Below are 115,343 nucleotides of genomic sequence, written 5' to 3' on the forward strand. Positions count from 1 at the left end.
CGGTATTGCCATATAGCAGTGCTGAAAATACCTCGATGTTGCCCACGATACTATGGTGCAATCCCAAGAACCCAATACTACCAGTGATGAGGGTGACCAAGACGATACGGCTCAGAGTGTCACGGGCAGAAGTCACTAGCCATGCGGCGACGCCCATCATCCAGCCTGCCAGCACTGCACTGCCAAAGATAACCCACCACTCAAACCCCAAAATATGCTCGGCATAGGCGTCAATAGCATGATCTGTAAACAAGTGCATGTGTAGCCCCAGACCGATCATAAGGGCTGCAAATATACAACCGCCCACGATATTACCAGCGATAACGATGCCCCACAGCCTGAGCAATTTATGCAGTGGTTCGATTTTATTGAGCACAGGCAGACTGAGTAGAGATGTCTGCTCAGTAAATAATAACGACTGACCGATCACTACGATAATAAAGCCAATCGGATAGAGCAGGGACGACAGTACCATCGCATAGCGACTTGGCAATACGTCATTCATTAGTGCAAACGCGGATAAAATCACAAAAAAACTGATACCAATCTCTAGCCCAGCGGTAAAGGCACTGGTAAATAACGAACCAAGTGAGCGCTGAAAGGTTTCTTTGGCATGGATGACTTGCTCTACCAAAATACTGGCGTAGCTTTTTGCTTGGCTCAGATTGTCATCACTGGCGACTTTCTTGATGGTCTCTTTGTCTTCGTCGCTGATTTCTTCTGGCAAATCATCATTGTCCAGTTCTTCGGTGGCTTTTATGTGGTCATCTGAGTGATGACTGTCCACATCAGAGCTGTCTTCTACGGTGTGGCTATCTTCTACAGCGTGGCTGTGCTGTAGGGTATGACTGTGCTCCATACTGTTATTTTCGTGATTGCCATTCAGCGCATCGTCATCTGAATTTACGTGACTTGTGGTACTCGTGCGCAGAGGCTCATTGTTTGGCAAGTTGCTCTGAGTGTTAGGGGGTTGCTCGGTATCTTGGGACACGGTCAGCTCACTGTTGGTTATATAGTGTTTTAGTACGTTTCAGGCTTGGTACTTTTAATTTTTAGTATGCTCAAATACAGCTATCATCCATATTTTATCGTATGAGGATAAGATATTCTGTTGCGCATTTGGCTGACTGGGGTTGTTAATTGAGGAATAAATGCGGTTCACGTCCTATAAATTGCCTTACCATCTAACAAAATATGCCTATCTGCGTTAAAATCACACTATTGATAATTTTCTCTGTTTTTATAGCATTCTGTGCTATCTCAGTTTGACCACATTCATTACCAACAATAAGATCACCCTATTATGAGTAACCAGACCCTCACGCAATCTATCCAAGCGGCGCTAAGCCAACTAGAAAACGCCTATAATCCTGCACAAGTTGAAGCAGGTATGTATCAAGGCTGGGAAGAAAGTGGCTATTTTCAGCCGACGTTTGACAAAGCCGAGTCGTTTTCTATCGCGCTGCCACCGCCGAATGTCACAGGCTCGCTGCATATGGGACATGGTTTTAACAACGCCATCATGGATGCGCTCACCCGCTATCACCGCATGGACGGTGACAATACGCTGTGGCAACCAGGTACGGATCATGCGGGTATCGCCACCCAGATGGTTGTTGAGCGTCGTCTGGAGGCGCAAGGTATCAAGCGCCGTGATATGACTCGTGCAGATTTCATCGATAAAGTATGGGAATGGAAAGAAGAGTCGGGCGGAAATATCACCAGCCAAATTCGTCGTCTAGGTAGCTCGGTTGATTGGTCGCGTGAGCGCTTTACCATGGATGATGGTCTGTCTAACGCGGTAAAAGAAGTGTTCGTTCGTCTGTTTGACGATGGCTTGATCTACCGTGGTAAGCGTTTGGTCAACTGGGATCCAAAGTTCCAAACCGCGCTGTCTGATCTGGAAGTAGAAAACCACGACGAAAAAGGTAGCCTGTGGCATTTCCGCTATCATTTCACGGATGCAGACCTAACCACGCAAGATGGTAAAAACTATCTGGTCGTCGCCACCACCCGTCCTGAGACACTCCTTGGTGATACCGCTGTCGCAGTCAATCCTAGCGATGAGCGTTATGCGCATTTAGTCGGCAAAACCATTACCTTGCCAATCACTGGTCGTGTTGTGCCTATCGTCGCTGATGATTATGTCGAGAGTGACTTTGGGACAGGCTGTGTCAAAATCACCCCAGCGCATGACTTTAACGATTATGAATTGGGTCGTCGTCATAGCTTGCCATTGATTAATATCTTAGATGAGCGCGCTAATATCTTGCCAGCGATGGAAGTTTATCCTGATCTGCAGACACGTGAGCCAGAGCTAGAGACCACGCCAAGCGAGTATGCAGGACTTGAGCGTTTTGCCGCGCGTAAATTCCTTGTAGCGCAAGCAGGCGAGCAGGGCTGGCTAGAAGATATCGAGGACTACGCACTCAAAGCCCCACGTGCTGAGCGTGGCGGTACGATTGTTGAGCCATGGTTGACCGATCAGTGGTATGTCGCTGTGAAAGAACTTGCCAAGCCTGCGATTGACGCGGTAGAAGACGGCAGCATTGAGTTCGTCCCTGCGCAGTACAAAAACATGTATATGGCGTGGATGACCGATCTACAAGACTGGTGCATCAGTCGTCAGCTGTGGTGGGGACATCGTATCCCTGCATGGTATGACGATGCGACAGGTGAGATCTATGTCGCTCGTGACGAAGCCGAAGTGCGTACTAAATACAACCTAAGCGATGATGTAAAACTGCGCCAAGACGATGACGTACTCGATACATGGTTCAGCTCGGGTCTATGGACGTTTAGTACGCTTGACTGGGCAGACGTCAACGCTGACCCGCGCGTGATGGACACCTTTCACCCAACCAGCGTATTGGTGACCGGTTTTGACATTATTTTCTTTTGGGTGGCGCGCATGATCATGATGACCATGCACTTCGTGAAAAATGAAGATGGCACGCCGCAAGTACCGTTTAAGACCGTCTATGTGCATGGTCTGGTACGTGATGGCAATGGTCAAAAAATGTCAAAATCAAAGGGTAATGTCTTAGATCCGATTGATCTCATTGACGGTATTGAGCTAGAAGCGCTGGTAGAAAAACGCACCAGCAATATGATGAACCCAAAAGACGCGGCCAAGATTGAGAAGCAAACGCGTAAAGAGTTCCCAGAAGGCATCCCAGCGTATGGCACCGATGCGCTGCGCTTTACCTTTACATCCCTTGCCAGTACGGGTCGCGATATCAACTTTGATCTAAAGCGTGTCGAGGGCTATCGTAACTTCTGTAATAAAATCTGGAACGCCAGTCGTTTTGTACTCATGAACTGTGTCGATGGTGACAGCAATGCCAAGCCTATCGACCAAGTGGCAAACCCTGACGTTTGGGAATTACCAGAAAAATGGATCGTGAGTCGTCTGAACTCTACTGTTGCCGATATCCATCAGCATTTTGCCCAGTATCGTCTCGATATGGTCAGCCAAGATATCTATGAGTTTATCTGGAATGAGTACTGTGATTGGTACGTTGAGCTTGCCAAAGCCAGCCTAAATGATGACTCGGTGTCAGACGAGCGTAAAGCGCAAATCCGCTATGTACTACTGCACGTGCTAGAGACGGCACTACGCTTCACGCATCCAATCATGCCGTATCTGACTGAGCAAATCTGGCAGACCATCGCGCCGCTACTGGGTCGCAAAAACACCGACAGCATCGTGGTCGCTGACTATCCACAAACCGATGCCAGCCAAATCAGCGAGCAGACTGAAGCGGATATGGCGTGGCTACAGGAGCTAATCGCGAGCGTCCGTAACATCCGTGGTGAGATGAAACTGGGCAATGCGGTACGTCTGCCCGTGCTCCTACAAAATGTCTCTCATGATGAAGAAGCGCGTCTATCACGTATCAAAAACCAGTTCAAAGCGCTTGCCAAAGTCGAGAGCCTAGAGATCGTAAAAGAAGGCGATGATGTGCCACTGTCATCATCAAGTATGGTCGGTCAGCTACGGGTACTCGTACCGATGAAAGGGCTAATTGATCCTACGGCTGAGCTAGCACGTCTGGGCAAAGCGCATGAAAAGCTACAAAAGCAAGCCGATGGTATCGCCCGTAAGCTCGGTAATGAAGGCTTTGTCAGTAAAGCACCTGCGGAAGTGGTCGATGCTGAGAAGGCGAAACTGGCTGAGTTAGAAGGGCAGTTGACGGCGATGACGGCGCAGATGGAAGAGTTAAAGAACCTGTAATTGCTATAACAATAGCTGTATGAATAAAAAACGCCGTCACAATTGTGATGGCGTTTTTTATTGTCTACTGGTTAGTTCTTTTTCTTACGTTTAAAGTATAACTGAATATTTGTGTGCTATTATTATAGTGTTTCAGAGTGTGCTTTTTGATCAAATATAATGCAACAGTAAGATATTCTCGACGGAATATAGAAGGTGATAGAGTATGTTTATTAAAAGTATCAGCATTAAAAAACTGTTTGGATTATTTGACTATAATCTTGATTTTAAAGATGAAATTAATATTATTACTGCACCAAATGGATATGGTAAAACTATATGTCTTAAAATAATACATTCGCTATTTACTTATGACTACCTATACTATTTTAGTCTAGATTTTTCTGAAATTATATTTGAGACAGAGTCTGGCACTCTTAAAATATCTAAAGATATTTTTAAAGAAGAAGTCAATAAAAAAAAGAGATTTACCTAAAAAAATTCATTAGACGAAGAATTTTTCTATTTTGAAGATCACATAATTATTGAAAATAATGAAAATAATGAAAATAATGAAAATAATGAAAATAATGAAGCTGATGAGAATTACAGGCCGTTTAATTTAAGATTTAATTTTGAAGGGTATGAACATATCTTGAGTGAGAGTAAGTTTAAGAGACAACTCATAAGCATTTTGTCCGAAATATCTAATTTACGTAAAGCAGGACGCAATGAGTGGATAAATATTAAAACTAGAGAAATATCAGGGTTTGAACAGTTAATTAAGGAACTCGATTTAACAAAACCAATTAGAAACTTCTTACCTGAATGGCTAGGTAACTTCTCTACAGGTCACACGAGCTATTTTATTCAAGACCAAAGGCTATTAAAACGTATAAATAAGTCACCTCATAAAAATCTCAACTCTTATGTACAAGCAATTGATACCTATGCAAAAGAGTTAAAGAATCATTTGCTCCAATCTAGTCTGGACTTCTCAGTAATTTCTCAGGATTTAGATTCAACTTTTCCACAAAGGCTACTATCTAAGGATAATAGCAATAAAAATGTTAGCAAGGAAAAAATTGTTGAAGAGCTAAATAAAGTCCAAGGAAATCGTGAAAAATTAAAGAAATTTGATATTCTTCCAAAAAATACTAGTGTTGATAGCTTAATTACAGCGAAAAATATTGATGATATATACGTATCTGTTCTAAATTTATATTTAAATGATACGAAATTAAAGTTACAGAAATTTGATGATATATATAAAAAAATAAATTTATTTTCTAATATTTTGAATACTAAATTATATTTCAAGAAGATTAAAATTGATTCAGAAAAAGGTTTTTATTTTATTCGACAGATTGAAAGCAATATTGATTATGAAGAAGAGCATATATTAAATTTATCTCAGCTATCCTCAGGAGAACAGCATCAAGTTGTACTTATTTACGAACTTATTTTCAATACGAAAGAAGATAGTATAGTTTTAATAGATGAACCTGAGATTTCTTTACATGTTGTATGGCAAGAGCAATTTCTTGATGACTTAAAAATGATTACTGAAATGAATAAGGCTAAAGCAATAATTGCCACACATTCGCCGCAAATTATTGGCGACTACTGGGATCTAGTTATAGATTTAGAAGAAATTAGAAAATTTGGCTTGTAGGACATAAAAATGAGTTCAATCAAAGAAGCATCGAATAAGCCTAGAAATATTATAAATTCTATTCTAATGAGTTTCAATCACCCAGATGGAAAAAGAAAAAATTTAATTATCGAAGGCAAAACAGATATTAAATTACTTAAAAATTTTATCAATGAAGAACAAGTTAAGGTTAGGTCTGTCACAGGTAAAGATAATGTATTAAAGGTAATGAACGGATTTCAAGTGAGTAACAAGCATTTTATGCATGCTGTAGCAGATGCTGATTTTGATCATATTCTTGATAAAAAAGATGAAAGAGAAAGAAATAATATCTATATTACAGACTTTCACGATATGGAAATTATGATGATACTATCAAAATCTTTCGATAGACTGTTTAATGAATACAGAGATCATTCAATTGAAAATGACTCGATGAATATTAATAAACTGAAGTCAGTAATTTTTGAGGTCTGTAAAGAATTAGGTAAAATTAGATATCTGAACTACGTAAATAGTTATGATCTCAAATTTAAAAACATAAGCTATGATGATTGTATTACATTTAAAAATGAAAGTCTGGTTCTAGATTTAGATATCTTATTACATAAGCTAATACAGCGATCAGAAAATGGTAAAGTGAGTATAGAAGTATTCAGAACAGAAATATTAGAGATGGAAGATGAAAAATTCCAGTTAGAGCAAGTATGTTGTGGGCACGACTTTACAAAATTATTAGCTATTTTTCTAAAAGAATCAAAATGTTTTGAAGGAAAAAATCATAATTCTGATAAGTTGGAGAGTAGTTTAAGGATTTCTTTTTCTATTAATAATTTTGAATATTTTGAGTTATACAAAAAATTGCATTCTTTAGGGATGATGAAAAATCTGAGTGTTAGTAGTTAAGATTTATACTAAAGGTGTGAACGCAATTCATCATTACCTATAATTTAGTTTATATAGAGAAACCGCTAATAATCTAGTTTTTAGCGGTTTCTTTATATAAAAAAACACGTTATATTTTTTCTAAAGAATTCTATTCTAACGTAAGGAACACCATGAATCATCTCACCATCGGAAAACGCGCGCCTCTAAGCAACCTTGCTATTGACGACAGCGCGCCAATCACGCTCAAATTCACATGTCAGAGCCCAATAGAGATAAACATCAGCTGCTTTGCGTTAGATGCAGCGGGCAAATTGATCAATGATGATTACATGGTGTTTTATAATCAGCCGACCTTACAATATAATTAGTTGACGAAAAATGAATGAGCGTTAATATTAACTAGGTAGCTGTGTAAGCAGTAGAGCTAATTATGAAAACTGATGACATTATACAATCCATAAAAAATAAAACATTTGATGATAAATTACTTATTCCTAGTGAGATAAATGCTTATGAGATAATAAATATCTCAGATATGAGTGTTCTAAAAGAGATAGCAAAACATATTAATAAATTTGAGATTCTTCAAAAGACTGAAACGTGGCCAAAAGATAGTTCAAGGCAATACGTCTTAGGTTCAATGGATAAGCTTAATACTTTTCTAAATGATATTGCTGAAGGTGCTTGTCGATGTTCAAAATATGGATATGTTAAACCTACACCAGAAGGGCAAGAAAGTCTGGGGCTGATAGAAATATTACAGAAAGTCCAGCATGTTTCTTATCCTGAAACTAACTATGAATGTCGATGTACGCTATGCCAGACTGTTTATATTTGTCATGCTCATGAAGTTAGGTTTGGAATAGGTTATTATTGGATGAAAAAGAAACATTCTGGCTAATTAGTTATCTAATATGGAAATAAAGTATTGTGCAAATTCGCATAATATCTCTAAAGTATTTTTGATTAGATGGTTATTCATTCTTAGTAAATAGCATTAAGTTGCCTGCTTAGCTAAAGTAAAAAACCGCTTCCGCACAGGCTTTAGCGGTTTTTTAATGTCAGTAATTAGTCTATTATCTTTAAAGGAATAATACGCTAACGTAAGGAGCACCATGAACCATCTCACCGTCGGACAACGCGCGCCTTTAAGCAACCTTGCTATTGACGACACCGCACCCATCACGCTCAAGTTCACTCGCCAAAGTAAGATAGAGATGGATATCAGCTTCTTATATTAGTTTAACGTTGCTCTTATTTAAAACCTAAAAAACCACCACAGCAAAACCATGGCGGTTTTTTATTCATCAAAATCGTTTAACCTCTACAGCGCCCACAGCGATTGATACTGCTCATCAGTCAAGGTTACGATATCGATCTCTGCCAGCATCTCGCGTAGCTCTTCCCACTTACTCGTACTTGGTTTGATTGGCGTGATCAATCTGCCCAGCGTATTATCAATGATCGCATCCATCAACGTATCGGCCTCGGTTTTACTATAGTCGTAATACATACGGTGGGCTGTGGCTGGCTCGTTTTTGCACAGTTCCGTCATCTGATTAGTCACTTGGATAAAGGTATTTATCGCGTCCTTTTTCGCGCTATAGATCTCATCCGTCGTGAGGATTTCTAACGCCGAAAAGTTCGGATAAGGTGACAGATGCTGATCGATAAACGTAAAGTCCAACCCTTCATGAGTCGCCTCAACGCCTTCAAAGTTATAAAAGCATAGCCATGCACCATCTAGGCTTGGGTCTTCTTGCAGGTTTTTTATATGATAAAAGTCTTTTTGCACAAAGCTCACATTATCACGGCTGATGTTAAAGCCGTTTTTCTTGGCATAGCGCGCTAATATCTCAAAGCCAATAAGATTGGTTTTTTCCTCAGCCGCAGGGGTACAGATGCGAATAGGCTGATTGTTTTTTAGCTTATCCATGCTTGACTGTTGCATCAATATGCCACCATCGGTCTCAAAAAAGCAGCCTAGTGCTCGCAGATTAGGTGCGTAATGTTCAAACAGATGGATAGGCTCGTTCACATGCAGATCGATACTTTGGTTCTGCAATTCAGCGAAGCCATCATAATGGTCATCAGGCTCGATAATAGTGATATCTAGCCCTGCCTGCTCGTATGCGCCCGTGGTCACACCAGCGATAAAGGGCAGGTGATCAGGGTTTAAGAACCATTCGAGAGTGAGGGTCAGTTTGGTGGTCGATTGCATGGTTGTTTCCTTTTTAATGATAGAAAACAATCAGACTGATGCTGTTCAAATACAACATGAAAGGCGAAACAAGAAAAGCAAAATCTACATATGATAGGCGTATGGGTATTGATTGGTACCTCATTTATCCATATCGCTTATCTGCGTTCCTTATTTACGTTCCTTATCCATAGACGATAAGGTATGTCATGCTTGTTTCCTACGTCAGTGCTAACTGCTTCAGGTTCACGGGTGTCTCTCAGCGATGGTTTTGACGGCATTAAAACGTCAAAATCAAAGCACCCCGACAAGATTGAGTGGTATTACAGTATTCTTAAGTAGTGGCGCTACTGAATCAGTACCGCTAATGGCTACTGTAGATAGCTTTTACCAAATAGCTACTACTGATGGTTATTACCATATAGCTATTGCCTCATCATAGACGACCTATGAGCGGTAATGCAAGGTGTTGGATTGAGTCATGAGTTGGTATGTTTTGTGCAGTTGTTATATGTTATGCCTTTGATAAGCGATCGAAAATATTGGCAAAAAAAGGTATGATTAGTAAACTGAAGTCGAATATAACGACAAGGTTTGTCTGTATTTATTATTACAGCTAGAAATGCTCTGTCATCTATACGTGAGACCTAATGAGTTAAGTTATGAGTAAAGTCTATCACTATACGAGTACCGCTGGATTTTTGGGTATAGTCAATGACTCAAGCATATGGGCGACCAATATCTTTTTTTTGAATGATTATCAAGAAATGAAAAAAGGTATTGATTACGTCAGAAAGAATCTAAAAGACGAAAAGTTATTTGAGTCCATGTCGCAGGACTATCAAAAAATTATCGAAAGATTGCAGGAGATATCTACCGACCACTACAGTCTGGATGAGGATGTAGAGATGTCGCTCACCAACTATCTGCTAGAGATGCTGGTGGGGCTCAGTCAGCAGTTTTATATCACCTCTTTTACACATAACAAAGACTATCTGAGACAGTGGACTTCTTATTGTGAACACAATGACGGTATCTGTATAGAGTTCGATGAGCACGTACTGTCAGATGGTTTTAAATACAATAAATTCAATCGGCATTCTCAAGCGCATCACAGGTTCGATAGTATTATCTATAGTTACTCCAATAGTATAAAAAGGTATTTTGATAAGCATAAAATAAGAGAGGTGTTCTTAAATAGAAAACAAGCACTGGTCAATAACGTGCGCAGTATTAGGGAGCATAGTGCGGTCAGAAAGACAGGCACGGAGTATAGATATAATGCGACCGCTGACTTACTGTTCTCTTCTATACTTGAGGCGCTAACAGAGTTTGCGCTGATAAGGAACCCACAATTCTCTGATGAGAAAGAAAAAAGACTGATACTGACGGTAATTAATCAGCATGACAAATCGATTAAGTTTCGCTCAAAATCAGGCGTGATTGTTCCGTATATTCCTGTCCATATCGATCTAAAGAGCATTACCAAAGTGATCATATCGCCGACAGACGATGCGACCCTCAGACGAAAGGGGATCGAGCTGTTAAGAGGGCGGTATAATTTGGATTTTGAGATATGTGAATCAGAGTGTCAATTAAGGAAAATATAAAGGATCGGCCCGTACGAGGGCAGATAATACAATCTTACAGATATTCGAGCATTGAGACGCATTCGATCTTATAAAAGTAATCGCCCTTTAGACATAAAAAACCGCTCATCATTCAATGGTGAGCGGTTTTTACGGTTAATGAGCTCATTAACGGTTTTTTCTGAAAACGACTCGGTATATGAAACAAAAGACAAACTAAAGACGCAAAAGTAATCTTGTGTGCCTATAGTGTCTAAGGCATGATGAATGCTCATCTAGATTGATATCGATAGCGCTGATAGATGATCGCGTTGATTGATGTCGTTCTTTGTATTTCACCTGCTAACCATACGATACGGCTGTCATGAGCAATAATAAAAAAGCGTTTTATCATAGGCCAAAGACCAATCAATCCAAAAGCCCAATGATGCGTTGGACGTTTGTGACGCTCGGCTGGATATTTTTTGTTTTAGGCATTATCGGTATCTTATTGCCGGTTATGCCGACAGCACCATTCATACTACTAGCAGCAGGCTGTTGGGCGCGTAGTTCTAAGCGCTTTCATTTTTGGCTGATCAATCACAAGTATTTTGGTAAGTTTGTACGCGATTGGGAGGAGAGCCATGCCGTTCCTCTATATGCCAAGTGTCTGGCAACGGTCATGATGGCAGCATCAACCGCTATGTTATTTTATCGCTTGCCTACGGATATGATGTGGATAGCATGGCTGGTAGCCGCTGTCTGTAGCGGGGTCGCGATATATTTATTCCGTCTGCCAAACGCCTAAAATTGTTGCAATTTGTACCAAATATGGCGCTAGTTACACGAAAGATGAGATAAGGCTTGCGATACTAGGATGTACCCCTTATAATACGCCCAAGCTTAAGAGCAGTTCTGCACCAAATCATTACCTCGTAGTATTAGTTATAATCCTTCGTTTTAATATTTATCGTTCAGTAGCTATTTGCAAGCGTTACCGGTCACTAGACCATTAATAAATTTAAAAGTAGGATTATACTATGTCAGACGTTCAAAAAGGTACAGTTAAGTGGTTCAACGAAGCTAAAGGTTTCGGTTTTATCGCTCCAGAAACTGGCGCAGACGTTTTTGCTCATTACAGCGAAATCACTGGTTCAGGTTTCAAAACTTTGGCTGAAGGCCAAGAAGTTGAGTTCACTGTAACTCAAGGCCAAAAAGGCCCACAAGCACATAACATCGTTGCTATCTAATTTGTCTTTATAGACAGATAGATGAATAGATGTAGAAAAGCGGACCTTCGGGTTCGTTTTTTTTCGTCTGCTGTTTGATATCAAATGACAGATATAACAACACCGCCAACTGTGTGAATAGTTGGCGGTGTTGTTTTTGGGCTGTGATATAGAAAGTAATATCAGCCGCTAAAATATAAAATCGACTTCTTATATTAAGCTGATACCGATATTGATCAGACCGCCGCCCAGCAACAACCAACCAAACATCACTGCGCCTAAGACTAGAGGTTTGACACCAGCTTGCTTAATCGCGCTTAGATGTGTGGTCAGACCTAACGCAAACATCGCCATCGTCAGTAATACATCATCTAGCATCACCATACTGCGCACGATACTCTCAGGCATCGGTACCCACGTATGTATCAATACAATACCAATGAATATAAACGCAAACCATGGCACTTTGACTTGTTTGACGCGGGTTATAAATGATGCTGTCTCGTTCTTATTGCTCTTATCTTCTGTAGTGGCATTATCTACGGTGCGATCTTTGGTTAGCGCAAAAGACAACACGAGTAAGAAAGGCGCGAGCATCATGACGCGTATCATCTTGGTCACAACAGCAGTGTCACCAATCTCGGTGTTGATGGCATTGCCAGCGACCACGACCTGTGCCACCTCGTGTACAGTAGAGCCAGTGTACATCCCGTACTGCTGGGCACTCAGCCAAGGTTGTAACCAGCCAAGATGATAGAGAAAAGGGTAGAGTAGCATCGCGATAGTACCAAAAACCACTACCGTTGCCACGGCGATAGTGACTTTGTGTGCTTGGGCATTGACGACTGGCTCTGCTGCAATGACGGCAGCGGCGCCGCAAATACTTGCCCCTGAGCCAATCAGAATTACGGTTTCTTTATCGACTTTTAGCCATCTAGTACCTAGCCAGTAGGTTAATAAAAACGTAGACGTCAGTACCAGCGCATCGGTCGCAATCGCTGGCATACCAACGCTTGCTACTTGTGTCATGGTCAGCTTAAACCCATAAAACATGATGGCCAGTCGCAATATCTGACCTTTTGCAAAGCATACGCCGCCGTTTAAACGTTCAGTGAATTTGGGGTAGATAGTATTGCCTAATACCATACCAAGCAATATCGCAAGCATTAAGGATGACAAGCCAATAATGCGCCCGTTCGACCACACATCTAAACTGCTATCCAACCATAAGCAGAACAAACTACCGATCAATACCACAGCCAAACCTGCCAAGTGACGTTGGCTCGGGACGTAGTTATGAGCTGAGCTGCTGATGAATTGGAGCAGTGTATGCATGATGCTGCACCCTATTACTGATAGTAAGACAAGCATGAGCTTATGAGTAGACAGTATATGCCCACTACATTTATAATAAAAACAGATTAATAAGATATAAACTATCGATTTTTTAGGTTACAGTATTTTTAGTATTGAATGTTGAGAGTGTTGAATTTCAAAAGTATTGATAAAAGGCTGCTGCTACACACTAAATATACTTAGCCTATAAGAGCATTCAAAAACTGACGCAAGGCCATCGATGTTATGAAAAAATCTGTGCAAACATTACCAAAGATTACGCTCAAGCAGCTCGCGGTTTTTGTCAGTATTTATCAGACAGGGAGTACCAGCCGCGCCAGTGAAGCATTACATCTATCACAGTCAGCGGTCAGTAGTGCGCTGACAGAGCTTGAGTCTAGACTACAGATGCCATTGTTTGAGCGGGTTGGTCGCAGACTCAATCAACACCCCAATGCGCATCCTATTTATGTACAGGCGCAAGCCATCCTAGGGCAGTCACTCACGCTTGAGCATTATCATCAGTACCAAGCAGGACAGATTCATATTGGGGCGAGTACCACAATCGGTAACTATGTACTGCCGTCATTGCTTGGTAAGCTCTATGAGGCGCTGCCAGATGCCAATGTCGATATGTATATTGCCAATACACAAGAGGTCGTGGGTGAGGTTGAGCAGTTAAATATTGACATTGCGCTAGTAGAAGGGATGCCGCGACCGATAGATATGAAAGCCATTGAGCTGCGCGAATGGCGAACAGATACGCTGATGATATTTGCCAAACGTGATAGCAAGTGGCTAAAGGATATCGCCATATATCACCAAGATGAGGATTGCTATAATCTGACTATTGAGCAGCTCGAGCAGTTGCCGTTATTGGTACGTGAGGCAGGATCGGGCACACGGCAGATTATCGATGAGCAGCTGCTAAAATATCTGCCCAATGCCGAAGTGGTTAAGGCCATACATCAGTCAGAGGCCATCAAACATATGGTGAGTGCAGATATTGGACTTGGCTGTCTATCGCAGCATGTGATTGAGACAGAACTTGTGACAGGGGCGCTCGTAAGAGTCGATGTTACAGGGATCGATTTGTCACGGACGTGGTGGCTGGTCTGGCACAAGGCAAGACATCAAAGTCCCATTTGGCAAACCTTTATAGATATTATTCAGCAGAGGTGAATAAGAGAAAGTAAACCATAAAAAAGCGCAGCGTCTATCTCAACGCTGCGCTTTTAATTATAGATGCCCCTCATATCAGAGTATTGTGGCTCAACGCTATGCCGAGACAGGCTTGTCTAGTCTCACCACAAAACTATCGCAAGGCACATTGGGCAAGATATTATCTGCTGTCGCGCCACTGATCCATGCCGCGATACCAGTGCGCTTATGACGACCGATGACCAATAGGTCTACATCGTGTTTGTGGCAGTAACTGACGATACCTTCACTACTAGAGATCGCCGTAGTAACTTCTGACGTTGCCGCGTTCAGCTGATTGCGTTCTAAAAATTGTGCTAGCTTAGCGCGTGCTTCTTGGCAACGCTCATCGTCAATCTCATCATATAGGCTGGAGGCGGGTACCAGCTCGTAACCAAAACCAACCATCGTATCTTTTACGATGTGTAGCACCGATAGCTTAGATCCTGGGCGGTTTTCAACGATACGCTTGGCTTTTTGCGCGACGATATCCGCATCAGAGAGTAAGTCAGTGACCAGTAGTATATGTTCGTAACTCATAGCGTCTTCCTCATGTCAGATAGTATTTACTATAGCACTACTATAGAGCGCTGTTAAGTGGTGCTTGTCTATCTTTGAGGCTCTCCGTAATATGAGTTCAGGTGTATTAATATTTATCAAACCAAAGGCTCAATACACTGCTTATTCCGATACGGGTTCGCTCAGTTTGACAACCAAACTGTCGCAAGAGATGTTTGGCAATATACTATCGGCGGTCGCGCGCACCAACCAAGCGGCGATACCTTGACGGTCATGCCGCCCGATAATGAGTAAGTCGACCTCTTTTTTATTGCAGTAGTTAACGATACCTTTACTGTTAGAGATAGCAGCGGTCACTTCAGAGTTGGCGGCTTCTAACTCATTGTACTCAAGGAAGCGTGCCAGTTTAGCGCGTGCTTCTTGCCATTTTTCGCCATCGAAATCGCCCGAAAGACTAGATGAAGGTACAAGCTCGTAACCGAAGCGCACCATATCATCTTCAACAATATGCAGAACAGATAACCTAGCCTCAGGCGAGCCTGCAAGGATACGTTTGGTTTTTAGAGCGACCTTGTCGGCATCAGATAATAAGTCAGTCACCAGTAAAATGTGTTGATAGCTCATAAGTGGCTCCTTTTGGTGTTTACTTTCTAATAGTCACTTTCTAATAGCCACTTTTATAGTAGCAGTACAGGCTATTTTTGTTAAGCGACTCAACCATTGTTTATCTATAGTTATTGTTGCCTTTGTGTTTTGCTAGGGCTGTTTTAATATGTAGAGGATTGCTGAGTTCGATCTCATAGATTATTGCGTGATAGTCGACTTGACTTATCGATGCCGCAGCCCCACTAATAGCGCTAAGCCAATACTTTTTTAGCCACTTTTTATAACTGATATATCGATAATTATTACCATTTTATTTACCCTGATAGTCAGGGCACTATACGCATTGTAAGCGATAAGGATAACTATGACTGATACCCCATTTACTGCGGATTTAACGCTGCATCCAGCATTTGAGCTGCTCGAGCATCGCCACATTGAGGCGCTATCGATGGATGTGCTGATCAGTCAGCATGTAAAAACAGGCGCGATGCATTATCATCTCGCGCATCCAAGTGACGAAAATGCGTTTTTAGTCGGCTTTCGTACTCAGCCAATGGATTCAAAAGGCGAGGCGCATATTTTAGAGCACGTCGCATTATGTGGTTCTAAGAAATTCCCAGTACGTGATCCGTTCTTTTCAATGATAAAACGTTCATTGAACACGTTTATGAATGCGATGACCGCGGCAGATTGGACAGCCTATCCCTATGCCACGCAAAATAAAAACGACTACTTTAATTTGCTGTCTGTATACCTTGATGCGTCCTTTTTTCCTAACATTCATCCGCTCGACTTTGCCCAAGAAGGCATCCGTGTAGAGCTGGACGAAGACGATAAACCGCAGTTCAAAGGCATTGTCTTTAATGAGATGAAAGGTGCTATGAGTGGCGAGATTGATCAGCTCTATCATACGGTGGCGCATCATGTATTCCCAACGACGACGTACCACTATAATTCAGGTGGTGATCCTGCCCAGATTCCTGACTTGACGCACACTGAGCTGACCGAGTTCCATCAGAGTCACTATCATCCGTCAAATAGTGTCATCATGAGCTTTGGTAATATCCCTGTCGCCGAGACACAAGCAAAAATACATGACGACGCATTGACTCAGTTCGAAGCAGGCAAAAAGCACGTATCACGCCCAGAGCAGCGTTTGTCTGCGCCAATCAGTGCGGTCGATACTTATACTGCTGACGAAGCCGGTCCAGATCAGACCCATCACGTGGTCGCTTGGTTATTACCATCGATTACCGATCCAAAGCAGCGCTTGGCATTACGTCTGCTGGAAGGCGTGTTGATTGAGCATTCAGGCTCACCACTACGTGCTTATCTTGACAGTCACCCACTGGGTAAAGCCCCAAGTCCGTTGTTGGGACTTGATGACAGCCATTACGAAATGGTCTTTTATACCGGTCTGCGTGGTTCTAACCCTGAGCATGCCGAAGCGGTAGAGCAAGGTATCATCGATCTACTGACCGAAGTGGCAAGCACGCCAGTCGATGATGAGACCATCGAAACCATCCTCCATCAGATTGAGATTGATCAGCGCCATATTGGTGGTGATAGCGTGCCTTATGGTCTAAACCTTATGCTAGAAGGCTTTAGCACCGCTATCCACGATGGCAATCCTATCGATGTATGGGAAGTAGACGAGCATCTACAGTGGCTACGCGCGCAAGTCGTCGATCCGCAGTGGCTACCGAATTTGATCAAAACGCATCTACTAGACAATCAGCATCGAGTCCGTGTGACGATGACCCCTGACAGCGAAAAAACCGCCCGTCTAGCAGCAGCTGAACAGACTCGCCTTGATACCATAGCGATGGATTTGACTGCTGATGACAAGGCTATCTTGAAGCAACAAGCCTTGGATTTGGCTGCGCGTCAAGCCGCGCCCGATGATTTGAGCCTGTTACCAAAGGTAGGTCTAGAAGACGTACCAGCGGATATTAGCTTTAAAGAAGGCAAACAAAAACAAGTGCGCCTGAGTGGGCAAGACAGTACTTTATTTGAGTACGAAGCAGGCACCAATGGTCTGTATTATTACCAAGTGATCGTACCGTTGACTGAGGCGATTGGTAACGCGAGCGCCGATGAGCTACCAGTGAATGATGTCATCAATCATCCATTGCTGCCGATCTATCTAAGTTTGCTGTCTGAGCTAGGGACTGACTCGCTCAGTGCCCATGAAATGCAAGCCAAGCAAGCTGCGCACTCATCAGGTGTGACAGCACGTATCAGTCAACGAACCCATGTTGATGACAGTCAGTCCATCGGTAGCTACTTTGTGGTCGCAACACGTGCGCTCAATCGCAAACCTGAAGCGATTGATTTGCTCAAAGAAGTCATGGAGCACAGTATCTTTACTGAGCATGACCGCATCAAAGAGATTCTACAGCAGCGTCAAGCCAGCTGGCAGTCAAACCTAGCAGGCTCTGGTCACTCGTATGCGATGCAAATTGCCAGTCGCGGTATGAGTCGTCAAGCGCAGCTAGAGTATGTGCGTAGTGGTCTACCAGCACTAAATGCGCTCAAAGATTTCTTGACGCACGCGAGTACGGATGATGCGCAGTGGGATCAGTTGGCAACCAGCTTGATGGACTTACATCAACGCTTAATCAGCTTGCCTAAGCATGCCGTTATTATCTGTGAAGCCGAGCAAACAGAACGTTTGAGCAGCTTGATCATCGATAGCTGGACAGATAGCCAAGCAGCAATGTCTGCTGCAAAAGTAACTGATACTGAAGCAAATATTCCTAGTGAGTTTGCAAATCTGCAGTTAGCTACCGCTTTAAATGGTGAGACTGACGCAGTCAAGGCATTAGAGAGTGGCGATGATGTTAAAAACGATGTGCTCGATGTTGCAGATCTAGCGTGGCTGGTGCCAACCAACGTCTATCATAATGCTAGCGCCTATACGGTACCAGCGGCTGATCATCCTGATACTGCGGCTCTGATGGTATTAGCACCTTATCTACGTAACGGCTACTTGCACAGTGCGATTCGTGAGCGTGGCGGTGCGTATGGCGGCGGTGCAGGCTATGACGCCAATGCATGTGCGTTCAAGTTCTTTAGTTACCGCGATCCGCAGTGTGCAGAGACTTTTGAGCACTTTGAGGCCAGTATCGAGTGGGTACTAAACGAGCCACAAACTGATGAGCAGTTAGAAGAGGCAATCTTAGGGATTATCTCAGGTATGGATAAGCCAGGCTCTCCTGCAGGGGAAGCAATCAAAGCATGCTTTGCCAACTTACATCATCGCGGTGCTGACTGGCAGCGTAAGATGCGTGCTGCGATTTTAGCCGTGACCATTGATGATTTGCAGCGGGTTGCCAAGCAATATCTGCAGGGTCAAAATCACGTACGTGCAGTGCTAGCCCCTTATGACAAAGAAGAGACGGTAAAAGGTCTAGGCTTTGAGGTTTGCAAAATTAAGAGCTAAATCAGCAATGCTTTAATCAATAACAAAAAAGCCAAGCATCATGCTTGGCTTTTTGTGATTTAGTATATGAATTAATAGCGCTTGATACTCAAATCCTTACCAATTTTTTCTTGGTGAACTGGGAAGTCGGACCATTCGTCGAACTGCTTGCGATCAGCAAAATAGCTCTTTAGGGTGCGGCGGATGGCTTCAAAAGCTAGCTCGTCCCATGGAATCTCTTCTTCACTAAATAGCGCACATTCAAGGCTCTCTGAACCAGTACCATAAGCACCGTCTTTTAGATTTCCCAAATAAATCGAGTAAATCTGTCCAATATCTGGCAGGTCGTAAACACAGTATAGATGCGGATGTATCACGGTGGCATCAGCTTCTTCGTAGCTCTCGCGTGCTGCACCCTCAGCCATGGTTTCGCCATTTTCCATAAAACCTGCAGGTATGGTCCATAAGCCATATTGAGGTTCAATCGCTCGCCTGCATAGCAGTACTTTATCTTCATGTACCACTAGTGAGCCGCAGATAACTTTTGGGTTTTCATAGTGGATATAATGGCAATTAGGGCACACCAAGCGCGGCATATTGTCTGTAGGTGGGATTTTTCGTTCTGCTTTATGACCGCATTGGAGACAATAGCTCATATCGACTACCTTATTAGAAAAGTTATGATGCATAGTGATTTTTGTAGGTTGTAAGGCCTATATTTTGAGATGCTGTAAGATATTATTTTAAGAAACAGCTGTGATCTTAAGATAGCACATATTATTAGCATACAGAATCAAGATAACAGTAACGCATCATTTCACTGATAAGTATGCTGTAGTCTGGTATAAATGTTCTTAGCTGCTATTTTTGGACTGTGAAACAGATGTATCGATAGCCACTAATTATGTTTTTGATTAGTGATAGTCAGCGATAAGCTAGAATTAAACAAGCGAAAACGCTTTTGATAAAGCGAAATTACGATAAAAAACAAGGCAATTATAATGTTACTTTCTCCAGAGACTGTAAACTTCAATAACCTATCAGTCGCTGTACCGAGCTTTATACGACATCCCACACTCAGAAAATTGGCTGAGCGTGTGCAACATGAGACCCTAAACACGCTGACCAGCCCAGCGATGTATGAAGCGCACAACACCTCGCACAGCACGCGCATTTTAGATAGCTTGTACCAGACACCGATTGCTGACGCCTCAATACTGGTCGCGATCACTCATGAGCGTAAACCAAAACTGCTATTAACACGCCGCGCCGCCCATATGAACAGTCATGCGGGTGAGGTGTCTTGCGTGGGTGGTAAACATGATCGAGGCGATGGTAACAATGTCGTCACAGCACTGCGTGAAGCCTGTGAAGAAACAGCACTACCACCCAACAAAGTCCAACTGCTTGGACAGTTGCCTATCCAAACGTCCAAAAGCGGTATGAGTGTACGCCCTATCGTTGCGCTTATTGCGCCAGGCTTGGTACTGGTACCCGAAGTGGGAGAGATATCACGTATTTTTTGGGCGGACTTTGAGTCGTTGGTCACTCAGCCCACAGTAGAGTATGCGGTAGAGTATAAAATGCAAGATCAAATAGCGACTTTATTGACGCCGAGCTGGCAAGTCGATGGTGAGACGGTGTGGGGGCTGACAGGACGTGTCATAGCTAACCTGCTAGAGACAGGGTTCGATCGACAGTTAGAGTGGTATTACCGCGTGGACAACAACCGATAATATAACATTTAGATTTATAGCATCAAAAGCATTCCTTCACGAGTGTTTACTTAAATAGGGCTGCTTATCTAAGTACTACTATCTAAATGCTACTATATAAGTACGGATACTATATAAGTACGGCTGCTATATGTGATAAATCATTTAGAGTTTTATAGACCGCTTTATTTATAGTAATCGTCGTTTTTCTTGAGCCACCAGTTCATATTATCTTGACGTTTGGCACGGAACGCCTCTAACTTATTGGCAATGTTTTTGTTGTGTCCTCGCGCGGTATCTAGAGCAAACAAAATAGGCACTGAAGACAATACGCCAAAACGTATTTTTGATTTTGGTAAATCTAAGCCATCGCCAATATCATCACCGACTAAGGTACGAGTCACACTGGCGTTGACCATCTCCACAAACCGCCCACGACGATTGTCCTCGCCCATGAGCTGACGGGGTAAATCATGCAAGGCTTTTGCGAGTGGCTGCCCCATCTTAAAATCAAGCTGCTGAATGGATAGGTAGGTATAGAGCCATTCCCAGCAGGCTGCTTCATCTTTTGGCAGACGATCTAAATCAACGCCCATCCAATAGCTGGCAAGATTCCATAAATGTAATATACCTTCTGCTTCTTCGGTGCTGATACGGGCACCCAGCAGACGTAGACCGCGCATAATCAATAGAGAAAACTGTAAGTGTGTGGCAATCATATCGGTTTGATTGATGGGCACGCCCCAATAATCGGTGTTCCAGCTGCCATCAGGATTATGATGCTGGTCAGCATTTGGTATCACACCTGTCGCGGCATTGCCCTTACCTTTGAGTAAGTTCTGACGTACCAAAGTATGAATTTGACGTACTTTGATGGACTGTCGCCAGCCCTCAGAGCCGATGGCCAATACTTGATCAATAGCGTTATGATGATTACGCGTACTCACATCTAACTGCGGATGCTCAGACACGGCCAAGATATAGGCATAGGTGCGCATGAGTCGCGGCAGTGCATCGTGCATCAGTGCGCCAGTCTGAATCAGTGGCAATGATAGGGCGGGAATACTATAGCCTGCCATGAGTGCCACATTACGCAGTAGCCAAATGAGCATCAATGGATAGCGTCTGTAAGCAACTGCACCAATCTGAGCAAGTTTGGGGTCGAACCAGTCAGGATGTGTACTGAACTGCTCGGCTAATGTACTAAATGAGGGATGGGCTAAGTGATCACCAGATATATCGTCACCAAGAATAGCCTGCTGCAAAGGCTTTGCAAAACGAATGTTCTCAGCGGCTAGTGCATCTGCAAGCGGGTCACCAATATCGTAGCCGGCAACTATTTCATCAAGTAGGGTAGGCGAGATTTTAAAATCTTTCGGTAATAGATACCGTTTGATCCGCTTTAAAACCTGTAAATCACTATGATCATTGATGGCGGTGGTGCGCCCATGACGCTGATAGGATTCTTTTGATTGATGATGAGGTTGTGTAGAGATACTTGCAGTATTGGTGGTTTTCTTACTCATATGATCAAGTGCCTTTATGATTAAGTTATAGCTTGATTTAGCTATAGATCTAATATCTGCAACATCAAATCCGTCTATAGCGATCCCTCATAAAACCGAATTGATGCATCCAGCTGTCTTTGCGTCTGCTTAATATGGTGTTTGATACGATATTTGGTATAGTGCCTTTCATCCAATAGTGATAGCAGTGTTGCACAAGCGTTTTTTAGCTAGCAAGACCGAAATTCGAGCCATTTTTTAGCTTATCGATTTCTGTATGATAATCCTTAACAAGCCTTTGACCGCTGTTAAATTTATCGTTTAATAGATAGCCATTTAATAGATAGTTACTGAGGTTTTATGAGTCAGCTGGTTGCAGTATATCTATCCACGATAACAAGCGACCTGTACATAATAAAAAACGACTTATAAGCTAAAGGCTCATAAGTCGCTCGTTTTGATATTAATGAGAGCGGGTCAAGTCGACCGACGTGCCGCTGGCATTGTCTTTTAAGCTCACTTTGAGCATGATATAACCTGCGATACCAGAGACGATAGAACCCATGATGATACCCAAGCGCTCATCAAACATCGTTGTATCACCAGCAAACGCCAAGCCGCCAATGAATAAGCTCATGGTAAAGCCAACGCCGCACAATAATGCAGCGCCATATATTTGCTTATAGTCCATCCCTTTTGGCATGGTTGATAGACCAAGCTTGAAGATTAACCAGCACATGACCATAACACCCACTTGTTTGCCGATGAACAGGCCTGCAGCGATACCTAGCGGCACTGAGTGGAATAGCTCAGCAAGACCTGCGCCTTCGAGTGATATCCCCGAGTTGGCAAAAGCAAATATTGGCAAAATACCAAAGGCAACAGAGTTATGGAGATCGTGCTCTAGCTCCTCTAATGGAGAGTGCTCAGGATCAGTACGGTCAAACATAGGGATAAATAAGGCCAAAACCACGCCTGCCAATGTGGCATGGATACCTGATTTGAGTACCGCAATCCACATAACGATACCGATAAGCAGATAAGGCGTAATACTGGTCACATTGCGACGATTGAGCAGATACAAGAATGGCAGACATAGACCGGCTACTGCCAATGACTCCAATGACAGCTCACTAGTATAAAATAGAGCAATGATTAAAATCGCACCAATATCATCAAAAATAGCGATAGAGACCAAGAACACCTTTAGGGAGTTGGGTACACGGCTACCTAATAGACTCAGAATACCCAGGGCAAAGGCAATATCGGTCGCAGCAGGAATTGCCCAGCCCTTCCAGTACTCAGGCTCATTGAGATTAAAAAGTATGTACACCGCCGCCGGCATGATCATGCCACCTAATGCTGCACCAGCTGGCAAGATGATTTGCTTGACGTTAGACAGCTCACCGATGAGTACTTCACGCTTGAGCTCAAGTCCAACTAAGAAAAAGAAAACCGCCATAAGACCGTCATTGATCCAGTGGTGCGCATCTTTGGCAATAGCAAAATCACCAATCTGAATCGCAACGGGCGCGTGAATAAAACTTTCGTACCACACATGAAGAGGGGAGTTGGCAATGATCATTGCAGCAACGGCAGCCAATGCTAAGACGATACCGCCCGCTGCCTCAAATTCAAAAAATGCCTTAATCCTTCGTATTGCCATATCATCCTCATTCGCTAAATACAATTTACTAAATAACCTCAAATATCCATCAATGTCTGCGCTACCAACAATGCGAGGGTAGCAAATAGACAGCAACAGTTTCTCATACTCTTATCGATATAGACAACAAAATACGCCCAAACAAACCTGCTAGCCCACTTTGTTGTACTCATTATAGTGACATTATAAAGGTGATACGCTGAGCAACATAGTTGTAAGTCGTTAAATCTTTTTAACAAAAGGTCTTTTATAAAGGATACCCCAGTCGTTATTAAACAAATTTAGCAGACTTTGGTAGGTTTTTGGCTTTTTTTGCAGTTTTATCTCTATAATGATCGACGCTTTACGAGGTTGTCCCGGCTCCCTTGTCGATTTCAACTATTCAATTGTCTGACTTCTAGTAGCCTCACATCAGTGACATACTAGCCTCATCTTTCAAGCTCACTTTTTTCTTACGATATTTTGCAGGTCAGCGTTATGGATTTAACATTCTCATTAGAGATCATTTTGATGCTCACTGCGGTGGCAGCATTGGCAGGATTTATTGATGCTATTGCTGGGGGCGGTGGACTACTGACCATACCTGCCATGCTACTGGCTAACATCCCGCCGGTACTCACGCTAGGCACAAACAAGCTCCAAGCGGCCTCAGGTGCGCTTGCAGCTTCTATTACCATGATCAAAAAAGGAGTCGTTAAACCACAGCGTATAAAAGTGGCGATTATTGCCGCTTTTATCGGGTCAGTCATAGGTACCATCGCGGTGCAGATGTCGCCACCAGATTTACTCGAAAAACTGATTCCTTTTTTGATTGCGGCTATCGGTATTTATACGTTGTTTGCGCCTAGGCTTGGGGAAGTAGAAGCCGCACCGCGCATCTCAGAGGGTAAATGGCAAAAGATTGTGGCGCCACTCATTGGTTTTTATGATGGCTATATTGGTCCAGGTACAGGGATGTTTTTTGCGCTTGGCAATGTAGCACTGCGTGGGCGACAGATTATCGAGGCGACAGGTACCGCAAAAGTATTGAATTTATCTACCAATATCGGCTCACTCATATTCTTTATTTTGGGCGGTAATGTCCTGTGGAAAGTAGGACTGGCGATGATGGTAGGTCAAACTATTGGTGCGTATTTTGGCTCACATATGGTGGTAAAGGGCGGCAGCAAGCTCATTCGTCCGATGATTGTCGTGGTATGTTTGGCCATGCTGACCAAGTATGTTTTTGGCTAAATAAAAATAATAAATCTATCTATCACAAAAAAACCTCAGTCCATGTGCATGGGTGACTGAGGTTTTTTTATGACATTATTTATCCAATAGGTGTGATTAGCGGCGACGATCTACGTCATCGTACTCACTACCCATGATGCCATCGCTGAATACTTCAGAGAATTCACGCTCGTTGTTTTCGTCGATATGACCATCGAATACGTCTTTTGCACCAGCATTAGGATCATTGTAGATAGCCAAATCCATTTTGCCTTCTGATTTTGCTACGATAGTCGTAACAGCAGCATCGCCGCCGACGTTTACAGCGGTACGTAACATATCAAGGATACGATCCACACCCAAGATCAGACCAATACCTTCGATTGGTAGACCAACCTGAGCAAATACCATAGACAGCATGATGAGACCAACACCAGGCACACCAGCTGTACCAACAGAAGCAAGAACCGACATTAAAATAACGGTTAGATATTCAGTCACGCCCAGATCAATACCATAAATATTGGCAATGAAAATGGTCGCAGTACCTTGCATAATGGCAGTACCATCCATGTTGATGGTGGCACCAAAAGGAACGGTAAACGACGCAACTGAGTTATTAACACCCATACGCTTGGTAACGGTACGCAGCGTAATAGGAATCGTCGCGTTCGAGCTTGACGTACTAAAAGCAAAGATCTGTACTTCACGCATTTTTGCCAAAAAGGTCTTGATAGATAGACCTGATGCGACTTTGAGTACAATCATCATTGTGATGAAAAAGTGGAATGCTAATGAGCCAACCAATACCGCAACATAACCAAGTAGTGACCAGATCAAGTCTAGTCCCAGCTCTGCCATTGCTTTGGTCAATAGTGCAAACACACCATAAGGTGCTAGGTTCATAATGATCGTCACCATCTTCAAGATGACTTCATTAATAAGCTCTAGGCTCTGAACCAAACCTTTGGCAGGCTTGCCAACCATCAAGATGCTCACACCGATCAAAATCGCAAAGAAGATAATCGATAACATGTCACCATTGGCCATCGCACTGATAGGGTTCGATGGGACAATGTTTGAGAATACATCAAGTAAAGGCGGTGCTGACGCGGCTTCAAAAGTCGCATCAGTACCAATGTTCATGCCTTTACCAATACCAAATAGTGAACCCAGTCCAATCGCTGTTGCAATCGCAAGCGCGGTGGTGAACATATAGATCATAAATGTTTTGGTACCGATACGTCCTAATAGACGAATATCACCAATACCGCACACACCGCAGATCAGTGAGATAAGTACCAATGGTACGACCAACATTTTTAGTGAGTTAACAAATAGCTTACCGATAATGGCAAGAAAGCCATTAGTGATATAGGTATTAACAAACCCACCTTCGCCATTCAATCCCGAATAGTTTAAAAATAAACCCAGTGCAATACCAAGCACCATGGCAACAATAATCTTGCCCGTCAGTCCCAAATTCTTCCACATAATTCATATCCTTTGTGTGCACAACAGCGCTATAGTCAGCAATCACTCAGAGCTCATGATCGTGTTTATTTACCTAACTATAATGCGTGTTATGACTATTAAGTTATTATGATTGTCGCTTGATGTCACGTTTTCGGGGACAATATAAAAGAATAGTTAAGGGCACTGCAAGATTTTTTTACCATTTTATTCTGAGACGATGATAATTTTCACAACGATGTGCCCATAAAATAATCATTATTTATTCTAAACCGTTTGTTTCTCATATGAAACAAAATATTTATGAAAGAGTTTTGAGGCTGGCTAAACATCGAGCTTTTATATCGGATATCGGACGAACCTAATACAACAGACTCAATATCAACTTTAAATGCTCCTAAATTTTAGCAATAAAAAAAGCCAAGCGGTCGCATAGGGACAGTCTGGCTCTTTGAGGGTAGATAGCACTATAAGTACTAAGCGTAATAGTGGCGCTATCTACAATAAATGCTTATTTATACTTTATCATCCTCGTGTGGTACATGCACTGGCTGCTCCGAATGCTTGAGGGTATTCGCTTCAGCACTATCATGAGCCTCATCGGGTGGATCAATGTGGCGACTGTGATTGTTACTCATACGCTCACTGAGATGTGACTCAGCATCACGGTAACGATGATCTAATGCTTCTGCTTGCGGTTTTGATTTCTTAAAATCTGTCTGTGAGGTTACTTCTTCGGCAGTATCCTGTTCGCTTACCATCTCTACGTCACCATCACTCTCGTAACCGTGATTGGGGTTTTCGTCACCCGTTTTTGTGTCTGTATTTGAAGTATCATTTAGCTTACCAGTAGCCGGAGCATCGGTAGCTGGAGCATCAGTATCCGCTGCCGTATCAATATCGTCAGACATACCGCGTTTGCTTTGAGCCTGTTGTTTTAACTGAGCGTAGTCCGTCAGTTGATGAACCGCGTTTTCAAGAGCGTGTGGATTGTCACGCTCTAGCGCTTCTGATAGATGCTCGTCAAATGTATCGGTCAATAACGAGTCAAAGCGCATGGCATTATATTGAATCAGTACTTCCGCTTCTTCTTCAGTAATCCCACCGTTTTGGCTGGCATGTACCACATGATCCTCAAACGTCAGTCCTTCAAAGCTGTCTTGATGTTCTGCTTTTTTAAACTTCTGCCACAACGGTTCAATTTCAACTAACGTCTGATAAGCATGTTCCATACGACCAGTCACATCGTCTACATCGGTATTGTAATAGACCATGGTTTTCAGATAATCACGAAATGGGTTTGCCGCAAAATCATCCATGAACGTATCGCCCAATTGACGCTTGAGCTCATCACTCGCTGGCGTAAAAATACGCCCGCTAGGGAAGGTCACAAAGCTAACCACATTGGCTGCCATACGGTTCGGGAAGTTGGCAAAGAAAGAGACAAAGGCTTCTTGAGCCGTATATAAGCTATTTTGTAGCGCAACTTCGGCATGTAAGCGCTCAGACTCTGATTTACTACCATACTCATAAAACTGCAAGATGGCAGTCGCAATGAATAAGTGACTGTGAATGTCTGCTAAGCGACCAGACAGCATCTCTTTGCGTTTTAGATCACCTGCTAGCAAACCTAACGCCATATCCGCAGTTAGTGCAAAGCTCGCGCTTAAACGGTTGATATGCTTGTAATAAGGACGAGTGAAAGCGTCAGCAAAACTTGGTGCATCATTACTACCACCAACGTAACCTGCCACAAACGCTTTTGCACCGCGATTGAATGTATAGCCCAAATGCTTAAAGAAAAGAGTATCGAACTCTTGGGTCGCCGAAGCTTTATCTTCGCTTTGTAGCAGTTGCAGCTCGTCAAATAGATATGGATGACAGCGCATCGCGCCTTGACCAAAAATCATCAATGAGCGCGTCAAGATATTGGCGCCCTCAACGGTGATAGATACAGGGATCGCTTGATAAGGCGTCGCCAAAAAGTTACGTGGACCCATTTGCACAGCACGACCACCGACCACATCCATACCGTCGTTGACCACACTGCGCATGGTTTCAGTCGCGTAGTATTTTGCCATAGCAGTCATGACTGACGGCGTACCACCTTGGTTTAGCCCGCAAGTCACCAAATGACGAAACGCTTCTAACATATAAGTGTTACTTGCCATACGGCTAGTAGCATCTTGCACACCTTCGAACTTACCTACGGATATCTTAAACTGTTCACGAACTTTTGCGAAGGCACCGACAGACAAATACGTCATTTCACTGGCTGATGTCGATAGAGCTGGTAAAGAAATACCACGGCCTACGCCGAGACATTCCATCAGCATACGCCAGCCGCGACCAGCGTTTTCGACACCGCCGATGATGTAATCTAACGGGATAAAGACATCTTTACCATCGACCGTACCATTCATAAATGGCGAGCCTATTGGACTATGACGTGGGCCTGTTACGACGCCTTCGTGGCTAGCAGGAACAAGCGCACAGGTAATACCATAATCAGTTTTTTCAGGATTACCAAGCAGTCCTTCTGGGTCGTGCATTTTGAATGCCAGACCTACTACAGTGGCGATAGGCGCCAAGGTAATCCAGCGCTTAGAAAAGTTCATACGTAGGCCGAGTACTTGCTCGCCTTCATGCATGCCATAGCAGACCACGCCAGTATCAGGAATCGCACCTGCATCAGATCCTGCCTCAGGACCAGTCAGACCAAAGCAAGGCACTTCATCGCCTTTGGCAAGACCTGGTAGCCAGCGCTGTTTTTGCTCATCTGTACCATAGTGCATTAGTAGCTCACCAGGGCCGAGCGAGTTGGGAACCATACAGGTCACAGCAGCAGTCGGTGAGCGCGACGCAATCTTACTCATCACACGGCTTTGTGCATAAGAGCTAAATTCTAGACCACCGAACTCTTTTGGAATAATCAAACCTAAAAAGCCGTTGTCTTTGATAAATTGCCATGCTTCAGGTGACAGCTCTTTGTCTTTGTGCTGAATTTGCCATTCATCGAGCATGGTACACAAGGCCTCTACTTCATTATCAATGAAGCTTTGCTCTTCTTCTGATAGTTTCGGATAAGGGTAGCTGGCAAAAGTATCCCAGTTTGGCGCCCCCATGAACAGCTCTTTTTCCCACCAGCTAGTACCCGCATCAAGCGCTTCACGCTCGGTATCACTCATACTTGGCATGGCACCGCCGAGTGCCTTATAGACAGGCTTTGTAATCAAGGATTGGCGCAGTGGTGCAACGAGTAAGACCAAGCACAGCAGCGCCATTGGTATGCCCAAGATGAGCGACCAAGGACTAATAACTGCCGTAACGATGACCGTTATTAGAGCGACGATACTGCCAGTAACCCGTGATAAGGACAACAAAAAGATGGCCAAGACCACGGCTAATTGAATGATGACTGCCAAAATGAACAAGCCAATTGCCATGACTATCTCCTTTGAAATGCTGGATAAAAAGCGTGAAAAGTATGTGAGTGAAACAGGTAACTGTAATTATTGTTATGTCTTACCACTTACTGTTTTATAAATAAATCGAATGATTTTCTAATTACTAAATGCTCGGTTCTACATTTTTTAAATGCCAGTATTAACGGTCTAGCAAGTGATTGATAAATAAATAACAAGAATGGCCACTAATATGAAACAGTTGTCGATGACTATCAAGACCCAAAATGCTACGCTGTGTCGACAATATGTATCAAGCAGTGTATAGCTATTAGGCTCTGATGGGTAAAGCCTTAAGAGTGACTAAAATATGGCGACTTGCTAAGCAACTAGCGTTATAGACTAGCCAAAAGGCACAAGACAGCTTTCGGCATAGGATAAGGTTTCATTACGACCAACAATAATATGATCGACAAGTGAGATGTCTAATAAGTCACACGCTTTTTTTAGCTCATAAGTCAGTATGTTATCCGCATTTGATGGCTTTGCGTCAGTATGAGGGTGGTTATGAGCAATAATCAACTGACTGGTAGCGTGGCTCAGGGCATGTCGCAATACATGCTTGATACAGACAGAACAAGATGAGATACCGCCAGTAAACAGTATCTCAAAGTTCAAAAGGTTCAATGCATTATCGAGACAAAGTACGGCAAACACTTCACGGTGCTCGCCGCGCAACTGGGTACTGATATAATCTTTGACCACCTGCGAGCGTCCAAGCGCCTGACCTGTTTTGAGCTTGCTATCTAGATAGCGTGTGCCCATCTCAAGCGATGCCAGTATCTGAGCGTATTTCGCAGGCCCAATCCCGTGACAGGCGAGAACGGTCTGTTGCGGCGCAGACAATAGCTCAGCTAAGCTGCCAAATTGATCGATTAATTGACGCGCCAGCTCAATCGCTGATAGAGACTGAGTCCCTGTCCGCAAAAATATAGCCAATATCTCAGCATCGGATAAATGAGCTGCGCCAAATTTCAGTAGTTTTTCGCGTGGTCTGTCGTCTTCATGCCAGTCTTTGATTGCCATTGTCACTCCTTGAAAATGGATTGATACTGCTTGTAGCCTACTTACAATAACACGGTCAATAACTCGGTGGCGGCATCAATATAGCAAGCCAGACTCATGTGCCACTGATACTCAATTTCTTGTATTGTCTTATTGCGTGTGGACTATAACGAGGTAAATACGGAAAATCTTACCCAATTTATCTCATAGTTGTTACTATAAGCGCAATTTTATCTTTTTACTTTTTTGTTGATGCCACGCTTATGTCCAATATTGTGCTTGCTATTACTGGCGGTATCGCCGCTTATAAATCTGCCATATTTGCCCGTTTATTAATCAAATCAGGCTTTGATGTGCGCGTCATTATGACGACAGGCGCACAAGCTTTTATCACGCCGCTAACCCTACAAGCGTTGACAGGTAACGAAGTGCATGTCTCATTGCTTGATGAGCAAGCAGAGGCTGGCATGGGTCACATTGAGCTGGCTAAATGGGCTGATTTGGTTGTCATCGCACCTGCCTCTGCCAATACGCTCGCACGTCTGGCCATGGGTATGGCAGATGATCTATTGACCACAGTGTGCCTTGCCACTACAGCACCTGTCATTGTTGCTCCTGCGATGAATCAGCAGATGTGGGCGCATCCAGCGGTAAACTTAAATGTAGAAACCCTACGGGATATGAATTATCAAATTATCCAACCAGCCAGCGGCGAGCAAGCGTGCGGTGATGTAGGCGCAGGGCGATTGCCTGAGCCTGAGCAGTTATTAGCCGAAGTATTGCTATTTAATGCAATGCAAACGACACCCCAGCTATTAGCAGGTAAAAGGGTCGTTATTACTGCAGGTCCAACGGTAGAGGCAATTGACCCTGTACGCTACTTGTCCAACCACTCTTCAGGAAAAATGGGCTTTGCTTTAGCGCGAGCCTGCGTTGCAGCTGGTGCAGATGTCGTCTTGATTGCAGGCGGCAAAGTCGCTCTGCCAACACCGCTCAATGTCACACGTATCGATGTGCTGTCTGCCGAAGATATGCTGATTGCTGCACAGCAGTGTGTAGAGGGTACGCACAGTGAGCTTCAACTGGTTTTTGAAGAAGAACACGACCATTCTCATGAGCATACGCACGATCATTCTCATACTCACTCCAAAGAACATCATCATAGCGATTGTGGTTGCGGTGAAGATGGCAATCATAATCACGACTATGACGACTCGCTACATTCTCATGATCACAACCCAGTCACAAAAGCAGATGTCTTTATCGCGACTGCAGCAGTTGCCGATTATCGTACTGAAGAAGCCGCACCGCAAAAAATCAAAAAAACGCAAGATGCGATGACACTCAGCCTGGTTAAAAACCCTGATATTTTAGCGACCATTTCTCTTGCGCATCCAGAGCTGTTTGTCGTTGGCTTTGCCGCAGAAACGCAAGATGTTGAGCATTATGCACGTGGTAAATTGGTCGCAAAAGATCTTGATATGATTGCTTGTAATGATGTCTCACGCGCAGATATTGGTTTTGCCAGCGACGATAATGCAATGCAGGTATTCTTCTCAGAGTATTATGCACGTGATGCGATAGCACTAGAAAAGACCAGCAAAGACAAAATCGCTGAGCAGTTGGCTGGCATCATCGGTGAAGTAATCGGTCAACGCAAAAACGGCTAAAGGTACAGGCTTACAACCAGTAGACACGAGCGCAGAGCCTAAAATGGTGTGACCGATATGATAGATATGGCTGGTAACGATAGCACTCAGATGCTAGTGCTAACGATTATTTTTGCGCTGGCATCGCTGTTACATGGTATTAGTGGGCTGGGTGTGACCTTGGTGACGACCACGGCGCTTGCCAGTATTTACCCGTTGCCACACGCCATTGTCTTGGTTATTTTCCCCTCTTTACTACTAAATGCAATGACATGGTTGGCAGGTGGTGAGCGCACTATTTGGCAAAACTTTATCTATTACGGCAGGCGCTATTGGCTGCTTGCGCTCACCAGCTTACTCGGTAGTATTTTGGGCGCTAAGCTGTTGCTATGGATCAATAGCGCTTATATTTTATTGCTATTGGCGGCGGTGATAGCCTTTTATGTGGTGAGTAGTCTACTCGGAAAACAAATCCGTCTACCAGATACCAAGCCGGTACTGATTGCTGTTGGCTTTAGTGCAGGCGTTATCGGCGGTTCGACCAATGCCATGTCCACCATCTTGATGATGTATCTATTGTCTGCAAGTGATGATAAAAACACTATCGCCAAAGTGGGCAACATGTGCTACTTCTTAGGAAAAATCGCCCAAATTATCGTCTTACGCGAGCCTATCATGGCGCTTAGCAGCGGCGAGTGGCAGTTAATTGCTTTTTTGAGTATATTGTCTATAGCCACGCTTTTGATTGGTATTCGTTTACGTCGTTATTTGCCACAAGCACGTTTTCGTCAGCTTATCCTATTGATCTTAATCGTGCTTGGCGTACGCGTTGGCTGGCAGGGGATCACAGCACTATTGTAGTATCGTTGTCTTGATACACTATGTTAAGTCAGAGCCAATATAGGAGGTACGCTCAACATAACAATGGTCAGCTCAAAGGCTAGCTCAAAAGCTCGCTGAAGTTACCAAGGCTACTGAGATTGCAAGAGTTGGTTTAGTCGGCACAATCGAGTCTCTCAATATGGTTTAACGGTTAAACATATTTAAGAGAATAGTCGCGACGACACTAATCACTATCATAGTCACTACTGGGAAATACACTCGCGTATTGCCTGAAGTATGTTTGATATCGCCTGGCATATTACCTATCCAAGAAAAAGCACTTGGAAACAGCAACCAGATAATACCGATAATAATCAACACAATACCTACGCCTATCAATAGTTTCGCCATATAAACTTTGCCTTATGTCTTTGTAAGTTGAACAGTCTTACTAAAATATATCTGCTGTGCCAAACGAAAAGTATTACAGTGCGCTTCGACCACATCTTCGATATCTTCTGAATAGCCACCGCCCATCACGATAGCAACAGGAATGCTGGCAGCTTTTGCTTGTTGCAAGACGTATTCATCACGTGCTTTGCAACCTGCTGGTGTCAAACCAAGTTTGCCAAGCTTATCTGTTGCAAGCACATCAACGGCAGACTGATAAAAAATCATATCTGGCGCAACTTCAGCAATTAAACGAGGTAACGTCTCCTCTAATATCTGCAAATACGCTTCATCACCTGCATCGTTGTCCAGCTCGATATCTAGATCGGACACTTGCTTACGAAATGGATAGTTCTTGGCACCGTGCATACTAAAGACAAAGACGCGTGGCTCATCCGTCATGATACTGGCGTTACCATTGCCTTGATGAACATCCAAATCTACAATCAAAATCTTTTGTGCCTGTCCGCGATTTAATAATAAGTTGCTGGCAATACAGACATCATTAAAGACACAAAACCCTTCTCCATGACCGGCAAAAGAATGATGAGTACCACCTGCGACATTCATGGATACGCCATATTGCTGAGCATAGAGTGCGCACTCATAGGTGGCATGAGCAATATAGCGGCCACGCTCCACCAGCTGCGGCGTCATCTCAAACCCAATAGCTCGCGCAGCCTTTCGTGGTAGGGTTTGCGTTTTGAGCTGATACCAGTATTCTGGAGTATGTGTGGTCAGAATCTCAGCTTCGCTTAAGCGGGCAGGGGCAAAGAAATTGTCTTGGGTGATAGTTCCTTCTGCCAGTAGGCGCTCAGGAATCAAGATGTACTTTTGCATGGGGAAGCGATGTTTTTCGGGCACAGAATAACGAAAGACGTCAGAATAGGCAATTTTTAGCATAAAAATTCTAGCTTCATATTGAGGGTTGTTGTAGATAGGGTGATTATTTTAGATAGATAAGCATAAAGACAGAGGCGAGCTATCGTTAATTATCGCTTGATAAACAACCAGTTTGCTGAAAAAACTGGCTTGTCGAATAAACTGAGCTATTGAACGAACTGGGTCGGCAAGAAGAATGTACGTGCATCTGACTGCTGGCGTAGCTCGATAAGCAGCGTTTGCATATCTTCAGCAGGATCTTGATTGTTGATTAGGTTATCAAACAGCTCATTGGCAACGGTAGTCATCGCGACCACGCTTTGCAGCAAATGCTCAATGATATCATTATCAATACCGACGGCTTCAACGTCGATAGCGTTTTTGTAGCGAATCTCCCCATCATTGATATCCATCTCTAAATTACCGATCAGCATGTCATAATTGATCTGGGTGATGAGTAGTAGTGCCGCGTTTTGATGACTCTCTGGTATCAAAAATGGCAAGATACCATAAACGGCCAGCAGCTTATTTTTTTCTTGCACACGAAACAGATAACCACAATTGACCTGTTTGTGGCGCATTCTCAAGGATAAGTGATGTGATTGCTGGCTATCATTCGTCTTGGGTCGATAATGTGTATAGTGCCATTGCTTATCGCTGAAATATTGTTTTAAGCAGTCGACAATGGGCGTGTCACTGGGGCGCTGTGTTTCTGCTACTGAATGATCAGGCTTTAGACGAGAGGAGTTTATTTGCTCACGGACTTGGCTGGCATCTGGTTCAGAGGTAGCGGCAGAGGAGTTATTATCAGTAGTCTCAGAACTACGGGCAATGACATTAGTGGATATATCAGTTTTATCGTTAGCAGTGTTAGCATGGTGGTCAGCGTTACTATCAGCGAGTGATAAAGCTGCTTGCTCACCTGTACCATCGATGACCGACTGCGGCGCGGATGCAGTCAGTAACCGTTTGATTTTTTGCCACAGGCTGAGTTTGTTGCGTTGACTCATAATAGTATGCTGACAAGTAAGTGAAGTTAAAATAGCAAACAAGCAAAACGACAGCTTAATCTTGGTTCAGCGCGAGTCCTTCTTTAATAGTAGGCTGCGCATAAAATGCTTCTAGCATGTCACGTAGATGAGCGGTAAACCAAGGCGTATCAATAGCATCGTTGACGATAGGCAGTAGCGCAGCACTACATTGACGCATCGCATCGTCATCAATGTGCAGACCCGCAGCGATAGTCGCCATCGTGTCAGACTGATGGTTGGCATACCATGTGTCGATACTTGCTGACACCAAGCTGTGCAAATACGGTGATACTCTGAGACGGTTGTAGCTTTGCTGAATACTGGCTTCGATATGATCAATACTACTATCGCCAGGCTCATCGCTTAGATAGGTTTGCAGCTCGCTGATCGGTTGATCTTTGATACGATCCCAGCCCATGACCATTAGACGCGCCACCTCTTTATTCGATAAGTGTTCTTGTGCATTAACTTCGGCTTTTCGTGTCAAATCTTTAATATTACGATGCAAATACGTCTGCAGCTTTTCATCGAGGTTTCTATTGGTTGCCTTCTCAAAAGAGCTGCGTCCAAGCTTCATTAATTTACCGACGCCGCCTGCTTTATCAAGTGTGGTATCCATAAAGTCATTGATAGCATGATAGAGCGTTTGGGTCAGTAGGTCTGCAAAGGTTTCGTTGCCGACTAGCGTATGAATCAATACGTTACGCTGCTGTTCATGGCTACCGATGTAATTAGCAAGGGTTTCAACTTGTACATCATCGACCAATTCAGACAAAGGCACGTTGTCATTGACTGGGTGATAAATGAGGGTGTGCAAAATATCACGTATATCTTTGCGCATTACCTCAGTCATCGGCTGATTTAATAACCAGTCCTTCATCACATGTTGTAAATGCTCGCGTTTAATATATTTGCTCAAGGGCTGCGCTCCAAACCATTGCCACGCCTCCATCGCTAGAGGTTCAGCCTGCTGATGCAGCCATTGCTGCATAAAATCAATCTGAGCATCAATCAAGCTATCTACTGTTAAATGGCTGGTTGGTGAGGTATTAGTCGTGTCGTTTTGGCTATCTGGTAAAGTCTGCATAGGTTTCAAAGTCATATTTTGAGGTCGTATTTTTTGAGGTTGTACTTTTTAAAGTCAGAGTAATCGACAATTTGTTATACTGTGTGTTTGTGGTGGTCATAGGGTATTATGCCACGAACATTACCTTTATTTGTGAGGAATGTTGACTGCCACTTGATAAATAACCAGAGGTTTGGATGACGGTTTTGGATACGCCTTTACTTACACTTGACGAGCTGACGGTTCAGCGCGGTGAGATACCGCTGTGTGAAGGGGTCTCATTGCATTTATCTGCTGGTAGTATCTGTCATCTTATTGGGGCAAATGGTACGGGAAAAACGACGTTGCTCATGCAGTTAGCAGGATTGTTGCCAGTTCTGGTAGGTGGAGTTGCTTATCAGCATCAATCGAGCTTGCCTATCCAGCCTCTTTATGTCTCGCATCAGTTGGGTATTCATCCTAATCTAACCGTCGCGCAAAATCTGACGTTCTTACTGAACTTGTATGGTATCGGCCCAAGCGCATCCGATATCGATGATGCGCTCACTTGGGTAGGTCTACAAGGGTTTGAGACGATCAGCTCAAGTCATCTGTCTGCGGGACAAACGCGGCGTATCACGCTTGCCCGCTTATATTTATTAACCCCTGATGTGACGCCATTATGGCTGCTTGATGAGCCTTTTACAGCGCTGGATGTGGATATGGTGGCGAGAATGGAGACGCGGCTATGTGACTTTGCACAGGCTGGCGGGTCGATACTCATGACCAGTCATCAGACGGTCGGTGTGGCCAATCAGGTACTCGATTTGTCAGATTATATGGTCTAAATGGGACTGCTAGCAGTACTATCAGTATAAGTAAAAGGACGAATAATGACAGACAGTCCAACGCAAGCAAACTCAGCTGCAGTGGCAAGCAAAAAACCCGTGAGTATCGTCACCACACCGCGTGGGATTGGGTTTGGTCAGCTGTGGCGCCGCGAATGGCAAGTTAAGCAGCAAGGAGCGGTGCAATGGTTGTATCCGCTAGTCTTGTTTTTAGTGATTATTACTTTATTTCCGCTAGCGGTGGGTAGTGAGCCTGCGCTGTTACAGCGCCTTGGTGTATCGGCAGTCTGGATCGCGGCATTATTGTCACTGGTCATGGGTGTTGATGGTTTATTTAAGCCTGCGCTTGATAATGGTACGCTTGCGCAATTGGTCGTCGCCAAAGCGTCACTACCGTTATGGGTGCTGATACGTCTGGTCATTCACTGGATATTTAGTAGTGGTATTGTGGCAATGCTGAGCTTGCTTGCGGTGCCTTTGTTTCAGCTGAGCTGGTTTGAGGCATGGGTGTTGATGGCATCTATCGTGACAGGCAGTCCGATGCTGTTGATGCTATCAGCAGTCGCCAGTAGCCTGACACTATCACTAAAGAATGGTGCAGTGCTGGTGCCTTTGATTGCGTTGCCTATGCAGTTACCCGTATTGATTTTTGCGACAGGCGCGGTCGACTTATTTGCCACGGGACTTAACGGTTTGCCCATATTAGCACTACTATTGGCAGGAAGCATTATCTCAGTATTGGTGATGCCTTGGGTGATTGCAACAACCCTCAAAATGTCATGGCTCAATTAACTAGAATGTCCAAAACCCCGTAGTCCAAATCCAGCGTATTAACATCGTGTTGAAAACGGGCAATTTTGCTATAATAGTCTATTGAATACGTACACAGATCTTTGTAGATTCTATCCAGTGTTTAACGCCAGCAGGTGAGCCAATAGGAGTGCTTTTTTGCACTATATCGGTCAAAACCAGTAAGCTGTGTAATAGGTTTATTCTCATGCCCAACCTGAATAACGTCTCATCTCCTAGCTTGTGGCAGCGCATTTGGCAGGGTTTCTTGACCACTGTAGGCACCAAGCAGTTTTTTCGTATTTTTGGCCCTTGGGTCAAGTGGCTTGCGATATTAGCCAGTATCTGTTTGCTCATTGGTAGTGTATGGGGCCTTGCTTTTGCGCCGCCTGATTATCTTCAGGGTAATAGCTATCGCATTATCTTTATCCATGTGCCAGCGGCCAGTCTTGCTATTTCTATCTATTTTTCTCTTGCGGTTCTGGGAGTGATTTATTTGGTATGGAAGATTAAGACTGCCAGCTTAGTCGCGCAGGCGCTTGCTCCGATGGGGTTTTTGCTATGCGTTATCAGTTTACTCACAGGTTCTATTTGGGCAAAGCCGACATGGGGCACCTATTGGGTATGGGATGCACGCCTTACGTCGATGCTCATATTAGCGTTTTTATACGCGGGCGTCATGGCGCTATTTGCTGCTTTTGAACATACCGCCAATCGTGGTAAAGCAGCCGCAATACTATCCATCGTAGGCGCAGTGAACCTGCCTATTATCAAGTACTCAGTGGAGTGGTGGAACACTTTGCATCAAGGGGCGACCTTTAGTTTGACGGCAGCACCCAAAATGTCGGCAGATATGTGGATGCCGCTACTACTAATGATTATCGGCAGCTATTTACTGGTTGCGACATTAGCGATTTATCGTACCAATACGCTGATTTTAAACCGTGATCAAGGCAAGGCATGGGTCAAAGAATACATTCGTAGTCAACACAAGTAACGGTTAGGAATATACTATGCAGCCCTACTTTTATAGCATATCTGAGTTCATTGCCATGGGTAAGCATGGAGTTTTTGTATGGACATGCTGGGCGATTACCGTCGGTGTAATATTGGCTTTTATCATCTACAGTCGTAGACAACGTCAAGCGCTCATCAAACAGCTCACTATCCAACAAGCGCGCCAGGCACAACGCACTACCAAAACACAAACACCTGCTACCAAAAATTTTGAATAAAAAGAGATCTTAATAAAAAGGGCTCTGAATAAAAAATTATTTTAATATCATGGTTTTACTGTAAGGCACCGTATCCTTAAACTGACAAAAATATGACTTTATAGGCAATGATGAGGCTTATTGATTTGTCTGAAAAATGCTACCATATAGCGATTAGATAAGTACGATTAGAAAGACATTTTCAGAACGTTTTTCTAATGGTAGTTTCTTCAAATTTTTCTGTTTGATAGACGGATTATGGTTTATAAAACAGCGACTCGTTGATGGGGTAGTGGTATGAATGCAGTTCGTAGGAAAAAACTGACGTGGGTTATGTTTACGCTGGCAGGTGCGGCCGTAGCTGTTATGTTGGTTATTTATGCTATCGGGCAGCAAACTGACTACTACTTTGATGCGACTGCCATTGCTCAAGGTGAAGCGCCTCAAGACAAACGTATTCGTGCTGGTGGTATGGTGGTTGCAGGTAGTGTGCAGCGCGCAGCGGATAATCCTCTAAATGTCGAGTTTGCGATCACTGATTTTCAATCGACAGTACCCGTGACTTATCAAGGTATTTTGCCAGATTTGTTTGCTGAAAACTCAGGCGTGGTCGCCACTGGCAAAATGCAAGGCGAAACCTTTGTGGCAGGTGAAGTATTGGCTAAGCATGACGAAAATTACATGCCACCAGAAGTTGCCAAGTCTATGAAAGAAAACAATCGTAGCGGGGCAGTGCCTTCCTCTGAGCAATATAACCCTGCCGTAAAAATTCACGAGACTGACACGCTACAACAGTAGTGGCTGTATGCATTTAAGCTATAGAGTATATAAAATATACAATATGTAAAAAAAAAAGCCACCGATGATCGGTGGCTTTTTTTGTTTTACATTCAACCAATTAACGAAGTACTCGCCATATTAGTCATCCCATACAGGAGTATAATCAGGATGCTCAATCTTACGACCATCAGAGCTTGCAAGCTTACCAATTTTTTCTAGCTCGTCTGCACTCAGCTCTACCTTGGTAGCATCTAAATTGCCTTGCAAGTGATCAGGATTCGAGGTTTTTGGGATAGCAACGCGGTGCTTGTCTGATAGTATCCATGCCAACGATATTTGCGCTGGTGTTACATCGTGGTTGTCAGCAATCTCTTTGATAATATCGTTGTCAAACACATCACCACGCGCTAATGGTGAGTAGGCTTCTAGCAAGATATGGTGATTATTCAAAAAGGTTTGTAGTATGTCTTGCTTAATGAACGGATGAAACTCTACTTGGTTCACTACGATAGGCACATCAGCATGTTTTTTGGCTTCAATAATATTGGCAATATTAAAGTTTGAGACACCGATGTGACGTGTCAAACCCTGCTTTTGTAACTCGCACAACGCAGGAATAGTTTCAGACAATGGTACGCGGTCGTCAGGCCAGTGTAGTAGCAATAGATCGACATAGTCTACGCCCAGATTTTCTAATGATTTTTGCGCAGCAGCCTTTAGCTTCTCTGGCTCAAACTTCATATCGTCAGGAAAAATCTTGGTAGTCAAAAAGAATTTATCGCGAGCCACCCCTGATTGTTTGATACCTTCACCTACTTCTTTTTCATTGTCGTAAGCTTGGGCGGTATCGATATGCTCGTAACCCATCTGTAGGCCTTTTTTGACCACATCGATACAGTCTTGTCCTGTTGACTGCCACGTGCCCAATCCTAGAACGGGAATGTTTGCTTGTCCAGCGGTACGAATATTATAGCTTTTAGCACTCATATTATTATCCTTGTTCTATTTGTAGTTTCTATTGTTATTGATTAATTTCGATGTAATTACTGATAGTAAGGCAATCGGTATTATTTGATAGGCTTAGTTAAAGCGATAAAAAGTTTGTTCGATCATCATTTCTAAAAAGTCGATATTTAATTGTCGATGCTTCACTAATCAGTCTCGTCCACTATAAGAAAAACGAGCACAAAGTGGAAGGTCGAGTGACGCAACCCTACAAAGGGCAAACAGGCTGTAACGTGACTTTTAACAATCAGATGGGTCCATACTAGCTATACAATAATAAAAAAGTTTAATAGTTATTGACATAAAAAAACGTCCATCACTATCAAGTGAGGGACGTTCATAATCATAAATGCACCCAAGCACTTAAAGCCTAAGTACTTACGATTTGGATATGCAGTCTAAGTCTTACTGAGCAGCTGCTTCTGGAGCGTCAGCGCTTTCAGTTTCGGCAGTGCTCATATGTGCGCTGTGATCAGTGCCCCATATTTTTGGGTACTTGTAGCCAGGGAACGTTTCGTGAGCGTACTTTTTAAAAGCTTCTGAGTTATAAGCATTGGTAACATCCTCAACCCATTTCTTACCAGTATCAGCAGATTTGATTGCTGACCAGTTGACATAAGCAAAGCTTGGCTCTTGGAACAATGCTTCAGTCAGCTCGATACCAGAGTCAGTAGCATAGTTGCCGTTGATTACTGCAAAGTCTACTTCGTCACGTGCACGTGGCAGCTGGGCTGCTTCTAGCTCAACGATTTCAATATCGTATTTGCTGTTGTCAGCGATATCTGCTTTTGATGCAGTTAGCGGATCGATATCGTCTTTGAGTGTAATCCAGCCAAGATCATCCATCATGACCAACGCACGGGCAAAGTTGCTTGGATCGTTAGGCGCAGAAACACTCATGCCTTTAAATGCAGCATCAAGGCTGTCTTTTTTACCAGAGTAGATGCCAAGTGGTGCAGTTGGTACTTGGAACACTTCGACGAGATCAAGATTGTTCTCTGTCTTGAAGGTATCGAGGTACGGCTTGTGCTGGAAGATGTTGATATCCAAATCGCCTTCAGCCAATGCAAGGTTAGGACGCACATAGTCAGTAAATGCAATTAGCTCAACTTCATAACCTTGTGCTTCAAGTGTACCTTTCACTTGGTTACGAACCATATCAGCAAAATCGCCTTCAGTGGTACCGATAACGATTTTGGTATGTTCAGGATCGATATCGCTAGCGGCAGTTTCAGCAGTTGATCCTTCGGTGACTGGTTCTTTGGTCGCTTCTGGCGCTGATGAATTGCTGCAACCAACCAAGACCAAACCTGATACACCAAGAGCGGCAAATGCGCTGGCCAACTGACGGCTGATATCTGTTAATTTCATAATATGTCCTTAATAATGAATGGGATTAAATAAAATGTTTATTGTCTAAACATTAAAAAAGCAACATTATAAATAGTAATGCTGCTTTTTATGAGCGCTGAGATGGGATTGAGTGTTGCCAAAAATAAACCTAGTCGCTCGTAATGTCAAGTATTCTCTAAAGCGGTTTAACGTTTGTCCAAACGATTGGCAAGCCAGTTACCAGAGGCTTGAATTGATATGACCATGATCGATAGTACAATCACAATAAAAATCATGACTTCGGTTTGATAGCGATAATAGCCATAACGAATGGCCAAGTCACCCAAACCACCGCCGCCGATCATACCTGCCGCCGCCGAATAAGACAGCAAGCTGATACAAAGAATAGTCACTGACAGTACTAAGCCTGAGCGTGCTTCATTGAGCAATACTTTGATAATAGTAAAAGGCCTGGCGCCCATCGACTCAGTGGCTTCAATGATACCGCGCGGCACTTCACGTAGGTTTTGCTCGACCAAGCGCGCAAAATAAAACGATCCTGCAATTGCCAGTACCAATGATGCCGCAATAGGACCAATACCTGTGCCAACAATAGCCTTGGTAAACGGACTCATCGCAATCATCAAAATTACAAATGGGAAGGCACGCATAAAGTTGGTGATACCACCAAGTACACCGTACAGTGTCTTGTTTTGCAAAAACTGTCGATCACTAGACAAAAACAAGAATACGCCAAACAGTCCACCGATGATGATGGCTACCGTGGTCGAGATACCAAGCATGATAAAGGTATCAACGAACGCGTTCATAATCTCTTTACGTAGAACAAGCAGCTTGTCTATAGAGGCGGATAATTCAGTACCAGTTAACATATCTATTTCTCCTGCCTCATTAGTCCTCAATGACTAAACCTTTGCCAATTGGGGTGGTTGCCTGAATCAGACCATCTTGTACATCGGCTACTTCTAACAACTGACCTTGATGCAATAATGCGGCACGATCGCAAAGCCGGCGTATCACACTCATCTCATGAGTTACGATAACGATAGTCACGCCAAGTTGCTCATTGATATCGCGCAAACAGGTGAGTAGACTGCGAGTCGTTGCAGGATCTAGTGCACTGGTTGGCTCATCGGCCAATAGTACTTTTGGGCTCGGGGCAATTGCACGGGCAATACCGACACGTTGTTTTTGTCCACCTGATAGTTGAGCAGGGTAATGACCTGCTCGATCAGTCAAATCTACGATTTCAAGACAGTCCATGACGCGCTTATGAATATCACGACTAGGATAGCCTGACACTCTCAAATTAAATGCGACATTGTCAAAGACAGTATGATTAGACATCAAATTGAACTGCTGAAAAATCATACCAATATTATGACGGGCAATACGCAGTTCACTAGCAGATAACGTGGTCAAGTCAGTACCATCTATCATGACTTGACCTGAGTCTGGACGTTCAAGCATATTGATGAGACGCAATAAGGTCGATTTGCCTGCACCTGAATAACCCATTAGACCAAAAATTTCGCCTTGCTTGATCTTTAGAGACGTCGGCTCAACAGCAGTAAACCAATGCGGTTTGCCGTCTTTGTCTTTGATTGAGCGGTCGCTTAAAAAACTTTTGGTCACATCGTTTAAGACAATCATGTCGTTCATGGAGGGCTCAAAATTTAATAAATTTTTTGTGATTATTATGCGTCGTTATGGCTCTATCGCTATGCGAGGAGCCTAACTAAAACAACGACGGCCAATAACCGTATAATAAGGGGCGGTAATATAGCATATTATCTGGCACTTTGGATATGCACATCCGTGTCCAGCTTATGATGAATAGCTATTAAGGATAGGGCGTTTGGAAGGTAGAAGGGGCAGTAATACAATGAAAATCGTTATACTCTTAATATAAGTGATCAATCATGCTGATGATAATGAGGATCGTGCTTGACAGGTATAGCAACCAAGAACCGAGTATGACCATTTAGCGTATCGGTAGTGATGCGACCTTGATGTGCGGTGACAATTTGTGAAACCAGCGATAAACCTAAGCCAGAACCTTTGTTCTTCTGCTGTAAGCGTACGAATGGGCTAAACACTTCCTCGCGTTTCTCTTCAGGGATACCTGTCCCTTCATCAATCACTGCCAGTACTGCATATTTAGGTAGCGGGCGTACAGGTTCCGCTTTTGCCTTTTTCATATGCTTGGCAAAAAGTCCTTCTTTGCGCGGCGGCGCTGATATGCCATTGCTGTTTTTAGTATTAGTTTTAGCGCTGTCTTTACTGGCATTTTTAGTGTTAGCTGTTTCATTGAGCATATTTTCAGTGTTCTGCTGACGGTGACTCTCGAGAGAGTCTTTGCTAATGAATGTTTTGTTATCTGTAGGCTGGAGTGTACCATTAGGAATAGGGTGGTCAGTATTTTTAGTAGTTGCTTCGGAGTCAGAGTCAGGAACAGCTTTCCACATTACTTTTTTGACTCTATCAGTCAACTCATTGGTGAAGCTATGGTAGTTCGCAAGTAATGACGAGTCATTAACCGATTTTGGCATACCTAAATGGTTTGCTGAGCCTCTACTAGTATCAGTATTATCTTCTGTCAGAGTAGTATCTGTACTATCGCTAGTCGTTGTATTGGTATCTATATGAGTATCTATGTCTTCACTAACGAGCACGTTTTCACCGTTCATATATATCGGCGGTGCTGGTAACTTATCTATGAGGTCGACTGATTCAGGTTTATCAGTATCGTTTCGCTCATAATTATCATAGCCATCATGTTCACTTGGATTATTTTGATGGTTCGCAGTGACATCAGTCTGATTGTCATAAGAATCAAATTCCAAGCTATTATAATCAGTGAAACTGTTGGCGAGTACCGTTTGCAACAGATAATCAGGGACTACTCCAGCGTCTTCGATAGTTTGAACCCCATAAAGAAGCACAGTGACAGGCGGCTTGCCATGCAGCATAGCATTGGTCAATAGATTACGGATGAGGTGAGTCAACATTGATGATTGACCATCAATCATAATGTGCTCACCAATCAAGGTCGCTTCAGGATAGTGTTGACGCTCTTGATTGATAAGGTCATATAAGTCTAAATCTTCAATCTGTTGCAAGGCATGGCCCGCATCTAGACGACTGACCAATAAGATACTCTCTACCAAGTCATTGAGCCCCGATAAGTCTCGAGTGATGGCATGAGCGCGCTTATCAAATTTGGCTTTGGTATCAGTTGGCAACGCACCAGCTAACATGTCCATCATTTCGATCTGTAAGCGAATACGCGTGATGGGTGTACGTAACTCATGGGAGGCATGTGCCAGTAATAAGTTATTGGCATCGACAAGATGCTCAATTTTTTGCGCTGCTTGGTTGAAGCCTCGTGCGAGTGAAGCGATTTCATCATTACCCCGAGCATTCACGCGAACCGTAAAATCGCCATCACCCAGTTGAGTCATCTGCTGGCTCAACTGATCGATGCGCCAGGTCATGGTACGGGCTATGAGCCAGAGAACACCTGCCATAATGATGAGCAGTAATAGAGTACCAGTAAACAGATTTAGCGCAGCAGACAACACAGGTTTTTTGGGTGGCAAACGTGATTCATACAGTAGCGTATAGCCCGTACTACTATATACTTGCGCCTGTTTGGTAGGCGGAGTATCTGCGAACGAAGGAAAAACACGTGAAAACAAAGAAGGCGTAGGCGGTAATTCTAGTGGTAAGTCACTGTTGTCAGTCTGCATGAGCATCCGACCTTCACTGTCGTACAAGCCCATTTTTGCTTGAAGAGACTCATCAAAAATATCAAAGCTTTTTTTGACAACAGCGAGCATGAACCGCGACTGTAGACGGTTGTCTTTACTAATAGAGATATTTAATTCATGTAAAAATGGATCGATTTGTCCTAAGATCTGCGTCGCTAATATCTCCGACCGTATGCCTGCATCTTTGTCATGGACCAATTGGGTCAACAACACCATCGCTACGGCAAACAAAGTAAGTGCCAGCATGACGCTGGCAAATAACTTGGCAAATACGGAACGAAAACCCAATTGCTGCATTAAACAATCTCTACTATCGGACGCTGATGTGGACTGGTACGTCTGAGCTTAACAAGTTACTGATTGATCCACTGTATTAGATCAAACTTGATCAGTAGCAAATTGATAGCCAACGCCGCGTACCGTGATGATGCGTTTTGGTTGACGCGGATTGTCTTCAATCAGAGCGCGCAGACGCGAGATATGGACGTCAATAGCACGGTCGATATTGTCTGAGCTGTCATCATTTGGCATTGCCTGCCATAGCTGCTCGCGATTTAATACCTTGCCAGAGTGAGTGGCAAAATAATGCAGCAGTTGGAACTGATGCGTTGTCAGACGTACAGGCTCATCATCGATAGTCACTTCATGGCTATCAGGGAACACACTTAAACGACCAAAAGTTAGGCTATCTGACTGGCTGTCTGCCTGATTTGGCTGTTCGTGACGACGAATGACAGCACGAATACGAGCGAGAAGCTCGCGTGGCTCAAAAGGCTTGGCGATATAATCATCAGCACCCATCTCCAGACCTAGTACACGGTCAGTGGTATCACCTTTCGCAGTTAGCATGATGATAGGTACTTTGTTGGTCATATTGTTTTTGTTGCCACGGATTTTTTGGCACACTTGCATACCATCCATATCAGGCAGCATCAAGTCCAGTACGACCAAATCAATATCACGCTCTTTGGTATCTAATAGATCGAGACCTTCTTGACCAAGACCAGCATGATGTACGTCATAGTAGTTCATGGTCAAATAGTCACTAATCAGCTCTGCTAAATCTGGATCGTCTTCAATCAATAAAATCTGCTTGCTCATGGGATATCCTCTAGTTGTTGTTATGATCTGCTAAAACTCTAATATGCGCTAATTGCTTAATTATGATAATTGCTCTAATGACTTTTGTTCTAAAGCAGTTAAATCATCAATACAATTAAACAGACAAAATAATTAAACAGGCGAGCCTCTAAGTTTTCAAATGTCTAAAAGACTAAGCCATCATGTAAAGGCTATCTAAAATACTCGGTTAACGCTATATAAGGTACGTCATAGTGCCTAATTATGCTGTTACAAAACAAGAGAGGCTTTGTTAATGTTTCTACATAATGTAACTGACGCGATAAGCTGCTACGACACGATGACTCTTTTCCCTTCAGAATCAACAGGTAAATCAGCCAAACAAATTAAACTATCGTTACTCACCCCAGCGATCAAATACTGCTGAGTGGTCGGATCGTACTCAACAACTTCGATAGGCTGACGTGTCAAGCGCTGATCTTGCCCAATAACCCAAACATTAGCAGCCAACGGTCTAAGTGGCATATATGGCGGTTTCTGTAACTCTGTTAAGTCAACATCATGCAACGCGCGCTTGGGTACGATTGTACCGACATCTATTTGTCCGTAGTTGACTCGCCCAGTGACTTTCATCTCTGGCAGTAGCTTGTCACGGCTGGCTTCATTGTCAATGACATTGACATAAACCAAGAGTTTTTTTGGTTGGCTGGTTGGAACCAGTTTACTGACTTGTCCTGTAAATTTATCAGTCATACTCTCGACCGTAAAATTAACGGTTTGACCCACTGAAAGCTGTGGCTCTGCTTGTATAGGTAGGGTCGCTACAAAATGCAGTTTGGTTTCATCACTAAGTTGCAATAACGAGGCGCGCGCTATCATTTTTTGACCAGCTTTAGCATTTAGGTTTTCTACGCGACCTGAAAAACTAGCATGTATGGTAATCAGGTTGTATTGTCCACTTGGTGTTGCGGCGCTATCGTCTACGCTGTTGCTATCGGATTCATTGTTGATAGATCCGCTGTTGTTAGCGTTATTGCTGTCAGCGTCATTGCTATTAGCGATATCGTCAGCCTTTACTGTTATTGAGTCTGTCGCTGGTGACTTTACGTTATTGGTGGTTTCTTTTGCGACCGCAATATCTTTGTCTTTAGTTGGCTGTACAGCTTTGGTATTTGAGTTAGTATTTACCTGCTGTTTGTCTGCTAGCGTTGGGTCTTTGATTGCATTGGCTGCCGTATCATTGTCTGTAGATGCTACATCGTTAGCAGTACCTAAACGCCTAAAAACAAGCAGCGGTGCCCCTTTCTCTACCCATTGTCCTTCACTGACCAAGGTTTTTTCGATGGTTATAGGATGTACTGCTACAAACGAGGTCTGTTTAATAGGTTCGATATTGCCTTGCAGACCAAGACTTGGCTGATATCGTGAAGGTTTTACACTGAGTATATGATCTGGTGTCATGGTGACGCTATCACTGGTAATGACAAGCGGCGTATCTATAGCGGCTTCGTTTTCAGCAACGGCTGACTCACTATTGGATGGTGACGGCTGGCAGGCAGCGAGCAATAAAGCACCAAGCAAGTACAGGCTTTTTTTCGAATGTTTATAGGCTGTCATAGCAGTTACCATTATAGTCATTACCTTAATTATATAGTGAATTGTCACGCGGTGGAATGAGTACAACCTACTTGCCAAACTTAAGTAGGTTAGGCCCTGTCGCCAGATTAGCAACAGAAGTCATTGATTTGTCAGATAAGAACAGTCGTTTTTGATACTCAACAGTTTGAATATTAATTCGTGAATAACTGGAAAAGGGTCAATAACTGTGCTAAAACAAACATAATAAAATACACTGATACATTTTTATCACAAATGCAAATTATTCAGCAATGTGGCTATTGATTCTATATAATGCAAAAGTATCGTAAATTTGTTTACTACATTGATTTGATTACTTTGCTTTGGCGATGATTGATTTTAAAATATGCCTAAAAATATGTCCAAGTGTCTTCAGCGCTCACATGAGTTTGATTGATATCCACAAACAAGAGTAGGGTGACAAGCCCAATATACTAAGAATAACGCTCGATTTTGTGAGCTTATTAATTGCAAAGTGCGTATAGTAACCAATGTTGACGCTGTGTTTGATGGGCAGACACTGATAAAAGATAGTCACTGTCAAAATAAGTTTTGATAAATGTTTAATCTTCTATATCGTTTTAATGCTGACTGTCGTTACGGTTTGAGATTAATAGTCAAGACTTTATATAGACAGAAGGGCGTTACGTACAAATAGTCGTTCATAGGATAATGATAATGGAAAATAATTTTGATGGTCTAAAGGTAATGGTAATTGATGACTCAAAAACCATTCGCCGTACCGCAGAAACCTTGCTACAAAAGGCAGGCTGTGAAGTAGTAACCGCTATAGATGGTTTCGATGCTTTAGCAAAAATTGTTGATAACAATCCAGACATTATTTTCGTCGATATTATGATGCCTCGTTTGGATGGTTATCAGACTTGCGCATTGATAAAAAACAACCCAGATTACGCCAATAAGCCTGTAATTATGTTGTCGTCTAAAGATGGTTTGTTTGATAAAGCACGTGGTCGTATTGTCGGGTCTGACGAGTATTTGACCAAACCATTTAGTAAAGATGAGCTTTTTGATGCTATCAATCAGTACCGCTAGTCAGGTATAGCTAGACTTAACCGTAATGATTGTTAAGATTGGAAGTGATTGCTCAATTTTTGAGTAATTATGATAAAAAATATACCGCCAATAAATTTTGGGTATTGTTTTCAATCGTTTTACTTCAACAATATATCCTCATGGATATCTTAGAAATAAAGGAAATCCCTATGGCTACAGTTTTAGTCATTGACGACTCGCCATCAGAAATGGCGAAATTTCGCGACATGCTTGCCAAAAATAATTTTCAAGTACTAGAAGCTTCAAATGGCGAGCAAGGCTGTCAAATGGCTGCTGATCATTTGCCAGATGTTATTTTGATGGATGTGGTTATGCCTGAGATGAACGGCTTTCAAGCCACGCGAAAGATTACTCGTGGCAAAACAACTGCGCATATTCCCGTCATTATGATCAGTACCAAAAATCAGGAAACCGATAGAGTTTGGGGCAAACGCCAAGGCGCTAAAGAGTATATGAGTAAACCAGTTGACGAAAATGGATTGGTCAATATGATTCGCAAAGTGATGGAGTAACTTGTGGCTTCTAGAGGATTTATTGAGCTTCTGCGTATAGCAGATTTGGCACGTGCGCGTAAAAGTGGTCGCCGCGGTGGTCAAGCGTTTGATTGGCAGGGTGTGGTATTTGAAATTGGTGGGCAACGCTTGGTTGCCCCTATGGGTCAGGTATCAGAGGTGTTGTCCATGCCAGAATACACAAGCTTACCTCTAGTAAAGCCTTGGATGCTAGGTATTGCCAATATCCGTGGACGTTTGTTACCGCTCACGGATTTGTCACATTTTTTGCAAGTTCCGAGTCGACTGTCTCAGTTAAGCCAGCGAAAAGTTATGGTTATTGACCATGATAATAGTTTTTCAGGACTACTGGTCGATCAAGTGCTCGGTATCGAGCAGTTTACTCAGGATCAGTACCGCCCAGAAGCGATTGATCCTAATTCACCATTTGCACCTTATAACCATGGTAAGTTTTTGAAAGAAGAGCAAGAGTGGTATGTTTTCATGCCAAGCTTGCTTGCACAGGATCTACAATATTCAGATGCTGCAATATAGTAATCGACAATAGAATACCTGTCTGTGAAGTAATGGCAGATTAATAGCGACTGACACGATTTAGTGAAATGTCAGCATTTATACAGGCTTTGCTAATCATTGTTTTGATAACAATAAGATTGTCAAAGTCAGTCACGATAAGACTTTGACGATTGTTTGAAAGGAATATGCAAGATGAGTGATGTTATAAGAAAACCTGTAGCTGGTATGAATAATACAACAGCGGACGGTAAAGATGCTAATAATACATGGAAGCTGTTATTAGGGTTTTTCGTTTTATTGAGCATAGCCTGCCTGATCTGGCTGATCAATTCGCTATCATCAGTGAGTCAGTATTTTGGTAGCTTTAATCAGTCTGTTATCTTACCAGCCGTGATATTTGCGGTTGGTGCCCTAGGTATTATGTTTGCCTCGTATCAGTTGCTTAAGCAGCGCGGTGGGTCAGAGCGTTTGCTTATTGAAAAAGAGACGTTACGTCGTCGTCAAGAAGCAGAAGCAGAGTCTGAACGCGCTCGTCAGATTCAAGAAGAAAACGAACGTAACCAGATTGCTATTCTACGTCTACTTGATGAATTGGGTGACTTGGCAGAGGGTGATTTGACTGTTAATGCTACGGTATCAGAAGATTTTACTGGCGCCATTGCTGATTCGGTAAACTTTGCAATTGACCAACTACGCCAATTGGTCTTGGTTATTAACAGTACCGCTGATCGTGTATCACAATCCTCAGATCAAACCCAGATGAATGCGGTTGAGTTGGCCGAAGCCTCTGAGCATCAAGCGCAAGAGATTGCAGGTGTATCAGCTGCGATTAACGAGATGACCGTATCAATTGACCAAGTTTCGAACAACGCTGCAGAGTCTGCAACCGTTGCTCAGCGTTCAGTTGCTATCTCGCATAATGGAGCTGCGGTTGTACAGCGTTCGATTGAAGGTATGAACGTTATTCGTGATCAGATTCAAGAAACATCAAAACGTATCAAACGTTTGGGTGAGTCTTCACAAGAGATTGGTGATATCGTTGGTCTAATCAACGATATTGCAGATCAGACCAACGTTTTGGCATTGAATGCTGCCATTCAGGCATCGATGGCAGGGGAAGCAGGACGAGGTTTCGCTGTTGTTGCTGATGAGGTTCAGCGTCTGGCTGAGCGTTCAGCAAACGCTACCAAACAGATCGAAACATTGGTAAAAACCATTCAGGCAGATACCAACGAAGCTGTTATGTCGATGGAATCAACAACTTCTGAAGTAGTACGCGGTGCACGTCTTGCAAAAGATGCAGGTGAGGCACTAGAAGAAGTACAGAGCGTTTCTAATACGTTGGCTGACTTGATTCAAAGTATCTCAAACGCTGCATTACAGCAGGCTGAGTCTGCTGGACACATCTCTCACACCATGAATATTATTCAGGACATCACCTCACAAACATCGTCTGGTACGATGGCAACCGCACGTTCTATTGGTGAGTTGAGTGAAATGGCTGCAGCCCTACAGGAATCGGTTACTGGTTTTAAAGTATCAGATGATGATGCATTGTTAGATGATGACATGATGAATTCTGAAGAAGTATTATCAGAAACTGTTTAATCATTTGTTGTTAGTATTAGAGCGTCGCTGCTTCATATAGCGCTCCCTCGATGAAACTATTAACTAAAATGCTGTACAGGCTATGATGGTGTACAGCAGCAATCATAGCAGGTGACGTGAACAATCGTACTCAACCAGACAGAGCTCCAGTCAATAACGCTGAATTTGCATTGAGCGATGCTCTGAGGCAATCAGGTCGTTTTGATGCGGGTCAATGGCAAAAGTACATAGAGCACGAGATTGGCTTTGTACTCCCAGACATGCAGCTGCAGTGGTTGATTAATGCAATTGAATGTACGGCAATATCAAATGGACTGACCCTCGAGCAGCTATGGATTCAGCTGCCAAAAAATAGTGAACTGCGTCAGCAATTTTTAGACAAAGTTTTGATTCACGAAAGTCGATTTTTTCGGCACAAGCCTTCCATAGATTTTGTCACAAAATATGCATTACAGCATCAAAGTGCAAATGAAGTAGATAGCCCATTTCGTATTTGGAGCGTTGGCTGTGCAAGTGGACAAGAAGCATGGTCTTTAGCCATGAGTCTGTCAGCAGAACAGTTGTCAAACTATTGTATATTGGGAACCGACGTGAGTGAACAGGCGATTATAGACGCACGTTTAGCACAATATGACAAACGGCAGCAGTCTTTAATACCTGAGCGGTGTCAGCAGTTCGTTCAGCCTATAACCACTAAGAGTATAAGTCGTAGGCCAAACGCAGGTGACATAGCTAATCAGTCAAACATGTCAAATAGTACCCAGTCCAGCTGGCAGATAGCATCAGTCTTAAAACCGTATGTTAATTTTGCTGTGCATAACATCATTGAACAACAATCTCCCACTTCGTATCTTCAAAATGTGATCATCTGTCAAAATATGCTGCTATATTTTCGTAAGTTTGATCAGCGTGATATTTTGGCACGGCTCTCAGAGCAGTGTGCGTTAGCGGGTTATATTATATTGGCTCCAGGTGAGGCGTTGTTTTGGCGTCCTTCAAATATGCGCCGTATTGCGCACCCACAGGTTAATGTGTGGCAAAAAATCAGTGCCTAAATTAGTGCCTAGACGAGTTAGGATAAACCTATGAAAAACCAGCCCAATGACATAGTGACGCTTGAGTGGTTGTTGCCACTGTTTGATCAGCAGTTATCACAGATATCTGATGGCTGGCAATTAGAGGCTGATATCGCTAGCTATGAGCAGATGATATCGTACTATCATCAGATAAGTGGTGCATTGATTATGGTTCGTCTTCCTCTATTAGCAGGTCTTGCTAATAAGCTGGGTTTGCTTGCGAGCTTAGGAGACGATGACAGCTTCTCTAGTAAAGACTGTCGGATAGGACAATTTTCTCATAAGCTGCTGCAGCGTGAGTTGAATTACTATACGCGTACAGGCAATTATCACGTTGCTGTAATAGACAAAGCTGCTTATGAGCTGACGCAGGTACTGTCTCAAAGAGGTATAGCAACAGAGCTCATTGTCGATGATACTGATGCTCAGCATGAATATTTAGGTAATGGTGATATTGACGACAGTATTATCAAAAGTATTGAAGTGACAGTACCCATTACTGAAGTTACAACCCGTTTAGTTGATCAGCAATATCAGCAACTGTTGTTAGTATGGCGACAGCAAGTACAGAAGTTATTGACTGCTAATGTGAATCAGCCATCAGTACTAAGCGTTCTAGAAAAAGTAGTTCAATATCTCTGGCAGACGACTCAAGATAGAGAGCTACAACGTCTTTGGTACTTGACTCAATTGTGGCTAAACGATCTTGCGCACAACGACACGCCATTACCTGAAAGTTATGCACAACTTCTCAGTCAGTTGGATCATGTTATAGAGTCTTATGGTCAATCAGTGACTTTATCCTCAAGCTTTGTCAAAAGCTTAATTACGACTGTCTACATTGAGCTCAGCTACTTAGTAACGAGTAGCGATCGCACTCAGTCTGTTCTTGATAATGTATCACAGAGCATACCGCCGATATCACGCTTCTTACCGCAATTGCTCAGTGAGCTTGAGACGCTCATTTTTGATTTGGACCAGCCAGTTACTCTAATAAACCCTATAAAATATATGAAGAACCAGCTTGAGAGTCGAGGTTGGACGCAGTATGTCACGCAAGTCGAATCAATCATTGCCGATTTAGAACAAGTTATCTTTTCAGAGACAGATGCTGCGCAAGAACAATTACAAATTGAGCGTAAGCTACAAGAGTTGTATAACGATATCTATGATATTGAACAGACCATATCGCTCAAAATCGGTGACACTGCTTCTTTTACTACAGTGCCTGAATCGCTTTACAGTACCGAGAAGCAGTTAGAGGGCGAACCTAAATCGGTCTCTACCGATAGTGAATTACGTGAGCTACGTATTGCCGTTGAAAATATCAAGCAAAAATTCAATGAGTACCTACAACGTCAAACGGTTCAGTTATTGCCAGAGATTGCTGAGTTTGACAGTATCGCTCAAGCTTTCGAGAAGATGGGGTTGTCAGACGTTAGACAGACTATTAATGATATAGGTCGTATATTTGCGCAATTACGCACCGGCGATGTCACAGTACTTAGCTGGGACTTGACTCAAGCATTGGCTGAGGGTTTGACTTCTATTGAGCTCTTGCTAGATTACCTAGCGCAGCAAGTCTTTGATCAAAAGCTGCTGACACAAGCTAATGAGTATACGATGAGAGCCACTCAGCTTTTGAATGCTCACATAGAAGCGCCAGACACAGTCAGTGAGACGTGGCCAATGCAAGCATCAGTAGCAATGGATGTTGTTCGTTATGATGATAGTGGTGAGATTGCGCCTGCTGATGAAAATGATGAGCCAGTGTTAGCACAGGCTATAGTGGATACCAGTGCAAATGCCACTGCTGATACAGAGAGTAGTGATGCATTGCTACATGCTCGTGAGCAGGTCAAGCCTGATAACTTTGATATCGATGCAGATATTCGTGATATTTTTATTGAAGAAGTCACAGAGGTAATTGCCGATCTAGAAGACTTCCTTCCTATCTGGCAGCAAGACTCACAAGACTTAACACCATTAACTGAAGTGCGTCGCGGGTTCCATACTCTAAAAGGGTCTGGTCGTATGGTTGGCGCCTTTAGTATTAGTGAGATGGCATGGTCAATCGAAAATCTACTCAATCGTCTGTTAGATAAGACCTTGCCTGTAACAGATGAGGTCGTCAATTTAGTCATTGATACTGCAAAACGTCTACCAGCTTTAGTAACCGATTTTGAAGATCAACAACCGCCAAGTTACGATCCTGCGATTACGATTCTACAAAGTAGTAATTTGATGACGCAGCAGCCTATCAATGCAGGTCTTACTGTGTTTGAGGCAGAAGTTAAAACAGAAGCTACTGAGATAGAGAGTGCCAAGATAGAAAGCACTGAAACAGAAGCTGAATCTGATATAAACAACTCTGCTATGATGGATGATGTAGAGCTGGATACGTTACTCTCGATAGGCGGTAATGACGAACTATCGAGCTCTGAAAATAATAATATGCTGACATCATTATCTGATTTAGAGATTCCGCCCATACTTATCCCATTCATGCAAGAGACGACGCAGCTACCAGCTGATGCAAATGATGCAGATCCTGACATCAAAGAAATATTCTTAGAAGAAGCCAATGAAGTATTAGAGGAAATTGTCCCACTATACGAACAATGGCAGCTATCGTTATCTGATTTAGATGGCTTAAAAGATATCCGTCGCGGCTTCCATACCCTAAAAGGGTCTGGTCGCATGGTAGGGGCGAACTATACTGCTGAGCTGGCGTGGGCAATAGAAAATATGCTCAATCGAGTACTGGATCATAGTATTGTCGCCTCAGGTGAGATGCGTCAGCTGATTTCAGATGTGTTGAGTACGTATCCTGTGATGCTAACCGCCTTTGAAGATAATAGCCAAAGTTATCCAGCCGTAACACCGTTGTGGATTGCTTGTGCTAACGCCTATAGTAAGCAGCATGGCGATGAATTCAGCTATTCTAATTTGTATGAGCAAATGACGACGGTAACTACGAGTCCTGAACAAGCAGATGAGAGTCTGAAAACTGAAGCAACTCAAGAGCCGATAATGGTATCGGACTCAGATGAAACCACTGTTCACTATAATGTTGATGATAATGATGGCGCGATGGATACCACGCTACAGACGATCAATTCTGTCAACGAAAAAATGGCAGAAGCCGCTGTCGTTCTAACGCCTCAAAGTGAAGAGGAAAGAGCATTTTGTAAGATATTTATTGATGAAGCAGAAGAGCTACTTCATCATATCGATCAGTTTGTCAGCGACAATCAAGATCAGCACCGCATTGAGATAACAGACGATATCGTACGTGCATTCCATACCCTACGCGGTGCTTCTGGCTCAAGTGCTTTAGCGGCCATCAGTGAAGTGGGTGCAACGATAGAGCATAGTCTAGAGCTGTTACAACAGCAAGATATTCCTATGAATACTCAGCATCTAGAAGCGTTGGCCCAATCTTCTACATTGATAGATGGGTACTTAAATAGTTACAAACAGAACCTAGAACAGCATAGCGTGGCCGTAGAAGACTCGCAAAGTCAGCAAGACATAGCATCATTGCAAGCCATGCTTGGTGAGCAATACATTATCAGTGATACGGCAGTGATTTCTGATGATAAACCAACGATAGAAGAGTTGCTGGATAGCAATATTGACACGCTATTGGATGCTGAGTGGGAATTAGATGATGCTTTAAATCATACAGAAGTCGCGCATACTCAAGACTACATAGCTCAGCAAATTTTACAGATAGACGCTCTCTCTAATAAGGCGCAGGCATTTCCGAAGTTTGTGACGGTTCTAAATGAGCTGGGTAATGTGTATAGCTATCTAAATGACAATATCGATAGAGCATGTGACAAAGATATTCAGGCGACGCTGCATGCTGGTCATGCTCAGCTAGTAGGGCTATTTGATGCCTTGGCTGGTAGTACTTCATTGAAGATCGACCAGCAGGTCATCGACGAGCTACAGAGTATCTATCAAAGTGATAATAGTCTCGAAGATGCAGATAGTAGCTTTACAGTCCGTACTACTGCAGCGCCTGAGCTACAGTTTGAGACAATTGATACCGACATTGAGCTATTAGAGATATTCTTAGAAGAGGCGCAGGAGCTTGATAATGCGCTAGATGAAAGCTTTAATAAGTGGCGTGACGATATCACCAATATCAACGCACTCAAAGTCTTGCAGCGTCACTTGCACACCATCAAAGGTGGGGCACGTATGGCGGGTATCCGTAGTATTGGCGATCTTACCCACGAAGCAGAAAGTGTGTATGAGTCTTTTGTAGAAAACAGACGAGCGCCGACTGCACAGTGGCTTGAGATTATGCAAATGGTGCAAGACACGATGTCATTGCAGGTCATGCATATCGTCAGTCACAAAAAATCTTTCTTTACCTCAGAGCTCATTGAGCAATTAAGAGCATTTGAAAAAGCACCAAGCTTACCAGAAACAGTGGAGCTAATCATACCAGTTCCAAATAATCATTTTGAGCCAGCTGCTGCCGCTCCAGTGGTTGATGTTGATACTGGTACCGAAGTGTTAGAGACCGTAAGTCTAGAGACGATGATTAAGCAGTCATGGGCTAATGGGCTACCTGATCCAGATATACTAGCAGTATTCTTGGAAGAAGCTGAAGAGCTAACCAATCGAAATAAGTATCTGCATTTGTTCTTAAAAGATACAGGCAATACTATAGCGTTACAAGCACTCCAGCGTGATTTGCATACCATCAAGGGCGGTGCGCGAATGGTGACAGCCTCTGGTATCGCAGATTTAGCTCACGAGATGGAATCAGTGTATACAGACTTTGTCAGTAATCGCCGTCCAGCGACCAAAAAAGTCCTAGAGCTCTTAGTAGCCAGTCATGACTGGCTCGCTGATGCCGTATTTATTCTTCAACAACAGGTCAATCCACCAACGCCTACATTGCTGATTGGGGCATTAGAGCAGTTCGGTAAAAACCCTGATAGTCTCAAACAAATACCTAAAGAGTCACTACAGTCTCAGCGCGAAGCAATTTTGATTGCTAAAGAAAACCAAGACTCTCAGTATCTTGCCAAAGATATCGGCGAAATGCCTTCTATGCTTAGAAGTACTAACGACGAAGATGAAAACGCCAATAACAATGAGATGATTCGTATCTCAGGCGGGCTGATCGAGCACATGATTAACTTATCTGGTGAGTCAGCGATTAACCGTGCGCGTATTGATATGGGCATCAGTAGCTTAACCAATAGTATCGAAGAGATGGGTACCACAGTACAGCGACTGGCAGATCAGTTACGCCGTATGGAGATCGAGCTTGAAGCTCAAATTTTGTCGCAGATAGATGAGGAGTTGATTAACAATGAAGACTTTGATCCTCTAGAAATGGATCAGTACTCATCATTGAACCAGCTGTCTAAATCTTTGACAGAGTCGGCTTCGGATTTGGTGGACATTAACCATACACTATTAGAAAAGACCCGTGATAGTGAAGGTCTGTTGCTACAGCTTTCACGAACACAGACCGAATTACAAGATGGATTGATGAATTCGCGTATGGTTCCATTTACGCGTTTGACACCTCGTCTTGAGCGTATCGTCCGTCAGACAGCCAATGAGTTGAACAAATCCGTCGATCTAACGATCATCAATGCTGATGACGAGATGGACAGAACCATTCTAGAGCGTATTACCTCGCCACTTGAGCACATGCTACGAAATGCGGTCGATCACGGTATTGAAACGACGTCGACGCGATTGAAAGCAGGCAAGGAGCGTAGTGGACGTATTACTCTCGAGGTACACCGAGAAGGTGGCGAGATCGTTATTCAGCTATTAGATGATGGTCGCGGCATCGATGTAGAGGCAGTCCGCAATAAAGCAATCTCTCAAGGTCTTATCGATGCAGACGATGACAGTCTCTCTGATCTAGATATCATGCAATACATCTTTAATGCAGGCTTAAGTACTAGTAAGCAAGTGACACAGATCTCTGGTCGCGGTGTTGGCATGGATGTTGTAATCAGTGAAATTCGCCAACTGGGCGGTTCGGTTTCAGTGGTATCGGATCTTGGTAAAGGTTCTAGCTTTACAATGCGCTTACCATTGACGGTGGCAGTATCTGATGCATTGGTGGTACGTGCAGCAGATCGTTACTATGCCATACCATTGGTACAGATCGAGCGTGTGGTACGTGTCAACCCAGAAAAGCTCTATGATTACTATCAATCAAATGATGCGACGCTAAACTTTGAAGATACTGATTACCGAGTACGTTATTTAAATGAGATTCTATCAGGCAATAAGCTAAATGAGCTGGTGGTGAATACCAATACCAGCCTACCGCTGATCATCATCAAAAACCGTACAGGACAAAATATTGCTCTACAGGTTGATCAGATTGCAGGGTCACGTATAGAAGTGGTTGTGAAACCTTTAGGACAGCAATTATCGAATATACCAGGTATCTCGGCCGCTACAATTATGGGCGATGGCTCAGTGATGCTTATCTTAGATTTGATTGCTTTAATGCGTAATGCACAATTGGGCAAAAACACCTTAAAGTCCGCGAATGCTAAGCGAGGACGCATAGAGTCTAAATCGACTGTTCTAGTAGTCGATGACTCTGTTACCGTACGCAAAGTGACCTCACGCTTCTTAGAGCGTCAAGGCTTCAATGTGGCAGTCGCAAAAGATGGTATTGATGCGCTTGAGATACTACAAGACACGACGCCAGATATGATCTTGCTAGATATTGAAATGCCGCGCATGGATGGTTTTGAGGTTGCAACCCAAGTCAGACACAATGGTCGATTGCAGCATATTCCAATTATAATGATCACATCACGTACGGGTGAAAAGCATCGTGAGCGTGCATTAGAAATTGGTGTGAATGACTATATGGGTAAGCCATTCCAAGAAAAAGAGCTGCTTGAAAAAATACAGAAATTGCTAGGTAAAGAGGCACGCCTGACTAATGAAGGATAATGCACGTGTTTTAGCACTGCGAGAGAAAAACAAAAGTGATATCAAAGTGCTGGTGGTGGCAGAAGATCATCGCCAGCGTGTGGCTTTTTCAGATACCGTGCGTAGTTGCGGTTTCACACTCATAGGATGTGTGTCACGAATGCAGTGGCAAGAAAAAAGCGAGCTGTCTAATATACCTGTTGATATTTGGCTGATAGATAGTGACTACGATGATAGTGTCGCAACAGCAACGTTAGTATCTAAACCAGCAGCTGTGCTGGTGGGCTTTAGTCAAGCGCCTTATCTCAATGAGGCACAGCAATATGCCAAATGGCAACGAAAACTAAAACGTAAGTTTGCACAACTACTGGCATTACCGGCACTATTAGATAAGCCAGTCCGTAAAAGTGACGTCACCGAAATAGACTGGCAGTACGTCGTGTTTCTGGGAGCCTCTATGGGTGGACCTAGCGCGGTAAAAGAGTTTTTGGATAATGTACCAGCCACGCTACCAGTTTGTATCTTATTGGCGCATCACTTTAATCAGACGATGATTGGTACATTACCCCGCATACTCAATCGCCATAATGATTGGGGCTGTGAGGTAATTGCTTCCTCACAACGTTTGAGAGCAGGGCAGTGCCTTATAGCCCCTATTGATAAGCAGATTGTCTGCGACTCGACAGGTCGGGTGATACTACTAGAGCAGGGGTGGAGCGGTGAATATAAACCTGCCATTGGTCAGCTTATCAAAAATGCTAGCGATGCTTATGGTAATGAGCTGATAAATATTGTCTTTTCGGGTATGGGTGACGATGGTTCTCAGTATCTCGACCTGATTCAAGATAATAATAGCCAGCTATGGGCACAAGATCCTGCTTTAAGTGCGTGTCCAAGCCAACCCCAAGCCATTATTGACTCAGGATACTGTAGCTTTATTGGCAGCCCCAAAGAGTTGGCACAAAAACTGACTGATTATATTGGTGAAAGGCAGCAAGCCATTCACGCTAACTGATTGTGAGCGACGTATGAAACAAATTTTAAAACATTCGTTCGAAGCGGTAAGTCTACTGACCACGAATAATGGTATGCTTGAAGTCACTATCGTGCCAGCATCTAACCAGCCTGACTGGATTATTCCAAGCGCTCTAATTTTGAGCGTAGAGGATTATCAAGAACGCACCACTATGTATGACTGGCAACAGCAGGCGCTGCCTGTGTTTCATTTGTTGTCGAAAGATGAGGTACCGGAGCGAATTATTGTGTTAGAAGGCAATACAGCTGAACATCGATTTGCACTACAAACAGCAGGTGAGCTGCAGCATTTACAAGCTCGTATCTCTGATGTTAAAGATGTTGATATTCCTAAGCAGATGTTGAATAGCAGTACTGACGTCTTGGAGGGGCAGTCTGATGAAGACATCGTGCTCTCTTATTTATATCAAACGGTCATGATTGGTGATAAGACGTACCTAGTACCAGATTTAGATAAAATCGCGCATAACTTGGCTAATCCAGACAGTTAAATGCTCTTTTAGCGTTAAGGTGTTTATCATTTTAGCGCTACAGCTTGGCATATCGGTTGTTTTTTGTCTTGTGAGGGGTAGCGATCCTATTTATAATGTTGAGTAGTGATAACTTATAATAAAGATAAAGACAATAGAGCCGCTCATGAATAATTCTAACGTATCAAAATGGTCTCTTAGTAGTCGTATATTTCATTGGAGCAGTGCGATTTTGCTGTTGGTCACGTGGATTATGATGCTGCTATACGAGAATCTCGATGGCAGTTTATACATCGGGCTTCACAAATCGTTCGGGATAAGTTTATTATTTTGGATGATTGCACGAGTCATCAATCGTATGTTTGTTAAAGCACCACCATCAGTGCCAATGCCAAAGTGGCAGTCTCTGATCTCCAAGCTTTCTCACTTTGCCCTCTATGCTATTCTGATCGCCATGCCGCTTGCCGGTCTACTCATGTCTGTGTACGGTGGTCGTCCAGTTGATATCTTTGGGCTATTTCAGATACCTGTTTTTGTGACTCCTGATAGAAGCTTGGCGCGTTTTTATAATGATATACATACTGATATCATCTGGCCTATGATTATTGGTTTTACGGCACTTCATATTGGTGCAGCCCTATATCATCAATTTATCAAAAAAGACAATCTAATAGCGCGTATGAAATAAGCCATTATCGTTACTCATTTTTCTAATATGCACATAGATATGTAAAAATATATTGATAAACTTATACAAAGACGCTCATATAAAGCAATCTATATAAAGAAAATACAGCCAAAAAAAAGCCCTAAGTATATGACTTAGGGCTTTTCTATATCAGACATAAATTGAGACGTTAATGGTCTGAATACATAAACTTACTTTTTGTGTTCAGGTAAATTAATATTCATCTCTAATACATCTAGGCTGTCTTCTGAACGATGGTTAATGTTCACATCATCAATCTGTACACCGTTGACGTACTTATTAACCACTTCTAGTATTTCACGTTTCATTTTTTCGATACGATCAACTGTCAGTCGGTTATTCAGACGGTTTTCGCTAGCTACGATAACCTTGAGGCGCTCAGTTGCTAAATTAGCACTACCAGCATTACTGCTGTCGTCAGTACCAAATAAGCTACTCCAAAATCCTTTTTTCTTAGTCATCATTAACCCCCAAACCAGCGCTGCAGTAAACTTTTCTTTTTCACATCGATATGACGTAACGGACGCTCTTCACCCAAAAATCGAGCGACGATATCATCATAACACTGACCAGCCACAGAGTCGCTATAATGAATGACAGGCTCGCCATGGTTAGACGCTTCGAGCACTGAATGGCTCTCAGGCACAACGCCGAGCAGTGGTACTTTTAAGATATCATTCGAGATGGTATCGATGTCCATCATCTCGTTTGCAGCGGCGCGCTCTGCATTGTAACGAGTGATCACCAGATGCTCACGTACAGAGCCTTGGTTCTCTTCAACTTTTTTGGTTTGGCTCTGCAAGATACCAATGATGCGATCTGAGTCACGTACTGAAGAGATTTCAGGGTTAGTGACGATAATGGCTTCATCAGCGTGATACATAGCCAGCTGCGCACCGCGCTCGATACCAGCAGGTGAGTCGCAGATGATATAGTCAAACTGTTTAGACAGCTCAGCCATAACCTCTGATACGCCTTCGTCTGTTAGCGCGTCTTTATCACGCGTTTGGCTAGCAGGAAGGATATACAAGTTCTCAAGCTGCTTGTCTTTGACAAGTGCTTGTGACAAGCGTGCGCTACCAGTAATGACATCGACAAAATCATAAACAATTCGGTTTTCACAACCCATGATCAAGTCTAGATTACGTAGACCTACATCAAAATCGATCACTACCGTCTTATAGCCACGCAATGCTAAACCAGCGGCAAAAGAGGCACTTGTCGTGGTTTTTCCCACACCGCCTTTACCTGAAGTGATTACAACTATCTTCGCCACAATGGCACACTCCTATGAATCAATGGGATATCTGTTATATAAATAGCACAATTGCATGGTATTTATCTACTATATATGTACTATCTGCGAAGCTAGCCTAGCATAAATAAACAAACATTTATAGCAAGTCTGTACTAAAGCAGGAAAACAACTGAGATATAAGCTATAAAGGGTTTCTGCTTAAAAAATACACCGCTAATAGTGTTAATTTCTATTCGCTTCATAAATCTATAATGGCACTAAAAATAATAGCAAAAATAGCAGCTGATAATAGACCAACTATAATAATTGATTCTATGTACCTCGCGCGTCTTATACTATAGCTTAATCAAGCACACCTACCTTACTCAGTTTACTTTTCTAAACCATCACTTAATCGTGTATTGTTTTTAACAGTATTAAATTCTAAGCCTCATCCATTACAGTAAATACCAAGCCTTCACCTTCTATAAACTTTACTTGTACAGGCTTGTCAATCACGTGCTCAGGTAGGTTGTCCCGCAAGCAATAAGTGCCTGCTACAGAAACCAGCGAAGGATTAAAAACCTGACAAAAAATACGCGCGTCTTTGTCACCTGTTGCGCCTGCCACCAAGCGACCTTGAGCGCGGCCATATACGTGCAAGCTGTTATCAGTAATCGCTTCAGCACCGCTATTGACACTGTTTGTCAAAATCAAGTCACCACCGACGTGGTTTAAGCTCTGCCCTGAGCGTAGCATCTGGTCATAGATCAAACTGGTAATATGTTGAGCGCTAGTAAGGGTATCAGCTGGCATCTCAGATACAGTCGTTTTGGTCTCTCGTTCATTGGTCGCTGTAACGTCTTTTACATTATCGTCGCTAGCTGAGTCTTTGTTGCTGTCTTCTGCTGGCTTATTGGGCGTCGCAGGTGCTTTCTTACTAGGTATGATACGCTCAATGCGTTTGCCATCTGCTGGAAATATAGCCAAGCGCTGTTCGCGAGCTTGGTCATCGAGTACACCTGTGACCACACCGATAGGCTGTAGTCCCCATGCCCATAGCAACTCTACCAATGCAGATAAGTCTTGCTCAACGTCACTATCAATAAGGATGGGGATATTACTCGACTTGTTGCTTAGCGTGTCAGCCAGCTGGGCTTCGATAGCACTTAGGTCATCTGTACTGAACTGTAAACGTGAAAAAGTCAGCATTTTGCCATACAAGGCTAAGGCAGGGGCTGTGTTTGTTGTTTGGTTATTATTATCTGAAACTGTCATATATAAACCCTTAAGAATAATTCTATCGCTGTATCCACAGCGTCATTTTTATAATTGCGTCATGCGAGTCGATAGATATACTACAGATTTAGCATATCTTGATGCTTCCATTGCTGTACTTTTACTTGCGCTTCAAATTCAGTCAAACTGTCATCAATGATACTCGAAATCAGAGTATCGAGCGCAGTATTATTGGTATCTATTTGCGCAATACCGCTAGCAATAGCAACCATCAATGAGTCGAGGCGCTCAGGGTCAAGCAAACGCTGATTTAACGCGTAAACGACATTGGTGCCGACGTTGTGCCCGATAGTCTGTAATTGCGATTCAATTAAGCTGCCAGCGATAGGGATCATACGCAAATAGCGTCGTAGCTCAGGGGTATTGGCCAACCCTTCTTCAATAGCATTGCCCATCTCATCGGCTAATATACTACCACCACCTGATGAAGCGGTGAGCTCTTGTAATTTTGGGGCAAGCTCCGAGCGTAGCATTGACAGCACGGCAGCTTCGATTTCAGCACGGTTGCGCGTGATGGCCGATTCGATAAATGATTTATGTGCTTTGGGATCGGTCAGTTGCTGTCTAAAGTTTTGGATGGTTGTTAAGATGACACGATCAGATAGCTCCTCTAGCAGTAAATCGATATAGAACTTAATACGATTGATCCAGAGCTGTGGTAGCACTTGATAGCCAAGCTGATAGAGTCGGCGCCCGATAATGACTGCTCGGAACAACCGTAATGCACGTAATTGCGGAAAACAACCTAATACTTCATACCAGTGGACAAAAGGAAAAAAGAACCAGCGGTAGTAGACTTTGTTTTTGATGGCGATAGCCCAGCGTAATAACAGCTCGGCAATCAAAAAGATAGTAAAAAACCCACCAGCAGTACGCAGCGGCTCATGCAAAGTGGTTTGATACCAGTTCAGTCCATCACTCACAGACAGCCACTGTGCAGCGTTGTTACTAAAATCGCTCATCAATACCGCATCAATACTGATTAGTAATAGATCAATACTGATTACGATGAGCATCACGATGTCGTAGGTAAGCTTCAAGCGGCTTGGCTTTGGACGATTTGGCCTTGGTGGCTCGCTATGTGTTAGGTGAGGCGAAACCGGTGCTGCAAGAGGCGGGCTAGTAGGAGAGGCGGGCACAGTCATACCTTATAAGTGATAAATGACACAAAGAGTGAGCAAATTTTCGATAATGACTAAAAACAATTATCGAAAATTTATCAGTTCACGAATAGTCACATTATCAATGAATAAGACCAAAAAACAACCCATCTATGATTAAAATTTACGTATCCTAGTTAAAGATGTTTTATACAATTATAGGAAACAAATATGTCTCATCAATAAAAAACGTACGTCGTCACATTGGAATGGTCTGCAACCACTGTGGATAGCGTATTACTAGATGGCTGATTTTAATTATCTATATCACTCTAAGTTACAGTATTTTTATAGAGGTAATACCCTTATAGGAACCAATACCCCCATAGAAAATGCCTATCACGTTGCCAAGTGATGGTTTATTTAGCGTTTTGAGGCTCAGGATTGGTTTCAAAATCAGCCAACATGTCGGTGATACGCTGATCTTTTTGGCGCCAGATTTTTTCAACCCAATCAAACATCTGCGCTTTTATATCATCATCATTTTCGTAACCACCTTTTTTGATACCATCGAACAAAGTATCCGGTATATCGATATATCTTAGATCTACCCCCAAACGCTTGATGTTACCTTTCCATAGATCACCATAGCTTGGGACACCGTCTGGATAGACAATGGTCACATCCAATATGCCGTCAATGTCTTCTCCTAACGCACTGATTGCCAATGACAAGCCACCTGCACGTGGTTTTAGCAAATGAGTATATGGAGAGTGCTGCTTTGCGTGTTTGGCTTTGGTAAAGCGTGTTCCTTCCAAGTAGTTGAGCAAAGTAAAAGGCTTGTCCTTTAATAGCGCACAGGCACGTTTTGCCTCTTCAATATCTTTACCTTTTAGTGCAGGGTTTTTGGCGATGGCTTCTTTGGAGTGCCGACGCATCATAGGGAAGTCTAAAAAGTAGAAAGCCTGTCCAACGATAGGAATATAAATCAGCTCAAACTTGGTAAAGAAACGCGTGAGTGGCAGGCGCTTTTCGCCTATATACTGCACGATGCTGGTGTCGACCCATGATTGATGATTGCTAACCAAGAGGTATTTGCCCTCAGTATGGATATCATCAGGTAGGCTAATGCGCCAGTCTTTACGAGGTAACATGTCATCAATCAGAGCGCTATTGCTGCTGATCCAGTAGGTAGCAATCTTGATAACGGCTTTGTCCGCGATGGGAGCACCAGTAATGACCTTGCCAACACCCATTAACCATAAGGGAATACTACCACCAAAGCTATTAGCAGCGATGACGCCCGTAGCCGTGGCTAATGACACAGCCTTACCCAGCTTAGGAGTACGTTTATGCATTTTTCGAATGGTAGATGTCAGGCGCATGCTTGATCCTCTTGTTCAATCTAATTAATAAATGAATCTTACATTGTGGGTGTCAATGTATTTGGGTTCTACCGAATCTATTTTCATGATTGACGACTGATAGCAGTCAACTAAATAGTAGTCAGACAAAAGCTAACGTTATGTAAACGGTCATTCAATGTCTATGATTCTATGCCTACAATTCGATGATTATTGTTAGAGGCATACAGTCAGTCGACACCTGATGTACGAGCCGTTTAGTCATGATAAATTCGCCTAGATAATTTTAGCAGAAACAATTGGTAGTGTACGACTGTAAACGTGACTAGCGATAGCAAGTCGTTGCTATATAGCAAATGATTACTATAAGGCAGCAAAAGCTCCTACAGCTGGTTGCAAGACAACCTGCACTTCTCATACATAGGTGTGACAAAATATTACACACAGTTAGATTGGAATTGCCATAATAATGACGAAAGTAAATAAGTACTTATAGAAGATTAATGGACAATCTTTATAAAAAGCACGATTTATAACATTTTTGAATTTAAGAGGAAATACTATGCGTAATACATTAATGATTGCAGCAGTAGCGTCAGGTCTAGCATTGAGCGGTTGTACTACTGATCCAAACACTGGACAGCAACGTTTGAACAAAGCCGCTTTAGGTGGTTTGGTTGGTGCAGCAGGCGGCGCAACTATCTCAAAAGCAACTGGTGGCGACAAAACTGGTCGTGATGCAGCAATTGGCGCAGCACTAGGTGCAGGCGTTGGTTATTACATGGAGCGTCAAGCTCGTCAGCTTGAACAGCAAATGGCTGGCACAGGCGTAACGGTTGAGCAAAATCCAACAACTGGTAACATTGATCTTGTAATGCCAGGTAGCATCACTTTCTCGTTTGATGATGCAACACTTAGCTCTTCATTCAAGCCAACACTAGACAAGCTTGCTTCAACGATGAACCAGTACAATCAAAACACGATTACCATCGCTGGTCATACTGATAGCAAAGGTACAGCCTCTTATAATATGGGTCTGTCACGTGACCGTGCTTACTCAGTTGCTAACTACTTGACCGCTCGCGGTGTTGCGTCTAACCGTATCAATGTCGTTGCTTATGGCGAGTCACGCCCAGTTGCAGATAACAATACTGATTATGGTCGTCAGCAAAACCGCCGTGTTGAACTAACGGTTAATGCACCGCAAAGCGTAAACTAATCAGTAATCTGATTTAGGTATCGTATACACATTCTCAAATGTGTTTCCAAAAAGAGTCAGCAATATGCTGGCTCTTTTTTTGTGTTTTATTTGATAGGAAAAAGTTAAAAATGGAAATCCACGAGGGTCATGACAACACAGCGATATATGGCAAAAATCTTATGGCATCATAAATATCTACCACAAATTAATTATTATTAATATAAAATTAAGTATTGATAATGATTATCAATAACACTATAATTTATCAATATTTTATCGCCATAAGATCATATGCATCATTGTATGTGATAAATGATAAAAGTGTACGACCATAACAGCTTGCTATATATGGCCTGCTTATCGAGGCAACAACGCCCCCTAACCAAACAAACTTTTTGCTATATTTTTGAGGATATGTATGACGATTACCACAGTAACAAACCGTAAGATTCTACCAACTACGTTAGCTGTTGCCCTTGCAGGATTGTTAATGGTGTCGGGCTGTACCAAAAAAACCGATGAAGATACGGCTACTGCTGAAGTACAGACAGAGGTTGTTAGTGCAGAAGCGGGCGATAGTACTGAGATGTCAGCTGCCGAAAAAGCACATATTGACAGACTGGCTATCAGCTATGCCAATATGGCTCACGCCGCTTACAAAGACTCGTTGGATACCGCCAAAGAACTACAAACAGCGGTAGATACATACGTTGCGACGCCAACACAAGCCAATCTTGATGCGGCAAAAGCTGCCTACAAAGCAGCGCGCCAGCCGTATTCACAAACCGAGATTTTCCGTTTTGATGAAGGGTTTGTGACCGCAAATGACAAGCGCGCGATCAACAGCATAGATAGCTGGGAAGGTCAGATCAATGCTTGGCCACTAGATGAAGCGCTCATTGACTATGTCAATGATGATTATGAAGGTGAGTACAACAGCCAAGAAAACATCATCAACAGTGATAGCGTGACAGTCGGTAGTATTAATCAAGACACCAGTACTATTACGCCTCAGCTACTTGCAGAAATGAACGAGATCGGTGGTAGCGAAGCCAACGTAACGACTGGTTATCATGCGATTGAGTTTATGCTATGGGGTCAAGATACCAACGGGGTAAAAGAAGGCGCGGGCAATCGCCCAGTGACAGATTACATCACGGAAGCTGGTGAATGTACTAGTGGTGATACGGTCAATGAAGATGCTAGTATTTGTGAGCGCCGTGGTGAGTTCTTAAAAGCTGCGACCCAGCTATTGGTTGATGACCTGACAGCGATGGAAGCTCAGTGGCAACCTGAAACCGATAATACTTTACGTAGCGATTTGCTAGCGCGTAAATACGATAATAGTCTACGTCAGATTATGTACCAAATGGGCAGCTTAGCGTTAGGCGAGTTGGCTTCTGAGCGTATGCAGGTCGCTTTTGTCACAGGATCTACTGAAGATGAGCACGAATGCTTTAGTGATTTGACGCATTTGAGCTATGCCAATAATGCACGCGGTATCCAAAATGTCTTTAATGGTAGCTATCAGACTGTCACTGGAAAGACTGTCGGCGGCTACGGCATCAAAGAGTATCTCGTTGATAATGGGCATGTAGAAGAAGCCGAAAAACTGGCCGCTGAATTCAGTAAAGTTGAAGGTGCGTTCAATGTTATCGCTAACAAAGGCGAGAAAGAAGGGATTAAGATTGACCAAATGATTGCCACTGTTGGTCAAGCCAGTCAAGAAGGTATCTCTGCTGAAGAGCAAAATATTCGTCGCGGTTGGGTTGAGGCTGGTATCAACAGCTTGCAAGAATTGACGGCTGGTATCGAAAATGCGGCAAAAGCAGTCGGTATCGATAACTTAGATGCGGATGCAGGATCGCAGTTTTAATTTTATTTTTAGCGATTAAGGTCTTTTTATTCTATTGATGGTATCCATATCATAGTGGTAAGTGAGTAAACCTACTGCTATAAAAATGCAGATTGGATTTTATACGTACGTTGTCGATCACAGTCGGCAACGTATTTTTGTAAGAACTAAGTTTGTAGTCACTAAGTTTGTAATCACTAAGCCTGTAAATATCAAGTTTGTAAGTACTAAAATAGACCAGATACATCGGTCTTCTGAATCCGTATATGGATACCTATCATATTATAGGTATCGATTACAGTGGTTCTACTCTAAAACCAAGGCACACAATTTTTATGAAAGCCATTGATATCCCATCTTTTCGTTTGTCTTCTATATTCATGCGCAGTTTGCCGCTCATCATAATGAGTACGGTTGCACTAAGTGCTTGTCAACCAACCGATAGTACGCCAAGTGATACTTCGGACAGTCAAAGCGCGACCGCTACTAGTGAGAGTTCCCAACCAATAACCTCTGAACGTGCTCAAAATATTGAGGCACTTGCTGGCATGCCCATGCAACAGCTTGTCAGCTTTGATCCACAAGAGATTAAACAGGGCGGTGACACCGGGATCAGCATCACGAGTGCTGAGAGCTATTCAAAGCCGTCATCAAACTTGGCGGCTTCACGTAAAGGCATGTTTTTTATTGGTAATGCGTTCTTTCGTCAGCCTTGGGTTGTAGCTCCTGCTAGTACAGATAGCCGTGATGGACTGGGTGCGCTGTTTAACGTTGCGGCTTGTCAGTCTTGCCACATCAAAGATGGACGTGGTCATGCACCGATGGATGCCGATGATAATGCGGACAGCTTGCTGGTACGTCTGTCTATGCCAGCGACGACCGATGAGCAGCGTAAGCAGTTGCAGGACTCGCTCATTGAAAAAGTCGTTCACCCGATGTATGGTGGGCAACTGCAAGATCGAGGTATTCAGGGCGTCCCTGCTGAAGCGAGAATAGCAGTACAGTGGACTGATAAACCAGTCACTTTTGCTGACGGACATGTTGAGACGCTGCGCGCACCCACATTTAATTTGACCACCCCTGGATACGGTGCTCTTGATGAGGCGATGATGGTATCGCCGCGAGTGGCACCGCCGATGATTGGACTCGGATTGCTAGAACAAATATCTGACGATGATATTAAAAAACAAGCCAAGAACAATAGTGATATCAGTGGTAAGTTCAATTGGGTTATGGATCCACAAACCGGTAAGCGTGCGCTTGGACGTTTTGGGTGGAAAGCAGGTCAAACGAGGCTGCTGACTCAGAACCAAAGTGCGTTTAATGAAGACATGGGTTTGACGTCAAATATTCGTCCACATGAGTCTTGCATGCCCACGCAGACTGCCTGCCTAAATGCGACTACTGGCGCTGATGAGCAAGGGAATGGCAAGCCTCCTGTCGAAGTGAACGATGACGTGGCAAAATTCGTAGAGTTTTATACCCGTAATTTGGCAGTGCCACATCGCCGTGACGCGGATAATGAGTTGGTGCTGGCTGGCAAAAAGCATTTCTATGACATGGGGTGTCAAAGCTGTCATACCCCAAGATATCAGTTGCCAAAAACCGACGATGATCGTCTTGAGCAGCACGGTCAAGTGATTTACCCTTACACAGATTTGCTACTACATGATATGGGTGATGAGCTTGCTGATCGTACAGTTGCCGGTAAGCTACCATCAAAAGATGCTCAAGTTGAATTTTTAGCCAACTCTTATGAGTGGCGCACACCGCCCTTATGGGGTGTCGGGCTTGCTCAAACGGTTGATCCGCAAGCGACGTTCTTGCATGATGGTCGCGCGCGCACGCTGATGGAAGCCGTACTATGGCATGGCGGAGAAGCCAAAAAGCAGCAACAACAGGTATTGAAACTAGACAAGCAAGGTCGTACAGAGCTCAATGCATTCTTAAAGTCACTATAGCGTGATTTTACTGCGTACTATCGTGCGCCACCTGTTTTGAATAATCATGCAACAACGATATAAATTACTACCTATAAAATTACCGAGAACCCTATGAAAATGAACCACGCTTTGGCAATGGCACTATCTGCATTAAGTGCTGGACTGCTAATCAGCTGTGTTAAACCTGCCGACGAAAACAAAGCGGCAGAAGCGGACAGCCAAGAAGTTGTGCAAGAGAATAGCGCTACTAATAACTCAGCAGAAAGCAGTACTGAAGCCGCTGAGCAGATCGTTGCTGTAGATATCAGTCCTGAGACCCAAAAGACATACTTGACGCATGTGGCAGAGGATATCGTGATTCCAGCGTATGCCGATGCAGCAAAACAAAGCGATCTGCTAAATGAATTGGCGCAGAAATATTGTCAACAATCACCAGTGAGCGGCGATGAGTTGCAAGCATTGCGCGAGCAGTGGCTGGTACTAGCACAAGCATGGTCAAGTGCTGAAATGGTCAACTTTGGTCCCGCTACTGCCAGTATGAGTAACTTATATATCAATTACTATCCCGACGAGCGCGGTCTGGTGCATAGCGGTGTCGCCGACCTAATCGCTGCTAATCCAAAGCTAACGCCAGAGCAGCTCGCCGGTGAGAGTGCGATTGTGCAGGGTGTACCAGGATTAGAAGAAGCGCTTTTTGCCAATGAGAGTTTGGATGCTGGTCAATGTGCTTATGTGATCAGTGCCAGTAGTGCTCTGAGCACACGTCTAAAAGCCATCGAGGACAATTGGCAGCAGAACGCGACTAACTTATTGGCAATAGATAAGACAGGGGAGAGCGACCAAGGTTTAAACCAATGGTTTAACTCTTTACTGTCGTTAATCGAAACGATGAAGTCCAATGCGATCGATCAGCCACTGGGTCTGACGGGCAAAGCAAAAGGTCACCTGCCAGCTGCTACCGCGGGTCAAAGCCGCGCTATTATCAATGCAAAACTAGATGCGATTAATAAAGCCATGACTGACCCCGTATTGACAGCGATTCTTGGTAGTAATGATGAAAATACAGTTGCTGATAACCTATCGACTGCGCTTGCCGAAGCGACGACACTACTAGCACAGATGCCAGAAGATATATCAGCGGCAGATAAAGATGACCAGCAGGCGCTCTATGATCATCTGACCACCATCACTCGCCTAATCAAACGCGAGTTAATCCCAGCACTTGGTATCCGTGTGGGATTCAATAGCACTGATGGCGATTAGACAATGTCTACTATTAATAGGAACACAATAGCGTCAATGCCCAAAGCGCGCGATCAAGCATATAAGTCAGGAGCAAGATCAGCAAGCCATGAGCTGCTGACGACGTCGGTGCTGTCTATAATTGGCACGACAGCACTTGTTGGGCTACACCATCGTTACCGCAAACAGCAGAACCCCAATGCTAGCCTGCAAGATTATATGACAGGTCTCCGCACGCAGTTACGGGTATCGCAATCGGCTGATGAGACAACACCAATGCTCACGCGCTTGCGCTATGCTTGTCAGCAAGGGGCGGCGACATGGCGGCAGGCTTATCATCATACTATAGATAATGCTGATCAGTATGATACTCCCAGTTTTGCTGATATGCATACGACGACGTTGCTAGCACGACCAGTTAGCTGGGTCAGCGGTGTTGCATCCATGCCAAAAAACCACATATCACTGAACCAAAACGAGCATGATTTTGGTGTGGTGGGTATCGATGCTGATAGACAAATGGTGTGGCAGACCACTATGCCTGAACGTGTTCATGATATCGTCGTTCAACCTGTATCCGTCAATGTACCTGAAGAGCAAGCTCAGCATAGCAATGACCACCAAGGTCAGCATGTTATCGTAATGGGTCGTCGCCCCAGCGAAAAATTCTGGGTGCTGAGTACAGCAAGTGGACAGGTCCAGCATGCGATCAAAGCTGACGTAAACCGCCATTTTTATGGTCATGCTTGCTATAGTTTAGATGGTAATTTGCTCTATGTGACTGAAAATGACACTGTCAGCTTGGCAGGTAAAATCGGTATCTATGATGCTAATAATGCTTATAAAAAAATAGCAGAGTTTGACTCGCATGGTATCGGCCCACATGAGCTGATTATGCATCCAGATGGTGATACATTAGTGATCGCAAATGGTGGTATCAAGACCGAGCAAGCCTCGCGTGAAGAGTTAAATCTAGATAGCATGCGACCCTCGCTAACTTATCTAAACCGTCATGACGGGTCATTAATTGAGCAAGTGACTCCTGAACATAACCAGATGAGCGTGCGTCATTTAGCGATGCACAAGGATGGCTCAGTGATGATCGGTATTCAGTTCCAAGGTGAAAAGCATATCAATGTACCATTGGTATTGACCCACAAGCGCGGTGATAGCCATTTCACACCATTGACCATGCCAAACAATCAATGGCAACGTTTTCATCAATATATTGCGAGCGTAGCTGTCGATAGCGACCGTAATTTACTTTGTGTGACCACACCAATTGGTGGCTGTGCAGCGATTTATGACTTGCATACTCGAGCATTAATTGATGATGTAAGCTTACCAGACTGTGCAGGGGCGTCAGTGCTAGCTGACTCCAATATATCAACTCACAGAGCCAGTGATCCTATGGCTTCAGGATTTATCGTTAGTGACGGTCAAGGACAATTAACGGCATTGAGAATCACTCCTATGCCAGAAACAAAGTCAAAAGCAAAAATTGCTGAGCACTGTGAGCGTATTATAAAGGACAGTAAACTGCATATGATGTCCTTTGACAACCATTTGCAAGCGTTGTAGATTTTGTAAATGTTATAAGCGCACCAGTAGTCAGGAGCAATGATTCACACGGTTATGTTTATAGCTTTTACATCCATAACTTTTGCGTCCGTGACGTCAGCGATGCAGCTTATAGCTGCTATGACCATATAAAAAGGAGACAGCGCATCAGCTCAAATATCAGTTTGGATACTGTGAGACAGCAGCTCGCACAGGCAGGTATCGAGCTGTGCATCAGTAAAAAACGTGTCAAAAATATCAACTTTCGCTTAAAGCCTTATTTATTAATGGTCTCTGTACCACTGCGTATCACTGCCTCGCAAACACTGTATGCTGTAGCCAGACGAGTGTCTTGGGCGATTGCTCATCACCCGCAAGTACTGGCGCAACACCATCGCAAACCCAGCGCTTCGGTAGATTCCTCAGATGCTGATCAGCCCATCTATCTATGGGGCAAAGTACAAGCATTGACGTTGAGCCATGATGAAACAATGGCTTACTATCGACAGCAGCTCTCCAATATCATGCCTTCGCTATTTGAGAAATGGCAGCCCATCGTCGGCGCTTATGCCAATGAAGTGCGATTAAAGAAAATGCACACGCGCTGGGGTAGCTGTAATACTCGCGCTCGCCGCATCTGGCTCTCGGTCTATCTTCCTGCTTATCCTATCGAATGCACCGAGTATGTTATCGTTCATGAGCTCTGTCATTTACATCATGCCAATCATAGTCGCGCGTTTTGGCAAACCGTTGAGGCGGCAATGCCGGATTATCAGCAGTGGCACAATTTGCTGGCAGGCAAGACGGGTCAATTGGATTGAGTTCAACAGTTAGTGATTTTAGCTATCTAAATCAGTGCCTTCATAGCAGTTTTTGCCTACGCATCTTTTTTTTATATTAAAGAAAGATAACTCGGACTGAGCTTTATTGGCATGATTGACATAAGGACACGCCTTCATAAGCCTGATATGATAAGTCATAACGGTACAAATCGTGTCGTTTAAATAGAACTATACAGGGATGTCACATGGAAAATGTCAATCAGGCAGAATTTTGGCAGCAGCGCTATGAAAAAAACAGCATCGGCTGGGATATGGGACAGGTATCGCCACCACTCAAAGCTTATATTGACCAGCTACCTGACAGCGCCAAAAACCAAGCAGTGTTGGTAGCAGGTGCAGGTAATGCCTATGAAGTAGGCTATCTATATGAGCAAGGATTTACCAATGTCACGCTGGTTGATTTTGCGCCAGCACCGATTGAAGCGTTTGCAGCGCGTTATCCTGATTTCCCCTCTGAGCATTTGATCTGCGCAGACTTTTTTAGTTTGTCAGAGCAGCAATATCAATTTGATTGGATATTGGAGCAGACGTTTTTTTGTGCGATTAATCCCGCGCGCCGTGATGAGTACGTGCAGCAGATGGCAAGACTACTAAAGCCTCAAGGCAAACTGGTGGGTTTGTTATTTGATACAGACTTTGGACGAGAAGAGCCACCATTTGGTGGTACTAAGGAAGAATATCAGCAGCGTTTTCAAAGCTATTTTGATATTGAGACCATGGCGCCTAGCTACAATTCATATCCTGCACGGCAGGGTAGCGAGCTGTTTATAAAGCTGCGAGCAAAATAATCTCACGTTCGATGTTGTGCCGAGCTTGTGCTTCTAGTCGCTCGTAATAGTAGTCAGTCAAATACAGTCTTGGATGGGCTAGTAATCCTTGTAATATTGCAGTGCGACCATGACGATAATCCACGTCTGTCACATGAGCATACTCTTGACGTACTGCTTGTGTATACTGCTCGTATAGGGGCCAAGATATACCCAAAATACTCAAATCCATGTCTAACAGATAGGCTGCGTCGTTGTATTTAACACTGTTTATCGACTCATCTATTTGATGACTGGCTGTTATCATAATAAGTGCGTAGATATCTTGGCATCGCGTTGAACTCAAGTAGGGGCTCAACGCCTCTACCGCGTATTCAGCACTTTTTTGCTCATTGTCTGAACGTGTTGGGTCATACACGATGTCATGATAATACAGTGCCAGCGCTATCGTATTTGGCTCAGATAGAGAGGGTTTGATATTTTCAAGCTGCATCATTAATTGCTCGATATGATCAAGCGTATGATAAGCGCGCTGTGGCTCAGTATAGCGTACAGCGATATCTTGCCACAGCAACTCTATCTGCTGCGGCAAGATATTGTTACCGATGGATGATAAGTGCTGTGCAAAGCATTTACCAAGATCATCATGCCTATATAAAAAGTCAGCCATCTATCACTGTTCACTATTGCTATGCTAAATGTGGTGCAACTAGTCTTCGTCGTTAGCCACGGCATCTTTAAATGCTTTGTTAAAGACGTCCCCAAGCAAGCTCACATCATCGACACGCGCATAATTCAAGCGAGTGACAAAAGCAATACGGCGGTGTGGTCCGTCTTCAGCCAATGGTACTGCAACCGCGTTTTGATTTTGCAGGTGCAGCTGATCCAATGCCATTTCAGGTACTAGCGTTGTGCCCATATTGGCAAGCGCCATTTGAATTAGGGTGTTTAAGCTGGCATCCGAAAAGCTCGATTTCATTTGCGAGCGGTCGAAATGACAGACCGATAGTGTCTGATCGGTCAAACAGTGCCCTTCACCAAGTAGCATAAGGTTGGCAGTGGCCAGCTCATCAGCGTTGATGGTTTCGAGTTTGGCATGTATGTCATCTTTTGGGAATACAGCAAAGAAGTCTTCACTCCAGAACTCAAAACTGTGCAGACCATCGACCGCATAAGGTAGTGCAATAATAGCGGTATCAATATGACCATAACGGACTTGTTCAAGCAGGCGCTCGGTCTGTTGCTCAACGATCGTCATACGAAACTCTGGATATTGAGCACGTAGCGCAGGCAATACCTTTGGTAGCAAATAAGGCGCAATCGTTGGGATGATACCGACCGTCATAGGATAGGCAAGTGGCGTCTGGTGACTTTGCGCACGCGTGGTCAAGTCACTCACTTCAGAAAACACGCGTTGTGCGCGCGTAAGGATATCTTGACCGATAGGCGTGATCAGCACTTGTTTATTATTACGCTCAAAAATCTGAGTATCCAGCTGTTTCTCTAATTCTGCAATACCTAAGCTCAGCGCAGACTGTGAAATATTGCAGTCTTCAGCAGCACGTTTGAAGTGGCGATGTTTGGCTACAGCCAAAGCAAACTCAAGTTGTCGTAAAGTAATCATAAAACCTCTCTTTTAGTGGGTTTTTCATGCAATTTATTATGTGTCGTCAACCTTTATGGGGCAGCAAATTACCAATTTTGAACCAATGATAAGCTCTAGAGATAATAGTTTAACAAGTTTAATAAAACAAAACATCACATTAAAAACTTTTAACTAGATTAACCATAGAATTCGCGTATAGTTTGTCGGGTAGCCCAGAAAGATAAAGGGTTAGTCGAAAAACCATACAAATAACTTTTAATCTAATTAATTATAGAGGAGCCAACCATGGCGTCTATCATCAATCAAGAAATCCCAGAATTTTCAGCAGATGCATACGTAAACGGTGAGTTCAAAACTGTTACTTCAGAAGACGTAAAAGGTAACTGGGCAATTTTCTTATTCTACCCAGCTGACTTTACGTTTGTCTGCCCAACTGAACTTGAAGACATGGCAGGTCATTACGAAGAGCTAAAAGGTCTTGGTGTTGAAGTATATTCAGTATCAACTGACACGCATTTCACGCACAAAGCATGGCATGATTCTTCAGATGCTATCGGCAAAGTACAATACCCAATGATTGGCGATCCTACTGGTAAGATCACTCGTGGCTTTAACGTTATGATTGAAGAAGCTGGTCTTGCTGAACGTGGTACGTTCTTAGTAGATCCTGATGGTTTGATTCAAGTTGCTGAAATCCATGCAGGTGGTATCGGCCGTAGTGCAAAAGATATGCTACGTAAAGTAAAAGCAGCACAGTACGTTCGTGAAAACGACGGTGAAGTATGCCCAGCAGCTTGGGAACAAGGAGGCGATACATTGAAGCCAAGTCTTGACCTAGTTGGTAAAATCTAAGTAGTTATTTCATTACTTAGATAACAATAGCACTGAATCTTACGCTGTCAGTTTGAATCAGTGCTATATATAAAGACCCCATTAACGTATGTTGATGGGGTCTTTTTTTATATGAGTTAAAGCTTAATTTATTGATGACATTTCTACTAGTCTACAGAATCTGTATAGATTGACAGTAAACATACTACTAAATAGGAGAGTCTTCTTTATTCTTATCGATAATCTTATAAATCTCATCTTTAAGGTGTAGTTTATGGCGCTTCATTTGTTCTATCTCTTCTTCGCGGCTAGCATGCTTCACTAGGTCTTTTTCGAGATAGTTAATTTTTTGATCAAGCTGAGTATGCTCCTCAAAAATACTCGCAAAATGACTGTCTTTGAGTTTGAGCTCGGCGATGATCTCTCTGTTGTCGTGGAGCGTGTCTGTTTTTCTCATGTGTTCATCCTTGTCATTAAACGCAACCTTGCTACACATAGTCGCGAATTGTTTTAAAAAACGGCTTAACTTAAGAACTATTCTCGATTGTAACGAAAAAACCAGACAGGCACCATGACTATTATCTACCAGTGTATTTATATTTAATACAATAAAACTATTTATGATTGGTTTTATAAAACTTTATATTTGAGTTTCTCAGCTTGCTGAATTTACTCAAACGCATGATAATAGGGACATTCCAGGGTAAGCACCCAGTACATATAACGTTTTACATAAAATTATTAATTCTAAAATCTTATATTTGTACGTGCAACATGACCGTTGCCGTTACATATTCAGCCATAATGAGGAACAAACATGATAGACCAAAATTTATTAGATGCCGTTAAGAGCTATAGTGAAAATATGACACGTCCAATTACCTTTGTATTGGGTAGTGGCGAACACAGTAAGCGTGCAGAACTGATCGATTTTTTGACTAAAATTGCTGGTACCACTGACAAAATCAATTTCAGTGCTGAATCAACTGATGATAGCTTACCAAGCGCAATCAGCTTTAAGGTAGTCAGTCACGTAGATGGTGCGTCAGAAGATACTGGTATTGTATTCAGCGGTATTCCAGGCGGTCATGAGTTTACCTCACTGATCCTTGCAATATTGCAAGCCGGTGGTCACACGCTAAAACTGGATGAAGGTATTCAAAAGCTGGTTAAGCGCTTCAACAAGCCATTACAGTTCCAGACCTATGTGTCGTTGTCATGCCATAGCTGTCCAGAAGTCGTTCAGGCATTGAACCAGTTTGCGCTATTGAATGACGGCATCAGCAATGAGATGATCGATGGTGCACTGTTCCAAGAACAAGTAGACGCAAACAAGATCCAAGGCGTACCAGCGGTATTCTTGAACGGCAAGCCATTTGCCAATGGTCTAATAGATACTGCAAAACTAATCGGTAAGTTACAAGAGCAGTTCCCTGACTTGTTGTCAGAGGTAGAAGATGATGCTGAGCAACTAGAGCAGCAAGACGTCACTATCATCGGTGCGGGTCCTGCAGGTGTAGCGGCTGCTATTTATACTGCTCGTAAAGGTCTGAAAGTGACGATGGTTGCTGACCGTATCGGCGGTCAGGTTAAAGACACACAAGATATCGAAAACCTTATCTCTGTACCCTTGACGAATGGTACCGACCTGTCTGGTAATTTTGTTAAGCACTTGGCCGAGTACAATATCACGCTAAAAGAGCATGTCAGCGTAAAAGACATTGGCGAGACCGAAGAAGAGAACTATAGTATCAATTTAAACACTGGTGAGACCTTTGAGACGCGTAGTATTATCTTGGCAACAGGTGCCCAGTGGCGCAAGCTTGGCGTACCAGGTGAGGAAGAAAACATCGGTAAAGGCGTGGCGTTCTGTGCTCACTGTGATGGCCCGTTCTTCAAGGGTAAGGATATCTCAGTTATCGGTGGTGGTAACTCAGGCGTTGAAGCAGCACTAGATTTGGCAGGTATCGTCAAACACGTGACTGTACTGGAGTTTGCTGATGAACTAAAGGCTGACCAAGTATTGATTAATAAAGCCAAAGAAAAAGCCAATATTGAGTTCATTACAGGTGCCGCGACTCAAGAAATCAAAGCAACTGATGGCAAAGTTTCTTCTATCGTGTACCAAGACCGTAGCACAGGTGAAACTCATGAGCGTGACTTGTCAGGGGTATTTGTACAGATCGGTCTAGTACCAAATACTGGGTTTATTAAAGGTTTTGTTGATCTAAACCGTTTTGGAGAGATTGAAATCGACGAGCGCTGCCATACAGATCGTAAAGGTATTTTTGCTTGTGGTGACGTCACGACCGTACCGTTCAAGCAGATCAATATCGCGATGGGCGAAGGTAGTAAAGCTGCGTTGTCAGCGTTTGAATACTTAGTCATGCAATAAGCGGGTTATGCAGTAAGCGGGTCATGCAATAGACCATTAAATTGTAGATTAAAAATAAAAAGCCACCTTGTTTGAGGTGGCTTTTTTATGGCGTTGTATAAACCGTTCTCTACAAAGTAGAGTTTAATAAATAGAAAATAAACGTTTGAGTGCGCTAATAAAGTAGTCATTCCTAGAAAATATCAACATTTACGTTACAAATTTGTCATTCGCATTACAAATTCGCGTTGTTGATGCAATAATGAGCTCAATAGAACCTTTCAAAGCATCATGAACTATAAGGAAAGTAGGCATGGAATATATTGAAGATTTTTTTGCCCTAATCGGGGATTTAACGTGGGGCTGGGCACTCGTGCCTATGTTGGTTATTTTTGGTTTATTATTCACCATCGTGGGCAGATTCGCCCAGTTTAGATATTTTAAACGTATGTTCCGTGTGTTTAAAACGGATGAAGTAGGAGAAGATGGGATTTCTGCCCGTCAGGCGTTGCTCGTTTCTATCGGTGGACGTGTGGGCGGTGGTAACATTGCTGGTGTTGCGGTTGCAATCTCGTTAGGTGGCCCCGGTGCGGTCTTCTGGATGTGGGTTGTCGCACTCATTGGAATGATGACCAGTATTGTTGAGTGTAGTTTGGCTCAGCTTTACAAGCGTAGAGACAATGATGGTAACTTTCGCGGTGGTCCTGCAACCTATATCCTACATGGTCTAGGTAAAGACTATCGCTGGCTTGCTGTTATTTATGCTGTTTCTCTACTACTGTCTTTCTCTATCGGCTTTGTGGCGTTCCAAGGCAACACGGTGGCAGGTTCTGCGCTTGAGAGCTTTGGGATCGAACGCTGGATGTCAGGGGTAGTATTAGTCATTGCAGGTGGGTTCATCGTCTTTGGCGGTATCCAGCGCATTGCCAAAGTAGCCGACGTTGTCATCCCGGTAATGGCACTGATCTATCTTGGGATGGCGCTTATTATTATCGCACTCAACTTCACAGAGATACCTGCATTGATGGTAATGATTGTCAAAAATGCGTTTGGTATTGAATCTGTCGTAGGTGGTGGTATCGGTGTCGCAATTGAGCAGGGTATGAAGCGCGGATTGTTCTCTAACGAAGCCGGTTTGGGTTCTGCTCCTAATATTGCAGCTACCGCTTACGCCACGCACCCTGTGAGTCAAGGTATCTCACAATCACTATCTGTATTTATTGATACGTTAGTTGTGTGTAGTGCCACAGCATTTATGATTTTGTTAAGCGGGGTCTATCAACCAGGAGCCGAGGTCGATGGTATCGTACTTGCTCAGCAGGCGCTAACGACTCAGCTTGGGGATTGGGCACAGTATATTCTGACCATATCGCTACTGCTATTTGCACTTAGTTCTATTATGTATAACTACTATATGGGCGAAAACGCGATTAACTTTTTGGTTAAAAAGAACATTAAAAAAGCGACTTTGGTTTTACGAATTGTCGTGATTGCGATATTGTTCTTGGGCGCAGTAGCCCCTACGGCAACCGCGGTATTCTTCTTCGCTGATCCGTTAATGGGTGTACTAGCACTGGCCAACTTATTGGCCTTGATTATGCTATTTCCGCGAGCTAAACGTTTACTTGATGATTTTGCAAGTCAATTGAAATCAGGGGTCAAAGAGCCATTATTCGATGCACAAGAGTACGAAAAGTTAGATCTCGATATGAGTGCATGGGGTAAAAAAGCGGTAAAAGAAGCGTTAGATCAAAAACAGTAGTACGTATGCGCTTAATGTCTTATGAAAGTAAAAACCACTTTAGCCTAGCTGAAGTGGTTTTTTTGTGCAAGATACTTTCTATTCCCAAAATGATTGTGCCCGAAATGACGGTTATTCGCTCATATGCTCGCTATTTGCCAAAATACCTGATAACGAGACAATCTCACCCGCTTCATCTTCTTCAATGATTCGCGTCTCTTGTAAGGCTGCCTGAACCCAAGTCTCTATATTTGGGTGATTCATCATCGTGTGACAGTACTGCTTAGTAAGCGGCTGCAAGATAATATTGGACGCGTCGGCATAGGTCTGTAATCGCAGCACTACCGGGGCAAAAAACACATCAGCTGCTGTAAAGTGTCCGAACAAATAGCTGTCCTCTGAACGTCCTTGTAAACAATCTGCAAAAATACCCTCAATACGAGCAATATCGGCTAGGCAAGCAGCACTCGGTTGTATCTTAGCGATTGCTCTGATATTCATCGGCATCTCATTACGTATACCTGACAACCCTGAATGCATCTCAGCAATGATGCTCTGGCAATAAGCACTGTTTATTCTATTTTGAGTATCGTATGTGTTAGCGCTAGATTTATTGACACCCGTCCAAATATTAATATCCGTAAAATACTCATCAACCTGTATCGCAATGGCCAGCGTATCCCAGACAGTTACTTGTTTGTCCCCCTCACCATAGACCAATATAGGAACTTTTCCCGTTGGTGAGTGCGCCTCCAATACTGGACGTGCTGATGAATCAAATAGCTCGATTAGCTGCTCTTCAAAATCGATATCAAATGCTTTTAAGAGTAGCCAGGCCCGTAGTGACCAAGACGAGTAGTTTTTATTGCCGATGATTAGTATTGGTTTTTGCATCATATCGTCCTATCAGGTCATAGTAGAGAGTGTCATTATGTGCTCAATATCAAGGGTTGACCAGTCTATAATCTGAGTAATATTCATATCATTACTTAGATTATTTAAGTTATACGATGATAAAAAACGCCCATCCAATACTAAGGTGAGCGCTCTGTGTTTTCTATGTACGTTATCATCAGTTTTTATTTTTGATTAAAGCAATGATAGGAAGCGCAACCACATACATCAGAACACCATATAAGGCAGCGGGCAGTGCAATTACTGGCAGAGTACTTACACCCATAATAATAGGCGCTAAAGTAATCGCGGTTGTACTGTTCTGAATACTGGTCTCTATCGAGATGGTTTTTGTATCAAACCAGCTGAGCTTTAGGATTCTAGAGATTAGGATACTAATAGCAAATAAAATAGCAATCATAAAGACCAGCTCTAACCCAATTTGGGTGAACTGTGACTGTAGTAATTGCCAGTTAGAGGCAATAGCAGCAAAGACAATCAATACAAAAAACACACTAGCTAGACCATTAAGAAGGCTGCTGCGACGTACCATAAAATCAGTAAATTTGTAGCGAGCGAGCATACCAAGCGTCACTGGTAATGTGGTTAATAAGAACATGACTAGACCAATCTTGATGGCGCTAATAGAGTTCGCTTGGTCTTGCATAAAATGATCGAAAGCCAACGTGATTAAAATAGGGAGCGTAATCACAGACAATATGCTGACCACTCCTGTCAATGCGATAGAGAGTGCGACATTGCCTTTGGCATAATAGGTCAGCATATTGCTGGTGACGCCGCCTGGACAAAAACTAATAAGCATAATCCCAAAAGCAATGGCGGGCGGCGGCGTCATCACTAATACGACTGCTAATGCAACCAAAGGTACCAGCACAACTTGATTGATCAAGCCGACAAAGAACGCTTTTGGATATTTAGCAATGACTTTAAAATCACTAAGTTTTAACCCTGCTCCTAGAGTAAACATAATATAGGCAAGTGCTAGTGGGAGTAATGCTAGCGCAGTATTATTCATTAAACATTCCTTGTAAAACTAAAGTGCCATATAAAGATGGCTCGTTGAGAATCAATAGTAGCGGGAGGGCACGGTCCCCCTATGCAGCTACTCACATTCCATGTTTTTAAACAACTGATTGTCCAGATATTGAGTGACATAGATATTTAAATATAAAAAAGCTGATTCTAATGCTAATGACATACTTAGTTGTCTTAATCACTCAAAGAGATTAAGTGCTTTGAATGATAATAGCTCTATTAGACTTACTTAGTAACCCACTTGTTGTGACTATGATGGTTCTTAAATAGTATCAAGGGTCTCTTACGCTGTCTGCGTGTAATGCGTTTTTAAGCATAATAAAAAGCCCACAAGGTTTTGTGGGCTAAATATTTCAATCACCTAAGATTCTTATGGCTCTAGTCATCTAACAAATCCATACGTTTCGCGGCTTCATAGATACCCGTTGAGCGATTGCCCGTACGGCAAAAGATGAGCATTGGCTGCTCAGCTTGGTTAAAGAAATCAGCGAATTCTTCGACATGGTTTTGATTGAGCTCGCTACCAGCGAATGATACTTCTTTATACGCGAGCCCCGCTTCTTTAGCCGCGGCTTCAATCTCTGCACTGGTAGGCTGACCCGGCTCTTCACCATCTGGACGATTATTGATAATGGTTTTAAAACCGTTCTCGGCAATCATAGGCACTTGATCAGGGGTGATCTGTCCGGCAAAGCTAACTTCATGGCTCATAGGAGCTCCTTTTTTATGGGTTTGGTTGATACTATAAATAGATTAATGATACGGCTGGGCGATATGCAGGGTTATATCAAACCCTGCATCAATGCGCTTTGGTACAGTAGTTTGGCACGCGCCCCAGTACCGCAAAACATCAATATAGGTTTTGGCATTGCGTGATAAAAGTCAGCAAACTGTTCTACGGTCAGCATACTTAGGCGCTCATCATCAAAGGGGAGATGATGATAAGTTAGGTTTGCTTCCTTGGTCGCAGTTGCCAAATCACAGCTATCAGGTTGTGTCTCAATCTCAGCATCTGGACGTATATTGAGCACTGAGCGGTAGCCAAGCTCGGCAATTTTGATACATTGGCTTGGATATATCTGCTTGTAAATCGTTAAGTCGTCGGTCATAAGTCGCGTCAATTATTGTTGTGGATAGTTATAGTATTAAAGGATGGTTCATGACAATCAAAAGACAAGTCAGTCTCGTTGAGACTAAAGCTGTGAGCCAGTAGCTGTCTGTGTATGGTTAACTGTGTACTGTGAGCTCTGTATAGTCGGTATAGCATAACACAGGCTCTATCGTAGCGATATTGTGCGATGGATGCTATGGCCAGTTATGCTCTAAAAGACACACACATTCTAAAGAAGATGCACATCATGTCATCGTCAAATGTTTTTCAAAGCATCGACGGCATCTAAGGTACTCAGATAGACCTGCCCTGATAACTCACTAATCAGTGGCGTTTGACCGATAACATCCATGACAGGCCCTTTGATAAAGCTAAAATGTAAGCGCTTATCTTGTAGTGCAAGCTCTTGGTTTAGGGTACTGAGCATTTCTTGCGCGGTCAGGTCGATATGGTTGACCGCCGCCATAATCAACACCACCTCGTGTGCTGCTGGATACTGCTGCATAGCATTTAGAATACGACGATGTACGGACTCACTATTACCAAAGAATAGACTCTCGTCGATACGTAGCATCAGTAAATTATCAAAAGTCACCACATCATGACGATTGATATTACGAAAGTGTCCGCTACCACCCAACTGTCCAACGATAGCCACATGCGGCTTACTTGATTGCCATATAAGGCTCGCAAACGACACCATCAGCCCAATGACCAGACCTGTATTGAGTCCAAATATCAGTACACCAATGAACGCTGCCAAAAAACTGGCGCCATCTAAGCGATCACGCTGCCAAGCAGACTTCAGAGTCGTAATATCTATCAGACCAATGATGGATGCCATAATAGTGGCACCCAGTAGCGCGTAGGGCAGAGGGGCAAGCGCATTGCTAAAGGCTATCAGGGCCGCAATCATCACCAGTACCGTCACTAGGCTGGCAAGCGGCGTTTTGGCTCCCGAGTCTGCGTTGATAGCCGTACGTGAGAAACCGCCTGCAATAGCAAAGCTTTGAAACAGTCCGCCAGATAGATTGGCCAGACCAAGGCCAGTCAGCTCACGATTGGCGTCAAACCGCTCTCCCCGTAAGCGTGCATAGGTACTGGCCACTGAGCTACTAGATACAAATACGATCAGCGCCATCAAGCCTGCTGTTGGCAAGAGCTTGAGCGCTTCTTGTAAGTCTGTCACATGGGGCAGCGTAAAGCTCGGTAATCCTTGCGGAATACGACCAATAGTGGCAACACCCAGTGAGCTCCAATGCATTACGATGCTCAGAACGATGGCAAAGCCAAGTAAGACGAGTGGAAATAGACGCTCTGCCCATTTGGCATATGATGCCGATAGCCACGTTCGCCATACCCACTCACTGGCGTAGCGATTAGCAACCAATAGCGCAAAAGCAACAACACCAATAACCAAAGTCAAAGGATGTAACTGACTGGCATAGCGCTGCATGGTAGATAAATAACCAACCAAGCTGTTACCAGTGATGGGAATTGCCATCAGGTACTTGAGTTGGCTGACAAAGATCAGTACTGCAGCTCCGCTTACAAACCCTGCCGAAACGCCGCGACTAATAAACTGCATGATCCAGCCAAGCTTCAGTCGTCCAGCAATCCATAGTAGTGCGCCTACCATCAATGCCAGTAGACTTGCCATCAGTGCGTACTGCTCTGAGCCTTGCTCAGCGTAAGGTAGCAGACCGCTCGCCGTCATAATAGCGGTAATAGCGACAGGTCCGACAGCCTGTACGTTGCTAGAGCCAAGCCATGCATAGACGATTACAGGTACGATCGCTGCATACAGACCATACACAGGTGGCAGCCCTGCAAGTACCGCATAGCCTAAGCTCTGCGGTATCACCAATACGCCTACCACGAGTCCTGCGACAAGGTCAGTCGGCAATGCGGTTAGCTGGTATTGGCGCAGCCAAGTAGGAATAAGACGGTCAGTGATAGAAGACATATCAGTACATCACCAAAATAAAAATCATCATAAGACAGCTAGGCGAGTACGGCATTATTCCGCTTTGGCACAAAATCTTTGATAAAGCAGCTCTAATACAGCCAAGGCATCATCACTTGCAATGCTATAGTAAATCTGCTTGCCCTCGCGCCGTGTCGCTACCAGCTGGTCTTTACGCAAGATACCCAGTTGCTGCGACAAGCTTGGCTGTCCAACACCGACTAAGCCTTCAAGCTCACCGACACAGTACTCGCCTTGAGTCAACTGACAAAGTAGTAACAGTCGATCAGGGTGTGAGAGTGATTTTAACAACTGACTTGCTTGCATCGATGCTTGTTGCATTTGTTTGGCAAGATCAATAGAGGCAAAATCTGCGTTATCAGATGACATATCATCATTAGCGCTATGAGCAGACATATCCGCTGCTGTATGTGAAGTAGCCAGAGTGAGCTCCTTATATAATAGGGTAGTGACTACCGTATTATTTTCAATAATATATGTTTGATTATCAATGATATCACGCCGCATATCAAGATATCATTATTTACATTATATAAATTGATAAAGTGTATTGCAGTTGTTATATTGGTGATAACAGATAAGTTGTAGATTCAAACAAGCATTATATACGACTCAATATCATACTTAAGGGTTAATTAAAGATAATAAACGCCCTATAACGAAAACACTCCATAGATAAGTAAAGAGGTAACCATGCAAGTTCATTCTTTCTTAGACAGTGATACAGAAACCTATACTCATGTGCTCGCTGATGTCGAGCAGCAACTGTGCGCCATTGTCGACCCAGTCCTAAACTTTGATGCAAAGTCGGGTAAGACCAATACCAGCAGTGCTGATGAAGTCATTGAATTCGTGCGCGAGCATGGCTGGACACTCAAGTACATCATTGAGACGCATGCCCATGCTGATCACCTATCCGCTGCGATTCATGTCAAAGAAAGTCTCGGCGGAGAGCTGGTCATCGGTCAGCATATTACCGAAGTACAAAAAATATTTAAGCAAATATTTAATTTCGACAACAGCTTCCGTACTGATGCTGGTCAGTTTGATATTTTGACAGATGATGGTCAGACATTAGCGCTGGGTAGTATTACTATTACTGCACTGTACGTACCCGGCCATACCCGTGCCGATATGGCGTACATGGCCGCTGATAAAGAAAAAACAGTGGTCTTTGTTGGCGATACCTTGTTCGCGCCTGATGTGGGTACTGCTCGTTGTGACTTCCCAGGCGGTGATGCCAAAACGCTTTATCACTCTATTCAAAAGCTATTGGCACTTCCCGAAGATACGGTGATGTATTTGTGTCATGATTATCCAAGCAAGGGGCGTCAGCATTGTCCAACCACCACTGTTGCGGTCCAGAAACTAGAAAATATCCATGTCAAAGACAGCATCAACGAAGCAGAGTTTGTAGATATGCGTGAGCGCCGTGATGCGACTTTGGATATGCCGCGCCTGATCATTCCTGCAGTACAAGTGAATATAGATGCAGGGCATTTTCCAGAGCCAGAAGACAACGGTACGCGTTATCTAAAAGTACCGATTAATGTGCTTGGTGAGTAAGCCAGACAGGGTTATGTGTAACCGTTAGCAACAAGACGAATCCGCTTTTGTCCGCGGTATACTATGTTTGGTATAGATGCTTATAAGCGCTAAAGGCGTTGATAAAGGGAGAGGGCAGTGAATCTGTATGAGCGCTATGTACTACCAAAAATGATAGATGTCGCTTGTAGTACAGGCAATGTGATGAAAGCGCGTTCCAAAATTGTTCCGCAAGCGTTTGGCGAGGTGTTGGAGATTGGCATTGGTAGCGGTCTGAATCTACAGTTCTACGATACCAAAAAAGTCTCTGCTATTGTCGGTGTCGATCCAGCGGCTCAAATGCAGTCGCTTGCCCGTGAGCGTGCAGCTAACATTGATATTTCAGTTGAGATAATAGCCGTCGATGTACAAGGTATCCATGCCAAAACAGATCAATTTGATACTATTGTGATGACTTTTACTCTGTGTAGTATCGACGATCCAGTAGCTGCACTTCAAGAAATGGCACGCGTGCTAAAACCTAATGGACGCTTGTTATTCTGTGAGCATGGGCTAGCTCCAGACCTGACTGTTGAGCGTTGGCAGCATCGATTAACGCCTTTTTGGAAACCAATAGCAGGCGGTTGTCACTTAGACCGTGATATCCCAGCATTGATCAGAGCAGGTGGGTTTACTATTGATGAATTGAGCGAAGCGTATTTGCCTGGTCCACGACCGATGAGCTATGTCTATAGCGGCGTGGCACAGCAAATAGCATAGAGAAGGAAAATAGTGAACTGTGCTAAAATTATTTATCTGCGTAGACTATGCGTTGAGCTTGGGTTATAAATACCAATATCGAACTTATAAAAAGTAAAGTGATTAGAATAATTAAAATAGGAATCAGATAATGAGCGAACAAAGTTTTCATGTAGTATGCCCGCAGTGTCAAGCGACTAACCGTGTACCTGCCGCACGGCTAAGTGCTGCACCAAAATGTGGTAAATGTAGCCAGCTATTATTGACCGCCAGTCCACATGAGCTGAACGCGCAAACGACCAGTAAAGTCATTCAAAAAAATGACGTATTAACCATCGTAGACTTTTGGGCGAGCTGGTGCCAGCCATGTATTATGATGGCACCAGAATTCAAAGCGGCTGCTGGTCAATTGCCGCAAGTGGTCTTTGCCAAAGTGCAAACGGATAAATACGAGCAAGCTGCTGCTCCTTATAATATTCGCAGCCTGCCAACGATGGTGGCCTTTAGGCATGGCAAGGAGATTGCGCGTCAATCAGGCGCACTGCCAAGCCATCAAATAGTGCAGTGGGTGCAAAGCTTGCAGGCGTAGCGCTTAGTAAAGCAGTATGCGTCAAATTAGGACAGTGCGTAACACAAGAAAAAAGCCAATATGCGGATCGCGTATTGGCTTTTTTCTTGTGTTACGCACTGTCTCAATTATGTAGAGAGCTTTTGCTTGATTTTATTCACCATAAATTTTGATACCATTGGCAAAGCTACAGCGCTGAATACGAGCAGATTGGACAATCGCATCACGCTCACCATAGAGACGCGAGAGTTTTGCATCGCGTGCTTTGGTGTTGTTGCTTTTGCCAACACCAAAGCTGATATTAGGAGAGATACCCCAACGTCCTGCAGAAATGCCCACACCCACGCCTGAAGTTGACAAGGTAGATTGCTCACTGCGAGCGGCTTCAACATAACGGTTGACGCGCGCGTACTCTTGACTGAGTGCTTGGCAATTATAATTTTGATAAGTGCTTGGCGGGACATATTGCGGTGTGACATTACCAGTAGAAGCACAGCCTGAGAGCGCAAAGATGCCAGCTGCTGCCAGTAGGGTCGCTGTCGTAAACGTTTTCATGAGGGCTCCATTAGGCTAAGTGATTGTATTTATGTCTATTTAAGATAACAAATACCGCATCATTAAGATATTAAAAAATATCGAATACTCACTAAAAGGGTAGGGACAATCAGAATAAATTTGCTGGTTTGGCAAAGGCAAGTATCACGATGCCAAGATAGGCAACCGCAGCAATAAGAATGCCTGTTTTTCTCTGAACAGGGGTTGCGTTAGCGTTAAAGGCTTTAATGCTAGAGCTAATAGCAGCAACAAGCAAAATAATCTTAGCAAACACCCACTGTACAGGGGCATTAGCACTCATTAACTGCATCAGCATTATGGCACCTGACAAGATGAGCACAGCGTAGATAATATGAGTGGCTATTTTGACCACACGCGGTGCACGCCTGTCAGCGCCCAGTACCAAGTAACTTTGGTATAGAAATAATATAACGGTCAGCGCTGCCATTAACATGTGTAGATGTTTCATCGAATCTTGCTCCCTTCAGCATTATGATATGCGGGCATATTTAAACTGTTTGATTTTTATAAACGTGCATCGTGCTATTTGTTTTGACCCGCACATAATGGACTCTCTGGGCTTTGACCTTGCCACTCTGTTGGCGTATAGGCGTGAATGGCTAGCGCATGTACCTGACCGCCTTGTGATGTCAATAGGGAATTGACTAACCCATATATCAGCTGGTGACGCCCGACCAATCGTTTACCTTCAAAAGCATCACTGACGATAGTCAGTTTGAAGTGGCTCTCTTTGCCTTCGAAGTAGCCAGCATGGGACATCGACTCATTGATTAGCTCGATATACTGCGGCGCTAGCGCTTGTAGTTCAGTATGAAGTGCATCGGCGGTAGGTGTGGTACTCATAACAATCCTTCAATATATATTGCCCAAGTCTATTGGCAATCTGCAAATGATATCTACTGGCATTATAGCAGAGACAGCAGTCGGTATAGCGTACGATTAGAAATCATACAATGCCTAGCGCCAAGTAAAAAAGCAAAGCACGGCGCACTGGCTGTACTTTGCTTTTATAGATTCTATACACTTAGCTTCTTAAGTTTAGCTTCTTGAGCTTCATCTCTTAAGCTTTGCCTCTTAAGTATGTATCAGAGTAATTAATCGGTCGGGTATTAACGACGCGATTGTTGGTACAGCGGCGTAACCTTTGGCATCAACGACTGTAGCTCAGAGATACGGCTGCTGCTCGTTGGGTGAGTGCTCAAAAATTGAGGTGGCTCGCCTTGGCTGGCACGCTGCATTTTTTGCCATAGTGTAATAGCAGCCTGCGGGTTATAGCCTGCGCGTGCCATTAGCTCAAGACCGATTTGGTCGGCTTCGCTTTCTTGAGTACGGCTGTGCGGACGGCTCAACCCTAGATCACCAGCTACGCTTGCGATCTGAGCTTGACCTTGTGATAGACCGAAGATACTAGCAGCCACACCGATACCTGTCTGAGTGGCATACTCGCGTGATATACGTTCACGTGAGTGCTCGCGTAACGCATGAGAGATTTCGTGACCCATGATGGCGGCAATCTCGTCATCGGTCAGATTTAGACGATCGATAATACCTGAATAAAACATAACCTTACCGCCTGGCATTACAAAGGCGTTTAGCTGATCAGATTTGATTGTATGGACTTCCCACTGCCATTTTGCCGCATCTGTACGATAAACACCTACTTGACCAACCAAACGATTCGCGATGTTCTTTAGACGGTTGAGCTGAGCCGTGTTGGTATCTAACACGCCTTTTGATCTTGCTTCTTGTAATGTCTGCGCGTAGCTCTGTGCTGATAGCTGTAGCACCTGCTCGCTAGAGACCAATAATAACTGCTGGCGATCAACACCAACGGCACCCGTATTGGTGGTGCTGGTACAACCGGTCAATGTCAGTGCCGACAACGAAGCCGCCATCACTGTGGTGGTCAATAATTTTTTCATAAAAATATCCTCTCGATAAGCGGTAAAATTAAAATCATACAAAATAAATAACAGTAAAATAGATGACAACGCTGTTTGTTGTTGCTCTTTTATTGACGTTTGTTCATCCATATAGATAGTGAAAGTCTACCTGAACTCTTATTGTAGATAAGTATAATAATGTTAACTGACTAAAACCAAGGTAGAAAAAGTAACAATAGAGCCTATGATTGTAAGTGAGTAAGATATTGCTATAAATAAGGTTTGGCTTTGCTTCTTTTTCTCTATGAGATTTTTATTAGTACATATAAACGAAAAATACTAGGTAAGTGAAAGGTTGCAATAGTAGAAAGCATCAGATCAGAAGAGTGGGACTGTAATATGCGATATTTGATGCGAAATAATTTATATTATTCTAAAAATAAATTATTTTGTTAAATCAATTGTTTGTATCTATTCACCTAAAATATAGGGGGCTTAGTTGATAATATTAGATATAAATTTTAAAAAAGGTGTTGACACATACAGAATATTTGCTAGAATAGCCAGCCTATCGAGACGAAGTAGTTGTTAACAACACGACGATTTGATAATAAGCGGGAATAGCTCAGTGGTAGAGCATAACCTTGCCAAGGTTGGGGTCGAGAGTTCGAATCTCTTTTCCCGCTCCAAATATGGCTTGAAAAAGCGCAAAAAGCCTCACTTCATAGTGAGGCTTTTTTTTATGCTTAAAATTTGTCTTGAAAAATAAGCTAAGCAGCTAGTAGAGACATAGCAAGTCAAAATGGAATTTCTACAGAGCAAAAGAGAGTAGCCGTCATGATCGCGACAGATCAGGCGTATAAACCTAGACATCTACGTAGTTTAAACCTGTAGGCAACATAAGGGCACCTCATGCCACCAAAACCACTTACCGAGATCAGCGCCAAGCTCGCCTTTATCATCTCCGCCATCGTCATCGGTATCATGGGCATCACCATGATCGGCTTTGGCTGGGTGCCGCACCTGTCTCTTATCCTTGCCATCTGTGTACTACTGGCTATTGGTATGGTTAAAGGACTTAGCTTTGACGACATGCAAGCGCAAATGGCCTCAGGGGTCATGCGCGGTATCGGTGCCATCTACCTATTCTTCTTTATTGGTCTTATGGTGGCGGCTCTGATGATGTCAGGGGCGATTCCCACTTTGATGTATGTAGGCTTTCAGCTTATCTCACCTGAGTACTACTATATCTCTGCCTTTGTCTTGACCTCTATTATTGGTATTGCCTTGGGCAGTAGTTTGACAACTGCTGCAACGCTTGGTGTGGCCTTTATTGGTATGAGTAACGCGTTTGATGCCAATGTGGCGATAGCGGCTGGGGCAGTGGTATCAGGCGCGTTCTTCGGTGATAAGATGTCGCCCTTGTCTGATACCTGTACCATTGCGTCCTCAGTAGTGGGTATCGATCTGTTTGAGCACATACGCAATATGATGTATACGACAGTACCAGCATGGATACTGACGGTAATTCTGTTCTGGATGTTCTCAGGACAGACGACCAGTGCTGATCTGAGTCAAGTGACTATACTACAAGGACAGCTGATAGACAGTGGTTTGGTACATGGGTATTCGGTACTGCCTTTTGTAATACTAGTTGGATTGGCACTGTTTCGGGTCAATGCGATTTATACGATTATCTGTACGATTGCTATGGCTCTGATTATTACTTATATCCATAGCTCACCAAGCTTTGGTCAGTTGGGTGGGTATTTGTTTGCCGGCTATGCCCCCGCTGAGACATTGGAGCTGGGTGAGGTAGGCGGTATGCTGTCGCGCGGCGGTGTACAGAGTATGTTCTTTACTCAAGCGATTGTGATACTGGCACTGAGTCTGGGCGGTTTGCTGACGGCGTTAGGTATTCTGCCTGCACTGCTATCTGGCATCAAAGACACGCTGACGACGTCAGGACGAGCGATCTTTGCGGCGGCAATGTCGGCACTGAGCATCAATGTGCTGATTGGTGAGCAGTATTTAAGTATTCTGTTATCAGGTACGGCGTTTCGGTCGACGTTTGAGCGTTTGCAACTGCAACCTAAGAATTTGTCGCGGACGATTGAGGATGCAGGAACGGTGATTAATCCACTGGTGCCTTGGAGTGTATGCGGGGTGTTTATCAGTCAGGCACTAGGGGTGCCAGTATTAGAGTATCTACCTTATGCGTTCTTCTGTTATTTGTCACTGTTACTGACGCTGCTGTTTGGCTTTACGGGACTGACGATTAGTCGGGTGAAAGAGGGGAGAGTTGCCAAAGCGTAACCTTTATAGCTCTTTTAAATCAAGCTATCAATACTCATCCCAATAGGGATGATCGCCGAATCGCTCTGCGATAAAGTCAATCAAATAACGACAACGCTGCGATAAAAAACGATTCTTTGGATAAACGGCATATGCTTTTAATACAGGCAACTGGTACTGCTGGAAGACAGGTACAAGTTCACCTCGTGCCAGTTCATTGTAGGCAATAAACGTGGGCACGAAGGTAATGCCGTGTCCCTTTACCGCCAAATCAACTAAGAACTCGCCATTAGTGGCTTTTATTTTGGCATCGATAGTACGGTGATGTCTTTTGCCCTCAGCGTCCACCAGCTCTATACTGCTCGTTTGACCAAGGCTATATTGCAACAGCTCATGATTGTCTAAATCATCTAGGGTTTCGGGTACACCCATCCTTGCCAGATAGTCAGGACTGGCACAAATCACACAGCGTATCAATGCCAACTGTTTTGCCTGATAGCTAGAGTCACGCAGATCGCCAATGCGAATTGCCAACTCGTAGCCTTCTTCAATCAAGTCGATACGCCGGTCAGAAAAATCTAGATCGAATCTCAGGTTGGGGTGCTGACTGGCATACTCATCAATCACATCATTCAGATGCCTGACTCCAAATGATAATGGTGCTGTCATTTTGAGCGTGCCTTCGACACGCATAGGTGCATCGCTGGTACGCTCATTGACCGCATCGACTGCGCGCAAGATATGATTTACCTGCTGATAATACTGTTCACCTGCTTGAGTCAATTTAGAGTGGCGAGTGGTACGGCTGATCAATTGACTGCCTAGACGTGCTTCTAATTCTTTGAGACGACGGCTCACGGCTGACTTTGCAATATTCAACTGCTCAGCCGCTTTGGTAATGCTACCTGCTTCGACAATGCGTACAAACATCGCCATATCTTCTAGTTGTCCCATTATCGGTACCTTATGATTGTTCTAAAAGTGAGAATAGTTAATTGCATTTATCCTTGTTTATCTCTTTGTAGTCAACAATTATAATAAGTCTATTGTTCAATGACGTTAATTAATAATAAATACATAGCTGATAAACGTGTTGATAGCTAAGGATAAATTATGAAAACGATCTATCATGCAGCAGACTCACGTGGTGACGCCAATCATGGCTGGCTCAAAAGCCGTCATAGCTTTAGCTTTGCTAACTATCATAACCGGGAGCGTATGGGGTTTGGTGCTTTACGTGTCCTCAATGATGACTTTGTCATTGGTGGTCATGGGTTTGGTAGGCATTCGCACCGTGACATGGAGATCATCAGCATTCCTTTATCTGGCAAGCTTGCACACAAAGACAATATCGGCAATGAAGGCATGATCGAGACTGGTGAGATCCAAGTCATGTCAGCAGGTACGGGCATTACTCATAGTGAAATGAATGGTAATAATGAAGAGGCCATGGCGTTTCTACAAATTTGGGTAATCCCAAATAAAATGAGTGTGGCCCCTCGATATCAGCAAATACCTATGGGCGATATCATGCAGCCCAATGCGTTCAATCAAGTGCTGTCGCCTAATGCTGACGATGCAGGCGTTTGGATTCATCAAGATGCTTGGTTTAGCATGGGGGAATTTGATAAAGGGGTGATGAGCAGTTATCAACTAAAAAACCCTAGCAACGGTGTCTATGTTTTTGTTATCAGTGGTCAAGTCGTGATAGATAATAATGTTCTGGCCAGTCGAGATGGTTTGGGTATTTGGGATACTGAGAGTTTTACGATGGATGTGCCAGCAGCTGCAACAGTATTGGTGATGGAAGTACCGCTTTTTTTATAAGAAGTACTGCTTTTTTATAGAGAAACGATAGCGATCAACAACTCATTATTAATAACCGTATTGATGTTATAGATACCAAGAGGTGGGCCATGACTATTAGCACTTTAGAGCCACGATTGACAGATGTTGGCGGCGTTCCTATCGCTCGATTGCTACCGAACAAAGGCAAACAACCCATCGGTGCTTGGTGCTTTTTGGATCATGCAGGTCCGGTCGAATTCGCGCCAGATGATTCAGGGGTACAAGTTGGACGTCATCCGCACACCAATCTACAGACCTTTAGTTGGATGATAGAGGGTGAGATATTACACAAAGATAGCCTAGGTAGTGAGCAAATCATCACCAAACACCAAGTTAATGTCATGACGGCAGGTACTGGACTGACTCAAGGCATCAGTCACACAGAACAAAGTGTATTTTTGCATGATGATGTAGGCGCTGCTGACTCAAGCACAGCTACACGCAATATGAACATGGTACAGCTGTGGATAGCCCTACCTACTAACCAACAGATTGAACGCAGTTTCAATCATTATCCAGAGCTGCCAACATGGACTGAAAACAATGTTGAGCTGATTCTGACTACAGGTAACTATACAGCTGCCTCGGGCAAGTGCTATCAAGCACCAACATTGCAGTACTCTAAGATGGTCGGTATCGATGTGCATTTCCTAGAAGATGGGGATGTGACACTGGATTTAGAAGCCAGCTTCGAGTACGGTGTTTTGGTTATTATTGGTGAGCTGGAGTCCGAAGGTAAGGTCTATCAAAAAAACCAGCTGTTACGTTTTCATCGTACAGATGTCGCCAATAGTACCAGCATAAGATTGGTAGCAAAAAAAGGCACACGTCTGATGTTTATTGGCGGTGAGCCTTTGAATAATAAGGTACTGCTATGGTGGAATTTTGTCGCTGACAATAAAGAAGCGCTCAAGCAATCGATTAGCGATTGGAACAATGGTCATGAACGCTTTGGTGAGATCGATTCTGATATGAACCGTCTTGTGGCGCCAGAATTGCCTGAAGGGTTCAAAGGATAACGTCACGAATGATAGTTTCCATCCAACGAACACTCATAATTTTTTTTGATAAAAACGACATATGGGTTTAATACCATTAAGCCTATAATAAAGAAAAAACGATAACTTATACCAACAACTATTAATATCAACAACGTGGAGCAACACTATGTCAGACCTAAAAACATTACAGCAGTTAGCAGAAAAACGCCGTTCAATCTATGCCCTTAGCGACCAGCTACCAGTATCTAATGATGAAGTTGTAAAAGTAGTGGAGCATGCTATCTTGCATACACCATCATCGTTCAACTCACAGTCAACACGCATTGTGGTGTTATTCGGTGATGACCATCATAAATTGTGGGACATGACTGAAGATGCATTGCGCGTAATCGTCGGTGACGAGGAAGCATTCAAATCTACCAAAGATAAAATTGCTGGTTTTAGAGCGGGTGCTGGTACGGTGTTGTTCTTTGAAGATCAGGCTGTCGTCAGAGGCATGCAAGAAGCGGCACCTTTATATGCTGATAATTTTCCGATTTGGTCAACCCAGACCAATGCAATGCACCAGTACGTTATTTGGACGGCGCTTGCAAGTATTGAGGTTGGCGCAAACTTACAGCACTACAATCCAGTGATTGATCAAAAAGTTGCAAGCACTTGGAACATCGATGAAGACTGGGAGCTCAAAGCCCAGTTGGTATTTGGTAAAATCGAGCAGCCAGCAGGCGACAAAGCGTTCAAGCCAGTTGACGAACGTCTAAAAGTTTTTGGTGCTTAAAATATAGGGCGTTATTGTTTTTACTTAAAAAATGTCCTAGATTAAGTACATAAAAAAAAGCGCCACCTGATTGTCAGGTGGCGCTTTTTTTATTGATGATAAAGGTCAAAGATAGCGCAGCGATACTGAATATTTGCAAAATTTGGTATTTACGAAATTCATCAGCCAGAATAATAGCTATTTGCGCTGCATTAAACTATCGGCTACCCATGCTGGACCGATCATCAAGAATTGTAGATCTTTAAAGAATGAAGGTTTTTTCCCTTCGATTTTATGACCGATGAACTGCCCAATCCAAGCGACGACAAAGACAGCTGCCCATGCTTTAAATCTCCAAGGCATGGCTGCCATGACTGACAAACAGATCAGAATGAACATACCCATCGCTAAAAACAGCGGCGTCGATAAGCGCATATAGAACAATAACACTAAGGCGCTGAGCACCAAGGTAAACCAAACAGACAGTGACATGCCCATACCTAACAGGCTGACAAAAATCGTTGGTACACATAGCCAATGGATTTTCTTATTGACCAAGTTCTGATGACTGACAGAGTACTCACTAAGCCATTGCTCAAGCGTACGCTTAGACATTTTGGGTTGATGACGTGACATACTAACCTCCCTGTTAGTGATTGAAATAAAGGGCTGATATTTGCCACTCACTCAAATATCAATATGATGTTTGATATCAGTTGTAGCATTAATCGCGTGTATCTACCATTTTATCTCATAGACGGCACAGTCAAATTTGGACAGGTTGCTAATGTCATGTTGGCAACAGTTGTCTCAATGTCCTATATGTTTCCAAATCTTATGTGTCTTAAAGTCTCATACAGTTTTTTGTAGCTGATGTTATTAACCACGTTCGCTACGATGCCACTCGTACAGACCGACAAATGCATTGACCTGATAAACCATGGTTTGAATAGCAAAAATATAGTTACCAGACATGAGATTCACAATGAGCCAGACAAAGTTCACGATGATCCATAGCCACCAGTTGAACGAGTAACGCAAAATCATGGCAGCCTGTGCAGTAATAGACAGTACAAATGCAATGACGTTGATCCAAAAAAAGGAGATAAACCCTAAAAATTTACTGTTGTCATCTTCTACGACCGCATATCCATAGCTGGTTAGCAGATCGTTGATAGTAGGGAATAGCGCAAGACCAATGATGATAAAAGTTGCAGTGATCAACCAAACCGCTTTGCTCGCTGACTTGGGGATCATATCGCCATCAGGATCCGTGTGCTTGGACCAATAAAAGATACCATAGACATGGGTAAAAAAGTTAAAAAGTGGTGCCAGCATTAAGCCCACTGCGCCAGACGTTGCCTGTACGATAACCTCACCTGCGGTTGCCCCCATCCCAAAACCATTGCCCATGACGTTTTTGCGAAATGATAGTGAGACCACGCAAACCAAGCCAATAAATGAGACAGCCAAATAAAACCAATCGAGCGTGGTATGGTCTGTTGTGAGCCAAAACCCTGCGGACAAGGCAATGACCCCGCAAATAAACCAGATGACAATCCATTGCATTGCCCATTTTCCGGTAATGTTGTCCAATAGTTGAATACGCATAATTTTTTCCTCTAAAATAAATACTGATATCAATATGTTGCTAACTGTCATGCGCTAGCTGAATAACATGCGCTAGTGAATAAGTTATTATAAATATACTCTGAATTTTTTATGGCTTTTTGCCGTAGACATGTTGATCGATAAACAATAACGCTTGTTGATAACGAGCATCATAATCAGGCTGGTCTATCATATGCGGCATGATATCGTGACGTGCAAAAATATCTACCAGACGCTGTTCAAACCGTCCACGTGCCTCAGGCGTACCCAAAGAGCGCATGCCATCATCGATCCACGGCGTATTGTTATCCAGCATAATGGTGTGGTCTACACGAAACTCATCAATACAGGCAGCCACAAAAGGATGGGTGCGACCCTCGTACTCTTCACAAAATGCCTGCGTGGTCACAAAGTCAGTATCAACGATGGTGACAGGCGCAGTCGCATGGGCTTTGGCCTCTCGTATCGCTTGCGCATGGTCGAGAGAGATAGGGCCATAATCGCTATATTGCAGTCCAACCTCACTACCACCCAAGTCTGTGCCGACATACAAACGACCCATCTCTAGTGCAAAGCTGGCACCGTAATAATTAGCCAGCTTATGTACCAGTGTCGTCTTACCTGAACTTTCACCACCAACGATAGCGACGGTCTTGGTATAGTTAGCGCGGGCCTCTGGATGAATCGCTGACCAGTGAGTGACTGGATCACGAGCAATCGCATACGAGTCAAACTCAGGCTGTAGCGCTGTCGTGACCACTTGCAAAATCAACTGCTCTTGTACATCACTCTGCGTTAGCGGGTGGTTATCAGCCATAAACAATGCTGTCTCTGCAGGTAGTGCTAGTGCGTCCATCAAACGCTGCAATTTAGCGTTGCTAGCAGCCACATCAATACGGATATCCTCACTACTATCATAAAGATGCTCATGAAGAGGCAACTCGAGCTCATGAGTCGTATGAATATGAATAAATGGCAGGTCTGCACAGGCCATCTGTAGCCAGCGCGCTTTGTCTTGTAACGTAATAGCAAAATCTGGATGCGGTGAAGGATGCGCCATAATGACAATGTGTAAGGTTTTTGCCTGTCCTGCTGCTTCTAATATGCTGCGCATTTGCCCCAAATGTAGTGGCTCAAAATGTCCAATCATCAATCCCGTATCGTACATGGTCGTCCTTATTTTTGTTTTATCTTTATATTCTGTCTCAGTTTTTGTGATGAGTTTTCTAAAGTCTGAGTTGTTTATCAGCATGGTATAAAGGTTTGGGTGGATTTGCAGGTAGGTTATTGTAACCCTGACTTATATCTGACTTTTTTGCACATTATTCTATATTCAGCTGGCTATTTTGAACGGATAGTTTATTGAATTTATCAATGACAAATTAGGCGTGGCTTATCGGTAATTTATTGGTAACTGATAATTGAGCAGCCGAAGGTTTTTTGATAATTTTTGGTGGTTACTAGCGTTATCAAATTACTGTTTATCTCTTTGATTAAATTAAAAAATAATAAGAATTGGAAGGTGTTGTTGTAAGGATTAAGCAACAAAGGTAATTTTGAAACATTTTGAAATAACTATTTAAAATCAGGGGTTTGCGCGCAGTTATGACAGATTAGGGTAAGCTTAGGTATCATAAACTCACAAAGTACGTCTACAGCGTCAACAGATAAATACTAAAGAGTTGATATACTTATTCATAAGTTAGCAACACAAAGTTTTTTTGACATATAGAAAAAAGCAAAAAAAGAATAAATATATAAAAACAAACATTAGAGAGGTATTTAGTTTGGCTAAGTTAGCAAAGTTACATCGCTCACAAAACAATCGTATGATAGCGGGCGTAATGGGCGGGATCGCAGAGTATGTTGGTTGGTCTCCAACGTGGGTTAGATTACTTTTTGTGATTATCTCATCGTTGAGTGCAGCAGTACCTGGTATCTTGATTTACATCATACTGTGGATAATCATGCCAAAAGCCAATAGTGGGTCTTATCAGTGATTACGCTTTGATAAGTTTTGAAATTAGAATTTAAAAGCGCTAAGTTAAAGAGCTAAGTTGTAAACGCAGTTAAAAGAACAGCAGTACCTTAAAAATAAAAAGCCTGAATAATCAGGATGCCCAAGATACAATTTTCCTCCTGCCCGAATGCTCACGCATTTGGGTATTTTTTTGTCTATCTTAACCATATCTCTCACCACGTCTTTTAATGATGATTTGCCTTTCATGATTATTCGACCAAAAAACAGTCGTATAGCGACGTGTTTGTGTTCACAATGCAAATTTAGTTGACGTAAATATGGATAAAATAGTCAATTTTTAGTAAGGTGAGCAGGCAAATAGAGTCGTTGCCAAAATGCGTGGCGAGTGCTATCAGAGATTTAGTTAATAATACTCATTTCACAGTGGCTTTACTATGAATACCCAAACTATGACATCCGAAGCGACAACCCCAATGACACAAGATAAAAACTCTCAACCGATGACCTTTCAAGACTTAATCCTAACCTTACAGAATTATTGGGCTGACAAGGGCTGCGTTATATTGCAGCCTTATGATATGGAAGTCGGCGCAGGCACCTTTCATACGGCAACGTTTTTGCGCTCGTTAGGTCCTGAGCGTTGGAACGCAGCTTATGTACAGCCATCACGTCGTCCTACCGATGGGCGCTATGGTGACAACCCAAACCGCTTGCAGCATTATTATCAGTTTCAGGTGGTGCTAAAGCCAAATCCACCTAACATTCAAGAGCTATATCTAGACTCACTACGTGCCATTGGTATTGACCCGTTGGTGCACGATGTGCGTTTTGTGGAAGACAACTGGGAATCACCGACGCTAGGCGCTTGGGGCTTGGGCTGGGAGATTTGGCTGAACGGTATGGAAGTGACGCAGTTCACGTACTTCCAGCAAGTTGGCGGTATTGAATGCTTCCCAGTGACAGGTGAGATTACCTATGGTCTTGAGCGTCTAGCTATGTATGTGCAAGGCGTTGATAGCGTTTATGATTTGGTATGGGCAGATGGTGAGTTTGGCCGCGTCACTTATGGTGATGTGTTCCATCAAAACGAAGTTGAGCAGTCGACCTACAACTTTGAGCATGCTGATGTGCCAATGATGGGCGAGATGTTTGACTTTTATGAACAGCAAGCCGACAAGTTAGTCGAAGCTGGCTTGCCATTGCCTGCTTACGAGATGGTATTAAAAGCCTCTCATGCCTTTAATTTGCTGGATGCACGCGGTGCGATTTCAGTCACTGAACGTCAGCGCTTTATTCTGCGTGTGCGTACCCTTGCGCGCAAAGTTGCCATCGGTTATGTCGAAGCTCGTGCCAAATTGGGTTTCCCATTGGCAGATGAAGCACACCGTGCCGAAGCACTTGAGAAGTATCTACCAAAAGAAGCAGCAGACACTGACAACAATCAATCTACTAATAAAAAATAGGAGCATCCCATGAGTACTATTCTATTTGAACTGGGGTGTGAAGAGCTACCTCCAAAAAGCCTAAAGCCATTACGTGATGCCTTACAAGCCAGTGTCACCCAGCAGCTGACTGACGCTGATATCAGCTTTGACAGCATCAAAGCCTTTGCCGCGCCGCGCCGTTTAGCGATTCAAATCGAGGGCATTAGCGACAAGCAGCCTGATCGTACTGAGCAAAAACGCGGACCAGCAATCAAAGCCGCTTTTGATGCAGAGGGTAATCCAACACGTGCGGCGATGGGTTTTGCCAAAGGCTTAGGCATTGACGCCAGCGAGCTTACGACGATTAACACTGATAAAGGTGACTATGTCGGCTTTGAGCAGACCATTACCGGTCAAGCGACTACGGAGCTACTGCCAGCTATGTTTCAGACAGCATTAGATAGCCTACCGATAGCCAAGCGTATGCGCTCAGGTAGCAGCCGCAATGAGTTTGTCCGTCCCGTACAGTGGGCAGTATTGATGCAGGATGCTGCTGTTATTGATGCGACTATTCAAGGGCACCAAACAGGCTCGCAAACTCGTGGCCACCGTTTCCACAGCCCTGACTACCATAACATCGTTCATGCCAATGAATATGAGCAATTGCTAGATAGTCTAAAGGTTGTAGTAGATTTTGATAAACGCCAAATGCTGATCAACAACCAAGTCAAAGCATTGGCAGGTGAGGTCAATGCGGACGCTATCGTACCGCAGGACTTGCTGGACGAAGTGACCGCGTTGGTTGATTTTCCCATTGCACTAAGAGCGAGCTTTGAAGCGCGTTTTTTACAAGTGCCGCAAGAAGCGCTTATCTCGACTATGCAGGCTGATCAAAAGTATTTTTGCTTGACCGACAAAGCAGGTAAGCTGCAGCCGTACTTTATCTTTATCACTAACATTGAATCAAAAGATCCTAACCAGATCATTGAAGGCAACGAAAAAGTTGTGCGTCCACGTTTGGCTGATGCTGAGTTTTTCTTCTTACAAGATCAAAAGCAGCCATTATTTGCGCTCACAGAAAGCCTGAAAACGCGCGTATTCCAAGACAAATTGGGTACGATTTGGGAGAAATCTGAGCGTATTGCTAAGCTTGCAGCATTTATTGCTACTTTGATGCAGCAGCAAGGTCACGACATCAATGTTGATGACACCGTACGCGCTGGTATTTTGTCCAAAGCAGATTTGGCCAGCTCGCTCGTTGGTGAATATCCTGAATTGCAAGGTATCGCGGGCACGTATTACGCGCGTTTGAATGAGGAATCTGAAGCAGTTGCGGCAAGCTTAGAAGAGCAATACCTGCCTAAGTTCAGTGGTGATGTGCTGCCGCAAACACCAATTGGTATTTGCTTAGCATTGGCTGATCGCTTAGATACATTGGTTGGTATTTTTGCCATTGACCAAGCACCAACGGGCTCAAAAGATCCGTTTAGCTTACGTCGTTCTGCCATTGGTATTTTGCGTATTTTGATTGAAAAGCAGTTGCCGATTAATTTGGTAGCGCTCGTTGAGCAGGCGATCAAAGGCTATAGCAATGCCGAGGGCAGCAAGATTGCTAAAATGGGCGACACCTTTACTCAGGTCATGGCGTTCTTGAACTCGCGCTATCGTGCGATGTATACAGAGCAAGGTGTCAGCGTTGATACGATTCAGGCAGTGCAAGCGATTAATCCACATATGCCGCTCGATTTTGAGCAGCGTATCCGTGCCGTACAAGCATTTGGCGAGATGTCACAAGCGTCGATGTTGGCTGACTCTAATAAGCGGGTAGCCAACATATTGGCCAAGTCAGAAACCAGTGTTGCTGACACGGTTGATGAAGCGCTATTGTCTGAGCCTGCTGAGCAAAATCTATATGCAAATGTGAAGCAAGCACAGACGAGGGTACAACCGTTGCTTGAGCAAGCAGACTATACCCAAGTATTGCAGACATTAGCAAGCTTAGATGAGCCACTGACACAGTTCTTTGATAACGTGATGGTCAATAGCGACGACGTGGCATTGAAGAATAACCGCTTGGCACTGCTAAAGCAGGTTCGCGCTCTGTTCTTGACTGTGGCTGATATCAGTGAGCTACAGCTGTAGCGGTCAATCTTTAACCGTAGATTTTGATAAAAACTGGCTCAATGTGGCCAGTTTTTTGTTGCTATAGACCAGCGTCATTTTCTATTGTCATGGGTTGTTACCTACGGTCAATGGTAATTAAACGGTAAAGGCATTGTGCCATTACCATTATTGACGGTAAAATTTACGTTATCAAAGCGTATGAAACAGTCATTAGCGTAGCCAGTTTTTGTACAGCTATTAGCTTGGTGGCTTTTGATAGCCATCACGTTTATCCGTAATCAAAGGAGCACAGCCGTGTTTGCCGTTATTATTGTCATTCTCATTATTTGGGCTTCAATGTGGGCTTTTTATAAGTTTATGTACCCACGTCCGCCTAGAAGCATGATGCCAAAAGAAGGTGATATCATCACACCGCGTCAGTGTAATTTTTGTGGCAACAGCTTGGCTGAGTATCGCGGTGTCCTTGAAACCAAGCCAAATATAGCTGCCAATAGTGACAACCCTATCGACGCCAATCAAGAATTGTTTTTCTGCAATTATGAGCATCAAGCAGACTTTCACGCAGGCAAAACCTATAAGCCTTACTCATAATTAGAGGTATGACAGAGCAATGCTTGATCGCAAAAAAAGCGCTTAGTCGTTGTGACCTAAGCGCTGCTCTACATTACTTATCAGTTTATAAGATCGAGTGTGCATCTTTCATAATTTTATTTAGCAATGCTTGTGATTGTTTTTCTTGTTGCAGGCGATCTTCATCACTTCTCTGATTGGCATGAATTTTTTCGTATAAGTTCAAGCAGCACAGTACCAGTATGCTTTCTTGACTCAAGCTTGGCGCTTCTCTTTTTAGATCGAGTGCATAGTTGTTTATATAAGAAACCGCTGATAGTAGCTCTTCTTGCTCATGTACAGGACAAAAAATAGGGTAGGTAACCCCTGCAATCGCGATATCTACTTTTTTGATTTGTGGTTCAGGTGTATTTGTTGTCTTGGTATTGGCTTTTGCAACTGTACTTGAGGCGGTGGACCCTGCTTGAGCTGACTTTTGCGCTGGCAATCCTTTACTTGATGCTTGAGAATACGGTGCTGTATTGTTTTTTGGCTGTTTTTCTATCGATTTGTTTTGGTCATCGGTCATGATAAATCCTACAATGTCTGGTCAGTGAAATGAGTGATGTGAGATATAACAAGTGGCAGTTTGACAAACCGTATCTCTTTGCATGCTACCTTTACTAGAGGGTGAGTTAGCCTTCTGCCTGATCGATACGGGTTAGGCGTTGTAATACCACTTGCGTGCGCTCAGCTGCTAGCTGATTTTTCTTTTGCAGCTCACTGTTTTGATGTTTGATATCGCTGTACTGCTGCTTTAGTTCATTATTATGTTTTTGCAGCTCGCTGTTTTGTTGTTGTAGTTGGCTGATCTGTTTTTGCAGTTTGTCTTGCTCTTCACCGATCATATGATGCGCTTCAGCGAGACTCTGATAGCGTTTGTCGAGGTCGTTCAGTTGTTTTTTGGCACCATCACGTTCGCTATGGCTACTATCAAGCTGAGTCTGTAGGGCGGTGACTTCTTTTGCATCGGTAACAGGGTTTTGTTTTAGGCTGCTAAGTTCAGCACTGACAAGCTGATACTGTTTTTTGATGTCTAGTACCATTTTTTCTAATATTCTAAGTTGATCATACATAGTCAGTTTTTATCCTTAACAAGTAAGCGTGAATGAATTTTGTTCGCTGCATTTAATAATGCCATAGGTGACCGCATAATATCTATATCAACAAAGTAATTACAAGCACGAGATTTGGTCTTTTTACTTTTATTTACCGGTAATCTGTCCCCGACATTTTATCGAGTTTCTTGTTATTTTATGAGTCATACTCAATTACTAGGACATCTGTTATGAACGATAATATTTCTGGCTGGAATACTTGGCTGACTGCTTTTGATGATTGGACTGATGTGTCCATCAGCGAAGTGCATGGCTTGATGACAGGGCTTATGACCGCTTGTAATGCACCTGACGAATCGACATGGGCAAAGGTGTTCGAAGAGCTGAGCTTTGCACCATTACCAGAGGCTGCATTGACCTTGTTGGCAGAAGAAGCAGAGGACACCGTATTTCAGTTAAAAGACAAAGATGATGCCTATGCGTACATGCCACTCATCCCTGATGATGAACATGATTTGTACGAGCGCGTGATGGCATTGAAACAGTGGTCGAACGGGTTTATGACAGGTTTTGGTATTACCGATTGTGGTTTGACTAGTGAAGAGAACGAGATGCTCTCAGATTTGGCTAAGATTGGGGCGATTCGTTTAGAGGAAGACGAAGACTTCGAAGGTGGGGAGGAGTCTTATCTTTATATTTACGAGTTTGCCCGTATGGTGCCAGTGAGTTTTGCGACGCGTAAACGCAAGCATGTGAAAGACATTGCGTTGATTGCTGGACTGTCTATCGATGCTAAAACCACCAAAGAGCTACAAGCAGAAGGCAAGTTGCCAAAACCGATGCCACCAGTGCTTGACGTGATGAATCAGAATAATCCATCATAGGACGAATCTGATCAATCATAGTTTGTGAGAATTAGTTTTTAAGAAGTAGTTTGTGAGAAATAGCTCTTAAAAATCGTAATAAGGATATTTTATGATCCAAGATACTAATGTCAATGCTAGCAATGACGAACAGTTAAGCCATGCTACACACCCGAGTAATAGCCTTGATTGGCTAACGCGCTTGATCGCCTTTGACACGGTCAGTCGACATTCCAACTTAGCATTGATTGAAGACGTGCAAGCGTACTGTGAGCAGTTGGGTTTGGCGGTGGATTTGACCTTTAACGAGGCAAAAACCAAGGCTAACTTGTTTGTGACCGTACCCGCTGGCGAAAATGCTGACCAAGTAAACAATGGTCTTGTGCTGTCTGGTCACACTGATGTGGTGCCAGTCGATGGTCAAGACTGGACATCAGAGCCATTTACCGCGACGATACGTGGTGACAAGCTATACGGACGCGGTGCGTGTGATATGAAAGGCTTTATCGCTTGTGCGCTGACGATATTGCCACAAGCCGTGCAGTTATCGAATAGCGGTCAGTTGCGACGTCCGTTGCATTTGGCACTGTCGTTCGATGAAGAGGTAGGCTGCTTGGGCGCACCATTGATTTTGGCAGACCTAAAAGCGCGTGGCATCACGCCTGATTACTGTATCGTTGGTGAACCCACCAATATGGCGATGGTAGTCGCACATAAAGGTATTGCGGTTTATCGTTGCCGTGTTCATGGCAAATCAGCGCATTCGTCTTTGATTGCTCAAGGGGTCAATGCAATCAGCTATGCCAGCAAATTGGTAGGCTATGTCGATACGCTAGCTGAAGAGCTGAGCGCTCGTAACGACGCTTTGGAAGACGGGGATGCATTGTTTACCGTGCCTTATTCTACCTTATCAGTAGGGACGATACACGGCGGCACAGCTACCAATATTGTCCCCAATCTGTGCGAGTTCACCTTTGACTATCGTAATCTGCCGCACATGACACAAGACGATATACTCGAGCCTATTCAAGCAAAAGTTGCTGAGCTAAATGCTCAAATGCAAGCACGTGCGCCTGAGACGGGTATCGAGCTGATGCAAGAAGAAAGCGTCCCTGCCATGACCGATAGCGATAGCGCTGAATTACAATCGTTAATCGCTGCGCTGACAGGGGATGACGAGCGTCATAAAGTCGCTTATGCCACAGAAGGCGGACAGTTTACCAATGCAGGTATTCCAACGATCATCTGTGGTCCTGGTAGTATTGAGCAAGCGCACAAAGCGGATGAATATGTCGAACTCATCGAAATCGAACGCTGTGATGCTTTTTTGCAAAAACTACTAACGAGCTGCACAAGTAAATAATGTATGAAAATACTAAACATATGTATATAATATGAGCAAGTACAAATAATACCGCCTAAATGGCGGTATTTATTTTTTGGCAGTGTAGCGGATCGCATCAGAGCCGCTGATATATAAACAGTAGAGGTGGGTTGATGTCTTGGCATCTGTTTGCAGTATTTTTCGCAAGTACGTTTTTGATTTCCGCGACGCCAGGTCCCAATATGTTACTGGCATTCCAGTATGGCATGAACTATGGCGTGAAGCGGACGCTATGGACGTTGGCAGGGCTGAGCCTTGGTTTGTTTGTATTATTGCTATCAACGCTGCTGGGACTGGATGTGATCAGTCGTCAGTCACCGTGGCTACTGACCATTATCAAAGCCGTGGGTGCGATATACCTAATCTACCTGGGTATCAGCTCATGGCGTGATGCAGGCGATGGCAGTTTGATGAGCGATGCCAAAGAGTTGAGTGCGGAGGTAGAGGCGGACTATGCTACCTCAGAAGATAGAGTTGATGTGCCAAAGCCGCGTTCGCTCTCTAGTGCAGCTACTAAAATCGCACCTAGTAACACAACCTTGTTTCGTACTGGTGTCTGGGTCTCTTTATCTAACCCAAAAGCTATCTTATTCTTTGCGGCATTTTTCCCTAAGTTTATCAATTTCAGCGCACCACTATGGCCGCAATATGTCCTATTGACCATCGGCTTGTTTTTAAGCGAAACGATTTGGCAGATCGTATATACGCTAGGCGGCAAAAAGCTGGCAAGTTGGCTCGATGTGGGTAATCGCCTAGCTTGGCTCAATCGTGGTTGCGGAGTAATATTTATCATTATTGCAGCTGCTTTATTAGCTGAAGTAATCAATAGCTTTATAGCTTAAAAAATACTGGTAAGATTCTAAATTAAAGTGATTAATTAAACACACGTTTATTAAATTATTTTCTATACAAGCCAAGTTAATTATTGACTTTAATTTTTAAATCGTTATTATTAGCTCATTGATTTATACTGCTTATCTTTCATAAGCGATAAATCGTTTCAATTAACCTGCTATTGTCGCCATGACATTAGCCACAACCTATGGGGGAATCATCGTGTCCTATATAACTACCAAGACGTTTTTAAAGATTGAATGTGTAAACCACATGACAGCAATGACACCTTCGAAAAGGTTTGGCTAAATTTTTATATAAGCTATTGAGTGATATTCCATCTATCGATATCAACGAATAGCTTTCTGTATCTACTTGCGCTATCTCTTTTCTAAGTCTACTGTGCCAAATTTGCTCTGCGATTGTGCTAAGCCATATTGCGCTTGCTGTTATCTGTTTGCCTAACATTTTTCTTTACCGTTATTGCTAATAAAGCGACTCAGGCTATGATTTAGCTAAAGCTTTTCTATGCGTATAATATTTACGCTGTGGCCGACGGTTCTGATCTATATTATCTTTCTTTAAAATGTCTATAATAAATTAACCATGAATTTTTATTGATTTTTTAATTAATAAGAACACGGTTTTTTATTGCCTAAATTTTATAATTTATTAATTTTATTTATTATTAAACTTTTTGTTTAATTGAGATAGATAAGTAATATCTAAAAATTATAAAAACTGGTAATGATAAAAAATGTATGGTTATTAAAATAATAAAATGGAAATAACAAATTATGAGCATTCAATTAGTATTAAACGAAAATCGGAAACACGGCGTACCAGTCAAGATTTACACCACCGATGTTGAGCAAGGTGCCATGCAGCAGTTACGCAATTTAGCCCAGCTAGAGTTTGTGCATTCACACATTGCAGTGATGCCCGATGTGCACGTTGGCAAAGGTGCGACAGTCGGTAGCGTGATTCCGACCAAGTCAGCCATCATTCCTGCCGCAGTTGGGGTAGACATTGGCTGCGGTATGAACGCAGTACGTTTGTCCCTGACGGCAAGTGATCTGCCTGATAACTTAAGGTCATTGCGATCGATCGTTGAGCAACAAGTGCCAGTCGGCTTCAATATGCACAAGCAAATCCAAGCCAAAAACTCAACGCTTGATCCATTGGGTAAACGCCTAAAACCGATTACTGATAAACACCCAGGTTTGCTTAAAATGCTTAAAGGTTTTGAGCGTACTTGGGCGAAGCAGCTGGGAACACTCGGCGGTGGCAATCATTTCATTGAGCTGTGCTTGGATGAGAACAATGATGTCTGGGTGATGCTGCATTCTGGCAGCCGCGGCATCGGTAATTGTATCGGTCAGTACTTTATTAATCTTGCAAAAAAAGAGCGTCAATCGCGCTTTGGTCATGTGCCAGATCGAGATTTGTCTTACTTTGCCGAAGGGTCTGATAGCTTTGCTGATTATGTTGAAGCGGTAGGCTGGGCGCAGGACTACGCGCTTGAAAACCGCCGCGAGATGATGCGTCTCGTCATTAAGTCATTACAGTCGCCACAAGCAGGATTGCCACGATTTAAGCTGACCAAAGAAGCCATTAATTGTCATCATAACTATGTCAATGAAGAAGTGCATTTTGGTGAGCAAGTCTATGTGACCCGTAAAGGCGCGATCAGTGCTTATGCAGGTGAGCTTGGTATTATTCCGGGCTCTATGGGCGCAAAGTCTTTTATCGTACGTGGTCTAGGCGAGGCAGAATCTTTTTGCTCATGTTCACATGGGGCAGGACGACAGATGAGCCGTGGTAAAGCCATACGAGCGTTCACTATCGATGAGCTAAAGGCGCAGACGGATGGAGTCGAGTGTCGCAAAGACAAAGGCGTCATCGATGAGATACCTGGCGCTTATAAAGACATCGATGAAGTGATGGCCAACCAAGCTGACTTGGTCGAAGTGGTGCATACGCTTAAACAGGTCATGTGTATTAAAGGCTAACAAGTAAAACCATAGCGAGTCACGACGGTGTCAATCGAGCTAAATGTATTAAGTATACTATTTGCGCTCGACTTCCTAGTCGTGACTTCACTATGGGGTCACTCGAATATATAAAATAGATTTAGAGTTATTAAAATACAGGTAACAATATGAGCTTAAAACAAACCTTAAAAAAGGCCAAACAAATTGAGAGGCGGTTAGAGCAGCAAGCTGTGACAGGTGTGCAACACTCGCTAGGCACAGTCAAGCCGCGTAATTATCTAGCGCTTGATCCATTATTAAGAAAAGGTGGTATTCACGAAAAAGAAGACATCGATCTCGTCCGCAAAAAACGCCGCCGTGAGACCAAACAGGAGCTACGGCAGACAGATTGGTTATCAAAATAATGGTGATTAACATTCACTCACAAAAAAGCCGTTCGCTATTATATATAGTGAACGGCTTTTTTATTCTTACTCAGATTTATAATTTAACCATTGTTACCTTAACCACTATGCCAATACTTCGATTAGCTCACCTTTCACCATGTGCGGGCTGACGAAATCGGTAATACGTACGCTCACAAGTTTACCCAACAGCTCATTCATTTTCTCAACATCATGAGGGAACATGACGGTACGAGTGTTATCCGCCGTGCCGATTAAGCAATCAGGGTGGCGATTGGCAACTTGTTCAACCAAGACGCGAGTCGTGGTCCCGACCATCTCATGCGTTTTCGCAAGCGTTGAGTCAATGATGACTTTTTGAAATTCAGCCAAGCGCTCTTTCTTAGTTTTGAAACTGACATCATCTGGTAACTCAGCGGCTGGAGTGCCTGGACGCTTAGAGTAGATAAAGCTATAAGAGTGATCGAAGTTCAATGTTTTTGCCAAGTTCAAGGTATCTTGGAAGTCTTGTTCCGTCTCACCCGGGAAGCCAATAATAAAGTCGCTCGACAAGTGAATATCGGGACGAATGGCTTTGAGCTTATTAATCTGATTGATATAAACATCAATGGTATGGTTGCGCTTCATCGCTGCCAAGATAGCGTTTGAGC

At 43.4% G+C, this 115,343-nt stretch carries 102 protein-coding genes, 1 tRNA gene and 1 pseudogene (2 of these 104 running past the window's edge); 57 read left to right on the forward strand and 47 right to left on the reverse strand.

All coding sequences use genetic code 11. The features are described from left to right. Nucleotides 1-991 carry the 5' portion of a formate/nitrite transporter family protein gene (locus AC5JP1_RS12035; RefSeq protein WP_493844274.1) on the reverse strand. The gene continues 170 nt to the left of window position 1, outside the view, so only the first 991 of its 1,161 coding nucleotides appear in the window; its start codon is at nt 989-991; its stop codon lies off the left edge, out of view. A 312-nt stretch (nt 992-1,303) separates the two neighbouring features. Between AC5JP1_RS12035 and AC5JP1_RS12040 the strand changes: the two genes are divergently transcribed. The 7 genes from AC5JP1_RS12040 to AC5JP1_RS12070 all read left to right on the forward strand — a co-directional run bounded on the left by AC5JP1_RS12040 (nt 1,304) and on the right by AC5JP1_RS12070 (nt 7,999). After that, complete coding sequence (locus tag AC5JP1_RS12040; protein WP_493844275.1) at nt 1,304-4,237, forward strand: valine--tRNA ligase; 2,934 nt, start codon at nt 1,304-1,306, stop codon at nt 4,235-4,237. Between the two features lie 205 nt (nt 4,238-4,442). Next, nucleotides 4,443-4,712, forward strand: a complete 270-nt coding sequence (locus AC5JP1_RS12045; RefSeq protein ID WP_493844276.1) for a hypothetical protein — start codon at nt 4,443-4,445, stop codon at nt 4,710-4,712. Between the two features lie 48 nt (nt 4,713-4,760). Then, nucleotides 4,761-5,891, forward strand: coding sequence for an AAA family ATPase (locus AC5JP1_RS12050; protein WP_493844489.1), 1,131 nt, complete (start codon nt 4,761-4,763; stop codon nt 5,889-5,891). A gap of 9 nt (nt 5,892-5,900) precedes the next feature. Continuing rightward, complete coding sequence (locus AC5JP1_RS12055) at nt 5,901-6,776, forward strand: hypothetical protein (RefSeq protein ID WP_493844277.1); 876 nt, start codon at nt 5,901-5,903, stop codon at nt 6,774-6,776. Nucleotides 6,777-6,928: 152 nt separating this feature from the next. Next, nucleotides 6,929-7,126, forward strand: coding sequence for a TerD family protein (locus AC5JP1_RS12060; RefSeq protein ID WP_493844278.1), 198 nt, complete (start codon nt 6,929-6,931; stop codon nt 7,124-7,126). Nucleotides 7,127-7,188: 62 nt separating this feature from the next. Continuing rightward, entirely contained in the window at nt 7,189-7,659 is a 471-nt protein-coding gene (locus tag AC5JP1_RS12065) for a hypothetical protein (protein ID WP_493844279.1), read from the forward strand. Nucleotides 7,660-7,873: 214 nt separating this feature from the next. Beyond that, the gene (locus AC5JP1_RS12070) at nt 7,874-7,999 is read left to right on the forward strand and encodes a hypothetical protein (RefSeq protein WP_493844280.1); all 126 of its coding nucleotides are present in this window, start codon (nt 7,874-7,876) and stop codon (nt 7,997-7,999) included. An 83-nt stretch (nt 8,000-8,082) separates the two neighbouring features. Here the strand turns inward: AC5JP1_RS12070 and AC5JP1_RS12075 are convergent, their stop codons facing one another. Next, nucleotides 8,083-8,979 (reverse strand): ABC transporter substrate-binding protein, encoded by an 897-nt coding sequence (locus AC5JP1_RS12075; RefSeq protein ID WP_493844281.1) that lies wholly within the window; start codon nt 8,977-8,979, stop codon nt 8,083-8,085. A gap of 641 nt (nt 8,980-9,620) precedes the next feature. Between AC5JP1_RS12075 and AC5JP1_RS12080 the strand changes: the two genes are divergently transcribed. From AC5JP1_RS12080 to AC5JP1_RS12090, 3 genes are all read left to right on the forward strand, one after another. After that, complete coding sequence (locus AC5JP1_RS12080) at nt 9,621-10,568, forward strand: DUF2971 domain-containing protein (protein ID WP_493844282.1); 948 nt, start codon at nt 9,621-9,623, stop codon at nt 10,566-10,568. Between the two features lie 343 nt (nt 10,569-10,911). Continuing rightward, on the forward strand, nt 10,912-11,334 hold the full coding sequence (locus tag AC5JP1_RS12085; RefSeq protein WP_443525616.1) for a YbaN family protein: 423 nt from the start codon (nt 10,912-10,914) through the stop codon (nt 11,332-11,334). Nucleotides 11,335-11,566: 232 nt separating this feature from the next. Beyond that, nucleotides 11,567-11,776 (forward strand): cold-shock protein, encoded by a 210-nt coding sequence (locus AC5JP1_RS12090; protein ID WP_045453470.1) that lies wholly within the window; start codon nt 11,567-11,569, stop codon nt 11,774-11,776. 189 nt (nt 11,777-11,965) lie between these two features. Here AC5JP1_RS12090 and AC5JP1_RS12095 read toward each other — a convergent pair whose 3' ends face one another. After that, the gene (locus AC5JP1_RS12095) at nt 11,966-13,090 is read right to left on the reverse strand and encodes a YeiH family protein (protein ID WP_493844283.1); all 1,125 of its coding nucleotides are present in this window, start codon (nt 13,088-13,090) and stop codon (nt 11,966-11,968) included. Between the two features lie 246 nt (nt 13,091-13,336). Between AC5JP1_RS12095 and AC5JP1_RS12100 the strand changes: the two genes are divergently transcribed. After that, nucleotides 13,337-14,272, forward strand: a complete 936-nt coding sequence (locus tag AC5JP1_RS12100) for a LysR substrate-binding domain-containing protein (protein WP_493844284.1) — start codon at nt 13,337-13,339, stop codon at nt 14,270-14,272. A gap of 96 nt (nt 14,273-14,368) precedes the next feature. On the opposite strand, the gene AC5JP1_RS12105 is transcribed toward AC5JP1_RS12100, so the two are convergent. Both AC5JP1_RS12105 and AC5JP1_RS12110 read right to left on the reverse strand, forming a co-directional pair. Then, on the reverse strand, nt 14,369-14,830 hold the full coding sequence (locus AC5JP1_RS12105) for a universal stress protein (protein ID WP_057761630.1): 462 nt from the start codon (nt 14,828-14,830) through the stop codon (nt 14,369-14,371). A gap of 141 nt (nt 14,831-14,971) precedes the next feature. Continuing rightward, on the reverse strand, nt 14,972-15,433 hold the full coding sequence (locus AC5JP1_RS12110; RefSeq protein WP_443525619.1) for a universal stress protein: 462 nt from the start codon (nt 15,431-15,433) through the stop codon (nt 14,972-14,974). A gap of 346 nt (nt 15,434-15,779) precedes the next feature. Here AC5JP1_RS12110 and AC5JP1_RS12115 point away from each other — a divergent pair, with 346 nt between their 5' ends. Continuing rightward, nucleotides 15,780-18,860, forward strand: a complete 3,081-nt coding sequence (locus AC5JP1_RS12115) for an insulinase family protein (RefSeq protein ID WP_493844285.1) — start codon at nt 15,780-15,782, stop codon at nt 18,858-18,860. Between the two features lie 71 nt (nt 18,861-18,931). Here the strand turns inward: AC5JP1_RS12115 and AC5JP1_RS12120 are convergent, their stop codons facing one another. Then, nucleotides 18,932-19,495, reverse strand: coding sequence for an NUDIX hydrolase (locus AC5JP1_RS12120; RefSeq protein ID WP_443525621.1), 564 nt, complete (start codon nt 19,493-19,495; stop codon nt 18,932-18,934). 345 nt (nt 19,496-19,840) lie between these two features. Between AC5JP1_RS12120 and AC5JP1_RS12125 the strand changes: the two genes are divergently transcribed. Then, nucleotides 19,841-20,575: an NUDIX hydrolase gene (locus tag AC5JP1_RS12125; RefSeq protein WP_493844286.1), complete on the forward strand. Its 735-nt coding sequence runs from the start codon at nt 19,841-19,843 to the stop codon at nt 20,573-20,575. A gap of 164 nt (nt 20,576-20,739) precedes the next feature. Here the strand turns inward: AC5JP1_RS12125 and AC5JP1_RS12130 are convergent, their stop codons facing one another. Both AC5JP1_RS12130 and nhaA read right to left on the reverse strand, forming a co-directional pair. Next, a complete protein-coding gene (locus AC5JP1_RS12130; protein WP_493844287.1) occupies nt 20,740-22,080 on the reverse strand; it encodes an oxygenase MpaB family protein in 1,341 nt (446 codons plus the stop codon). Between the two features lie 442 nt (nt 22,081-22,522). Next, on the reverse strand, nt 22,523-23,725 hold the full coding sequence (nhaA, locus tag AC5JP1_RS12135; protein ID WP_493844288.1) for a Na+/H+ antiporter NhaA: 1,203 nt from the start codon (nt 23,723-23,725) through the stop codon (nt 22,523-22,525). Nucleotides 23,726-24,202: 477 nt separating this feature from the next. Between nhaA and AC5JP1_RS12140 the strand changes: the two genes are divergently transcribed. Next, nucleotides 24,203-24,958, forward strand: a complete 756-nt coding sequence (locus AC5JP1_RS12140) for a TSUP family transporter (protein ID WP_319050934.1) — start codon at nt 24,203-24,205, stop codon at nt 24,956-24,958. A gap of 96 nt (nt 24,959-25,054) precedes the next feature. Here the strand turns inward: AC5JP1_RS12140 and AC5JP1_RS12145 are convergent, their stop codons facing one another. The 3 genes from AC5JP1_RS12145 to radC form a co-directional block, all read right to left on the reverse strand. Then, on the reverse strand, nt 25,055-26,431 hold the full coding sequence (locus AC5JP1_RS12145; RefSeq protein ID WP_319050933.1) for a dicarboxylate/amino acid:cation symporter: 1,377 nt from the start codon (nt 26,429-26,431) through the stop codon (nt 25,055-25,057). Between the two features lie 494 nt (nt 26,432-26,925). Continuing rightward, nucleotides 26,926-29,856, reverse strand: coding sequence for an acyl-CoA dehydrogenase (locus tag AC5JP1_RS12150; RefSeq protein WP_493844289.1), 2,931 nt, complete (start codon nt 29,854-29,856; stop codon nt 26,926-26,928). Between the two features lie 360 nt (nt 29,857-30,216). Beyond that, nucleotides 30,217-30,900 carry a RadC family protein gene (gene radC, locus AC5JP1_RS12155; protein WP_493844290.1) on the reverse strand — a complete coding sequence of 228 codons (684 nt, stop codon included), beginning with the start codon at nt 30,898-30,900 and terminating at the stop codon, nt 30,217-30,219. A 242-nt stretch (nt 30,901-31,142) separates the two neighbouring features. Here radC and coaBC point away from each other — a divergent pair, with 242 nt between their 5' ends. Both coaBC and AC5JP1_RS12165 read left to right on the forward strand, forming a co-directional pair. Then, on the forward strand, nt 31,143-32,549 hold the full coding sequence (gene coaBC / locus AC5JP1_RS12160) for a bifunctional phosphopantothenoylcysteine decarboxylase/phosphopantothenate--cysteine ligase CoaBC (protein ID WP_493844291.1): 1,407 nt from the start codon (nt 31,143-31,145) through the stop codon (nt 32,547-32,549). 57 nt (nt 32,550-32,606) lie between these two features. Further along, nucleotides 32,607-33,389: a sulfite exporter TauE/SafE family protein gene (locus AC5JP1_RS12165; RefSeq protein ID WP_319050929.1), complete on the forward strand. Its 783-nt coding sequence runs from the start codon at nt 32,607-32,609 to the stop codon at nt 33,387-33,389. Nucleotides 33,390-33,554: 165 nt separating this feature from the next. Here AC5JP1_RS12165 and AC5JP1_RS12170 read toward each other — a convergent pair whose 3' ends face one another. The 4 genes from AC5JP1_RS12170 to AC5JP1_RS12185 all read right to left on the reverse strand — a co-directional run bounded on the left by AC5JP1_RS12170 (nt 33,555) and on the right by AC5JP1_RS12185 (nt 36,815). Then, entirely contained in the window at nt 33,555-33,761 is a 207-nt protein-coding gene (locus AC5JP1_RS12170; protein WP_493844292.1) for a DUF2905 domain-containing protein, read from the reverse strand. A gap of 12 nt (nt 33,762-33,773) precedes the next feature. Then, nucleotides 33,774-34,703, reverse strand: a complete 930-nt coding sequence (locus tag AC5JP1_RS12175) for a histone deacetylase family protein (RefSeq protein WP_493844293.1) — start codon at nt 34,701-34,703, stop codon at nt 33,774-33,776. Nucleotides 34,704-34,849: 146 nt separating this feature from the next. After that, a complete protein-coding gene (locus AC5JP1_RS12180; RefSeq protein ID WP_493844294.1) occupies nt 34,850-35,692 on the reverse strand; it encodes a type III secretion system chaperone family protein in 843 nt (280 codons plus the stop codon). A 55-nt stretch (nt 35,693-35,747) separates the two neighbouring features. Then, entirely contained in the window at nt 35,748-36,815 is a 1,068-nt protein-coding gene (locus tag AC5JP1_RS12185; RefSeq protein ID WP_493844295.1) for a hypothetical protein, read from the reverse strand. A gap of 161 nt (nt 36,816-36,976) precedes the next feature. Between AC5JP1_RS12185 and ccmA the strand changes: the two genes are divergently transcribed. The 5 genes from ccmA (at nt 36,977) to ccmE (ending at nt 40,407) form a co-directional block, all read left to right on the forward strand. Further along, complete coding sequence (gene ccmA / locus AC5JP1_RS12190) at nt 36,977-37,606, forward strand: heme ABC exporter ATP-binding protein CcmA (protein ID WP_493844296.1); 630 nt, start codon at nt 36,977-36,979, stop codon at nt 37,604-37,606. Nucleotides 37,607-37,651: 45 nt separating this feature from the next. Continuing rightward, nucleotides 37,652-38,398 (forward strand): heme exporter protein CcmB, encoded by a 747-nt coding sequence (locus AC5JP1_RS12195; protein ID WP_372863650.1) that lies wholly within the window; start codon nt 37,652-37,654, stop codon nt 38,396-38,398. A gap of 205 nt (nt 38,399-38,603) precedes the next feature. Then, nucleotides 38,604-39,392: a heme ABC transporter permease CcmC gene (gene ccmC / locus AC5JP1_RS12200; protein WP_319050922.1), complete on the forward strand. Its 789-nt coding sequence runs from the start codon at nt 38,604-38,606 to the stop codon at nt 39,390-39,392. Nucleotides 39,393-39,408: 16 nt separating this feature from the next. Next, nucleotides 39,409-39,630: a heme exporter protein CcmD gene (gene ccmD, locus AC5JP1_RS12205; RefSeq protein WP_319050921.1), complete on the forward strand. Its 222-nt coding sequence runs from the start codon at nt 39,409-39,411 to the stop codon at nt 39,628-39,630. A 276-nt stretch (nt 39,631-39,906) separates the two neighbouring features. Continuing rightward, nucleotides 39,907-40,407: a cytochrome c maturation protein CcmE gene (ccmE, locus tag AC5JP1_RS12210; protein WP_319050920.1), complete on the forward strand. Its 501-nt coding sequence runs from the start codon at nt 39,907-39,909 to the stop codon at nt 40,405-40,407. Nucleotides 40,408-40,527: 120 nt separating this feature from the next. On the opposite strand, the gene AC5JP1_RS12215 is transcribed toward ccmE, so the two are convergent. The 7 genes from AC5JP1_RS12215 to AC5JP1_RS12245 form a co-directional block, all read right to left on the reverse strand. Beyond that, on the reverse strand, nt 40,528-41,376 hold the full coding sequence (locus tag AC5JP1_RS12215) for an aldo/keto reductase (protein ID WP_493844297.1): 849 nt from the start codon (nt 41,374-41,376) through the stop codon (nt 40,528-40,530). 423 nt (nt 41,377-41,799) lie between these two features. Further along, on the reverse strand, nt 41,800-42,765 hold the full coding sequence (locus tag AC5JP1_RS12220; protein ID WP_493844298.1) for a MetQ/NlpA family ABC transporter substrate-binding protein: 966 nt from the start codon (nt 42,763-42,765) through the stop codon (nt 41,800-41,802). Between the two features lie 167 nt (nt 42,766-42,932). Then, on the reverse strand, nt 42,933-43,619 hold the full coding sequence (locus AC5JP1_RS12225) for a methionine ABC transporter permease (RefSeq protein ID WP_493844299.1): 687 nt from the start codon (nt 43,617-43,619) through the stop codon (nt 42,933-42,935). A gap of 19 nt (nt 43,620-43,638) precedes the next feature. Further along, nucleotides 43,639-44,409: a methionine ABC transporter ATP-binding protein gene (locus tag AC5JP1_RS12230; protein ID WP_493844300.1), complete on the reverse strand. Its 771-nt coding sequence runs from the start codon at nt 44,407-44,409 to the stop codon at nt 43,639-43,641. Between the two features lie 254 nt (nt 44,410-44,663). Then, complete coding sequence (locus tag AC5JP1_RS12235) at nt 44,664-46,817, reverse strand: ATP-binding protein (protein WP_493844301.1); 2,154 nt, start codon at nt 46,815-46,817, stop codon at nt 44,664-44,666. Between the two features lie 81 nt (nt 46,818-46,898). Further along, a complete protein-coding gene (locus tag AC5JP1_RS12240) occupies nt 46,899-47,621 on the reverse strand; it encodes a response regulator transcription factor (RefSeq protein ID WP_058025471.1) in 723 nt (240 codons plus the stop codon). A 309-nt stretch (nt 47,622-47,930) separates the two neighbouring features. Continuing rightward, on the reverse strand, nt 47,931-49,217 hold the full coding sequence (locus tag AC5JP1_RS12245) for an efflux RND transporter periplasmic adaptor subunit (protein WP_493844302.1): 1,287 nt from the start codon (nt 49,215-49,217) through the stop codon (nt 47,931-47,933). Nucleotides 49,218-49,916: 699 nt separating this feature from the next. Between AC5JP1_RS12245 and pilG the strand changes: the two genes are divergently transcribed. The 9 genes and pseudogenes from pilG (at nt 49,917) to AC5JP1_RS12290 (ending at nt 63,165) form a co-directional block, all read left to right on the forward strand. Next, complete coding sequence (gene pilG / locus AC5JP1_RS12250) at nt 49,917-50,294, forward strand: twitching motility response regulator PilG (RefSeq protein WP_114701589.1); 378 nt, start codon at nt 49,917-49,919, stop codon at nt 50,292-50,294. Nucleotides 50,295-50,464: 170 nt separating this feature from the next. Next, entirely contained in the window at nt 50,465-50,827 is a 363-nt protein-coding gene (locus AC5JP1_RS12255) for a response regulator (RefSeq protein WP_319050912.1), read from the forward strand. A gap of 3 nt (nt 50,828-50,830) precedes the next feature. Further along, nucleotides 50,831-51,361: a chemotaxis protein CheW gene (locus tag AC5JP1_RS12260; protein ID WP_493844303.1), complete on the forward strand. Its 531-nt coding sequence runs from the start codon at nt 50,831-50,833 to the stop codon at nt 51,359-51,361. A gap of 528 nt (nt 51,362-51,889) precedes the next feature. Continuing rightward, nucleotides 51,890-52,951, forward strand: a pseudogene (locus AC5JP1_RS12265) (methyl-accepting chemotaxis protein); the annotation flags it as partial. Between the two features lie 116 nt (nt 52,952-53,067). Further along, a complete protein-coding gene (locus AC5JP1_RS12270; protein WP_493844304.1) occupies nt 53,068-54,006 on the forward strand; it encodes a CheR family methyltransferase in 939 nt (312 codons plus the stop codon). 30 nt (nt 54,007-54,036) lie between these two features. Next, nucleotides 54,037-60,993 (forward strand): Hpt domain-containing protein, encoded by a 6,957-nt coding sequence (locus tag AC5JP1_RS12275; RefSeq protein WP_493844305.1) that lies wholly within the window; start codon nt 54,037-54,039, stop codon nt 60,991-60,993. Beyond that, entirely contained in the window at nt 60,983-61,987 is a 1,005-nt protein-coding gene (locus tag AC5JP1_RS12280) for a chemotaxis protein CheB (RefSeq protein ID WP_493844306.1), read from the forward strand. Before AC5JP1_RS12275 ends, AC5JP1_RS12280 begins: the two co-directional genes overlap by 11 nt. Nucleotides 61,988-62,000: 13 nt before the next feature. Continuing rightward, on the forward strand, nt 62,001-62,498 hold the full coding sequence (locus tag AC5JP1_RS12285) for a hypothetical protein (RefSeq protein ID WP_493844307.1): 498 nt from the start codon (nt 62,001-62,003) through the stop codon (nt 62,496-62,498). Nucleotides 62,499-62,643: 145 nt separating this feature from the next. Then, complete coding sequence (locus AC5JP1_RS12290) at nt 62,644-63,165, forward strand: cytochrome b (RefSeq protein ID WP_493844308.1); 522 nt, start codon at nt 62,644-62,646, stop codon at nt 63,163-63,165. Between the two features lie 191 nt (nt 63,166-63,356). Here the strand turns inward: AC5JP1_RS12290 and minE are convergent, their stop codons facing one another. The 5 genes from minE to yihG all read right to left on the reverse strand — a co-directional run bounded on the left by minE (nt 63,357) and on the right by yihG (nt 68,207). Next, the gene (gene minE / locus AC5JP1_RS12295; protein ID WP_319050905.1) at nt 63,357-63,647 is read right to left on the reverse strand and encodes a cell division topological specificity factor MinE; all 291 of its coding nucleotides are present in this window, start codon (nt 63,645-63,647) and stop codon (nt 63,357-63,359) included. A gap of 2 nt (nt 63,648-63,649) precedes the next feature. Beyond that, on the reverse strand, nt 63,650-64,462 hold the full coding sequence (gene minD / locus AC5JP1_RS12300; protein ID WP_319050904.1) for a septum site-determining protein MinD: 813 nt from the start codon (nt 64,460-64,462) through the stop codon (nt 63,650-63,652). Between the two features lie 405 nt (nt 64,463-64,867). Further along, nucleotides 64,868-65,701, reverse strand: coding sequence for a septum site-determining protein MinC (minC, locus tag AC5JP1_RS12305; RefSeq protein ID WP_493844309.1), 834 nt, complete (start codon nt 65,699-65,701; stop codon nt 64,868-64,870). An 80-nt stretch (nt 65,702-65,781) separates the two neighbouring features. Beyond that, the gene (locus AC5JP1_RS12310) at nt 65,782-66,867 is read right to left on the reverse strand and encodes a hypothetical protein (RefSeq protein WP_493844310.1); all 1,086 of its coding nucleotides are present in this window, start codon (nt 66,865-66,867) and stop codon (nt 65,782-65,784) included. 374 nt (nt 66,868-67,241) lie between these two features. Then, on the reverse strand, nt 67,242-68,207 hold the full coding sequence (gene yihG, locus AC5JP1_RS12315; RefSeq protein WP_443525657.1) for a 1-acylglycerol-3-phosphate O-acyltransferase, YihG family: 966 nt from the start codon (nt 68,205-68,207) through the stop codon (nt 67,242-67,244). 541 nt (nt 68,208-68,748) lie between these two features. Between yihG and AC5JP1_RS12320 the strand changes: the two genes are divergently transcribed. The 7 genes from AC5JP1_RS12320 (at nt 68,749) to AC5JP1_RS12350 (ending at nt 77,617) form a co-directional block, all read left to right on the forward strand. Further along, nucleotides 68,749-69,405: a YiaD family glycine zipper/OmpA-like lipoprotein gene (locus AC5JP1_RS12320; RefSeq protein ID WP_319050898.1), complete on the forward strand. Its 657-nt coding sequence runs from the start codon at nt 68,749-68,751 to the stop codon at nt 69,403-69,405. Between the two features lie 400 nt (nt 69,406-69,805). Then, nucleotides 69,806-71,263, forward strand: coding sequence for an imelysin family protein (locus AC5JP1_RS12325; RefSeq protein WP_493844311.1), 1,458 nt, complete (start codon nt 69,806-69,808; stop codon nt 71,261-71,263). Nucleotides 71,264-71,577: 314 nt separating this feature from the next. Next, a complete protein-coding gene (locus AC5JP1_RS12330; protein WP_493844312.1) occupies nt 71,578-73,203 on the forward strand; it encodes a di-heme oxidoreductase family protein in 1,626 nt (541 codons plus the stop codon). Nucleotides 73,204-73,296: 93 nt separating this feature from the next. After that, entirely contained in the window at nt 73,297-74,448 is a 1,152-nt protein-coding gene (locus AC5JP1_RS12335) for an imelysin family protein (protein WP_493844313.1), read from the forward strand. Between the two features lie 3 nt (nt 74,449-74,451). After that, on the forward strand, nt 74,452-76,008 hold the full coding sequence (locus AC5JP1_RS12340) for a DUF1513 domain-containing protein (RefSeq protein WP_493844314.1): 1,557 nt from the start codon (nt 74,452-74,454) through the stop codon (nt 76,006-76,008). A 173-nt stretch (nt 76,009-76,181) separates the two neighbouring features. Next, nucleotides 76,182-76,808 carry a M48 family metallopeptidase gene (locus tag AC5JP1_RS12345; protein ID WP_493844315.1) on the forward strand — a complete coding sequence of 209 codons (627 nt, stop codon included), beginning with the start codon at nt 76,182-76,184 and terminating at the stop codon, nt 76,806-76,808. Nucleotides 76,809-77,014: 206 nt separating this feature from the next. Beyond that, nucleotides 77,015-77,617 carry a methyltransferase domain-containing protein gene (locus tag AC5JP1_RS12350; protein WP_493844316.1) on the forward strand — a complete coding sequence of 201 codons (603 nt, stop codon included), beginning with the start codon at nt 77,015-77,017 and terminating at the stop codon, nt 77,615-77,617. On the opposite strand, the gene AC5JP1_RS12355 is transcribed toward AC5JP1_RS12350, so the two are convergent. Together AC5JP1_RS12355 and AC5JP1_RS12360 are read right to left on the reverse strand one after the other, a co-directional pair. After that, nucleotides 77,595-78,266 (reverse strand): HD domain-containing protein, encoded by a 672-nt coding sequence (locus AC5JP1_RS12355; protein WP_493844317.1) that lies wholly within the window; start codon nt 78,264-78,266, stop codon nt 77,595-77,597. The genes AC5JP1_RS12350 and AC5JP1_RS12355 overlap by 23 nt on opposite strands. Before the next feature lie 39 nt (nt 78,267-78,305). Beyond that, nucleotides 78,306-79,220 (reverse strand): hydrogen peroxide-inducible genes activator, encoded by a 915-nt coding sequence (locus AC5JP1_RS12360; protein WP_319050891.1) that lies wholly within the window; start codon nt 79,218-79,220, stop codon nt 78,306-78,308. Nucleotides 79,221-79,487: 267 nt separating this feature from the next. Here AC5JP1_RS12360 and ahpC point away from each other — a divergent pair, with 267 nt between their 5' ends. After that, a complete protein-coding gene (gene ahpC, locus AC5JP1_RS12365; RefSeq protein WP_319050890.1) occupies nt 79,488-80,054 on the forward strand; it encodes an alkyl hydroperoxide reductase subunit C in 567 nt (188 codons plus the stop codon). 187 nt (nt 80,055-80,241) lie between these two features. Here the strand turns inward: ahpC and AC5JP1_RS12370 are convergent, their stop codons facing one another. Continuing rightward, entirely contained in the window at nt 80,242-80,490 is a 249-nt protein-coding gene (locus AC5JP1_RS12370; RefSeq protein WP_319050889.1) for an HP1242/YdcH family protein, read from the reverse strand. A 360-nt stretch (nt 80,491-80,850) separates the two neighbouring features. On the opposite strand from AC5JP1_RS12370, the gene ahpF reads away from it, so the two are divergent. Continuing rightward, a complete protein-coding gene (gene ahpF / locus AC5JP1_RS12375) occupies nt 80,851-82,428 on the forward strand; it encodes an alkyl hydroperoxide reductase subunit F (protein WP_493844318.1) in 1,578 nt (525 codons plus the stop codon). A 292-nt stretch (nt 82,429-82,720) separates the two neighbouring features. After that, nucleotides 82,721-84,169, forward strand: coding sequence for an alanine/glycine:cation symporter family protein (locus AC5JP1_RS12380; protein ID WP_493844319.1), 1,449 nt, complete (start codon nt 82,721-82,723; stop codon nt 84,167-84,169). Nucleotides 84,170-84,280: 111 nt separating this feature from the next. Here the strand turns inward: AC5JP1_RS12380 and AC5JP1_RS12385 are convergent, their stop codons facing one another. From AC5JP1_RS12385 to AC5JP1_RS12410, 6 genes are all read right to left on the reverse strand, one after another. Beyond that, nucleotides 84,281-85,042: a glutathione S-transferase family protein gene (locus AC5JP1_RS12385; RefSeq protein WP_493844320.1), complete on the reverse strand. Its 762-nt coding sequence runs from the start codon at nt 85,040-85,042 to the stop codon at nt 84,281-84,283. A gap of 178 nt (nt 85,043-85,220) precedes the next feature. Continuing rightward, nucleotides 85,221-86,078, reverse strand: coding sequence for a bile acid:sodium symporter family protein (locus AC5JP1_RS12390; RefSeq protein WP_493844321.1), 858 nt, complete (start codon nt 86,076-86,078; stop codon nt 85,221-85,223). 398 nt (nt 86,079-86,476) lie between these two features. Further along, nucleotides 86,477-86,809, reverse strand: a complete 333-nt coding sequence (locus AC5JP1_RS12395) for a protein tyrosine phosphatase family protein (RefSeq protein ID WP_319050884.1) — start codon at nt 86,807-86,809, stop codon at nt 86,477-86,479. Between the two features lie 71 nt (nt 86,810-86,880). Beyond that, on the reverse strand, nt 86,881-87,207 hold the full coding sequence (locus tag AC5JP1_RS12400) for a protein tyrosine phosphatase family protein (protein WP_493844322.1): 327 nt from the start codon (nt 87,205-87,207) through the stop codon (nt 86,881-86,883). Between the two features lie 258 nt (nt 87,208-87,465). Next, entirely contained in the window at nt 87,466-89,175 is a 1,710-nt protein-coding gene (locus tag AC5JP1_RS12405; RefSeq protein ID WP_493844323.1) for a SulP family inorganic anion transporter, read from the reverse strand. A 54-nt stretch (nt 89,176-89,229) separates the two neighbouring features. Continuing rightward, the gene (locus tag AC5JP1_RS12410) at nt 89,230-89,592 is read right to left on the reverse strand and encodes an ArsR/SmtB family transcription factor (protein WP_319050881.1); all 363 of its coding nucleotides are present in this window, start codon (nt 89,590-89,592) and stop codon (nt 89,230-89,232) included. A gap of 297 nt (nt 89,593-89,889) precedes the next feature. Between AC5JP1_RS12410 and AC5JP1_RS12415 the strand changes: the two genes are divergently transcribed. From AC5JP1_RS12415 to trxA, 3 genes are all read left to right on the forward strand, one after another. After that, nucleotides 89,890-90,762 (forward strand): MBL fold metallo-hydrolase, encoded by an 873-nt coding sequence (locus tag AC5JP1_RS12415; protein ID WP_493844324.1) that lies wholly within the window; start codon nt 89,890-89,892, stop codon nt 90,760-90,762. 117 nt (nt 90,763-90,879) lie between these two features. Beyond that, nucleotides 90,880-91,500, forward strand: a complete 621-nt coding sequence (locus AC5JP1_RS12420) for a class I SAM-dependent methyltransferase (protein WP_493844325.1) — start codon at nt 90,880-90,882, stop codon at nt 91,498-91,500. A 130-nt stretch (nt 91,501-91,630) separates the two neighbouring features. Continuing rightward, nucleotides 91,631-92,068, forward strand: a complete 438-nt coding sequence (gene trxA / locus AC5JP1_RS12425; RefSeq protein WP_493844326.1) for a thioredoxin — start codon at nt 91,631-91,633, stop codon at nt 92,066-92,068. A 132-nt stretch (nt 92,069-92,200) separates the two neighbouring features. On the opposite strand, the gene AC5JP1_RS12430 is transcribed toward trxA, so the two are convergent. From AC5JP1_RS12430 to AC5JP1_RS12445, 4 genes are all read right to left on the reverse strand, one after another. After that, the gene (locus tag AC5JP1_RS12430; protein ID WP_443525687.1) at nt 92,201-92,602 is read right to left on the reverse strand and encodes a hypothetical protein; all 402 of its coding nucleotides are present in this window, start codon (nt 92,600-92,602) and stop codon (nt 92,201-92,203) included. A 109-nt stretch (nt 92,603-92,711) separates the two neighbouring features. Beyond that, nucleotides 92,712-93,071, reverse strand: coding sequence for a SirB2 family protein (locus AC5JP1_RS12435; RefSeq protein ID WP_493844327.1), 360 nt, complete (start codon nt 93,069-93,071; stop codon nt 92,712-92,714). A 74-nt stretch (nt 93,072-93,145) separates the two neighbouring features. After that, a complete protein-coding gene (locus AC5JP1_RS12440; protein WP_493844328.1) occupies nt 93,146-93,466 on the reverse strand; it encodes a BolA family protein in 321 nt (106 codons plus the stop codon). A gap of 266 nt (nt 93,467-93,732) precedes the next feature. Then, nucleotides 93,733-94,545: a M48 family metallopeptidase gene (locus AC5JP1_RS12445; protein WP_493844329.1), complete on the reverse strand. Its 813-nt coding sequence runs from the start codon at nt 94,543-94,545 to the stop codon at nt 93,733-93,735. A 575-nt stretch (nt 94,546-95,120) separates the two neighbouring features. Between AC5JP1_RS12445 and AC5JP1_RS12450 the strand changes: the two genes are divergently transcribed. Then, nucleotides 95,121-95,195 (forward strand) — tRNA-Gly (locus AC5JP1_RS12450). 223 nt (nt 95,196-95,418) lie between these two features. After that, a complete protein-coding gene (locus AC5JP1_RS12455) occupies nt 95,419-96,822 on the forward strand; it encodes a Na+/H+ antiporter NhaC family protein (protein ID WP_493844330.1) in 1,404 nt (467 codons plus the stop codon). 27 nt (nt 96,823-96,849) lie between these two features. Here AC5JP1_RS12455 and AC5JP1_RS12460 read toward each other — a convergent pair whose 3' ends face one another. Continuing rightward, entirely contained in the window at nt 96,850-97,755 is a 906-nt protein-coding gene (locus AC5JP1_RS12460) for a LysR family transcriptional regulator (protein ID WP_493844331.1), read from the reverse strand. A 159-nt stretch (nt 97,756-97,914) separates the two neighbouring features. Here AC5JP1_RS12460 and AC5JP1_RS12465 point away from each other — a divergent pair, with 159 nt between their 5' ends. The 3 genes from AC5JP1_RS12465 to AC5JP1_RS12475 all read left to right on the forward strand — a co-directional run bounded on the left by AC5JP1_RS12465 (nt 97,915) and on the right by AC5JP1_RS12475 (nt 100,428). Then, entirely contained in the window at nt 97,915-98,628 is a 714-nt protein-coding gene (locus tag AC5JP1_RS12465) for a pirin family protein (protein ID WP_493844332.1), read from the forward strand. An 89-nt stretch (nt 98,629-98,717) separates the two neighbouring features. After that, nucleotides 98,718-99,668, forward strand: a complete 951-nt coding sequence (locus tag AC5JP1_RS12470; RefSeq protein ID WP_493844333.1) for a pirin family protein — start codon at nt 98,718-98,720, stop codon at nt 99,666-99,668. A gap of 148 nt (nt 99,669-99,816) precedes the next feature. Continuing rightward, the gene (locus tag AC5JP1_RS12475; protein WP_493844334.1) at nt 99,817-100,428 is read left to right on the forward strand and encodes a nitroreductase family protein; all 612 of its coding nucleotides are present in this window, start codon (nt 99,817-99,819) and stop codon (nt 100,426-100,428) included. 177 nt (nt 100,429-100,605) lie between these two features. Here AC5JP1_RS12475 and AC5JP1_RS12480 read toward each other — a convergent pair whose 3' ends face one another. The 3 genes from AC5JP1_RS12480 to nadR all read right to left on the reverse strand — a co-directional run bounded on the left by AC5JP1_RS12480 (nt 100,606) and on the right by nadR (nt 103,270). After that, nucleotides 100,606-101,043: an Mpo1 family 2-hydroxy fatty acid dioxygenase gene (locus tag AC5JP1_RS12480; protein WP_493844335.1), complete on the reverse strand. Its 438-nt coding sequence runs from the start codon at nt 101,041-101,043 to the stop codon at nt 100,606-100,608. Nucleotides 101,044-101,286: 243 nt separating this feature from the next. Further along, nucleotides 101,287-102,018, reverse strand: coding sequence for a nicotinamide riboside transporter PnuC (gene pnuC / locus AC5JP1_RS12485; protein WP_319051382.1), 732 nt, complete (start codon nt 102,016-102,018; stop codon nt 101,287-101,289). Nucleotides 102,019-102,127: 109 nt separating this feature from the next. Further along, complete coding sequence (gene nadR / locus AC5JP1_RS12490; RefSeq protein ID WP_493844336.1) at nt 102,128-103,270, reverse strand: multifunctional transcriptional regulator/nicotinamide-nucleotide adenylyltransferase/ribosylnicotinamide kinase NadR; 1,143 nt, start codon at nt 103,268-103,270, stop codon at nt 102,128-102,130. Between the two features lie 535 nt (nt 103,271-103,805). Here nadR and AC5JP1_RS12495 point away from each other — a divergent pair. The 4 genes from AC5JP1_RS12495 to AC5JP1_RS12510 all read left to right on the forward strand — a co-directional run bounded on the left by AC5JP1_RS12495 (nt 103,806) and on the right by AC5JP1_RS12510 (nt 108,138). Next, nucleotides 103,806-104,018, forward strand: a complete 213-nt coding sequence (locus AC5JP1_RS12495; protein WP_319051385.1) for a PspC domain-containing protein — start codon at nt 103,806-103,808, stop codon at nt 104,016-104,018. A 481-nt stretch (nt 104,019-104,499) separates the two neighbouring features. Beyond that, nucleotides 104,500-105,462, forward strand: coding sequence for a glycine--tRNA ligase subunit alpha (glyQ, locus tag AC5JP1_RS12500; RefSeq protein ID WP_443526048.1), 963 nt, complete (start codon nt 104,500-104,502; stop codon nt 105,460-105,462). Between the two features lie 9 nt (nt 105,463-105,471). Continuing rightward, complete coding sequence (gene glyS / locus AC5JP1_RS12505; protein WP_493844337.1) at nt 105,472-107,565, forward strand: glycine--tRNA ligase subunit beta; 2,094 nt, start codon at nt 105,472-105,474, stop codon at nt 107,563-107,565. 276 nt (nt 107,566-107,841) lie between these two features. Beyond that, entirely contained in the window at nt 107,842-108,138 is a 297-nt protein-coding gene (locus AC5JP1_RS12510; RefSeq protein ID WP_493844338.1) for a hypothetical protein, read from the forward strand. Between the two features lie 85 nt (nt 108,139-108,223). On the opposite strand, the gene AC5JP1_RS12515 is transcribed toward AC5JP1_RS12510, so the two are convergent. Together AC5JP1_RS12515 and AC5JP1_RS12520 are read right to left on the reverse strand one after the other, a co-directional pair. After that, entirely contained in the window at nt 108,224-108,685 is a 462-nt protein-coding gene (locus tag AC5JP1_RS12515; RefSeq protein WP_493844339.1) for a cell division protein ZapA, read from the reverse strand. A 106-nt stretch (nt 108,686-108,791) separates the two neighbouring features. After that, a complete protein-coding gene (locus AC5JP1_RS12520) occupies nt 108,792-109,232 on the reverse strand; it encodes a hypothetical protein (RefSeq protein ID WP_493844340.1) in 441 nt (146 codons plus the stop codon). 212 nt (nt 109,233-109,444) lie between these two features. Between AC5JP1_RS12520 and AC5JP1_RS12525 the strand changes: the two genes are divergently transcribed. The 5 genes from AC5JP1_RS12525 to AC5JP1_RS12545 all read left to right on the forward strand — a co-directional run bounded on the left by AC5JP1_RS12525 (nt 109,445) and on the right by AC5JP1_RS12545 (nt 114,693). Continuing rightward, on the forward strand, nt 109,445-110,098 hold the full coding sequence (locus AC5JP1_RS12525; protein ID WP_443525711.1) for a UPF0149 family protein: 654 nt from the start codon (nt 109,445-109,447) through the stop codon (nt 110,096-110,098). Between the two features lie 91 nt (nt 110,099-110,189). Continuing rightward, nucleotides 110,190-111,440 carry an acetylornithine deacetylase gene (argE, locus tag AC5JP1_RS12530; RefSeq protein WP_493844341.1) on the forward strand — a complete coding sequence of 417 codons (1,251 nt, stop codon included), beginning with the start codon at nt 110,190-110,192 and terminating at the stop codon, nt 111,438-111,440. Between the two features lie 134 nt (nt 111,441-111,574). Next, on the forward strand, nt 111,575-112,303 hold the full coding sequence (locus AC5JP1_RS12535) for a LysE family translocator (protein WP_493844342.1): 729 nt from the start codon (nt 111,575-111,577) through the stop codon (nt 112,301-112,303). A gap of 789 nt (nt 112,304-113,092) precedes the next feature. Continuing rightward, on the forward strand, nt 113,093-114,307 hold the full coding sequence (locus AC5JP1_RS12540; RefSeq protein ID WP_443525716.1) for an RtcB family protein: 1,215 nt from the start codon (nt 113,093-113,095) through the stop codon (nt 114,305-114,307). Between the two features lie 149 nt (nt 114,308-114,456). Further along, the gene (locus AC5JP1_RS12545; protein ID WP_493844343.1) at nt 114,457-114,693 is read left to right on the forward strand and encodes a hypothetical protein; all 237 of its coding nucleotides are present in this window, start codon (nt 114,457-114,459) and stop codon (nt 114,691-114,693) included. A 105-nt stretch (nt 114,694-114,798) separates the two neighbouring features. Here the strand turns inward: AC5JP1_RS12545 and miaB are convergent, their stop codons facing one another. After that, on the reverse strand, nt 114,799-115,343 hold the 3' portion of the coding sequence (gene miaB, locus AC5JP1_RS12550; RefSeq protein WP_493844344.1) for a tRNA (N6-isopentenyl adenosine(37)-C2)-methylthiotransferase MiaB. 949 nt of this gene lie beyond the right edge of the window; only the last 545 of its 1,494 coding nucleotides appear in the window; its start codon lies off the right edge, out of view — the gene reads right to left on this strand; its stop codon occupies nt 114,799-114,801.

Source organism: Psychrobacter sp. H29 (assembly GCF_059073055.1).

Bases quoted from the DNA above. Each gene is read 5' to 3' on its own strand.
- AC5JP1_RS12115 (WP_493844285.1), top strand. From the start codon at position 15,780: ATGACTGATACCCCATTTACTGCGGATTTAACGCTGCATCCAGCATTT.
- AC5JP1_RS12415 (WP_493844324.1), top strand. From the start codon at position 89,890: ATGCAAGTTCATTCTTTCTTAGACAGTGATACAGAAACCTATACTCAT.
- glyS (WP_493844337.1), top strand. From the start codon at position 105,472: ATGAGTACTATTCTATTTGAACTGGGGTGTGAAGAGCTACCTCCAAAA.
- AC5JP1_RS12395 (WP_319050884.1), bottom strand. From the start codon at position 86,809: ATGAGCCATGAAGTTAGCTTTGCCGGACAGATCACCCCTGATCAAGTG.
- AC5JP1_RS12515 (WP_493844339.1), bottom strand. From the start codon at position 108,685: ATGACCGATGACCAAAACAAATCGATAGAAAAACAGCCAAAAAACAAT.
- AC5JP1_RS12225 (WP_493844299.1), bottom strand. From the start codon at position 43,619: ATGTTAACTGGTACTGAATTATCCGCCTCTATAGACAAGCTGCTTGTT.
- AC5JP1_RS12235 (WP_493844301.1), bottom strand. From the start codon at position 46,817: ATGCAGCAATTGGGTTTTCGTTCCGTATTTGCCAAGTTATTTGCCAGC.
- AC5JP1_RS12180 (WP_493844294.1), bottom strand. From the start codon at position 35,692: ATGAGTCAACGCAACAAACTCAGCCTGTGGCAAAAAATCAAACGGTTA.
- coaBC (WP_493844291.1), top strand. From the start codon at position 31,143: ATGTCCAATATTGTGCTTGCTATTACTGGCGGTATCGCCGCTTATAAA.
- radC (WP_493844290.1), bottom strand. From the start codon at position 30,900: ATGGCAATCAAAGACTGGCATGAAGACGACAGACCACGCGAAAAACTA.
- AC5JP1_RS12405 (WP_493844323.1), bottom strand. From the start codon at position 89,175: ATGTCTTCTATCACTGACCGTCTTATTCCTACTTGGCTGCGCCAATAC.
- AC5JP1_RS12465 (WP_493844332.1), top strand. From the start codon at position 97,915: ATGAAAACGATCTATCATGCAGCAGACTCACGTGGTGACGCCAATCAT.
- AC5JP1_RS12055 (WP_493844277.1), top strand. From the start codon at position 5,901: ATGAGTTCAATCAAAGAAGCATCGAATAAGCCTAGAAATATTATAAAT.
- AC5JP1_RS12435 (WP_493844327.1), bottom strand. From the start codon at position 93,071: ATGAAACATCTACACATGTTAATGGCAGCGCTGACCGTTATATTATTT.
- AC5JP1_RS12130 (WP_493844287.1), bottom strand. From the start codon at position 22,080: ATGAGTAAGAAAACCACCAATACTGCAAGTATCTCTACACAACCTCAT.
- AC5JP1_RS12110 (WP_443525619.1), bottom strand. From the start codon at position 15,433: ATGAGCTATCAACACATTTTACTGGTGACTGACTTATTATCTGATGCC.
- minE (WP_319050905.1), bottom strand. From the start codon at position 63,647: ATGACTAAGAAAAAAGGATTTTGGAGTAGCTTATTTGGTACTGACGAC.
- ccmD (WP_319050921.1), top strand. From the start codon at position 39,409: ATGCAGCCCTACTTTTATAGCATATCTGAGTTCATTGCCATGGGTAAG.
- AC5JP1_RS12320 (WP_319050898.1), top strand. From the start codon at position 68,749: ATGCGTAATACATTAATGATTGCAGCAGTAGCGTCAGGTCTAGCATTG.
- AC5JP1_RS12330 (WP_493844312.1), top strand. From the start codon at position 71,578: ATGAAAGCCATTGATATCCCATCTTTTCGTTTGTCTTCTATATTCATG.
- AC5JP1_RS12045 (WP_493844276.1), top strand. From the start codon at position 4,443: ATGTTTATTAAAAGTATCAGCATTAAAAAACTGTTTGGATTATTTGAC.
- yihG (WP_443525657.1), bottom strand. From the start codon at position 68,207: ATGCGCCTGACATCTACCATTCGAAAAATGCATAAACGTACTCCTAAG.
- AC5JP1_RS12095 (WP_493844283.1), bottom strand. From the start codon at position 13,090: ATGCATACACTGCTCCAATTCATCAGCAGCTCAGCTCATAACTACGTC.
- AC5JP1_RS12070 (WP_493844280.1), top strand. From the start codon at position 7,874: ATGAACCATCTCACCGTCGGACAACGCGCGCCTTTAAGCAACCTTGCT.
- AC5JP1_RS12065 (WP_493844279.1), top strand. From the start codon at position 7,189: ATGAAAACTGATGACATTATACAATCCATAAAAAATAAAACATTTGAT.
- AC5JP1_RS12460 (WP_493844331.1), bottom strand. From the start codon at position 97,755: ATGGGACAACTAGAAGATATGGCGATGTTTGTACGCATTGTCGAAGCA.
- ccmA (WP_493844296.1), top strand. From the start codon at position 36,977: ATGACGGTTTTGGATACGCCTTTACTTACACTTGACGAGCTGACGGTT.
- AC5JP1_RS12355 (WP_493844317.1), bottom strand. From the start codon at position 78,266: ATGGCTGACTTTTTATATAGGCATGATGATCTTGGTAAATGCTTTGCA.
- AC5JP1_RS12310 (WP_493844310.1), bottom strand. From the start codon at position 66,867: ATGACTGTGCCCGCCTCTCCTACTAGCCCGCCTCTTGCAGCACCGGTT.
- AC5JP1_RS12385 (WP_493844320.1), bottom strand. From the start codon at position 85,042: ATGCAAAAACCAATACTAATCATCGGCAATAAAAACTACTCGTCTTGG.
- AC5JP1_RS12470 (WP_493844333.1), top strand. From the start codon at position 98,718: ATGACTATTAGCACTTTAGAGCCACGATTGACAGATGTTGGCGGCGTT.
- AC5JP1_RS12085 (WP_443525616.1), top strand. From the start codon at position 10,912: ATGAGCAATAATAAAAAAGCGTTTTATCATAGGCCAAAGACCAATCAA.
- AC5JP1_RS12390 (WP_493844321.1), bottom strand. From the start codon at position 86,078: ATGAATAATACTGCGCTAGCATTACTCCCACTAGCACTTGCCTATATT.
- AC5JP1_RS12350 (WP_493844316.1), top strand. From the start codon at position 77,015: ATGGAAAATGTCAATCAGGCAGAATTTTGGCAGCAGCGCTATGAAAAA.
- AC5JP1_RS12445 (WP_493844329.1), bottom strand. From the start codon at position 94,545: ATGAAAAAATTATTGACCACCACAGTGATGGCGGCTTCGTTGTCGGCA.
- AC5JP1_RS12125 (WP_493844286.1), top strand. From the start codon at position 19,841: ATGTTACTTTCTCCAGAGACTGTAAACTTCAATAACCTATCAGTCGCT.
- AC5JP1_RS12100 (WP_493844284.1), top strand. From the start codon at position 13,337: ATGAAAAAATCTGTGCAAACATTACCAAAGATTACGCTCAAGCAGCTC.
- AC5JP1_RS12400 (WP_493844322.1), bottom strand. From the start codon at position 87,207: ATGACCGACGACTTAACGATTTACAAGCAGATATATCCAAGCCAATGT.
- AC5JP1_RS12335 (WP_493844313.1), top strand. From the start codon at position 73,297: ATGAAAATGAACCACGCTTTGGCAATGGCACTATCTGCATTAAGTGCT.
- AC5JP1_RS12275 (WP_493844305.1), top strand. From the start codon at position 54,037: ATGAAAAACCAGCCCAATGACATAGTGACGCTTGAGTGGTTGTTGCCA.
- AC5JP1_RS12040 (WP_493844275.1), top strand. From the start codon at position 1,304: ATGAGTAACCAGACCCTCACGCAATCTATCCAAGCGGCGCTAAGCCAA.
- AC5JP1_RS12360 (WP_319050891.1), bottom strand. From the start codon at position 79,220: ATGATTACTTTACGACAACTTGAGTTTGCTTTGGCTGTAGCCAAACAT.
- AC5JP1_RS12120 (WP_443525621.1), bottom strand. From the start codon at position 19,495: ATGAGCTATTGTCTCCAATGCGGTCATAAAGCAGAACGAAAAATCCCA.
- AC5JP1_RS12220 (WP_493844298.1), bottom strand. From the start codon at position 42,765: ATGAAATTAACAGATATCAGCCGTCAGTTGGCCAGCGCATTTGCCGCT.
- AC5JP1_RS12440 (WP_493844328.1), bottom strand. From the start codon at position 93,466: ATGAGTACCACACCTACCGCCGATGCACTTCATACTGAACTACAAGCG.
- AC5JP1_RS12175 (WP_493844293.1), bottom strand. From the start codon at position 34,703: ATGCTAAAAATTGCCTATTCTGACGTCTTTCGTTATTCTGTGCCCGAA.
- argE (WP_493844341.1), top strand. From the start codon at position 110,190: ATGATCCAAGATACTAATGTCAATGCTAGCAATGACGAACAGTTAAGC.
- AC5JP1_RS12540 (WP_443525716.1), top strand. From the start codon at position 113,093: ATGAGCATTCAATTAGTATTAAACGAAAATCGGAAACACGGCGTACCA.
- AC5JP1_RS12340 (WP_493844314.1), top strand. From the start codon at position 74,452: ATGTCTACTATTAATAGGAACACAATAGCGTCAATGCCCAAAGCGCGC.
- AC5JP1_RS12230 (WP_493844300.1), bottom strand. From the start codon at position 44,409: ATGAACGACATGATTGTCTTAAACGATGTGACCAAAAGTTTTTTAAGC.
- AC5JP1_RS12545 (WP_493844343.1), top strand. From the start codon at position 114,457: ATGAGCTTAAAACAAACCTTAAAAAAGGCCAAACAAATTGAGAGGCGG.
- AC5JP1_RS12520 (WP_493844340.1), bottom strand. From the start codon at position 109,232: ATGTATGATCAACTTAGAATATTAGAAAAAATGGTACTAGACATCAAA.
- ccmE (WP_319050920.1), top strand. From the start codon at position 39,907: ATGAATGCAGTTCGTAGGAAAAAACTGACGTGGGTTATGTTTACGCTG.
- AC5JP1_RS12480 (WP_493844335.1), bottom strand. From the start codon at position 101,043: ATGTCACGTCATCAACCCAAAATGTCTAAGCGTACGCTTGAGCAATGG.
- AC5JP1_RS12370 (WP_319050889.1), bottom strand. From the start codon at position 80,490: ATGAGAAAAACAGACACGCTCCACGACAACAGAGAGATCATCGCCGAG.
- AC5JP1_RS12080 (WP_493844282.1), top strand. From the start codon at position 9,621: ATGAGTAAAGTCTATCACTATACGAGTACCGCTGGATTTTTGGGTATA.
- AC5JP1_RS12165 (WP_319050929.1), top strand. From the start codon at position 32,607: ATGATAGATATGGCTGGTAACGATAGCACTCAGATGCTAGTGCTAACG.
- trxA (WP_493844326.1), top strand. From the start codon at position 91,631: ATGAGCGAACAAAGTTTTCATGTAGTATGCCCGCAGTGTCAAGCGACT.
- minC (WP_493844309.1), bottom strand. From the start codon at position 65,701: ATGACAGTTTCAGATAATAATAACCAAACAACAAACACAGCCCCTGCC.
- ahpC (WP_319050890.1), top strand. From the start codon at position 79,488: ATGGCGTCTATCATCAATCAAGAAATCCCAGAATTTTCAGCAGATGCA.
- pnuC (WP_319051382.1), bottom strand. From the start codon at position 102,018: ATGCGTATTCAACTATTGGACAACATTACCGGAAAATGGGCAATGCAA.
- AC5JP1_RS12170 (WP_493844292.1), bottom strand. From the start codon at position 33,761: ATGGCGAAACTATTGATAGGCGTAGGTATTGTGTTGATTATTATCGGT.
- AC5JP1_RS12240 (WP_058025471.1), bottom strand. From the start codon at position 47,621: ATGAGCAAGCAGATTTTATTGATTGAAGACGATCCAGATTTAGCAGAG.
- ahpF (WP_493844318.1), top strand. From the start codon at position 80,851: ATGATAGACCAAAATTTATTAGATGCCGTTAAGAGCTATAGTGAAAAT.
- pilG (WP_114701589.1), top strand. From the start codon at position 49,917: ATGGAAAATAATTTTGATGGTCTAAAGGTAATGGTAATTGATGACTCA.
- AC5JP1_RS12255 (WP_319050912.1), top strand. From the start codon at position 50,465: ATGGCTACAGTTTTAGTCATTGACGACTCGCCATCAGAAATGGCGAAA.
- AC5JP1_RS12430 (WP_443525687.1), bottom strand. From the start codon at position 92,602: ATGAAAACGTTTACGACAGCGACCCTACTGGCAGCAGCTGGCATCTTT.
- AC5JP1_RS12195 (WP_372863650.1), top strand. From the start codon at position 37,652: ATGACAGACAGTCCAACGCAAGCAAACTCAGCTGCAGTGGCAAGCAAA.
- AC5JP1_RS12290 (WP_493844308.1), top strand. From the start codon at position 62,644: ATGAATAATTCTAACGTATCAAAATGGTCTCTTAGTAGTCGTATATTT.
- AC5JP1_RS12145 (WP_319050933.1), bottom strand. From the start codon at position 26,431: ATGTGGAAGAATTTGGGACTGACGGGCAAGATTATTGTTGCCATGGTG.
- AC5JP1_RS12090 (WP_045453470.1), top strand. From the start codon at position 11,567: ATGTCAGACGTTCAAAAAGGTACAGTTAAGTGGTTCAACGAAGCTAAA.
- AC5JP1_RS12185 (WP_493844295.1), bottom strand. From the start codon at position 36,815: ATGACTTTGAAACCTATGCAGACTTTACCAGATAGCCAAAACGACACG.
- AC5JP1_RS12475 (WP_493844334.1), top strand. From the start codon at position 99,817: ATGTCAGACCTAAAAACATTACAGCAGTTAGCAGAAAAACGCCGTTCA.
- AC5JP1_RS12060 (WP_493844278.1), top strand. From the start codon at position 6,929: ATGAATCATCTCACCATCGGAAAACGCGCGCCTCTAAGCAACCTTGCT.
- AC5JP1_RS12140 (WP_319050934.1), top strand. From the start codon at position 24,203: ATGGATTTAACATTCTCATTAGAGATCATTTTGATGCTCACTGCGGTG.
- nadR (WP_493844336.1), bottom strand. From the start codon at position 103,270: ATGCTGATAAACAACTCAGACTTTAGAAAACTCATCACAAAAACTGAG.
- AC5JP1_RS12150 (WP_493844289.1), bottom strand. From the start codon at position 29,856: ATGGCAATTGGCTTGTTCATTTTGGCAGTCATCATTCAATTAGCCGTG.
- AC5JP1_RS12280 (WP_493844306.1), top strand. From the start codon at position 60,983: ATGAAGGATAATGCACGTGTTTTAGCACTGCGAGAGAAAAACAAAAGT.
- AC5JP1_RS12105 (WP_057761630.1), bottom strand. From the start codon at position 14,830: ATGAGTTACGAACATATACTACTGGTCACTGACTTACTCTCTGATGCG.
- AC5JP1_RS12075 (WP_493844281.1), bottom strand. From the start codon at position 8,979: ATGCAATCGACCACCAAACTGACCCTCACTCTCGAATGGTTCTTAAAC.
- AC5JP1_RS12285 (WP_493844307.1), top strand. From the start codon at position 62,001: ATGAAACAAATTTTAAAACATTCGTTCGAAGCGGTAAGTCTACTGACC.
- AC5JP1_RS12410 (WP_319050881.1), bottom strand. From the start codon at position 89,592: ATGTCTGCTCATAGCGCTAATGATGATATGTCATCTGATAACGCAGAT.
- AC5JP1_RS12455 (WP_493844330.1), top strand. From the start codon at position 95,419: ATGCCACCAAAACCACTTACCGAGATCAGCGCCAAGCTCGCCTTTATC.
- AC5JP1_RS12380 (WP_493844319.1), top strand. From the start codon at position 82,721: ATGGAATATATTGAAGATTTTTTTGCCCTAATCGGGGATTTAACGTGG.
- AC5JP1_RS12325 (WP_493844311.1), top strand. From the start codon at position 69,806: ATGACGATTACCACAGTAACAAACCGTAAGATTCTACCAACTACGTTA.
- nhaA (WP_493844288.1), bottom strand. From the start codon at position 23,725: ATGGCAATACGAAGGATTAAGGCATTTTTTGAATTTGAGGCAGCGGGC.
- AC5JP1_RS12535 (WP_493844342.1), top strand. From the start codon at position 111,575: ATGTCTTGGCATCTGTTTGCAGTATTTTTCGCAAGTACGTTTTTGATT.
- AC5JP1_RS12245 (WP_493844302.1), bottom strand. From the start codon at position 49,217: ATGACAGCCTATAAACATTCGAAAAAAAGCCTGTACTTGCTTGGTGCT.
- AC5JP1_RS12215 (WP_493844297.1), bottom strand. From the start codon at position 41,376: ATGAGTGCTAAAAGCTATAATATTCGTACCGCTGGACAAGCAAACATT.
- AC5JP1_RS12525 (WP_443525711.1), top strand. From the start codon at position 109,445: ATGAACGATAATATTTCTGGCTGGAATACTTGGCTGACTGCTTTTGAT.
- glyQ (WP_443526048.1), top strand. From the start codon at position 104,500: ATGACCTTTCAAGACTTAATCCTAACCTTACAGAATTATTGGGCTGAC.
- ccmC (WP_319050922.1), top strand. From the start codon at position 38,604: ATGCCCAACCTGAATAACGTCTCATCTCCTAGCTTGTGGCAGCGCATT.